The organism is Marinibaculum pumilum (assembly GCF_042646425.1).
GTDB classification, from domain to species: Bacteria; Pseudomonadota; Alphaproteobacteria; order Ferrovibrionales; family Ferrovibrionaceae; genus Marinibaculum; species Marinibaculum pumilum.
Window position 1 is genome coordinate 50,559 of sequence record NZ_JBHRTR010000009.1, and the last position, 82,213, is coordinate 132,771.

The following is an 82,213-nucleotide window of genomic DNA, read 5'->3' on the forward strand; positions in this document are numbered from 1 at the left end:
GGGGAGAACGTTGGAGCCGTTTCAGGTGCGCCGCTACACCGCTACGCCGTCTGCGCTTCCTTCAGCCCCAGTTCGCCGGTCATCTGTTCGCGCATGACGAACTTCTGTGCCTTGCCGGTGACGGTCATCGGGAAGGCCTCGACGAACTTCACGTAGCGCGGGATCTTGTAGTGGGCGATCTGGCCGCGGCAGAAGTCGCGGATCTCCTCCTGGTCCGCGGTCTCGCCCGGCTTCAGCACCACCCAGGCGCAGAGCTCCTCGCCGAACCGTTCGTCCGGCACGCCGAAGCATTGCACGTCCGCGATCTTCGGGTGGCGGTAGAGGAACTCCTCCACCTCGCGCGGATAGACGTTCTCGCCGCCGCGGATGATCATGTCCTTCACCCGGCCGACGATGTTGCAATAGCCCTCGGCGTCGATGGTGCCCAGGTCGCCGGTATGCATGAAGCCGTCCGCGTCGATCGACTCCGCGGTGCGCTCCTCGTCGTTCCAATAGCCCTTCATCACCGAATAGCCGCGGGTGCAGAGCTCGCCCGGCTGGCCGACCGGCACCACATTGCCGTCGCCGTCGACGGCCTTCACCTCCAGATGCGGGAAGATCCGGCCGACGGTGGAGACGCGGCGCTCCAGCGGGTCGGCGGTGGTCGACATGAAGGAGACGGGGCTGGTCTCGGTCATGCCGTAGGCGATGGTGACCTCCGACATGTGCATCTCGCTGACCACCCGCTTCATCACCTCCATCGGGCAGGGCGAGCCCGCCATGATGCCGGTGCGCAGGCTCGACAGGTCGAAGCTCTTGAAGTCGGGATGCGCCAGCTCGGCGATGAACATCGTCGGCACGCCGTGCAGGGCGGTGCACTTCTCCTCCTGCACCGTCTTCAGCACCGCGCCGGGCTCGAACGCCTCGTCGGGATAGATCATGGCGCTGCCATGGGTGGTGCAGGCCAGGTTGCCCAGCACCATGCCGAAGCAGTGGTACAGCGGCACCGGGATGCAGAGCCGGTCCTCCGGCCCCAGCTTCATGTATTCGCCGATGAAATAGCCGTTGTTCAGGATGTTGCGGTGGGTGAGGGTGGCGCCCTTCGGCGAACCCGTCGTGCCGGAGGTGAACTGGATGTTGATCGGATCGTCCGGGGTCAGGGTCTGCGCCAGCTTCTCCGCCTCGGCGCGGCCTTCGTCGGCGCGGGACATCACCTCGTCGAAGGACAGCATGCCCGGCGCCGGCTCCGGGCCCAGCTGGATCAGCATTTTCAGCGCGGGGAAGCGCGCGCTTTCCAATGCGCCGGGTGTCGCCTTGTCCAGCTCCGGGATCAGGCTCTGCACCATCTCCACATAGTTGGAGGTCTTGAACTGCGGCGAGAGGATCAGCGCCTTGCAGCCGACCTTGTTCAGCGCATAGTCCAGTTCCGACACCCGGTAGGCGGGGTTGATGTTGACCAGCACCAGGCCGACCTTCGCGGTCGCGTACTGGGTCAGCACCCATTCGTAGCGGTTGGGCGACCAGATGCCGATCCGGTCGCCCTTGGTCAGGCCCTGCGCCACCAGGGCGGCGGCCAGCTGGTCGGCCTTGGCGTTCATCTCCGCATAGGACCAGCGGATGTCCTGGTGGCGCACCACCAGCGCGTCGCGATTGCCGTGCCGCGCCGCCACTTCCTCGAAATTCTGGCCGATGGTCATGTCCAGAAGCGGCACGTCGGTGCGGCCGCGCACATGGGACTGGGTCAGTGCGGACATTGGTTCCTCCCGGGGATACGCAATCTTTGGGTACGCAAGGCTTTGAGGCGGATCTTATCGGGGCCGCCGGGCCGCGCCAATGCGCGAGGTGGGGACGGAGGTATGCATTCCCCCTTGCTGCGGCGCAGCAATGGTGGAACGATCCGGCTATGCTGCAGCTCACCAAGATCCTCGGCTATGCGGCCGAGCCGGACCTCGCCCACAGGCTCCACCATGTCGGCCATCACGGCGGCATCGAATACCTGCAGGTGCCGCCGCAGGATGTCGGGCGGCGGCGGCTGCGGATCACCGGCGACAAGGGCACCGACTGCGCCATCGCACTGGCCCGCGACGAACGGATGGGCGACGGCGCGGTGCTGCTGCTGGAACATGACCATGCCATCGTCGTGCGGCTGGGCGAGCAGGCCTGGCTGCGGCTGCGCCCAGCGGACGCCGCCGCGGCGGTGGAGCTGGGCTACAACGCCGGCAACCTGCACTGGAAGGTGCGCTTCGACGGCGCCGACCTGCTGGTCGCCCGCGACGGGCCCGTGGAACTCTACACCGCGCGGCTGCAGCCGCTGCTGGGCGGCGGCCGGGTCGCCGTGGTGGATGACTGACACCCCTGCCTCCTCCGCGACCGACCTGCAGCAGCTGCTTCTGCTGCTGCAGCACGGCGACGGCCAGTTCCCGTCCGGCGCCTTCGGCTTTTCCTGGGGGCTGGAGGGCATGCTGGCCGACGGCATGGTCCGCTCCGACGGGCTGCAGGCGGCGATCGGGTCGCTGCTGGCCGAGCGCTGGGCGCCGTTCGACCGGCTGGTCGTGCGCCGGGCCTGGCAGGCCGGTGGCGATGCGGATCGCCTCGCCGCACTGGACGCGGAGGTCGAGGCCTGCCTGCTGGTGCCGGCGGAACGCGCCGGCTCCGCACGCGCCGGCGCGGCCCTGCTGGCCAGTCACACGCGGCTGGGCACCGCCGGTGCATCAGCGCTGCAGGCGACAATCCGCGGCGGCGGCATGAAGGGTCACCGCCCGGTGGTCGAGGGCGCGCTGTGGCGCGGCCTGGGCCTGGCCGAACATGAGGCGCTGCTGCTCTCCGGCTACGGCTTCACCGCCGCGCTCTGCACCGCCGCCGTCCGGCTGGGCCGACTGGGCGCGCTGGGCCAGCAGGCGATCCTGACCGTGCTGCTGCCGCTTCTCGTAGACCTCGCGGCGGCGCCGGTCGAAGAGGATGCCGTCCTGGAAAGCTTCAACCCGCTGGCGGAAATCGCGATGCTGCGCCAGCCGGGCCGGTCCGCCAGCCTGTTCGCCACCTGACCGCCGCCTGACTTGCATCCCGATCCCCGCCGCGAAGGAGGAGTGCCGCCGATGATGAACCTCACCCCCACCGAGCTGGAGCGGCTGACGATCTTCACCGCCGCGGAGTTCGCCCGGCGCAACCGCCGCGACGGCGTGAAGCTGAGCCATCCGGAAGCGGTCGCCCTGATCACCGACGAGATGATGCATGCCGCCCGCCGCGGCATGCCCTACGAGGAGATCATCGACATGGCGGGCAAGACCCTGACCGCCGCCGACGTGATGCCCGGCGTGCCCGCGATGATCCCGGTGATCTGCGCCGAGGGCTGCTTCCCGGAGGGCACCAAGATGATGGTCGTGTTCTCCCCCATCGCGCCGGAGGCGGGCGCGGTGGTGCCGGGCGAGATCATCTGCGCCGACGACGAGCTGGAGCTGAATGCCGGCCGCGACGCGGTCGAGGTCGAGGTGGTGAACCGCGGCGACCGCGACATCCAGGTGCGCAGCCACGCCCATTTCTTCGAGGTCAACCGCGCCCTGGAGTTCGACCGGGAGAAGGCCTTCGGCATGCGGCTCGACAGCCCCTCCGGCGTCGGCCAGCGCTTCGAGCCCGGCATCCCGAAGACGGTGCGGCTGGTCGCCTTCGCCGGCAACCGCCGCGCGCTGGGCTTCGGCGGGCTGGTGCAGGGGCCGCTGGACGAGCCGAACGTGCGGGCGCGCGCGCTGGACGCCGCCCGCGCCCGCGGCTATCGCGGCGCCTGAGGGGGGACGGGGAAATGGTGAAACTGACCAGGCAGGATTATTCCGTCGTCTACGGACCGACCAGGGGCGACATGGTGCGGCTGGCCGATTCCGACCTGCTGGCGGAGATCGAGCATGACTACACCTCCTACGGCGACGAGCTGACCACCGGCGCGGGCAAGTCGATGCGCGACGGGGAGGGCTATAATCCCCGCGGCTCCTATGCCAGCGGCGCGCTCGACATGTGCGTGCAGAACTGCACCATCATCGACGCGGTGCAGGGTATCGTGAAGGCCGATATCGGCATCCGCGACGGCCGCATCGTCGGCATCGGCAAGGCCGGCAACCCCGACGTGATGGACGGCGTGACCCCGGGTATGGTCTGCGGCCCGAACACCACCATGGTGCATGGCGATCCCTATATCGCCACCGCCGGGGTGGTGGAGGGGCATGCCCATTTCCTGTCGCCGCAGCAGGCGGAACATGCCCTGGCCGGCGGCTGCACGACGATGATCGGCATGTCGCCGGGGCCGCATTTCGACACCTCCTGCTCCGGCCCCAACATCATGGGCCAGCTGATCCGTGGCGCGGATGAGTATTGCGTGAACTTCGGCTTCCTGGGGCGCGGCGCCTCCGACCCCGACGCGGTGGCGGAGACGGTGGCCGGCGGCGGCCTGGGGGTGAAGATCCACGAGGATCTGGGCGCGGCGCCGGCGGTGATCGACGGTTCGCTGATCGCGGCGGACCGGGCGGACTTCGCGGTGCACCTGCACACCGACACGATCAACGAGTTCGGCTATTGCGAAGACACCATGGCCGCCGTCGCCGGCCGGGTGATCCACATGTACCACGTGGAGGGGGCCGGCGGCGGCCATTCGCCGGACATCCTGAAGGTGAACTCCTACCCGAACGCGATCCCGTCCTCGACCAACCCGACCAACCCGTTCACGCCCCTGGCGCTGGACGAGGGCGTGCCGATGACGATGCTCGCCCATATCATGAACTACAACCTGCCGGAGGATATCGCCTTCGCCGAATGCCGGATCCGGCCGCAGAGCATGGCGGCGGAGGATTTCCTGCACGACATGGGCGCGATCTCCTGCTTCGCCACCGACACGCAAGGTATGGGCCGGCTGGCGGAGAACGCGGCGAAGTGCTGGCAGCTGGCCGCGGTGATGAAGGCGCGGATCGGTCGCTTGCCGGAGGAAAAGACGAAGCGCGCCGACAATGAGCGGATCAAGCGCTACATCGCCAAGCTGACGATCAACCCGGCCCGCGCCGTCGGCATCGACGACCATGTCGGCTCCCTGGAGCCGGGCAAGATGGCGGATGTCGTGCTCTGGCCGCGCGCGTCCTTCGGCATCAAGCCCTGGATGGTGATCAAGTCCGGCTTCGTCGCCTGGGCGGCGATGGGCGACGGCAACGGCTCCACCATCAATGCCGAGCCCATCGTCCAGCGGCCGATGTGGGGCGGCATCGGCACCGCCAAGCACCATCTGGGCGTGACCTTCGTGTCGAAGCTGGCGATCGAGGCGGATACCCGCCGCAAGCTCGGCGTGCAGAAGCGCTTCGTGCAGATCAAGTCGGTGCGCAACCTGTCGAAACGCGACATGCTGCACAACGACCTGATGCCTGCGATCGAGGTCGATCCGCAGAGCTTCGAGGTGCGGGCCGACGGCAAGCTGCTGATGTGCGAGCCGGCGACCGAGGTGCCCTTCTACCAGAAGTACATGCTGCGATGAGCCAGACAATTATTGACACAGAGGTCCCCTCGCCGGGGCAGGCGCCGGCCGCGGCGCGGGTGGGGATCGGCGGGCCGGTCGGCTCCGGCAAGACCGCCCTGGTGGAGCGGCTGATCCCCGCGCTGGGCGCGGAAGGGGTCGACCTGGCGGTGATCACCAACGACCTGGTGACCAAGGAGGATGCGGAGCGGGTGCGCCGGTCGGGCCTGATCGACCCGGAGCGGGTGCTGGCGGTGGAGGCGGGCGCCTGCCCGCATACCGTGATCCGCGAGGATCCGACCCTGAACATGACGGCAGCCGACCAGCTGGACCTGCGCTATGCGGGGCTGGACCTGATCCTGATCGAGAGCGGCGGCGACAACCTGGCCTCCACCTTCTCGCTGGACCTGGTCGACTACTGGATGTTCGTGATCGACGTCGCCGGCGGCGGCGACATCCCGCGCAAGCGCGGTCCCGGCGTCGTGCAGTCCGACCTGCTGATCATCAACAAGAGCGACCTGGCCCCCCATGTCGGGGTCGACCTGGCGCAGATGGAGGCGGAGGCCCGCGCGGTGCGGGACGGCCGGCCGGTGCTGCTGACCAACTGCCGCACGGGCGAGGGGATCGATGCCATCGTGGCGGCGCTGAAGCACGACGTCCTGTTCCGGTGAGCGAGGCCGCGTCGCCGGCCGCCCTGCTGTCGGAGGGAGGCACCGCACCGGCCTTCGCGGCCGGCAGCGGTGCCGGCATGCCGCAGCTTGACCTGACCTTCGCGCGCGATGCGGCCGGCACCAGCCGGGTGGTCCGGCGGCGGGTGCGCTATCCCTATGCCTTCCTGCGGCCGTTCTGGTTCGGCGACCGGCCCGAGGGTATCGCCACGGCGATCCTGCAGTCGGGGTCCGGCGGCCTGTTCGGCGGCGAGCGGCTGGGGCAGAGGGTGGCGGTGGAGCCCGGCGCGGCGCTGCACATCACCACCCAGGCCGCCGCCATCGTGCATGCGCGCCGCGGCCGGCCGGCGGCGGAGCAGCGCATCGCGCTGCACCTGGCCCCGGGCAGCCATCTGGAATACCTGCCGGAGCCGATGCTGGTCTTTCCCGACGGCGGGCTGGACCAGCGGATCGCGGTGGAGATGGCGCCGGATGCGGTCCTGCTGCTGGGCGACGGCATCGCCGCGCACGACCCGGATGCGGCCGAAAGCACCGTGCCGCAGCCGTTCGGCCTTTACCGCAACAGCCTTGAGGTGCGGCTGCCTGACGGCCGGCTGCTGTTCGCCGATCGCGGCACGGTGACGGGAGAGGGCTTCGCCGCCGCTTTGTCCGGGGGCGAACGGCCGCGTCGCGCCTGCGGCTGGTTCGCGGTGGTGGCCCCGGGCCTGCCGGACCGGCACGAACACCTGCAGGCGCAGCTGCAGACGGCGCTGGACGAACTGGCCGGTCCGGTCGAGGCGGCCGCCGGCATCCTGCCCGGCGGCGCCGGCGCCTGGTGCCGGATCGTGGCCACGGGCGGCGACGGCCTGAGGGCGGCCCAGCGCGCCTGCTGGTCGGCGGCGCGTCTGCTGCTGACCGGCGCGCCGCCGCCGCGCAACAGGAAGTAGCGCTGCCGGCATTGCCCAGCCTGCCCAAATTGCCACTTTTCAGTGCAGCATGCTGCCGTCTTTGCCTTTGTGATGAGCAAATGCTGCACACGTTTGCAGTTTGACGGGTGCGGGCGGCGCCCTCACGGCGTGAAGCCTGGGCATCTGCACAATGCTGCGCCGCAACAGAAGCCCCCTGCCTCCAGCTGTAGGCGTGGTGCAGACGACAGTTTTTCCGCGACGATGCGGCGAAGCCGCGGCGGCCTGCGGCCTGTGACCGTCGCACGGCGGCAGGACCGACGGCGCCGTGCGGCAACCGACGGTGTCCCGTGGCACATCCCTTGCGATGCCCTGCCTGTTGCATTCGGCGCCGCACAAGAGCGCCGCACGATAACAGGCAAGTCTAACAGGTGTGTCCGCACCCGGTCGGTGGTCTGCCGGCCGGGCGACGGGCACGGGGAACTCGGAGGCAATGATGGGGAATCGGATGAAGGTCGACCGGCGCACGTTCCTGGCGGGCACGGCAGCGGGTGCGTCGGCGGCGGCGATTGCCGGCATGTTCCCGGTGGTGGCGCAGGCCGCGGACGAGATCGTCGTGGGCGGCATCCATGACGAGAGCGGCTTCCTGGACATCGCCGGGCAGCCGATGTCGAAGGTGCTGCGCTTCGCGGTCGACGAACTGAACAAGAAGGGCGGCCTGCTGGGCAAGCAGATCAAGCTGAACGACTACGATTCCCAGTCGAACATGCAGCTCTATTCGCAATACGCCCAGCAGCTGGCGCTGAAGGACAAGGCGGCCGTCGTGCATGGCGGCATCACCTCCGCCAGCCGCGAGGTGATCCGGCCGGTGCTGCGCCGCTACAAGACCCTGTACTTCTACAACACCCTTTATGAAGGCGGCGTCTGCGACCGCAACCAGTTCGCCACCGGCACCACCCCGGCGCAGACGGTGGAAAAGCTGGTGCCCTATGTGATGAACCTGTGGGGCAAGAAGGTCTATACCCTGGCCGCGGACTACAATTACGGCCAGATCACCGCCGACTGGGTGAAGAAGTACGTGAAGGAAAATGGCGGCGAGGTGCTGTCCACTGACTTCTTCCCGTTGGACGTGACCAATTTCGGCCCGACGATCTCCAAGATCCAGGAAGCCAAGCCCGACATCCTGATGTCGGTGCTGGTCGGCTCCGCGCATCTCTCCTTCTACCGCCAGTGGGCGGCGGCGGGCATGACGAAGGAGATCCCGATGGCCTCCACCACCTTCGGTGCGGGCGGCAACGAGATCATCCTGATGGACCCGTCGGAGAGCGACGGCATCGTCAACGCGCTGGGCTATTTCCCGGAGATCCAGAACCCGGTCAACGACAAGTGGAAGGCCGACCTGAAGGCCTTCTACGGCGACGACATGCCGCTGCTGACCGAGCTCAGCTGCTGCACCTACGAGGGCTTCAACCTCTGGGCCCAGGCGGTGGAGAAGGCCGGCGACACCGACCGGATGAAGGTGATCGAGGCGCTGGAGAGCGGCCTGTCGATCGAGGGACCGTCCGGCAAGGTGACGATCGACCCGAAGACGCACCACACGATCCGCAACGTCTATGTCGCGCAGATCGAGAACCGCGCCTGGGGCATCAAGGAAGAGTACAAGCAGGTTCCTCCCGCCGACACCCAGGCGGTCTGCGACCTGCAGGCCAATCCGGACGACACCACGATGTACGTGATCAAGCTGGACGAATAGTCGCCAGCCCCGGCGGGGCGCCTTCGCGAAGGGCGCCCCGTCAGCGAACGACCGGCTTGACCGTACGGAAGGCTCCATGGACCTCGCGGCTATCGTCGTCATCGAGGTGCTGAACGCGATCGCCGGGCTGGTGCTGATCAGCATCGGCCTGGCGATCATCTTCGGCATGATGCGCGTCATCAACATCGCGCATGGCGAATTCCTGATGATGGGCGCCTATGCCGTCCTGATCAGCGTGAAGAACGGCATCAACATCTGGATCGCCATGCTGGTGATCGCGCCGATCGTTGTGGGGATCATCGGCGTGATCATCGAACGCTGCCTGATCCGCTTCCTCTACGGCCGGATGATCGACACCCTGCTGGCCACCTGGGGCCTGAGCCTGTTCCTGATCGGCGGCGTGACGATGATCTTCGGCAATACGGTCGAAGGTGTCTCCTCGCCGATGGGCAGCCTGCCGATCGGCACCTACACGGTCAGCTGGTACACCCTGTTCATGATCGTGCTGGCGGTGCTGCTGCTGATCGCCGTCTACCTGGTGATGAAGCGCACCCGGCTGGGCCTGATCGCCCGCGGCACGATGCAGAAGCCGGAGATGGCGGCCGCCCTGGGGATCGCGCCTTCCACCGTCTACATGGTCACCTTCGGCGTCGGCGCCGGCCTGGCCGGGCTAGCCGGCGGCGTCCTGGCGCCGGTCGCCGGCGTGGTGCCCAACATGGGCGCCGCCTATATCGCCAAGGCCTTCATCACCGTGGTGGTGGGCGGCGAGGCGATCGTCGTCGGCACCTCCGTGGCCTCCGGCCTGCTGGGCACCATCAGCCAGGTCATGACCTTCCTGACCACACCGGTCTGGGGCGATGCGGCGATGCTGTTCGTCGCGGTGATCCTGCTCAGGATCCTGCCCCAGGGCATCACCGGGCGGTTCTTCCGCCGGTCGATCTGAGCGGAGATGCGACGATGAGATTCTCCCTCGAAGATGCGGGCACCGTGGTGATCCTGGGCCTGGGGATCATCCTGCTGGTCCTCGGCCCGACGATGATCGACCTTTTCGAGTTGCTGACCCTGACGAAATACCTGATCCTGTCGCTGTTCGCGATGAGCCTCGCCTATATCTGGGGCTTCGGCGGCATCATCTCGTTCGGGCAGTCGGCCTTCTTCGGCCTGGGCGGCTATGCCTTCGGCGTTGCCGGGCTGAACATGATGGGCGACACCACCACGCCGCTGATCCTGTCGGTGCTGTTCGCCGGCGGCTTCGCCGCCGCGCTCGGCTACTTCATGTTCTACGGCCGCCTGACAGAGGTCTATATGGGCATCGTCACCCTGGTGGTGACCCTGATCCTGTACAAGCTGATCGGCCATACCGCGGGGTCGGAATATGCCATCGGCCAGGCCCGGCTGGGCGGCTTCAACGGCATGCCCAGCCTGCCGGTGATGGTGGACCCCTTCACCGGCGAGGAGATGTGGCCGGAGACCCTGTTCCAGGTCGTCCTGGGCCTGCTGCTGCTGGTCTATGTCATCCTGAAGCTGATCCAGAAGACCCGCTTCGGCCGGGTCTGCCTGGCGATCGCCAACAACGAGACCCGCGCCTCCCTGCTGGGCTACGACGTTCGCCTGCACAAGGTGGCGATGTTCGCCATCGGCGGCGGCATCGCCGGCCTTGCCGGCGGCCTCTATGCCAGCAACGAGGCGTTCATCGACCCCAATGCCCTGACCCTGATCATGTCGGCGCAGTGCCTGGTCTGGGTGATGGTCGGCGGGGTGGGCAGCTATATCGGCCCGATCCTGGCCTGCTGCGCGCTGAACTACCTGGCGGTCTGGCTGGGCGGCGTCGACTGGGGGATGAGCGGCTTCGAGCTGGAGAACCAGTTCATCGTCGGCACGATCCTGATCGTCATCGTGCTGGCCCTGCCGAAGGGCCTGGTGCCGACGATCCGCGACTGGATCTTCCCGCACTGGCCGCATCTCCGCGGACCGGAGGCGCGCGCCAGCGGCGGCGGCGGCGGCGCGACTGCAGCGCCGGCCGCCACGGCACCGCAGGCCGAGAGCGGGGAGCGGCCGGCATGAGCGAGCAGCTTCTGCTGGAGACCAGCGGCCTGACCATGCGCTTCGGCGGCGTGGTCGCGGTCAACGATGTCGACTTCAAGCTGCGCGAGGGCGAGCTGCGCTGCGTGATCGGCCCGAACGGCGCCGGCAAGAGCACCTTCTTCAAATGCATCACCGGCCAGCTGGAGCCGTCGGAGGGCAAGATCGCCTTCCTGGGCCGGTCGATCGCCGGCATGAACAGCCACGACATCGCCCGTCGCGGCATCGGCATCAAGACCCAGGTGCCGAACCTGTTCGACGGCCTGACGGTGGAGGAGAATATCTGGCTCTCGGCCCGCCGCCACCATATCGGCCGGGTCGCCACCCGCATCGCGCGCGAGGCGATGGAACGTGTGAAGATCGGCCATCTGGCGGGCTATGCCGCGGGCCAGCTGGCCCACGGCCAGCGCCAGCTTGTGGAACTGGCGGTGGTGCTGGCCGGCGAACCGCTGCTGGTGCTGCTGGACGAGCCGGCGGCCGGCATCACCGCGGAGGAGACCGTGCGCACGGCGGAGATCATCCGCGAGATCAACCGCGACACCACCCTGATCGTGGTGGAGCATGACATGCAGTTCATCCGCCAGATCGCCAAGACCGTGACGGTACTGCACCAGGGCGCAGTGCTGGTCGAGGACAGCATGGACAATATCCTGCGCAATCCGATGGTGCGCGACGTCTATCTGGGCAAGAAGGCCGCGCAATGAGCATGCTCTCGGTGAAGGACCTGACGGCCGGCTACGGCCAGGTGCGGGTGCTGAATGGCATCTCCTTCGAGGTGGCGCAGAACGAGTTCGTCGGCATCCTGGGCCATAACGGCATGGGCAAGACCACCCTGCTGCGCACCCTGATGGGCTATATCCGGGCGACCGGCGGCACGGTGGAGCTGGAGGGCCAGGCGATCACCCGGCTGTCCACCCATGCCCGCAGCCGCGCGGGGATGGGCATCGTGCCGCAGGGGCGGGAGATCTTTCCAGGACTCAGCGTGCGGGACAATCTGCGCATGGGCATGGCCGCCCGCAAGGTCGACGAGGCGGCGGAGATCGCGCAGATCCTGCAGGAATTCCCGCGGCTGGAGCGGCTGCTGGACCGCACCGGCGGCGCGCTGTCGGGCGGCGAGCAGCAGCTTCTGGCGCTGGCGCGCTGCCTCTGTGCCGCCCCCCGCTTGGTACTGCTGGACGAGCCGACCGAGGGCATCCAGCCGTCGATCATCGAAGAGATCGTCGAGACCCTGCATGCGCTGCGCAAGAAGCGCGACCTGACCGTGGTGCTGGTGGAGCAGAACCTGGACTTCATCGCCGAACTGGCCGACCGGGTGCTGATCATCCAGAAGGGCGAGTTTACCAACACCCTGGCGCCGTCGCAGCTGGCCGATGTGGAGATGGTCGGCGAGTTCGTGGGGTTCGGCGCCGGCTGAATACCGATATAGTCTGGCGCGGGCCCCGGGGGCGCCAGCGCCATCGCTGTGCCGGCGCGCCGGCCCGGACCGAACACCTCAACCGAAGGGGGGACATCATGGCAGTCCAGTTGCCGACCATGGAGCAGATGCGGGAGATCGCCGAGCAGTGCGGCATCACGCTCAGCGACGAGGAACTCGCCGAATATCGGGAGAACTTCAAGGGCAATATCGAGGCGTACAACATCGTCGACCGGATGCCCGACTACCTGCCGCAGGTGAAGTATCCGCGGACGCCGGGCTACCGCCCCGAGGGCGAGGAGAACAAGTACAACGCCTGGTACGTAAAATCCGTGATCAAGGGCGCCTCCGGCGGCAAGCTCGCCGGCAAGACGGTCGCGGTGAAGGACAATGTGATGGTCGCCGGCGTGCCGATGATGAACGGTTCGGCCACGATGGAAGGCTATGTCCCCGACGTCGATGCGACGATCATCACCCGGCTGCTGGATGCCGGCGCGGAGATCCGCGGCAAGGCGCATTGCGAGAGCTTCTGCCTGTCCGGCGGCAGCCATACCAACAGCACCGGCAATGTCCATAACCCGCGCAAGATGGGCTATTCGGCAGGCGGCTCTTCCTCCGGCTCCGCGGCCCTGGTTGCGGCCGGCGAAGTCGACCTGGCGGTCGGCGGCGACCAGGGCGGCTCGATCCGCATGCCGGCCGCCTATTGCGGCATCTACGGCATGAAGCCGACCCACGGGCTGGTGCCCTACACCGGCATCATGCCGATCGAGATCTACATCGACCATACCGGGCCGATGACCGCCAACGTCAAGGACAATGCCGCGATGCTGGAGGTGATGGCCGGCTCCGACGGCATGGATCCGCGCCAGTACGACGTGAAGACCCACCCCTATGCCGACATGCTGGACGGCGGCGTCTCCGGCATGAAGATCGCGGTGGTGAAGGAAGGCTTCGGCCACGCGAATTCCGAGAAGGACGTGGACGAGAAGGTCAGCACCGCGGCGGAGACCCTGCGGAAGATGGGCGCCCAGGTCGAGGAGGTCTCCATCCCCCTGCATGCCGAAGCCGGCGCGGTCTGGCTGCCGATCGGCGTCGAGGGCCTGACCCAGACCATGATGTGGGGCGATGGCTACGGCAACAGCCGGCAGGACATGTACGTCACCAGCCTGATGGACTTCCACCACCGCTGGCGGGACCGTGCCAACGAACTGGCGCCGACGGTGAAATACCTCACCATGCTGGGCACCTACATGCGGGAATATTACGGCCTGCGCTACTACGGCAAGGCGGTGAACATCTCGCGCAAGGTCCGCGCCGCCTATGACAAGGTGCTGGGGGAAGCCGATCTGCTGTTGATGCCGACGGTGCCGATGAAGGCGACGAAGCTGCCGGGGCCGGATGTCAGCCCGACGGAGTACTTCACCCGCGCCTACGAGATGCTGGCGAATACCTCGCCGTTCGACTACACGCACCATCCCGCGATGGCGATCCCCTGCGGCCTGGGCGACGGCCTGCCGATCAGCATGATGCTGGTGGGCAAGCATTACGACGAGCCCACGATCTATCGCGCGGCCTATGCCTTCGAGCAGGCCGGCGACTGGACCCGGATGTAGGACCCGCGGCGGGCGCCCGCTGTCAGGGCGCCCGCCATTTCCGCCCGCCACCTGCAGGGAGATGCCGCGATGCCCCGATCCTCCAGCTTCCCGATGCCGACCGTGTCCGATCTCCAGGATGCCGGGGCTCTCGGCGGCCTCGACATCTCCGAAGCCGACGCCGCCCGGTTCCGCGACAACCTGTTCCCGTTCTTCGACATGGCCGGGGAGATGCTGACGGTCCCCGACTATCTGCCGGAGGTGAGGTATCCGCGCACCCCGGGCTACCGGCCGGAAGGCGAGGAGAACCGCTATAACGCCTGGTACTACAAGACCTCGGTGAAGGGGACGCCGGGCGGCCGGCTGGCCGGCAAGACGGTGGCCCTGAAGGACAATGTGATGCTGGCCGGGGTGCCGATGATGAACGGCGCCTCGATGCTGGAGGGCTTCACGCCGGAGATCGACGCGACGATCGTCACCCGCATGCTGGACGAGGGCGCGGAGATCGCGGGCAAGGCGCATTGCGAATTCTTCTGCCTGTCGTCGGGCAGCCAGACCAACGCCACCGGGCCTTGCCATAACCCGCACAGGATCGGCCATACCGCGGGCGGCTCTTCTTCCGGCTCCGCGGCCCTGGTGGCGGCGGGCGAAGTCGACATGTCGATCGGCGGCGACCAGGCCGGCTCGATCCGCATGCCGGCGGCGTTCTGCGGCGTCTACGGCATGAAGCCGACCCATGGCCTGGTGCCCTATTCCGGCATCCTGGGCATGGAGGCGACGATCGACCATGCCGGGCCGATGACGAACTCGGTCGCCGACAATGCCCTGCTGCTGGAGGTGCTGGCCGGTCCCGACGGCATGGACGGCCGGCAGGTCGGCGTGCAGACCCACGCCTATAGCGAGGGGCTGGATGCCGGCATCAAGGGAATGAAGATCGGCGTCGTGAAGGAAGGCTTCGGCCTGCGGCAGTCGGAGGCGGCCGTCGATGCCAAGGTGAAGGCGGCGGCCGAGAAACTCGCCGCCCTGGGCGCGGAGGTGGAAGAGGTCTCCGTGCCGCTGCACGCCCAGATCGGCGTCTGGTACATGCCGATGCTGGCGGAGGGCATGGCCCGGCAGATGTTCTTTGGCGGCGGGGTTTCCTACGGCCTGAACCAGCTCTATCCGCCGGGCTATGTCACCCGGGCTGCATCCTGGAAGGACCGCGCCAACGAGTTCCCGGTCAACGTGACCGCGTTCCTGCTGTACGGCAGCTACCTGATGAAGGTCTCCAGGGGGCGGCTCTACGGCAAGGGCATCAACCTGCGGCGCAAGGCGCGGGCGATCTATGACGAGCTGTTCGGCCGCTACGACCTGCTGGCGATGCCGACGGTGCCGATGACCGCGCAGAAGCACGCCGAAGCCACCGGCAGCTGGGAGGACTGGCTGGCCCATTGCTGGGACCCGCTGCCCAACACCTCGCCCTACAACTATACCGGCCTGCCGTCGATGAACGTGCCCTGCGGCATGGTCGACGGCCTGCCGGTGGGCCTGATGCTGACCGGCAATGCCTGGCAGGAGCAGAAGATCTACCGCGCCGCCTATGCCTTCGAGCAGGCCGGCGACTGGAAGACGATGTAGGCGCCGGCGCGCGATACGGCAGTACGACAGGCAGGATCTGCTCCAGCTTCGTCACCGCCGCACTTGTTGCGGCGGTCCATGGTGCCGCCGGGCTCAATATTGGCAGGATGCTATTGAGGCGCGGCGCCATGGACACGCGGAACAAGTCCGCGAGTGACGCAGCAGGGGATGGCCATTGTCCCGTGATCCGTCAGCCGCGATGACAATGAGACTGCGGCGCCGCTATTTCGCCGTCTCCGCCGGGAAGGGCACCCCGCCGACCACGGTTCCGAGCACCTTGATCTCCTTCAGCTCTGCCGGGTCCGTCACCTCCAGCGGGTTGCGGTCCAGGACGGTGAAGTCGGCCAGCTTGCCGGTCTCGATCGAGCCTTTCTCACCGTCCTGTTTCATCAGTTCGGCCGCGCCCATGGTGACGGCGTAGAGCGCCTGCGGCACGGTCAGGCGTTCGCTGGCGCCCAGGACCCGGCCGGACATCGTTTCCCGGGTGGTCGCCACCCACATCGCATGCAGCGGATCGACCGGGGTCACAGAGGCATCGGAATGGATGCTGAACGGGATGCCGAGCCGGGCGGCGGAGCCGGCAGGATCCATTCGCTCGGCACGGTCCGGGCCGACCAGCTGGTCGTAGTGCAAATCGCCCCAATAGTAGATGTGGTTGGTGAACAGGTTGGTGCCGACCCCCAGTGCCTGCATCCGGCGCAGCTGCGCCTGCGAGGGGAACTGGTTGTGCTCCAGCCGGTGTCGCGGGTCCGGCATCGGATGCGCCTTCTGCGCCGCCTCGATGGCGTTCAGCGCCATCTCCGTCGCCTGGTCGGCATTGGTGTGGATCACCGCCTGCAGGCCGCGCCGGTTGACCTCGGTGACACCCTTGGTCAGCTCCGCCTGGGAGAGGTTCGCGACCCCGTTCTCGAAAGTGCGGTAGTAGTAGGGCCAGCGGAACAGGCCGGTGCCGCCCTGGATCGAGCCGTCTACGATGAACTTCACGCCCCCCAGGGCGAGGCGGTCATTGTCCTGTTCGTGCAGTTTGACCAGATAGTCGAGCCCGCCCTTTTCGGCGATCGGGCCGTCCTCGAAGATCTGGATCACCGGATGCAGGACCGTGCGCACCGGGAATGACGGGTCCTCGGCGGCCGCCCGGTAGGCCTTGTAGGCGCCGGGCACGGTGCCGAAGTTCATGTCGGTGAAGGTGGTGACGCCGACCCGGTGCGCCATGCGTCCGACATCGCGCACCGACTTCTCCATCACCTCTGCGCTGATCGGCGGCAGGCTCGGCAGGAAGGCGAGGACGGCCTTGATCTCCTCCAGCTCGCCGGTCGGCGCGCCGTCCTCCTTCACGATTCCCTCGATATCGGTATCGCCGGTGACACCGGCTGCCTTCAGGGCCGGCGAATTCACGTAGTAGATGTGCATCGACAGGTTCTCGATGAACATCGGATGGCCCTTGGAAATCGGGTCCAGGTCGGCCTTGGTCAGCGGCGCATTGCCGTAGAATTCCGGCTGGTAGCCCCAGGCGATCAGCCAGCTGTCGTCGTCGGGCATGGCGGCGGCGGCCTTGGCCAGCCGGTCCAGCACTGCCTGCTTGCTTTCCAGCCCCTTCACCAGGGTTCCGTCGGGCGCCACCCGGTCGAAGCGGCCGACATAGACGCCCTGCCAGAGGAGACCGGTGAAGAGGGCATGCATATGCGCCTCGATGAAGCCGGGAACGAGGACCGCATCGGCGAAGCTGTCGTCGATCGTGACCGGCACCGCTTCGCTGCCCCATTCCTCCAGCTGCTCGACCGTGCCGGTGCCCAGCACCCGGCCGTCCCTGACGGCGACGGCCCGGGCGGTCGGCATGACCGGATTCTGGGTTACCACGGTCCGGGCGGGAAAGATGGTGATGCCGGTCTCGGCGGCGGGTGCCGGCGGCGGACCTGGCGCGATCTCGTCCACGGCGGGCCTGGCGCGGGCGATCTCGCCCCCGGCAGTGCCGGACTGCGGGGCGAGCATGCCGGCCAACACCAGGATCAGGGCGGCGGCACAGGCGAGGCGGCGGATCGGCAACATGGTCTTCTCCGGGCAAAGGGTAGCCGGGGCGACCCTACCGCTTCGTTTTGCGGCCCCGCAACCGGGCGCCGTTTTCCATGGGCCGCACCCGTCAGGCCAGCTGGCGCGCGGGCCGTATCCGACCGGCGGCACGCACGCGCCGGCGTCGCAGACGCAGGGCCGTCCAAAGGCTCTGCCAGAGCTCCGCCGCCGCTTCCGCCCGCAGGCGGCGCGCCGCCAGCAGATAGTCTTCCTTGGTCAGGCGATCGCCTGTGCGGGCCTGTTCGGTCGCTGCATCGGCATTCAGGGATATCCGGGTCATGGTGTCCTCCATCGCTACGGGACGGAGATACGCCTCTTGCCACAGCTTGATAATTGGTGCTGTCTTGAAAGGATCTTTCGGAAATTCAAGAAGGTGAGGGATGCAGAGCCGCGATCTTGCCCTGTTCGTCCAGGCCGCCCGGTCCGGCAGCCTGTCCCAGGCGGGGCGCGACCTGGGCCTGTCGCCGGCGACGGCCAGCGCACGCCTCAGCGCCCTGGAACAGGATCTCGGCGTGCGCCTGATGCACCGGACCACGCGCAGCCTGACCCTGACGGCGGAGGGGCAGGCCTTCCTGGCCTATGCGACCCGCATCCTCGATGACCTGGAGGAGGCGCGGGCGGCCGTGTCGGGGACGGAGGCGCCGCGCGGCCGGCTGCGGGTCGCGGTGCCGGCCTTCTTCGGGCGCATCACCATCACCACGGCATTGCCGGAATTCCTGCGCCGCTATCCCGGACTGGTGCTGGACATGGACTATTCCGATGCCTTCGTGAACCTGGTGGAGCAGGGCTTCGACGTGGCGATCCGCATCGGCAACCTGCCGGACAGCGCCCTGATCGCGCGTCGGCTGGCGCCGAACGCCCGGGTGATCTGTGCCGCGCCGTCCTATCTGGCGACGCATGGCGCGCCGCAGCGGCCGGAGGACCTGGCCGACCATGACTGCGTCACGATGGCGAACATGCGGCGCTGGAGCTTCGCCCGGCCCGGCGGGCCCCTTACGGTGGAGGTTTCCGGCCGCCTGCTGGTCAACAGCGGCGACGCCCTGCGCGATGCCGGCCTGGCCGGCCTGGGCCTGGTGCTGAAATCGACCTGGGACGTGGGCGAGGACCTGCGCCGCGGCGACCTTGTGCCGGTCCTCGCCGATCATCCGCTGGTCGACCAGGGCGCGATCTGGGCGGTCTATCCCAGCGCCCGCCTGCTGGCGCCGAAGGTGCGCGCCTTCGTCGACTTCTTCGCCGACCATTTCGCGACAAAGGCCGCGGATCTGCCGCCCGCCTGACCGGCGAGGATGTCGAGTCCCGTGCACTCGCCCTTGAAAAATTCCAAGGAATGTAAATATATATTCCCAGGAATTGAAAGAGGAGGCGGCGATGCGACGGTCGCGACGGAACTTCATAAGGGTGGCGGGGGGCGGGGTCGTCCTGGGCGCTGGCGCGCTGGCGCTGGCACGCTGCGACGGCATGCCGGACAGCGCCGTGGCGGCCTGGTCGCCGGCGGCACCGGCCGCGGCGGGCGATGTGCGCCGGCAGGCCCTGGCCTACGCGATCCTGGCGCCCAACCCGCACAACATCCAGCCCTGGCTGGTCGACCTGTCGGAGCCGGACACCGTGGTCCTTCACGTCGACCGGACGCGGCTGCTGCCGATGACCGACCCGCCCAACCGGCAGATCGTCATCGGTCATGGCACCTTCCTGGAACTGCTCGACATCGCGGCGCGGGAGGAGGGCCATCGCCTGGAGATCACGCCGTTCCCGGACGGCCAGTTCGGCGCCGATTCCGTCGACGACCGGCCGGTCGCCCGGATCCGGTTCGTCCCGGACCCCTCAGTGGCCCGCGACCTGTTGTTCGCGCAGGCGCTGCGCCGGCGGTCCACCAAGACGCCGTACGACACCGACCGGCCGCTGTCGGCGGACCATCGGACCGCCCTGTCGGCGTTGCTGCGCATGCCGGAGGTTGCAGCGGCGGGATGCCGGCTGCACCTGGCGGACGATCCGGAAACGGCGGCGGACCTGAGGGAGATCACCGGTGCCGCGGTGGATATCGAGATGCAGACGCCGCGCACCCATCGCGAGAGCATCGACCTGCTGCGCATCGGCGCCGCGGAGATCGCCGCCCATCGGGACGGCATCGACCTGCACGGGCCGATGTTCTGGTGGATGAAGCGGCTCGGCCTGATGACCCGCGAGAAGGCGATGACCCCCGGCACCATGGCCTGGCAGGGCGGCGTCGACTATGCGCGCGGCTGGGTGGCGGGAACCGGCGCGTTCGGCTGGCTGACGACGGAGGCCAACGACCGGATGGCGCAGCTGGCGGCCGGGCGCCTGTACATGCGGCTGGACCTGACGGCCGCCGCCCTGGGGGTGGCGATCCACCCGGTCAGCCAGGTGCTGCAGGAATATCCCGAGATGGCGGCGCTGCAGGAGCATTTCCGCACGCGGCTGGACGTGGCGCCGGGACAGAGCGTCCAGATGCTGTATCGTCTGGGCTATGCCGCGGCGGCCGATCCCGCGCCGCGGCGCGGTGTGGAGGCGATCGTGAGGCAGGGGTGACCAGGCAGGGACGAGGCACGGGCGGCGGCGCCGCCGAAGCGCCGTCCGCCGGCGATGCGCCGCCGGCGCAGGACCTTCGCTTCCGGATCGTCAACTGGATCGGCATCATCGACCAGCTGGCGGGCGCGCGCGCCAATACCCTGCTGGCGCCGCTGGACCTGACCCTGCCGCAGTTCGCGCTGCTGAACCATTTCAGCTGGCGCGGCGAGGCGGGGCTGACCGTCGGCGCCGTCGCGCGGGCGATGCAGCAGCCGCAGCCGGGCATCACCAAGACCCTGCAGAAGCTGGAGGATCGCGGCTTCCTGTGGTCCGTGCCGAACCCCGTAGACGGCCGTTCGCGCCTGCTGCATATGAGCGAGGCGGGCCGCACGGCGCATCTTGCCGCCGTAGAGGTGCTGGGCCGGGCGCTGGCCGCACCCTTCGCCGACTGGACGCCGGAGGAACTGGACCTCTGTTTCCGCCTGCTCGACCGGCTGAAGGTCTGGTTCGACGCGAACCGCTGACCGCAGATCCGCATCCCGTCTTTCCTCGCGCCCGCCATGCTGCAACACTGCGGCCGATTCAGCACAGCCTCAGGGGAGCGAGATGGCGGCCATCGACGTGAAGACGGAAGTGACGGGCAAGGTGTGGAAGGTGGTTGCCAAGCCCGGCGACAAGCTGGCCGCCGATGACGAGATCATGATCCTGGAATCGATGAAGATGGAGATCCCGGTCGTGGCACCCGAGGCCGGCACGCTGAAGGAACTGAGCGTCGCCGAGGGCGATGCGGTCACCGAGGACCAGGTTGTCGCCGTCGTCGAGAGCTGAGCGACCGGGCCGGCCGGCAGGGAAGCGGGGCGACATCTCGGAAAGGCCCGTGACACCGCGATGATGGCCGAGACCTCTGCCGGTCCGGCGCAGGGCGGACCGGGAAATGCCTTCGACGATAGCCTGGAGGCCTCGGCCGGGGCCTTCGCCATGGTCGAGACCTCTCTCGACCGCTGCGGCTATGCAGTTCTTCGAGCCTTTCTCGATCCGGCACGGCTTTCGCACCTGGCCGGCCTGGCCAGCCTGGCCAGGGACGCGGCTGCGATGCCGGAAGAACGCCGCGGGCGCAGGGTCCCGCAAGCGGCGCTCGAGCAGGCGGCGCCAGGCCTATCGCTGCTTGCGCCCTGGCCGGTGCCGCACGGGTACAGGCTGCTTCAGCATCTTCTGGGCCGCAACTATGCCGTGGGCCGCGCATTCATTGTGGCAGCCGGAGAGCCTGCGTCCGACCTCCCGGCAGGCGCTGCGGAGACGGCCCCCCCTGCGGGCGCAGTGCTCGAGGCCTGGTTGCCGCTGCAGGCGCCTGTCGGCGCGCAGGCCGGTGTCATGCTGCCTGGCGACGTGCTGCTGCTGCGGGGTGCCGGAAGGCCGATCTCGGCAGCGGCCGCGGCGATGCGGGCGCCCGGTGCCAGTCTGGTCCTCGCTTTCGGCAACAGGCCGCCGCGAACGCCCTCGCGGGGCATCCCGAAATCGGTTCCGGCACCCTTTGCCGTCCACCTGACACAGTTGGACGAACTTGTTTCGCTGGCCTCCCGGCTCTCGGGAAGGGGCGCAGCGGCCGTGGCGCAAGGGCCGTCGAGAGAGGTCGACGACGACGCAGCGGCGGGGCGCCTGGTCTCCCTCGCGGGAACGATACTGCAGCACGTGGTGCCGCAGCAGGTGTTGCCGCCGTTGCGCGCGGCACTCGACGCAGCGGGATTGATCCCGGCCGACGAGCCGGCCTGGCCCCTGTGGCAGCAGGCGGTCCCGGGCGAGGCTGGGAGCGTGACGGCAGACAGTCTGCCGCCGCTGCGGCAGCCGACTTTCGGCCTTTGCATGGCCGTACGCAATCATGCGGCCGACCTGCGCCGTTCCCTGGCGGGCATCGCAGGCCAATGGCGCCCCTTCGATCGGGTGGTGCTGGTTGACGATGCATCCGACGATGAGACGGCCGGGGTGATGTCGGCCTTTGCGGCGGCGCGGCCTGGGGTCGAAGTTCGCCGCAACGCGGCGCAAATCGGACCCGTCGCCACGGTGTGCCATGCGCTGGAAGACCTGGGAACCGACTACATTGCCTGGGCCGCCGCCGACGACTGGCTGCTGCCTGCCATGCTGATGCGCCTGTCGGAGGCGGCTGCCCGGCAGCCGCAGGCCGGGCTCGTGCTGGGCGAGACAGGCGTGGTGCCCCGGCACCAGGGGCGCTTCGGAAGCGTGGCGCCGCTGATCCACGGCACCAACCGCCTTGCCAGTCTGCCGCCGGTTTTGCCGCCGGCCGAGCTGCCGCAGCTATTTGCCTGTCGCCGGTTGTGGTTCGGCACCGCCTGGCTGGTGCGTGCAGATGCCCTTGCCCGCGTCGGCGGCTTTCGTCCCGCGGAAGGCTCGCTGGCGGATTTCTCCGCCCTGCTTCACGTTCTGATGCGCTTCGGGGCCGTCCTGGCTCCGGAACGGCTCAGTGTCATGACATCGGAGCAGGCGACCTATTCCCAGGCGATCGGCCGGAGCACCGAACGTGCTGCGGCACAGCGCGACGCGGTCCTTGCCAGGTTGAAAGCCCCGGACGCCCGGCCCGTCTACGAGACGCTCGCCGCGACTCCCGCCTTCATCCATGACCTGCAGTCTGACGCCGAGCTGTTTTCCGGCTATCTCGCCCGGCGTCCGCAGCACTGGGACCTGCTGTTCAGTGGTATCTGGTGGGCGCTGCGTCACGGTCAGGCGAGGCGGCATTCCGGCAAACGGCAGGAACAGGATGCCTGAAGGCAAGCCACAGGCGCTTCCCGTCCTGCCGTTCGCTGACGCCCTGGCGACACCACTTGCGGAGATTGTCGACCTGCATGGCGGGGTGGTGCTGCGCGGCGCCGTATCCGCGGTGCAGCTTCAGGCCTTCACCGCGCGGCTGCCGGCGGGCGGCAGGCCGCTGGACGCCGACAGGCTTTCGCGTCGGAATCCGGGCCATGCGCTGACCGACATCCTGCCTGCGCCGCAGACCTACCAATTGCTGCAGAGCCTTCTGGGCGATGACTACGTCCTGGTGGATGCCTGTCTGGGTTCGGGTGCGCACGGTCCCATGCCGCCCGGCGCGGACGCCGTCGAACTGCGGCTGCCATTGCGTCCGGTCGCCAAAGGCCCCGCCGCCGACCTGATCCTGTTGCGAGGGCCGGCGGCGACAGCGATGCCGCCCGACGCACTGATGATATTCTACCGCTTTGCGCCTCGTCATCCGCCGTCGCCGCGCCTTTCGGCCGAACTCCTGCCGCGGCTTCGCGTCATCGCCGGCCTGATTGCCCCGCACGATGCCACCGGCCCGGACGATGCCGGCACCCCGGCCGGCAAGGGAGCGGAGATTGCCATTGCGCAGGCCAGGCTGATGCAGGACTTCCGGCCCGGCGAGGTCCTCCCCCTGCTGCGCGGCGTTCTGGAGGATGACGGCCTCCTGCCGGCCGGTACTGCGCGCTGGGCGATGCCGGAATACGATCCGCCGCCGGAATCGCCATCCCTGCCGGCGTCGGCGGGCCATGGCTTCGGCCTTGTCCTGGCCGTGAGAAACCAGGCGGAACTGCTGCAGCGTGCACTGGACGGGCTGGCCGCGCAGGAACGCCCATTCGATCAGATCGTCCTAGTTGACGATGCGTCGGAGGATGCCAGCCTGAACGTGCTGCAGCGCTTCGCGGCTGACGACGGCCGGGTTGAAGTGATGAGCAATCCCATCCGCCTTGGCGGCGTCGCCAGTGCGGCGCTGGCGCTCCGGCAGTTGCGGACCGGTTATGTCAGCTGGGCGTCGGCCGACGACCTCCTGCTTCCCCATGCGCTCGCCCGGCTTGCCGCCGCTGCCGAGGAATATCCCGCCGCCGCGCTGGCCCTGGGAGAGACCGGGGTCGCCGAACGCACCGGAGGGCGGATCGGCCCGGTCGGCCGCATGGCCAGTGGCGGCGCTGAGATGGGAAGCCTGGCGCCCTTCCTCGCGCCGCATGACCTGCCGCGCATGCTGTGCTGCCGCCCGCTGTCCTTCGGGACCGCCTGGGCAATGCGCAGGGATGCCCTTCTGGCAGCGGGCGGGTTCGAACCTGATCTGGGCCCGCTGGCAGATTTCTACGCGGCGCTGGCGCTGAGCTTCAGGCATGGCGTGGCCGTGGTGCCGGAGCGGCTCTCGTCGATGAGTGTCTCTGCGACAAGCTATTCTCGCAGGGCCGGCCGCGACGTGGCGGCGGCGACAGCGTCACGGGATGCCGTCATGGAGCGGCTGAAGGGACCAGGCGGCCGCGATGTCTATTGGTGGCTGTCGGCCACGCCCGCCCTTATCGGCGACATGCAGTCCGGCGCGGAGCTTTTCTCGACCTATTTTGCCTTGCGACCCTGTCACTGGGACCTGATGTTGCGCGCGCTGCACTGGGGCCTGCGACATGGCACCCTGTCCGTGGCAAAAGGGCCCTGAAATCCCGTGCACTGCCTCCCTGTTCCGGCATCCTGGCAGCGGGACAAAGCCGCGCCTGCGCTCCCCACTGGCGACTGCGGCGCTTCCGTCCTTCCCGCTGCGCTGCATGCCTTTCGAACAGCACGCGATACTGCAACGCTGCCGGCGCCTCGGTATGGTCTGCATGAAGTGACATGCCGGTCCGAGACGCAGACCCGGGAAGGCCGTGAGGCGCGGTGCTGGCGGCACGACTGGAAATTGGTCCGATGAGCCCAGCCGCTTCTTTCGACATGCGCTTCGGCGATTGCGCGGCGGACGGTCCTCCGCTGCGCCACGCCCTGCTGCAGCATGGTCATGCCGTGCTGCGTGGGTTTGTGACCCCGGCACAGCTTCAGTTCCTGTCCGAGGTCGCGAACGCCGCCGCACCACAGATGGCCGGCGACGGCAGCCGGATCGTACCGCAGGAGCTTTTCGACAGGCTTTCGCCCGACCGCTCGGTACTGGTCTCCTGGCCGGCGCCGATGGGCTATCGCCTGCTCGAGTTCTTGCTGGGCCCGGGATACCGGCTGAGCGATTCCGCATTGGTGATGGCCGGGCCCTCCGATTCGGCTGCCGGGAAATCATGGGCCGCCGCGGGACTTCAGGCCTGGCTTCCCCTGCAGGTACCCGAGGGAGGGGCGCCGGGCAGCATGCAGCCGGGCGATGTGTTGCTGCTGCAGGAACCGCGAATGCCGATGAGCGCCGTCGCCGCCGCGACGAGCGTGCCGGGCGCCAGCCTGGCGCTCACCTTCGCCGGTCGTCCCGCCGCCCTCGCCCCCGGCAGATCGCGCGACAGCGGCGGTGCCGCCGCCTTCCAGCTCCATCTGGCAAGGCTGCAGGAGCTTGTCGGCCTTGGTATCATGCTCGCACGGGTGCGGGGGATGGACGCCGCCGCGGCGACCGGACGGCTGCAGACGGTCCTGGGAGAGATCCTGCAGCAGGCCTTGCCGTCGCAGCTGCTGCCACAGTTGCGCGAGGCATTGGGAGCAGCCGGGCTTGTGCCTGACGGCAACCCACCCTGGCCGATGCCGGAGCGGGACGGGCCCATTGTTCCTGCGCCTGCGTTGTCGCCGGCGCATGGGGCCAGTTTCGGGCTGTGCATGGTGGCGCGCGACCAGGCCGGTGACCTGCCGCAGGCCCTCGCCGGCATTGCCGGGCAGTGGCGCGCTTTCGACCGGATCGTCCTGGTCGATGACGCATCACACGACGACACACACGACCTTCTGACCGCATTCGCGCGGGGGCGGCCGGGGGCGGAGGTGCTGCGAAACGCGACGCCCCTGGGGCCCTCCGCGAGCCTTCGCGAGGCACAGGAACGACTGGCCACGGACTATCTGGCCTGGGCTGCGGCCGACGGCTGGATGATGCCGGGCATGCTGCACGCCCTGGCGGCAGCCGCGGTGCGCTGTCCGCGGGCAGGGCTGCTGCTGGGAGAGACAGGCATCTTGTCCGGAGATGGAAGGCGGCCCGCAAGAGCAGCGTCCCTGGCCGGCGCTGCAAACCATCTGGCAGACCTGCCTGAACGGCTGAACCCGTGGGAGCTCCCCGTGCTGTTTGCCTGTCGCGGCCTGCGGTTCGGTGCCGCCTGGATCGTCCGCACCGAAGCCCTTGATCGTGTCGGCGGCTTTCAGGCGGAGGATGTGTCGCCGGCGGATCCTTCCGCTCTGCTGCACGTGCTGTTGCGCTTCGGTGCGGCACTGGTGCCGCAGCGCCTGGCGGTCATGCCCGCCGACCCGGAGGGTCGCCGGGGGCGAAGTTGCGGAGGCATTCAACGGAGTGCTGCGCAGACCGATGCCATGCTTGACAGGCTGTTGACGTCCGAGGCGATGGATATTCGCCAGCGGCTGGCCGCGACGCCGGGCCTGGTTCATGAGATCTGTTGCGATGCCGACCCGTTCGCCAGCCGTCTGGTTCACCGGCCGCACCATTGGGACCTGCTGGTCAGAAGCCTGTGGTGGGGGGAGCGGCACGGTGGAATGCGCGGCGGGTCGGTACCTGGCAGCGGAGCCGAGCCATGATGGCGGACGATGGCATGTCGCCTGACGCCCAGCGCGAGGCAGCCTCCGTCCCTTTGGCAGGCTCGGCTTCGGCAACGCCCCCGGTCGTGGCGGAACCTTTTCCGGCAATCGATGCGGCTGCGATTGCCACGTGCATCGACCGCGAAGGGCATGTGGTCGTACGCGGGGCCGTGCCACCTGCTGTCGTGGCGAGCTTTGCGGCGCGGCTGCCCGGAGAGCGTGCAAGGCTTTCCGCTTCGGATTTCGCACGCCTGTATCCCGGCCGGTCGCTGACCGACATTCTGCCTGCGCCTATCGCCTACCAGATGGTGCAGGCGATCCTGGGCGGCGCCTATATCCTGCAGGATGCATGGCTGGGCTGCGGTCCTCCGCCGCCAACGCCGCCTCATCGCGATGCCCTGGCTATCTGGCTGCCGCTCGACGATGCCGGATCAGGGACCGGGACCGGACATGCCTTGTCGCTGGCGCCCGGCGATATGGTCCTGGTCCGCGGTGCGCGGTCGGGCAAGCCGCCGGATGGGGCGGCGGCGGGCTTTCTGTTCGAACCTCGTGCCTGGCCGCTCACCGCGCTCCGCAGCGAGGTGCTTTCGGCTATCGAAACAGCCCTCCGCGGCCGGTCTCCCGAAGGCGTGGTGTTGCCGAGTGAGCGGTTGGCCGGCGGCGCAGAAATATCTATGGCACTGGCACGGCTGGTGCGGGACTTCCGGCCCGTCGACATCCTGCCCCTGCTGCGCGGCGCCCTGGAGGACCGCGGCGGGCTGCCGGCAGGAACGCCCCGCTGGGCGATGCCCGAATACGATCCGGCGCCGCCGGAACCTGCCGCCCTGCCGCCGCCCGGAACGGAATTCGGCCTGGTCCTGTCGGTTTGCAACCAGGCCGGATCTTTGCGACGGGCATTGGAAGGTCTGGCGAGTCAGGAACGTCCATTCGACCAGATCCTGCTTGTCGACGATGGGTCCAGAGACGACAGCCGGCAGATCCTGATGGATTTCGCAGCGGATCGCCCAGGGGTCGCAGTGCTGAGCAATGACGGCCGGCTTGGCGAAATTGCGAGTATTGCCAAGGCAGTGGAGCAGCTGCGGACAGGATATGTGACCTGGGCGGCGGCCGAGGATCTTCTGCTGCCGGAAGCCGCTGCCCGCCTTGCGGCCGCCTTTGCCGCACAGCCGGCTGCCGCCATGGCCATGGGCGAGACCGCGGTGGCCATGGTGGAGATCGAACGGCGGGGACCGGCGGAACGCATGGACCATGGCGGCAGCAATCTTGGCAACCTGCCGCCCTATCTTGCGCCGCGCGAGGTGCCGGAGCGGCTTTGCTGCCGTCGCCTGTCCTTCGGAACAGCCTGGGCCATGCGTCGCGATGCGGTGCTGGAAGCGGGTGGCTTCGATGCCCGTCTCGGACCGTTCGCGGATTTCTTTACCGGCCTCGTGCTTCTGTCCCGTCACGGCCTGGCGATGGTGCCGGCGCGGCTTTCCGTGATGAGCGTCTATGACGCCGACTATACGCGCACAGCCGGCACCGATCCGGAGGTCGTGAGCGCCTGCCGCGATCGCTTTCTGGCACGCCTGAAGCGGCCGGAATTCCGCGACGTCTATTGGACGTTCGCCGCGACGCCTGCGCTGGTGGCCGGCATGCCTGCGCAGTCCGAGGTCTACACGACATACTTCGCCTGGCGGCCGCAGCATTGGGATCTGATGCTGCGCGGCCTTGCCTGGAGCCTGCGTCATGGAGAACTCCCGCTGGCGAGGGACGGCTGAGGCCGGAGGCGCGGAATCCGGTCGGGGACATTGGCCCACAGGGACGCGGCGCGCTTGTCGCGCCCGGCCCCTGCGGGGGCAGCTGCCAGCCGGGGCAGCTGCCCGCCGGCGTTCCTACGCCTCGCCGGTGGTGCCGCCGCGGTTGCTCTTGCGGCCGGGCAGGGTGCCCATCAGCTTGCAGATGATGGTCAGCATAACCTCGTCGGCACCGCCGCCGATCGAGGTCAGGCGGCTGTCCCGCCAGAAGCGGGAGATCGGCGTCTCGTTCATGTAGCCCATGCCGCCGTAGTACTGCAGGCAGGCATCGGCGACCTCGCGGCCCAGCCGTCCGGCCTTCAGCTTCGCCATCGAGGCGAGCTCGGTGACGTCGGTCCCGGCCACATATTCCTCCACCGCGCGATAGATCAGCGAGCGCAGCAGTTCGACCTCGGTCTTCAGCTCCGCCAGGCGGAAATGGACCACCTGGTTGTGCAGGATGGGCTGGCCGAAGGCGATGCGGTCGCGGGTATAGTCGATGCACTGCTGGATCGCGCGCTCCATCGGCAGCAGCTTCGCCACCGCGCCCCAGAGCCGTTCCTCCTGGAACTGCAGCATCTGGTAGGTGAAGCCCATGCCCTCTTCGCCGATGCGGTTGCGCTGCGGCACGCGGACATCCTCGAAATGGATCTGTGCGGTGTCGGAGGAGCGCATGCCGACCTTGTCCAGCTTGCGCGCGACGGTCACGCCCGGTGTCTTCATCGGCACGCAGATCAGGCTCTTGTTGCGGTGGACATCGTCCCCGCCGGTCCCTGCCAGCAGGCAGATCCAGTCGGCCTGGGTGCCGTTGGTCGTCCACATCTTGCCGCCGTTGATGATGTAGTCGCCGCCATCCTTGCGGGCGGTGGTCTTCACCGAGGCGACGTCGGAACCCGCGCCGACCTCCGACACACCCAGGCAGGCGACATAGTCGCCGGAGATCGAGGGGGCGAGGAATTCCTTCCGCAGCTCGTCGGAGCCGAAGCGGGCGAGCGCCGGCGTCGCCATGTCGGTCTGTACGCCGATCGCCATCGGCACGCCGCCGCAGCGGATATGGCCCAGCGCCTCCGCCATCGCCAGGCCGTAGGAATAGTCGAGACCCTGGCCGCCATATTCGACCGGCTTGCAGACGCCGAGGAAGCCGAGCCTGCCGAGTTTCCCGAACAGCTCATGCCCGGGAAAGATCCCCGCCTCTTCCCAGTCGTCGACATGGGGATTGACCTCGGTGTCGATGAACCGGATCAGGGAGCGTTGCAGTTCCCGATGTTCCTCGCCGTACAGCATGGCGGCACTTCCTTCCTCGTTGAACGTCCGGCCGGGAAGGTCTGCAGACAGGCCGTCCGGGCGGATGCCATTCGTTATGCCCGGGCGGGCTCACCGGTCAAACGGTTCCGTCTTCCCAATCCCGGCAGATGCACTGCCGCCGTTTCCAGGCGTCGCCCCGCAATCGCAACGATCTCATCCACCGCCCGCGATCCCCGCTAGGCTTCCGGCCAGCCGAAGCGTGTTCGCAGCTGCGTCGGAAGCAGGTCGTTCATCCACGCCTGCACAGCCCCTGGAAAAAGCTGCCGCCACTCGTCGTTCGTGCCCTGGCGGAAATGATCGATACCTTCCCGCTGCGCCGGCCGCAGCGCCGTCTCGGTCACCGATGCGGGATCCGCGCCGAAATGTGCCAGCAGTTCCCGCAGGACCGTCAGCGGCGCCGACCGCAGCACCGCCTGGTCGGTGAAGCCGATGCTGAAGCGGCTGTCCTGCTCCGCCACCCGGACCCATTGCAGGATCCAGCGCAGGCAGGCCGGGTAGTGGTTCGCCGCATGCCATTCCAGGCGACGGTCGAGAGGCCATTGGTCGAAGCCGGCGGGCGGCAGTGGATCGGTCAGGTGCCGAAGGAAGGCACCCTCGCCGGTCAGTTCGCTGGCCATATGGGCGGTCCATGACGCTGTGGCTTGCCGGGGATCGCGTACATGGACATGGATCGCCCGGATGCCGGCCGCCGCCAGGGCGTCCAGGTTCTCGCGGCTGGCGTCGAGATGGCTTTGCGCGACTGCGCCACCGGCGGCGAACAGGCGGAGCGCTTCATCCAGGAGCATGTCGTTCGGAAAGCGCGACAGGCTGATCCGGATATGCGGGACCCGCAGCATGCCGATCAGGCTGTTCTGCAGATAAACGCTGCCGCTCTTCGGCAGGGAGACGAGCATCACCGGCGGGACACCGCGCGCGATCGCGGCGTCCCGCAGCCGGCCGATCGCTTCCGGCCAGAGGGGCCGGCCGCGACGGGTAAGTTCGTCATGCAGCGCGCGGGCACCCGCGAAGTCCCGCCTGGCCGAGAAGCGGACATAAAGGGGGGCCGTCGTGTCGCCATGGTCCCAGCCCTCCCAGCCCTCGAAGCCTGCCTGCTGGAGGCTGTCCAGCTGTTCGAAGACCGCCTGCTCGCCTTCGTTGCGGAGCCGGGCGGCGATCTCCTCCGCGCTCGGCAGGGTTGGCGGCGATGACGGTGCGGATTGCGAGGACGAGGGCGGCGCACCCACTGTTCCCGCAGGCTCCAGCATGGCCTGGCAGAGCGCGACAGCGGCACCGATATCGGCGATGCCGCAGCTTCCCGTGTCGATCACCAGGCGTGTGTCGTCCGGCGTCGGATGGTGCAGGCCCCGGTGCGGGCGCCGGATCGGGCGTCGTGCTGGCATGGGGATCGGTGGCGGGGTGATCCGCAGCCAGTTTGCCAGCTGCCTGAAGCCGGATTGCAGGTCGGGCTGCCCGACGGTCGTCGCGCTGGCCTGGTCGTCGACGCCGCCGTAGTTGGCGGAAGAGGCAATGATCCAGCGCAGCAGGCGCTCTGGGTCATAGCGGAAGCGTGCTTCGTCCGGGAAGTGGCGGGCCCGGACCCGCTCCTGGCAGCCGGCGACCACCGTGGCGTGGTAGAGGGGCAGGTCGACATTGCCGGGCGTGAGGTCGCGCGGTGTCAGCCCGGCTTCGGCCGCGAAACGGTCATAGGCTGCCGACAGGGTTTCCTGCCGGCCGTTGGCGCCGCCGTTGCTGGCGCCCGAATGGCCGTTCATCGAGACCGGGCGTTGGGTGACAATCGCGCTCCGGCCGTACCAGGCATTCAGCAGTTCGGACTCGATGTCGCAGACCGGATCCCGGAAATAGCTGCCGCCCTGGGCGTCGCGGACACGGTCGATGAGCCGCGCCGACACCGCCCCATGATAAATCGACGTCAAGTAGACTTCCGCCGCGTCCAGCGCGAAAGCCGCAGCCAGATGGGCCTTCAGGTCGAGGGGGCCGGCAAGCTCGCCGAAGCGGACGACCATCTGGCCCGCCAGGGCGGCGGCGTCCGGCCATTTGTAGTCGTGGGGATGCCAGCACAGGAGTTCGGCCTCGCCGTCGCGCAGCAGCGCTTCCGCCTGGCGCAGGCCGTCCCGCATCAGGGCATCGTCGTCGCCGATGAAGATCACGTAGCGCCCGCGGCAGGCGGAGAGCCCGAACTCCCAATTGCGGTGCATGGCCAGACGCTGCGGTGCCCGCAGGATCCGGAGCCGGTCGTCCTGTCGGTCGGCCAGGGCCTGGGTGGCGGCGATTGCGCTGGCATTGTCCACGACGATCAGCTCGAAGTCTTCGCAGTCCTGGCGCAGCACGGAATCGACCGCGGCAGGCAGTGTGCGGGTGCGGTCCCGCGTCGGGATGACGATGCTGAAGAACGGCTGTATCGGCGGGGTCATGGTCCGTGCGGCGTGGATCGGGATTGATCGGCAGAGCAGGAGACGGCAGTAAGGCGCGGTTGCACCGACCGGCCGGAACGCATGCGAAGGGGAGCCGCCCGAATGATCAAGCTATATCACTGCCAGCGCGCACGCTCCATGCGGCCGCTCTGGGCGCTGGAGGAGATGGGGCTGGACTACGAGCTGGTGACCCTGCAGTTCCCGCCGCGGGTGTTCCACAAGGAGTACAAGGAGGTCAATCCGCTGGGCACCGTGCCGGCGCTGATCGACGGCGAGGTCATGCTCACCGAATCCGCCGCCTGCTGCCAGTACCTGGCCGAGCGCTACGGGCCGACCGAGCTGGCGGTGCGCCCGGACGAGCCGGACTACGGGCTGTGGCTGAACTGGCTGCATCGCTCGGATGCGACCCTGACCTTTCCGCAGACCCTGGTGCTCCGCTACAGCCGGCTGGAGCCGGAGGAGCGCCGCAACCCGCAGGTCGTAGAGGATTACCGCCTCTGGTATCTCGGCCGCCTGCGGTCGGTGGAGGCGGCGCTGGCCGACCGCGACTGGCTCTGCGCCGGCCGATTCACCATGGCCGATATCTGCATAGGCTATTGCCTGGTCCTGTCGGCCGAGCTGGGCATCGAGGAAGCCTTCACCCCCGCGATCCGGCGCTGGTACGAGCGGCTGGCGGAGCGCCCGGCCTTCCAGCGGGCGCACACGCTGTAGCGGGCGCCCGCTCCGCAATTTACTTGCTGGTTGACCAGTAATTGCGATAGCCTCCGGCCAGAATGACAAAAGCGGAGGAAGCGCCATGAAGAACTGGCCCGGGAAGATGCTGCGTGGGACCATTGCGGCCGCCTGCATGGCGGCGATCGGCGGGGCGGCGGCGGCCGTGCCGGCGCAGGCCGAGGAACTGCGCATCGCGATCGGCCTGACCGGTGACAACGGCCTGGTGCGCGGCATGCAGAAGTTCGCCGACAATGTCGCGGCGAATACCGACGGCGCCTATACCGGCAAGGTGTTCCCGAACAGCCTGCTGAACTTCGCCGAGGCGATGACCGGGGTGCGCGACGGCATCGCCGACGTGGCCTTCGTGGTGCCCGCCTACAACCGGGCGGAGTTCCCGAACTCCAACCTTGTGGTCGACATGGCGACCGCCTCCACCGACCCGGTCGTGATGACCGGTGCGGCGAACGAGTTCATGTTCTCCTGTGCCGCCTGCCTGAAGGAATATGCCAACCAGAACCAGGTCTTCCTGGGGCTGTCCTCGATCGGGCCGTACTACCTGATGTCGAAGCCGAAGGTCGCCACCCTGGACGACTTCAAGGCGAAGAAGTTCCGCGGCTTCGGCCCGTTCGGCCGCTGGGTGGAGGCGATGGGCGCCACCCCGGTCGTGGTCTCCGCCAACGACGTCTACGAATCGATCAGCCAGGGCCAGCTGGACGGCAATACCCACACGATGGACGTGCTGAAGAGCCTGTCGATCGGCGAGGTGACGGACTATGTGCTGGACGCGCCGATCGGCCTCTATATCGGCAATTCCCTGTTCAACCTGAACCGCGACGTCTGGGACGAGCTGTCCCCGGAGCAGAAGAAGCAGTTCCTGCTGGCCGCCGGCGACGCGCACGGCTTCACCACGGTGGAGTACCTGGCCGAGAACCAGCGCTACCTTAAGGACCCGTCCCTGGTCGGCGTCGAACTGGTCGAGCCGTCGCCGGAAGTGGCAGAGGCCTCCGCCGCGTTCCGTAAGCAGGACCTGGAGACGGTGGCGGCGCTGAACCGCGACAAGTACCAGATCGCCGATGCGGAGGACCAGGTGCAGCGGATGCTGGGCCTGGTGGCGAAGTGGGAGAAGCTGGTCGCCGGCATCGACAAGAGCGACCCGAAGGCCGTCGGCGAACTGTACAACAGCGAGATCTTCAGCAAGGTCGACCCGGCGAGCCTGGACTGACCGGGTCCTGACCGGCAGCGGCCGTCGGCGGGGATCGCGCCATGACCCTCCTGGGGCGGATTCTGTCCTGGGCCGTGACCGCCTCCACGATGGTGGGGGCGGTCGCGGTGATCCTGATGATGCTGCAGATCGTCGCCGACGTTCTGCTGAAGAACATCCTGTCCTGGCCGCTGCCGCTGACCTCCATCTTCGTCGCCAACTACTACATGGTCATCGCGGCCTACCTGCCGCTGGCGCTGACCGAGAAGCTGGCCCGCCACATCTCGGTGGAGATCCTGTTCCGCTATCTCTCCGCCCGCTGGCAGCGCTGGGTCGGCGGCACGGTCTGCCTGTTCGCCGGCATCGTCGCCGCCGGCATCGCCTGGGAGCTGTGGTTCGAGGCGATGAAGCGCGCCCGCGCCGGCACCTTCATCGTCGAGCAGAGCATCGTCATGCCGATCTGGCCGACTTATTTCGTGCTGCCGGTCGGCTTCGGCCTGCTGGCGCTGGTGCTGTTCTACCGCTTCGCAGGCACGGTGACCGGCCTCGCCGGGGGGCTGGGCGAAGTGCCGCTGGACGACGACAGCATCCCCGGCGAGCAGGCCGGCGACAGCCACGCGGGACGCTGAGCGATGGACAGCGAGATCATCGGCCTGCTGGGCCTGGGCGTCCTGGTGCTGATGCTGCTGGCCCGGGTGCCGATCGGGATCACCCTGATCACCGTCTCCTTCGCTGGCATCTGGGTGCTGATCGGCCCGCGGCCGGCCTGGGGCATCCTGTCCGCGGTGCCCTACGAGTTCGCGGCGAAATGGACCCTGTCCTCGGTGCCCATGTTCCTGCTGATGGGCTATGTCTGCTACCACGCCGGCCTGACGCAAGGGCTGTTCGCGGCCTGCCGGTCCTGGCTGGCGCGGCTGCCCGGCGGGCTGGCCATCGCTTCCGTCCTGGGAAGCGCCGGCTTCGCCGCGGTCACCGGATCTTCCGTCGCCTGCGCCGCCGCCATGGGCCGGATCGCGGTGCCGGAGATGGTGCAGAAGCGCTACGACCCGGCGCTGGCCACCGGCACCATCGCCGCCGCCGGTACTCTGGGCGCGCTGATCCCGCCCAGCATTCTGCTGATCCTGTTCGGCGTCTTCGCCGAGGTGCCGATCAGCAAGCTGTTCATCGGCGGCATCGGCGCCGGTGCGCTGACGGCGCTTCTGTATATCGCGCTGATCTGGGTGCGGGCCTCATTGAACCCGGAGCTGGCGCCACGCGAACCGGTGACGCCGCCGCTGTCGGAGCGGTTGGACCATCTGCGCGAGACCTGGCCGATCCTGCTGCTGCTGGTGGTGGTGATCGGCGGCATGTTCATCGGCCTGTTCACCGCCACCGAAGCCGGCGCGGTGGGGGCCTTCGCCTCCATCGTGATCGCCCTGGCGAAGCGGGCGCTCACCCTGTCCGCCTTCTGGGAGGCGGTGGTAGAGACCCTGACCACCACCGGCGCGCTGTTCGTGATCGCGGTCGGCGCCAACATGCTGACCCGCTTCCTGGCGCTGTCGGGGTCGGGCGAGCTGATCGCCGACAGCGTGGTCAGCCTGCAGGCCGACCCGCTGCTGCTGCTGCTGGGCATTTCCGCCCTGTACCTGCTGCTGGGCATGTTCCTGGATCCGATCGGGGCGATGCTGCTGACCCTGCCGGTGCTGTTGCCCGTGCTGGACCAGAGCGGCATCGACCTGATCTGGTTCGGCGTCTTCCTGGTGAAGTTCCTGGAGATCGGCATGATCACCCCGCCGATCGGCCTCAATGTCTTCGTCATCAAGGGCGTGGTCGGCAACATGGCGAGCCTGACCACGATCTTCCGGGGCATTCTCTGGTTCCTGGCCGCGGACGCGGTGGTGGTCGCATTGCTGATCGCGGTGCCCGGGATCATTACCTGGCTGCCGGGCCTGATGGAATGACGAGACGACCGGAGGACGGAATGAGCGGGGTTGCCCCCAACCTGACGACGCACAGCGCAGGCGGCGGCCTGCCGCGGCGGCTGCTGATCGCCAATCGCGGCGAGATCGCGATCCGCATCGCCCATGCGGCGGCGGAGCTGGGGATCGAGACGGTCGCCGTCTTTGCCGAGGACGATGCCGGTGCCCTGCACCTGCGCAAGGCGGACCGGGCGGTGGCGATCGGCGCGGCCGGCGTGCGCGCCTATCTGGACGCCGCGCGGCTGGTCGCGCTGGCGGCGGAAGCCGGCTGCGACGCCGTGCATCCCGGCTATGGCTTCCTCAGCGAGAATGCCGGTTTTGCCCGCGCCTGCATCGATGCCGGCCTGACCTTCGTCGGCCCGGCGCCGGCAACCCTGGACCTGTTCGGCGACAAGGCGGCGGCGCGACGCCTCGCGGCGGAGGCCGGGGTGCCGCTGCTGCCCGGCACCGGCGGCGCTACCAGCCTGGACGAGGCGGCCGCGTTTCTGGAGAACCTGGGGCCGGGCGGGGCGGTGATGGTGAAGGCCCTGGCCGGCGGTGGCGGCCGCGGCATGCGGGCGGTCACCGACCCGGCGGCGCTGGCCGACGCCTTTGACCGCTGCCGGGCGGAGGCGGAAGGCGCCTTCGGCCGCGGCGACCTTTATGTTGAGCGGCTGATCCGCAGCGCTCGCCATATCGAAGTGCAGGTGGTCGGCGACGGCAGCGGCGCGGTGGCGCATCTGTGGGAGCGCGAATGCACCATCCAGCGCCGCAACCAGAAGGTGGTCGAGATCGCGCCGGCGCCGGGCCTGAATGCGGCGCTGCGGCAGCGCCTGATCGACGCCGCCTGCCGGCTGGCCGGGCATGCTTCCTATCGCAACCTGGGTACCTTCGAGTTCCTGGTCGACCGCGACGCCGTCGGGTGTGACGGGGCGGATGCCGATGGCGCCTTCGCCTTCATCGAGGCCAATCCCCGCCTGCAGGTGGAGCATACGGTGACCGAGCAGGTCACCGGCCATGACCTGGTGAAGCTGCAGCTGCGCATCGCCGGCGGCGCCTCCCTCGCCGAATTGGGCCTGGACCGCGACCCGGAACCGCCCCGCGGCCATGCCATCCAGCTGCGCATCAACGCGGAAAGCATGGATGCGCAGGGCGAGGTGAAGCCGGCCGGCGGCACCCTGTCCGCCTTCGAGATCCCCTTCGGCCCCGGCGTACGGGTCGATACCTGCGGCCATGCCGGCTTTCGCGCCAGCCCGAACTACGATTCGCTGCTGGCGAAGCTGATCGGCCATGCGCCCGGCGATTTTGCGGATGCGGTCGCGCGCACCTACCGCGCGCTCTGCGAGTTCCGCATCGAAGGGGTGGCGACCAACATCCCGGTGCTGCAGAACCTGCTGCGCCATCCGGCCTTTGTCGCCAATGACGTCGATACCGGCTTCCTGCAGGCCCATGCCGCGGGACTGGCGCAGGCCGGCGACAGCCATCCGGTGCGCTATGCCGCGGCCGCGGCGGGTGAGGCGGTGGCCGCCGGTGCGGTCGCCCGGGCTGCGCCGGAAGGCACAGTCGCGTTGGCCGCACCGCTGCTGGGTACGGTCTCCGGCCTGCTGGTCGCCGAAGGCGATGAGGTCCGCGCCGGGCAGCCGGTCGTCGTGCTGGAGGCGATGAAGATGGAGCATGTGGTCGCGGCGGAGACCGCGGGCCGCATCCATTCCCTGGCGGCGGCGATCGGCGACACGGTGGCGGAGGGCGGTGCGCTTGCCTTCGTCCTGCCCGGGGAGGTTGGCGATGGCGGCACCGCGGAGGATCGCCAGGTCGATCCCGATCACATCCGCCCCGACCTGGCGGAGACGCTGGCACGGATCGCGAAGACCCGGGACGAGGCGCGGCCGGCGGCGGTGGCGCGACGGCGCAAGACCGGCCAGCGCACCGCGCGGGAGAATATCGCCGACCTGGTCGATCCCGGCAGCTTCCTGGAATACGGCTCCCTGGTGCTGGCGGCCCGGCAGTCGCGCAACACGATCGAGGAACTGATCGACCGCACGCCGGCCGACGGCCTGGTGGCCGGCGTGGCGACGGTCAACGGCGAGCTGTTCCCCGGCGAGCGCGGCCGCGCCGCGGTGATGTCCTACGACTACACCGTCCTGGCCGGCACCCAGGGCATGAAGAACCACGAGAAGACCGACCGCCTGCTGGACGTGGTGCGCCGGCGGCGCCTGCCGTTGCTGTTCTTCACTGAGGGCGGTGGCGGCCGGCCCGGCGATACCGACGTGATCACCGCCGGCGGCCTGCACACGCCGACCTTCCACAACCTGGCGGGCCTGAGCGGCCTGGTGCCGCTGGTCGGCATCAATTCCGGCCGCTGCTTCGCCGGCAATGCCGCGATCCTGGGCTGCTGCGACGTCATCATCGCCACCGAGAATTCGAACATCGGCATGGGCGGCCCGGCCATGATCGAGGGCGGCGGGCTCGGCGTCTTCAAGCCGGAGGAGGTCGGGCCGATGTCGGTGCAGGTGCCGAACGGCGTGGTCGACATCGCCGTCGCGGACGAGGCGGAGGCGGTCGCCGTGGCGAAGCAGTACCTGTCCTATTTCCAGGGGCCGGTGGCGGACTGGGACTGCGCCGACCAGCGGCTGCTGCGCCATGTGGTGCCGGAGAACCGGCGCCGCACCTACGAGGTGCGCGACGCGATCGACCTGATGGCGGATACCGGCTCGGTGCTGGAACTGCGCCGCGCCTACGGCATCGGCATGATCACCTGCCTGATCCGGGTGGAAGGCCGGCCGTTGGGGGTGATCGCCAACAATCCGCAGCATCTGGGCGGCGCCATCGACACGCCGGCGGCGGACAAGGCGGCGCGCTTCATGCAGCTCTGCGACGCCCACGACATACCGGTCATGTTCCTCTGCGACACGCCGGGCAACATGGTCGGGCCGGAGGCGGAGAAGACCGGCCTGGTGCGCCATTGCTGCCGCCTGTTCCTGGTCGGCGCCAACATGACCGTGCCGTTCTTCACCGTCGTGCTGCGCAAGGGCTATGGCCTGGGCGCACAGGGGATGGCGGGCGGCGGCTTCCACAAGCCCTTGTTCCTGGTTTCCTGGCCCACCGGCGAGTTCGGCGGCATGGGGCTGGAGGGCGCCGTGCGGCTGGGCTTCCGCGACCGGCTGGCGGCGATCGCCGACCCCGAAGAACGGGAGGCGGAATACCAGCGCCTGGTCGACGAGATGTATGGCAAGGGCAAGGCGCTGAGCGCGGCCTCCCTGTTCGAGATCGACGAAGTGATCGACCCCGCCGATACCCGCGCCTGGATCATGGGCTCCATCGACCAGGCGCCGGAGGGGCCGCCGCGGGACGGCAAGAAGCACGCCTGGATCGACGCCTGGTAGGCCCAGGCCGCCTGCGTGACAACGGGAGGGAGCACCACGATGACCGAGCCGCATATCGACCCGCGCATCGCAACGCCCGAGGACTGCGTGACCGGCGTCCTGATCGACCGCTGGGCGGCATCGCAGCCGGACAAGGTCTATGCCGTCTTTCCCGACGGCTCGGAATGGACCTATGGCGAGCTGCGTGACCGGGTGCGCCGCACGGCGCTGGGCCTGCAGCGGCTGGGGGTGCGGCAGGGCGACCATGTGGTGAGCTGGCTGCCGAACGGCCCCGACGCGCTGCGGGTCTGGTACGCGCTGAACTATCTGGGCGCGGTCTATGTCCCGATCAACATCGCCTATCGCGGCGGCCTGCTGGCCCATGTCATCGAGAATTCGGACGCCAGCCTGATCGTCGCCCATGCCGACCTGGCACCGCGCCTGGCGGAGGTCGACCGCGCGCAGCTGCGCACCCTGGTCTGCCTGTCGGGGAAACTGGAGGCCTGCGGCGACCTGGAGGTTCTGGGCGCCGATGTGCTCGATCCTGAGGAGGGGGAACTGGCGCCGCTGGAGCGGCCGGTGATGCCCTGGGACACCCAGTCGATCATCTACACCTCGGGCACCACGGGGCCGTCGAAGGGGGTGATGTCGTCCTACCTGCACCTCTACACCACCGGCGCGGTGCTGCCGAACCTGACCGGCGACGACCGCTACATGGTGAACCTGCCGCTGTTCCATGTCGGCGGCACCCTGCCGGCGCATATCATGCTGGCCAAGGGCGGCTCGATCAGCATCGTCGAGAGCTTCAATACCGAGAGCTTCTGGCCGACGGTGCGCCGCACCGGCACCACTTTCGTCGTGCTGCTGGGGGTGATGGCGCAGTTCCTGGCGAAGCAGCCGCCGAAGCCGGACGACGGCGACAACCCGCTGCGCACTGTGATGCTGGTGCCGTTCGACTTCGACCAGCGCGAATTCTCGAAGCGGTTCGGGCTGCACTCCTTCACCGTCTTCAACATGAGCGAGATCTCCTGCCCGATCATCTCGGAGCTCGATCCGACCCAGATCCATTCCGCCGGCCGGCCGCGGGCCGGCGTGGAATGCCGGGTGGTGGACGAGAATGACTGCGAGCTGCCGGCGGGCGAAATCGGCGAGCTGGTGATCCGCGCCGACTGTCCCTGGACGATGAACCACGGCTACTACAAGAACTCGGAGGCGACGGCGCGCGCCTGGCGCAACGGCTGGTTCCATACCGGCGACGGTTTCCGCCGCGACGAGGCGGGCAACTTCTACTTCGTCGACCGGATGAAGGATGCGATCCGTCGACGCGGCGAGAACATCTCCTCCTACGAGGTGGAGGCGGAGGTGCTGGCCCATCCTGCGGTCAACGAATGCGCCGCCATCGCGGTGCGCAGCGATGTCAGCGAGGACGAGGTGATGGTGGTGGTTGCCCCGGTACCCGGCCAGGAGGTCGACCCGGCGGCGCTGCTGGAGTTCCTGATCCCCCGGATGGCGCATTTCATGGTGCCCCGCTTCGTGCGTATCGTCGACGAACTGCCGAAGACCCCGACACAGAAGGTGCGCAAGACCGTGCTGCGCGACGACGGCATCACATCCGACACCTGGGACCGCGAGGCGGCCGGCATCCGCATCCGGCGCGAGAAGCTGGGTGCCTGACCGCGCCGCCACCGCCGGCAGTGCAGGCGCCGGCGGCGCGACTCCGATCCGGCGCCGCCAGGCCGACCGCCGGGCGGAGAGCGACCGCCGGATGATGCGGGCGGCGATCTCCCTGATCGCCGCCAACGGCTCCAAGGGAGTCAGCATGGCGCAGATCGGCATGGCGGCGGGCTTCAGCCGCGGCCTGCCGGCGGAGCGCTTCGGCACCAAGCTGGCACTGCTGGAGGCGGTGGTCGATGTCATCGAGGCCTGGTTCACCCGCCGGGTGCCCGGCATCCTGGCCGGCCGGACCGGGCTCGCCGCGCTGGAGGCGCGGATCCTGGGCCATATGGAATCGGTCCGCGATTCCTCGGAAGCGGCGATCGCGCTCTACCACCTGATGGTGGAGGCGATGGCGACGGAGCCGGAGTTGCAGGCGCGCATCACCCGGCTCAACGCCGGCTATCGCGCCGGCATGCTGCTGCACCTGCAGGAGGCCCGGGCGGCGGGCGAGCTGCGGCCCGGGGTCGATATGGAGGCGCATGCGATGGCGATCGTCAGCGGCATGCACGGCACGGCGATCCAGGCGGTGATCGACGGCGAGACCGCCGCCCTGGGCCCGCGCGCCAGATACCTGGCGGAGGTGCTGATCACGGCGATACGGGCGGAGGACGGGACGCGATGAGTGCGGCGACGACGGCGCAGGCGGAGATGCGCGACCTGCTGGACCTCCTGGAGGCGGAGCAGGCGCAGCTGGCCGATGCCGCGCGCCCCGACGCGGTGGCACGCCAGCACCGCCGCGCGGCGATGACCGCGCGGGAGCGGATCGCCGCGCTCTGCGACCCCGGCAGCTTCGAGGAGCTGGGCGGCCTGGTGCGCGAAGCCGCGGATGCCCGGCTCGACAAGCCGGCGGACGGCCTGGTCGCCGGCATGGCCCGCATCGACGGCCGCTGGGTGACGGTGATTGCGCAGGACTTCACCGTGCAGGGCGGTTCCTCCGGCGTGCTGGGCAGCGAGAAGATCGAGCGCGCGGCGAAGGGCGCGATGCGCCAGGGCACGCCGCTGGTGATGCTGCTGGACGGCGGCGGCCACCGCATCCAGACCGGCCAGGATTCACGGCATTTCGCGCTGGCCAACCCGCTGTTCCACGACCTGGCCCGGATGTCCGGCTGGGTGCCGATGGTGGCCGCGATGCTGGGCGCCGGCTTCGCCGGGCCGACCAACTATGCCGGCCTGGCCGATTTCGTGGTGATGGTGCGCGGCCAGTCCTGCATGGGCCTGGCGGGCCCGGCCCTGGTGAAGGCCGGCACCGGCGAGGAGATCGACATCGAGGCCCTGGGCGGCGCCGCGGCCCAGGTCGACCGCAACGGCCTGGCCGATCTCGGCGTTGCGGACGAGGGCGAAGCGCTGGATGCGGTGCGGCGCTTCCTGTCCTACCTGCCGTCGAACGCGCAAGAGCCGCTGCCGATGACCCCGGCACCGGCGGAGGATGCGGCGCGTGACGCAGGGCTGCTGGACCTGGTGCCGGCAAATACCCGCAAGGCCTATGACGTGCGCAAGGTGGCGGCGCTGATCGCCGACCCGGACAGCCTGTTCGAGATCAAGCCGACCTATGCCCGCAACGCGGTGACGGCCTTCGCCCGGCTGGGCGGCCGCCCCGTTGGCATCATCGCCAACCAGCCGATGCAGATGGGCGGCATGCTGACCTCCCCCGCCTGCGAGAAGATCGCCCATTTCGTGGCAATCTGCGACGCCTATGGCCTGCCGCTGGTCTACCTGATCGACGTGCCCGGCTTCTCCATCGGCTCCGCGGCGGAGAAGAGCCAGCTGGGCCGCCGCAGCGCGAAGCTGATCTACGAGCTGGGCCATGCGACCGTGCCGCGGATCTCCCTGGTGCTGCGCAAGGGCTATGGCCTGGGCTATTTCGCGATGTGCGGCGGCCGCAGCTTCGACGCCGATGCAGCCCTCGCCTGGCCGACGGCGGAGATCTGCGCGATGTCGATCGAGGGCGCGGTGAACGTCGCCTACCGCAAGGAGATCGAGCGCAGCCCCGACCCGGAGGCCCGCCGCGCCGAGCTGGTGGCGGAGATGCGCGCCCGCATCACCCCGCTGGGCGGCGCGGAGGGCTTCGGCCTGGACGACGTGATCGACCCCCGCACCACCCGCGCCCGCCTGATCGCGGTGCTGGAGCGCAGCCCCGCCCGCCGCCAGAACCCGATGCCGCCGAAGTTTCGGTCGATCGTGCCGATCTAAGGGGGCAGCGGCAGGGCCGCATGAGCCGAACCCACGCCGTCGTCCTCGGGCCAAGCCCGAGGAGGACGGAACCGGTGATGGTGTGGCGGGGAACCAACGGCCGCGACGCGGCCCTACGCCAGCCGCCGCGCCGTCGCACTCCCCGCCTTCGACAGATCATCCTCACCGCAATCGCCGGCCATGGTGCCTGCACAGGGCGTGGAACTCCCGCTCCAGGCCGGCGGCAGGGCCTTTCGTACGCATATATGCAGGCAAATACCTGCATGTATTGACATGCAGGTATTGGCCTGCATATATGAATCTCGTCGCGGATGGAGACAGCGATGGATGACGACAAGGTGTTCAAGGCCCTGGCCGATCCCGGCCGCAGGACCCTGCTCGATCGTCTTTGCGAAGCGAACGGTCAGACGCTCGGGCAGCTCTGCGAGGCCATGGACATGAAGCGCCAGTCCGTGAGCCAGCATCTCGACATTCTGGAACAGGCCAATCTCATCAGCACGGTGCGACGCGGGCGGGAGAAGCGGCACTTCATCAATCCGGTCCCGCTCTACGAGGTCTACGAGCGCTGGATACGGAAGTTCGAGGAAGGACGGCTGAGCCTGCTCCACGACCTGAAGCAGGAACTTGAAGGGAAGAACCGATGACGGACAGATCAGCCAGTTTCGTCTATGTCACCTTTATCCGAACAACGCCCGATAAGGTCTTCGAGGCGATCACCCGGCCGGAAATCGCCCGCCGCTACTGGGGGCACGAGAACGTCTCGAAGGACTGGCAGCCGGGCTCCGGCTGGCAGCATGTCCGCACCGACGATGCGCGGACCGTCGATCTGGTCGGGAAGGTCCTGGAAAGCGACCCGCCGAAGCGGCTCGTCATCAGCTGGGCGAACGAGAGCCAGCAGGACGATCCCGACCAGTACAGCCGGGTCGCCTTCGACATCGAAGCTCAGGGCGAGTTGGTCAAGCTGACCGTCACGCATGACGAGCTGCAGCCGGGCAGCGGCATGCTGAAGGGCATCAGCAGGGGCTGGCCGCAGGTGCTCTCGAGCATGAAGTCCTACCTCGAAACCGGGCAGGGGTTCGACCTGTGACGGCGCAACGGCATCTTCCGACATGCGGAGCAATGCGATGAGCGGCAATATCTACAAGGGCGGCTGCGCCTGCGGTGCCATTCGCTATGAGACGACGAGCGATCCCGTCTTCGAGAACCACTGCCAGTGCAGGGATTGCCAGAGGCGAAGCGGTACCGGGCACGGATCCTATCTGACCTTTCCGCAGCGCGCGGAGGTGCGGATCACCGGCGAAGCGTCAGAATGGCGTGTCGCCGCCGATAGCGGCAACGACAAGGTCCATGCCTTCTGTCCGACATGCGGCACCCCGGTCTATCTGACATTCACGGCGATGCCGGAGCTGATCGCGGTCCATGCGACCAGCCTGGACGACCCGAGCCTTTTCGCGCCGCAGGCGCTCACCTACAGCATCCGCGGCCATGCATGGGATGCGATCGACGCCGGGTTGCAGACATTCGAACGGATGGTGCCGGCCTGAGTCTGGCGTGGCGATCTGAGAGCAGCGCCGTGGCGGCGCCCCTGCGTCATCCTCGGGCTCGACCCGAGGATCCATTCCGCATGCGCCGACGTGCTGCACCGCTGGCGGAATGGGCTCTCGGGTCGAGCCCGAGAGCAACGGTCCGAGAGGGCTGGTCGGCTGCCGCCAGCCGATCTGCCGTCGCCTCGCCAACCTTCGCCAGATAGTCTTCCGTCGCCGCCATCGCCGCTGCCGGGTCGCCGGCGATGACCGCGCGGCAGATCGCCTGGTTGGCGCGGTGCACGGCGGCCGCCTGCACGAAGGCGCCATAGGCGATGCGGATGTAGAAGTCGCTGCGGTCCCACATGTTGGCGACCAGGTCGCCGGCGATGGGGGAGCCGGCGATCGCGTGCAGCGCCTCGTAGCGGCGGCGGTTCAGGGCGCGCAGCGCCGGGCCGCCGGAATCGGCTTTTCGCAGCGCGCGGAAGTCCCGTTCCAGATCCGCGGCCAGCCGGTCCAGCGCTTCTGCCTCTGCGTCACTGCGCCGTTCGGCGGCGAGGCCCAGGATCACCGCCTCGGCACGGGCGAACAGCCGGAAGAAGTCGGCCACGTCGCGCGGCCCGGGCGCATTCACCCGGCAGCCGACCTGCGGGATCACTGTCAGGAAGCCGTCGCCCACCAGGCGCTTGATCGCGTCGGTGACCGGCGCGCGGCTGATGTCCAGTGCCGCCGCGACACCTTCGCTGGAAATCGCCTGGCCCGGCTCCAGCCCGCCATCCAGCAGCAGGTGCCGCATATAGGCAAAGGCCCGGTCGTGGCGGTGGGGATGGCGGGCCTCCAGGTCGGCGGGCGGCGCCGGTAAGGACATCGGGGGCAGGGGCATGTCCAGGCTTTCGCTTTTGACTCGTTTCAGTGGACTAGTATACTAGTCTACAAGAGCAAGATGCGGAAGTGGGAGAAACGCCATGCCAGCCGCGACGACGTCCGTTCACGACAATGCCAGGGCGGGCAGTTTCGACCTGGAAGCCGCCGTGGCGCCGGTCCTGCCGGTGCTGCGCGAAACCAGCACGAATTCCGAGATGCTGCGCCATGTCGACTCGCGGGCGATCGCGGCGATGCGGCAGGCGGGACTGGCCCGCCTGCTGTCGCCGCGCGCCTATGGCGGGCTGGAACTGCCGCCCAGCGCGCAGTTCCGCGCCGGCATGATGCTGGGCGGGGCCTGCTCCGCGGCGGCCTGGGTGAACATGGTCTGCGCCGCCCACACCTATGTCGTCGCCCGCTATCCGCAGGCCTGCCTGGAGGAGGTGTTCGGCGACGATCCCGATGTCCTGATCCCCGGCACCCTGGCGCCGCAGGGTGTCGCCGCCCCGGTGGAAGGCGGCTGGCGGTTGAACGGCCGCTGGCAGTTCGGCAGCGGCATCGACCACGGGCCCTGGGTGCTGCTGGGCGCCCTGGGCGAGAAGCGGGACGATGGCAGCCGCACCCCGCCGGTCCATGTCGTGCTGCCGGCATCCGGCATCCGCGCCGACGACACCTGGTACACCCTGGGCATGCGCGGCTCCGGATCGAAGGACCTGGTGGCGGAGGATGTCTTCGTGCCCGCGCATCGCGGCATGGAAACGGTGCCGCTGTTCACCGGCACCTTTGAAGGCGATGTCGGCCCGCTCTACCGCCTGCCGGTGATGAGCGGCCTGGCCACCATGCTGGCCGGCACCGTCGTCGGCTTCGCCGAAGCCGGCCTCGCCACCTTCGTCGACGCGACCCGGGTGCGGCGTGACGTCTATGCCGGCAGCGCCAAGGCGGCGAAGGTCGGCATCCAGATGCGGGTGGCGGAAGCCCGGGCGGAGCTGGCCACGGCGCGCCGGCTGATCGAGGAGAACGGCGTGCTGATGGACGCGGCGCTCGCCCGCAACGACCCGCCCCTGCCTTTGGCGGAGCGGGTGCAGCTGCGCTGGAACGCCGCCTATGCGGTGGAACTCTGCCGGCGCGCGCTGGAGCGGGTCTTCGCCGCCTCGGGCGCGCATGCGATCTATGACGGCCATCCGCTGCAGCGGGTGCATCGCGACATAAACACCGCCAGCCATCACGCCATCGTCGATTTCGACGGGGTGGCGGAGGTGATGGGCCGGCTGCAGCTGGGCCTGGAGGACGGGATCGGGCTGGTCTGAACCGGCCTCAGCCGGCGCTGTCGGCGGCCCCGCCATGGCTGCAGGCGCTGTGGTCGCTCAGCGCCTCGATCACCCGGCAGTCGGAGATCCGGCCGCCTTCGCACTGCCGCACCATGCGCTGCAGTTCGGTTTCCAGCGCCTGCAGGCTGCGGATCCGCCGGCGCACCTCCGCCAGCTGGGCGCCGGCGATGGCATCGGCGGCATCGCAGGGCCGGTCGGGCTCGTCGGCGAGCGACAGCAGGTCGCGGATCGCCTCCAGTGGAAAGCCCAGTTCGCGGGCATGGCGGATGAACCGCAGCCGCTCCACGTCGGCGGTGCCGTAGCGGCGCTGGTTGCCGTCCGTGCGGTCGGGATGCCGCAGCAGGCCGATCTGCTCGTAGTAGCGGATCGTCTGCACCTTGGCCTCCGCGGCCGCCGCCAGGCGGCCGATGCCGAAGCTGTCCTGCATTTTCCGAACGAACCCTCTTGAACCTACAGCTACTGTAGACTGTAGATATAGGGGCAGCCGGCCGGAAGGCCAGGAATGCAGGAGGGATGCATGTCCGCCGGATGCTGCAGCACCGAAGCGAAGTTCGAGGGCGCCTCGCGCGGGTTCCGCCGCGCGCTCTGGATCGTCATCGCCATCAATGCCGCCATGTTCGCCGTGGAGATGGCGGCCGGCGCCCTGTCGGGATCGCAGGCGCTGCAGGCGGACGCGCTGGATTTCCTGGGCGATACCCTGACCTACGGCATCAGCCTGTTCGTGCTGGGCATGTCGCTGCGGGTGCGGGCGACGGCCGCGCTCGCCAAGGGGGTCAGCCTGGCGGCGATGGGGCTGTGGGTGCTGGGGTCCACCGCATACCAGGTGCTGATCCTGGGCCTGCCGAATGCCGGCGTGATGGGCGGCATCGGGCTGCTGGCGCTGGCTGCCAACCTGGCCAGCGTGGCGGTGCTTATGCGCTATCGCGACGGCGATTCCAACGTGCGCTCGGTCTGGCTGTGCAGCCGCAACGACGCGATCGGCAATGTCGCGGTGATGGCGGCGGCGGGCGGCGTCTGGCTGACCGGCACCGCCTGGCCGGACCTGGCCGTGGCGGCGCTGATGGCCGGCCTGTTCCTGACCTCGGCGGTGCAGATCCTGCGGCAGGCGCTGGCGGAATGGCGGTCGGTGCCGGCCGCTGGCGAGGAGCGGCTCAGCGCCCCGCATGCGCCATGAAATGGGCGAGCGCCTCCAGGTCGGCTTCGTCCATGTCCGACAGGACCTCCGCCATCGCGGCCTGGATGCCGACCCGGCGGCCGGCCTTGTAGTCCTGCAGGGTCTTCAGGAGATAGGCCTCCTGCTGGCCGGCCAGCCGCGGCATATGCTCCCGTCCGGTCAGGTCCGGCTCATGGCAGTTGCCGCAGCGATGGCTGCGGGCCAGCTCGGCACCGCGGTCGAACCGCTCCTGGGAAAGCGCAGTCCGCTCGACCTCCGCCTCGATCGCCGCAGGCGGCGGCAGGGTCCCGACCCAGGCGGCGAGGGCCCGCAGCTCGTCGTCGGACATCTCTGCCACCAGTTCGGTCATCACGTCGTGCTTGCGCTGCCCCTGCCGGAAGAAGACCAGCTGATACAGCGCGTAGAGCTCCGGTTGGCCGCCGAGCAGGGGCGTGTCCGCGGTGGCGGGCGCCTGGCCGGGACCGCCGTGGCAGGACAGGCAGAGCCCGGTATCGGGCGCTTCGGCATGGGCCGGTGCTGCCGCCAGCAGCAATGCCAGGAAGGCGGCACGAAACGGGGCCGGAACGGCGAAGGGGCGGGCGGCGTGCCGCCCGCCCCCCAGGCAGTGTCCGCTAGCCTTCATAGGTGATGCGGTAGATCGCGCCGTTGAAGTCGTCGGAGACCAGCAGCGAGCCATCCTTCATCACCATCACGTCGGCCGGCCGGCCGACATAGGTGTTGTCCACCACGAAGCCGGTCATGAACGGCTCCACGGCCCGCACCGAGCCGTTCCTGTCCAGGAACGCCACCGCCACGTCGGCATATTTGGCATGGCGGTTCCAGGGCCCGTGACGGGCGATGAAGATCGCGCCCTGATAGGCCTCGGGAAAGGCGGTGCCGCTGTAGAACCGCATGCCCAGCGGTGCCGAATGCGCGCCCAGCAGGGCGGCGGGCGAGGAATAGTCGTCGCAGGACTTGCCCCAGCCGTACTGCGGATCGGTCATCAGCCCGGAATGGCAGAACGGATAGCCGAAATGCTGTTCGCCGGGCCGGGTGACATGGTTCAGCTCGTCGATCGGCATGTCCTCCGACAGCCAGTCGCGCTGGTTGTCGGTGAACCACAGGTCGCCGGTCTGCGGGTCGAAGTCGAAGCCGACCGTGTTGCGCACGCCGCGGGCCACCGTCTCGCGGCCGGTGCCGTCTGCATTGATGCGGAAGATCTCGGCAAAGCCCTCCTGCTCCTCGCAGATGTTGCAGGGCGTGCCGACCGGCACGTAGAGCTTGCCGTCGGGGCCGAACTTGATGAACTTCCAGCCATGCGGCACCAGGCCGGGCAGGTCGCTGTAGACCGTCACCGGCGCCGGCGGATTGTCGAGGCTGTCTTCGATCCCGTCATAGCGGATGATCTCCTTCGGGGTCGCGACATAGAGGGCGCCGTCCCTGAACTCCACCCCGTTGGGCAGGAACAGGTCCTTGGCGATCTCCATCGTCTTGCCGTCCTTCAGGGCATAGATCCGGCCGCCGCCGCCGAACAGGGTGGAGACGAACAGGGTGCCCTTGTCGCCCTCCCGCAGGCCGCGGGCATCGGCGACCCCGCTGGCGAAGACCTCCACCTTGAAGCCGGCCGGCACGTTCAGCTTCGGCAGCTGGGCTTCCGGGGTCGGCAGGGGCGGTGCCGGGACCGGGGCCAGCTGCGCGCCCGGGCCGCTGTCGGGGCGGCCCACCGCCCAGAACGGCACCTCTTCCTTTTTCTCGTCCTGGGCCGCAGCCGGGGTCGCGGCCGCGACCGACAGCAATGCGCATGCCGCCAGGGCCGCAAGCCCGGCAGCACAGATGATCGTCTTCATCGCTTTCCCTCCCTGGGTCGCCCGCGCATGCGTTGCACCGCATATCTGTGGCGGGTGGTCTTGTTCTCGCATCGCTCAGGGTGCGGTGGAATTGCACAATCATCAAGCGACACTGCCCGTCCCATTGCTCGCATGACCTCTCTGCACTGCGCCGCCATCTCACGCGATTGCGACCTTCGGCCGCCGGCCGGCCGCCTTGAAGGCGGCGGTGACGATGCCATCTCTACTGCGAGAAGGCCTTCGGGCCTGTGGATTTATTGTACGGTGTCGTGATGGAGAATGAGCAGAAGAAGCCGAGCCGGCGCGAGGCGTTGGCCGCACTGGGCATAGGCGCAGCCATGGCCTATGCCGCGCCCACCATCACCAGGATCGACCAGGCGCATGCCGCAGCACCCAGCCACAGCTGTCCGCCGGGTGCCCCCGGTTGCGGCGGCGGCCCGCCGGGCCGTGGTCCTGGCGGAGGCGGGCCTCCCGGCCTGAATCGCTGACATAGAGGCGGCAGACCCGGCGCGTCGCCGGGTTGTCGCTGGCCGCGCAGCTGACGCGGCTACCGCCAGTCAGGCGACCACCGCCAGCACGAAGCCGTCCCAGCCCTTTGCGCCAACGGTCTGTATGGCCGTGGCCGTCAGTCGCGGCTCGGCGGCCACCATTTCGGCGAAGCGGCGCACCCCCTGTACCCGGTCATCCGCGCTGGCGGCATCCAGGACGGCGCCGTCGCGCACCACATTGTCGGCGAGGATGACGGTGCCCGGGCGCGCGAGGCGGAGCGCCCAGTCCAGGTAGTGCGGGTTGTTCGGCTTGTCGGCGTCGATGAAGACCAGGTCGAACGGTCCCAGCCGGTCCGCCTCGACCTGCGGGAGAAGCATCAGCGCCGCGCCCTGCCGCAGGACGACCCTGCCGGCGACGCCCGCCGCCGCGATGTTGGCGCGGGCGATGGCGGCATGGGCCGGGTCCGCCTCCAGGGTGACGAGGCAGCCGTCCGCCGGCAGGGCGCGGGCCAGCCAGATCGTCGAAGTGCCGCCCAGGGTGCCGATCTCCAGGATCCGCCGGGCACCGGCGATACGCGCCAGCAGCTGCAGGAACGCTCCCTGCAGCGGCGAGATGTCGTGCGGCGGCAGGCCTGCGGCCGCATTGGCTTCCAGCGCCGCATCGAGCGCGGGATTGGGGGGCAGGAACAGACCCGCGAACCAGTCGTCGACCGCCGTGCAGGCGGGTGGCTGGCCGGGAGCGTTGCTCACGGTCGCAGGATCGACGACAGGGCGGTCGGATCATCGACCACCTCGAACAGGTCGGCCGGCGGCGCCGGCGGCGCCTTCGCGGCTACCCGTCCCGGCCGGCCGATGGTGAGGAAGCCGGCGAGCTGCACATGGTCGGGCAGGCCCAGCGCGGCGCGCAGGCCCGGCCGGCGCACCCGTTCGCCCGACAGCATGATGCCGGCATAGCCCATCGCCTCCGCCGCCAGCAGGAAGCCCAGGATCGCGGCGCCGGTACTGGCATGCTGTTCCGGCAGGGGCACATCCGGGCGCCGCGGGTCCAGCGGTACCAGCACAGCCACCAGGCAGGGACCGGCGGCGATCTTCTCGCGCTCGCGCTGCAGCCTTTCCGGCCCGGCAGCAGGGTCATCCGCGGCCAGGGCGTCGGCGCAGGCCGCGCCCAGCGCGGCCCGTGCGGCGCCCTCCACCAGGCGGAAGCGCCAGGGGCGCAGGCCGCCATGGTCCGGCGCCCGTGCCGCCGCCTGTGCCATCAGGCGCAGTTCATCGGGCCCGGGGCCGGGCGGCAGCAGCCGCCGCGGCGACACGGAGCGCCGTCCCAGCAGGGCGCGCAGCACCGCCGCACCCTTGGGCTGCGGCGGGACGGGCAGGGCGGCCAGGGGGTCGGTCTCGTCCATGGCGGGTCGTTCCGGAGGCAATTGGTTCCGGGCCGCCGCCGTCAGATATCGGCCAGGCTGCGCCCGTTCTCGCTGTCGAACAGGTGCAGCATGCCGGCCTCGGCGCGCAAGGGCAGGCGGTCACCTTCCGCCACCCGGGCCTGGCCGGGCAGGCGGACGGTGACGATCCCGGCACCGCCCTCGCCCTGCGGCGGCACCTCCGTGGCGCCCGCTTCCGCGATCCGGCCATGCGCCAGGGTGTCGGCGCCCAGGGTCTCGACGACCTGGACGGCGAGATGGAAGTCCTGCGCGCCTTCCGCCACCGGCGCCAGATGCTCCGGCCGGATGCCCAGGGTCAGCGGCCGCCCGGCATGAGGGGAGAGCTGGCCATTTCCGCCGCGCAGCCGCGGCCCCTGGTCCAGCGCCACCCCGCTGCCGTCGCCATCGACCCGGCCGGGCAGGAAGTTCATCGAAGGCGAGCCGATGAAGCCGGCGACGAACATCGTCGCCGGATGCTCGTACAGGGTCAGCGGCGTGTCGATCTGTTCCGCCACCCCCTGGTTCATCACCACCAGCCGGTCCGCCAGGGTCATCGCCTCCACCTGGTCGTGGGTGACGTAGAGGGAGGTGATGCCGAGCGAGCGCTGCAGCCGCTTGATCTCCAGCCGCATCTGCACCCGCAGCTTGGCGTCCAGGTTCGACAGCGGTTCGTCGAACAGGAAGGCCGACGGGTTGCGCACGATGGCGCGGCCCATCGCCACCCGCTGGCGCTGCCCGCCGGAGAGCTGCCGGGGTTTCCGCTCCAGCAGCCCGCCCAGTTCCAGCAGCCGGGCGGCATTCTCCACCCGCTCGCGGATCTCCGCCTTCGGCCGGCCGGCGATCTTCAGGCCATAGGCCATGTTGTCGAAGACGCTCATATGCGGATAGAGGGCGTAGTTCTGGAACACCATCGCGATGTCCCGGTCCTTCGGCTCCAGCCGGTTGACGACCCGGCCGCCGATCGCGATCTCGCCTTCGGTGATCGCCTCCAGCCCGGCGACCATGCGCAGCAGGGTCGACTTGCCGCAGCCCGACGGGCCGACGATCACGATCAACTCGCCATCGGCGATGTCGATGGACACGCCGTGGATCACGGCGACCTCGCCGTAGCTCTTGTGCACGTCCCTGATGGCGATCTCGGCCATGCGCCTATCCCGTCACTGTGGTTGGGGCCTGTCGACTCTGGTTTGGCCGGCGATTGCCGGCTACTTCTCGGTCTCCACCAGGCCCTTCACGAACAGCCGCTGCATCACCAGGACCACCACCACCGGCGGCAGCAGGGCCAGGGTCGCGGTGGCCATCACCAGCTGCCAGTAGGGCTGCGTGTCGGCGACGTTCACCATGCGCTGGATGCCCATGACGATGGTGCTGTAGTCCGGGTCGGTGGTGATCAGCAGCGGCCAGAGGTACTGGTTCCAGCCGTAGATGAACATGATCACGAAGATCGCGGCGATGTTCGTGCGCGACAGCGGGATCAGGATGTCGAGGAAGAAGCGGAACGGGCTGGCGCCGTCGATCCGTGCCGCCTCGGTCAGCTCGTCCGGCACGGTCAGGAAGAACTGCCGGAACAGGAAGGTGGCGGTGGCAGATGCGATCAGCGGGATCGACAGGCCGCCATAGCTGTTCAGCATGTCGAGGTTGGCCACCACTTCGAAGGTGGGGAGGATCCGCACCTCCACCGGCAGCATCAGGGTCATGAAGATGATCCAGAAGCAGAGCATCCGGAACGGGAAGCGGAAATAGACCACCGCGAAGGCCGACAGCAGCGAGATCGCGATCTTGCCGATGGCGATTGCCAGCGCCATCACCAGGGAGTTCGCCATCATCAGGCTGACCGGCACGGCGCCAGCCTGTTCCACTCCGCTGCCCAGGATCTGGGAATAGTTCGCAACGAACTGGTCGCCTGGCAGCAGCGGCAGCACCCCGGCGATCAGGGCGCGCCCCTCATGGGTTGAGGCGACGAAGGCGATCCAGATCGGGAAGGCCACCAGCGCCACGCCCGAGAGCAGCAGCGCATGCCGCAGGATCGTCAGCCAGGGCCTGTTCTCTACCATCGCCGGACCCTCCCTAGTACTGCACGCGGCGTTCGATGAAGCGGAACTGCACGGCGGTCAGCAGCGCCACGATCAGCATCAGGATCACCGACTGCGCCGCCGAAGAGCCCAGGTTGAGGCCGACGAATCCGTCGGAATAGACCTTGTAGACGAGGATCGTGGTCGCCTGGCCGGGGCCGCCCACGGTGGTGGCGTGGATGACGCCGAAGGTGTCGAAGAAGGCGTAGGCGATGTTCACCACGAACAGGAAGAAGGTGGTGGGCGAGAGCAGCGGGAAGACGATGCTCCAGAAGCGCTTCCAGGGACCGGCGCCGTCGATCGCTGCCGCCTCGATCAGGGAGCGCGGGATCGCCTGCAGCCCGGCCAGGAAGAACAGGAAATTGTAGCTGATCTGCTTCCAGGTGGCGGCGATGATCACCAGGATCATTGCGTCGGTGCCATCCAGCTGGTGGTTCCACTCATAGCCCAGGCCGCGCAGGACATAGGTGAGAATGCCGACCGAGGGGTTGAACATGAACCACCACAACACGCCGGCGATCGCCGGTGCCACGGCGTAGGGCAGGATCAGGAAGGTCTTGTAGCCGGAAGACCCCTTGATCACCCGGTCCGCCATCACTGCCAGCAGCAGCGCAATGGCCAGGCCGAAGAAGGTCACCGCGGCGCTGAAGACGATCGTGACATGGAAGGAATTCAGGTAGCTGGGGTCGGAGAACAGCCGCTCGAAGTTCTGCAGGCCGACGAACGAGGTGCGCAGCCCGAACGGGTCCTGACGCAGCACCGACTGGTAGAGCGCCTGTGCCGCCGGCCAGATAAAGAACACCAGGGTGATCGCCAGCTGCGGCAGCAGCAGCGCCAGCGGGAAGGCGAAGCCCTTGAAGGTGACCTTTTTATGCATCTGCGGATGACGTGTGGCGAGAGAGGCAGAGAGGGGGGCCGCCCGGCGGGCGGTCCCCCTCCTGCCCTACTTGCCTGCCGCCTGCGCGGTCAGGAATTGTCGGACTGGAACTGGCGCAGCAGCTCGTTGCCGCGCTTCGCAGCATCGTCGAGCGCCGCGTCGGCCGGCTTGTTGCCGGTCCAGACCTGCTCAAGCTCCTCGTTGATGATGTCGCGGATCTGCACGAAGTTGCCGAGCCGCAGCCCGCGGGAATTCTCCGTCGGGTTGTTCAGGGTCATCTGCTTGATCGATACGTCGGTGCCAGGATTCTTGGTGTAGAAGCCCTGCGTCTGCGACAGCTCGTAGGCCGGCATCGTGATCGGCAGATAGCCGGTGTCCTGATGCCACTTCGCCTGCACTTCCGGCCGGGACAGGTACTTGAAGAAGGCGGCGACCCCCCTGTAGTCCTCGTCCTCCTGGCCCTGCAGCACCCAAAGGGTGGCGCCGCCGATGATCGAGTTCTGCGGCGCACCCTGTACGTCGTCATAGTAGGGCAGCATCGCCACGCCGTAGGGGAACTCCACATTGGCGCCGACGCCGGCCTGGGCGGCGGAGGAGTTCATGTACATGGCGCATTCGCCCGTATAGAACAGCGGCGCCGAATCCGACCGGCGGCCGCCATACTTGAAGACGCCTTCGTCCTGCCACTTCTTCATGTTGCCGATATGGCGCTTGTGCAGGTCGCTGTTGAAGCGGAACTCGGTGTCGATGCCCTCGAAGCCGTTCGCCTTGGTCGCGAAGGGCGTGTTGTGCAGGGCGGAGAAGTTCTCCAGCTGCACCCAGGACTGCCAGCCGGTGGTGAAGCCGCAGGGCGCGGCGCCGGAGGAGATGATCTTGCGCGACGCCTCGGCCAGCTCGTTCCAGGTCTTCGGCGGCATCTCCGGGTCCAGGCCGGCCTTCTTGAAGATGTCCTTGTTGTAGTACATCACCGGCGTGGAGCTGTTGAACGGCATCGACAGCATGTTGCCGTCCGGATCGGCGTAGTAGCCGACCACCGCCGGCAGGTAGATCGACGGATCCCAGTCCACGCCGTGCTCCTGCATCAGCTGGTAGACCGGAAAGATGGCGCCCTCGGCGGCCATCATCGAGGCGGTGCCGACCTCGAACACCTGCACGATGTGCGGCTGCTCGCCGGCACGGAAGGCGGCGATCGCGCCCGTCATCGTCTCGGTGTAGTTGCCCTTGTAGACCGGGTTCACCTTGTAGTCGGACTGGCTGGCGTTGAAGCCCTCGGCGATCTCGTTGACCCGCTCGCCGAGCTTGCCGCCCATCGCGTGCCACCAGTTCACCTCGACCTGCGCCGACGCGGCCCCGGAAAGGCCGGCCAGCGCGACAGCCGTGGCGGCGGCCAGGCTGATGCTCCTGAACGACATGGTTCCATTCCCCTTGTAAACGTTTCACTTCCCCGGCGCACGTCGCTCCTGGTTCCGGCAGCCGGGACGGAGCGCGCACATTAGCGACGGGCTGTGACTCTTCTGTTACGGCCGCCATGCCCGCCGCAAACCGTGCCTGGGAGTATGTGGCCGGAGGCCGGATCGGGCAAACCGGCAGCTTCCGCGGCGCGGCATGAGCAATATCCGACCCGTCGGTCACTTTTGTCCTGTCGCACCTGCCCCGGCTTCCGCTAGGCTGGCCTCAGACAGATACCGGCCGCGAATGGCCGGCCCGGCAGATCAGGGAGGATCGGGCAAATGCGGATGAGCGAGACCATCAGCCGCGCCGTGCAGGTCAATGGGCGGGGCATTGCCACCGCCTTCAAGGGACGCAGGCGCAGCTGGGCGGAGGTGGCCGAACGGATCGCGCGTCTTGCGGCGGGGCTGCAGGCCGAGGGGCTGAAGAAGGGCGACCGGGTGGCGATGTATGCGGTCAATTCCGACCGCTATTTCGAATATTTCTTCGCCGTGGCCTGGGCGGGCGGCGTGTTCGTGCCGATCAACATCCGGCTGGCGCCGCCGGAGGTGCAGTACTGGCTCGACGATTCCGGTTCCCGTTTCCTGTTCGTCGACGATGCCTTCCTGAAGGTGGTGCAGGGCCTGGCCGGCAAGCTCGCCAGCGTGGAGAAGGTGTTCTACGCAGGCGAGGCCGAGGTGCCAACCGGCATGGGCAGCTACGAGGGGCTGATCGAGGGCGCCTCACCCGCCGCGGCGGTGGAGACGGCGCCCGACGAGATGACGGCGATCTATTACACCGGCGGCACTACGGGCCGGTCGAAGGGCGTGATGCTGAGCCAGCGCAACCTGCTGCTGAATGCCCTGCAGACCATGGCCTGCATCGGCATGACGCCGGAGGACAATTACCTGCATGCCGCGCCGATGTTCCACATGGCCGACGGGGTGGGCAGCTTCTCCTGCGCATTGTTCGCGGCGCGCAATACCATCATCCCGCTGTTCGACCCGAAGCTGTTCATCGAGACGATGCAGGCGGAGAAGGTCAGCCATGCCCTGATCGTGCCGACCATGGTCAACATGGTGCTGAACCATCCGGACCTGGAAGGCGCGGACCTGAGCAGCTGGCGGATCCTGATGTACGGTGCCTCGCCGATGCCGGAGGCGCTGATCGCGATGGCCCTGAAGAAGCTGCCGCATGTGCGGATGTGGCAGGCCTACGGCCAGACGGAGGCCGCGCCGGTGCTGACCCTGATGCCGCCGGACTACCACACCATGGAGGGGCCGCTGTCCGGCAAGCTGCGTGCGGCCGGCCGGGCGGTGCCGGGGCTGCAGGTGGCGATCCTGGATCCGGAGGACCGGGAGCTGCCGCGCGGCGAGGTCGGCCAGATCTGCGGCCGCGGCGACAATGTCATGATGGGCTACTGGAAGATGCCGGAGCAGACGGCGGAGACCCTGTCCAGCGGCTGGCTGCACACCGGCGATGGCGGCTATATGGACGAGGACGGCTTCGTCTTCGTCGTCGACCGGGTGAAGGACATGATCGTGTCCGGCGGCGAGAACGTCTATTCTGCCGAGGTGGAGAACGCCGTGTACCAGCACCAGGCGGTGGCTGAATGCGCGGTGATCGGCATCCCCAGCGACCAGTGGGGCGAGCAGGTCCACGCCGTGGTCCGCTGCAAGGAGGGGCAGACGGTCGACGAGGCCGGCCTGATCGCCCATTGCAAGACCCTGATCGCCGGCTACAAGTGCCCGCGCAGCGTCAGCTTCGTGACCGAGCCGCTGCCGCTGTCGGGCGCCGGCAAGATCCTGAAGCGGGAACTGCGCGCCAGCTACTGGGAGGGGCAGGGGCGCCAGGTCAACTGAAAGGCCGGGCGGAAAAAAGGGCGGGCGACCGGAGCCGGCACAGGTCCGAAGTCAGCTCCGGCCGCCCGAGTGCCGCATAGCCCGCGGGGCTGGGCTTTTGCGGCGTACCGACCGGACGGTGGGGGTTGCGGGGGGGCACCGGCCCGGTCGATGGCAGAGGCGTCGGCGGCGGTCAGGCCATTCCCAGAACGCTGAGGACGGCCAGAACGACCACCACCACGCCGATAATGTAGAAAATGCTGTACATGGCGGGTCGGTTCCCGACGAAGTTCACCGGGCCGGCCGATTTCTTGGCCGGCCCGGCTTTTCTGCGATCAGCTTGCGCTCGACCCGGCCGACTTGCCGTTGCCGGCGGCCTTGGCACCCGCCTTGGCGGAGCTGCCGCCCGACGCCTTGGCCGGGGCGGCCGAGCCGGCCTTCCCGCTCTCATCGCCGACCTGCGCATGCAGCCGATCGGTCAGGGCATGGCTGGCATCCGTCACCCGCTCGGTGCCCTGGCGGACGGCCGTGGCGGCGGTCTCGTCGGCATAATGCTCCGCCGCCTCGCGGTACGGACCGACATACTGCCGCTCCTTCCGGGTCGCGGGCAGCATCGCCCCGATCACCGCGCCGGCCACCAGGCCGAGCGCGCCGACCGCGAGCGGGTTGCGGTCGACGAACTCGCCGGTCGCATCCTTCGCGCGGATGCCGCGCACCTTCGCCTCATGCGCCAGGTGACCGGCCTTGTCACGGGCCTGACGATAGCCGGCCTCGACCTCGCCGCGGGCAACCGCTGCGCGGTGACGGGCCTCATGGCCGGCCTCGGAGACGCCATGGCGGACGCGCTCCGCGACGGCGCCGACCTTGCCAGATGCGCTTCCGCTGCCGGCCTCGCCCGGCGCGGGCGGCAGGTCCGGATAGGTCATGCCGCCATAGTTCGGGCGCTCCCGATCATGGCCGTAGGCGCTCTCGGAGCGGCGCGAACCGCGGCTGGAGAACAACAGCCAGCCGACGCCGAGGCCGATCAGCGCCACCGGCACCGGGTTCTCGCGTACGGTGCGGGCGACGCCGCTGCCCAGCTGCGCGCCGGTCGTCTTCACATAGTCGATGGCCTCACCGGCCATTTCGCCGGGGCCCAGCCGTTCCTGCAGCGTGTCCAGCTTCCGGCCCAGGCCTTCGCGGGTGCGCTGGATGTCGCGCTGGATCGCATCGGGGGTGTCGTACTTGTCGCTCATTGCATCTTCCTCATCAGCATCTCGGTGTCCTCGCGCACTTCGTTCACGGTGCGCCGGGGATAGGCGGCTTTGAGCCTGAGCTTGCGCTGCGCCAGCCAGACCAGCGCCAGCGCGGTGGCGGCCGTGGCCAGGGCCACGATGGTCGTCGCGAGCCAGGGCTCCCAAACCCGCGACAGCCCTGCGACCAGCGCCTGCAAAAGCAGCAGCAGGGAGCAGAAGCCGAGCAGCAGGCCGGTCGCCAGGATCACCAGCCCGGCCTGTATCCGCGCGAGTGCCTCCGCGGCCTCGGCGCGAGCCAGGCGCAGTTCCTGGCGCAGCAGGTCGCTGACATCGCCCAGCAGGTCGCCGAGCAGGCGGCTCAGGGAAAAGACCTCCGCCCCCAGGTCGCGCTGCGGCGGTGCCTCGGTGCCGGGGCCTTCCTCGTGCGGCATGCGGTTATCCGCCTGCGCCATGGTCAGCCGCCGCCTATTCCGCCGCCGCCGGCACTGCAGGCGCCGCCTCGGGCTCCTGCTCCGGGTTGCTGCGGATGAACCGCGCCGCGGCGAAGCCGATCGCGAACGCCGCGCCGAAGAACAGAAGCGGCCGGTCGCGGGCGAAATCCTCCACCTCGCGGAACAGATCGCCGGTGCCGCGGCCACGCACGTCCTGCGCCCAGCCGCCGACCTGCTCGGCCGTGCCGTGGACAAATCGGGCGCTGGTGTCGCGCCCGCTCTTGCGCAGATGGTCCGCGCCGGATTCGGCGGCGGCGACCAGGTCGTCCACATATCGGACGGCCTCGTCCTTCTGCTGGTCCGCGAAGCTCTGGCCGATGGAGCGGATCTCGTCGGCGAGACGGCTGCCTTCGCTCTTCAGCTTGCGGCCGCTGTCGCGGACCGCATCCTTGGTTTCCGGCGCGTGTCCGGCCGGATGCGTCGTCATGGGTGCCATGCTCGATCCCCTTCGTCCCGGGGGCGGCGCCGCGCGTCATCGGCGGTGCGGCTCCCCTTGCATTCTGGCCCCATAACGCGGCAGACCGCCGCCGGGTTCCGCGCTATCGTCGCCGCTGCCGGCCTTGCCGCGCCGGGATCCTGGGGGAGGCCATGCAGCGGGATTTCATCACCCTGGACGTGTTCACGGATCGCCCTTTCGGCGGCAATCCGCTGGCCGTCGTGCTGGACGGGCGCGGGTTGGACGGCGCGGCGATGCAGCGCATCGCCGCGGAGTTCAACCTGTCGGAAACGGTGTTCCTGTTGCCGCCGGTGGATCCGGCCAACGACGCCACCCTGCGCATCTTCACGCCACAGCTGGAACTGCCGTTCGCGGGGCATCCCAATGTCGGCGCGGCGGTCGCCTGCGCCATGGGGGGCGGGCCGTTCGGCAAGGCCGGCACCCGGCAGGTCCTGTTCGAGGAGCGCATCGGCCTGGTCAGGCTCGACCTGGACTATGACGGCGCGCTTCCCCGCGGCGCCTGGCTTGCGGCGCCGGCGGCGCCGGTCGTCGGTAAGGTGGTGGATGCCGCGCTGGCGGCCCGTGCGGCCGGCCTGCCGGAAGCGGCGATCCGCTGCACGGGCCATCCGCCGCAACGGGTCGCGCTGGGGCCGGAGTTCGTGATCGCGGAGGTTGCCGACGGCGAATCCTTCGCTGCCGCCGGGCCGCAGGCCGGCGCATTCGGGACGGCCGCGACGGGCCGGCTGGACGCGATCCTGGTGCTCTACCGCCGCGACGGGGCGGGCCTGCAGGTGCGGGTCTTCGCACCCCTGGCCGGGGTGGCGGAGGATCCGGCCACCGGCTCCGCCAATCTCGCGCTGGGCGGCTTCCTTGCCCATCTGGCGCCGGGTGCAGATGCCTCGCTCGACCTTTCGGTGCGGCAGGGGGCGGAGATGGGGCGCCCGTCGCAGCTGCGGGTCCAGGCGACGAAGCGCTGCGGCACGGTAGAGCCGCCCCGGATCCATGGCCATGCGGTGCCGGTCATGGAAGGCCGGCTGCGAGACCCGGACTGACAGGCCGGCCCCGGCTGCGGCGGATTCAGCTGCCCACGGCCTCCCGCAATGCCGGCGCGAAGCGGTCCAGGAAGGCGCGGGTCGCCGCGGTGAGCGCGGCGCAGTCCTCGTCCGTCAGCTCGATGTTCAGTGCCATATAGCCGCGGCGGGCGAGATAGTGCCCGGCCTCCAGCATCGCCAGATGATAGAGCGCCAGGGCCTGGTCGCTGCGGCCGTAGGTGTCGCGGGGGCTGCGGACCTCGCCGGCGACCGGGTGGATGCCGATCAGCGACCCTGCGCCGGTGAAGCGGAACGGCACCTCTGCCGCCGCCGCTTCGGCGTTCAGGGCGTCGCGCAGCCGGTCGCCGCGCGCATTCACCTCGATCGCGCGGTCCGGCGTATAGACCCGGGTCAACCCAGCAAGCCCCGCAGCCATGGTCATGACATTGTTGTTGAAGGTGCCGCTGGCGGAGAGCGCGTCGGGTCGCCGCGGGTCGAAGCGCGCCATGATATCGGCGCGGCCGCCGAAGCCGCCGAAGCTGAAGCCGCCGCCGATCCACTTGCCCAGGACCGTCAGGTCGGGATGGATCCCCAGCTTGCCCTGCATGCCGCCGGGCGCCAGGCGCGAGGTCATCACCTCGTCGAACACCAGCAGGCTGCCATGCGCGGTCGTCCAGTCCCGCAGCGCCTGCAGGAAGTCCGGGTCGGCCGGGAGGCAGCCGCCGGCGCCCATCACCGGCTCGACCACCACCGCGGCGAGGCTGTCGCCATGCGCCGCCAGCACCGCCTCCGTCGCCGGCCAGTCGTTGAGCTGGCCGAGGACGAACTCGAACGGCACGTTGAGGGGGCTGCCGCCGTCCCCGCCCGGGGCGGCGGGCCGGCCGAAGGTGAAATGGCCGCCATGATAGGCGCTTTCCATCACCATCACTTTCGGCCGCCCGGTCACGGCGCGGGCGGTGGCGATCGCCATGTAGGACCCTTCGGAGCCGGAATTGGTGAAGCGCACCAGCTCGATCGCCGGGAAGCGGCTGCAGACGGCCTCCGCAAGGGCCGCCTCGTAGCGGTTGGGGCCGCCGAGGGTCAGGCCGGCGGCCAGCGCCTCCTCCGCGGCAGCGCGGATCTCCGGGTTGGAATGGCCGAACAGGCCGGCGGACATGTCGCCCAGCCAGTCGGTATAGGCATGGCCGTCGGCGTCCCAGACCCGGGCGCCCTCGCCGCGGACGATGTTGAGCGGGAAGGGCGGATAATAGAGCACGTTGCGCGTGGTGCCGCCGGGCATGCCCTCGCAGGCATGGGTGAAGGCGGCGAGGCTGGCGGCATTGCCGTCGATGAAGCGGCTCTCCGCCTCGGCCAGGGCATGGTCGAGGTTCAGATTGCTGTGTTGCGCCCGCGCCTCCGCCATGGCGGTCGTCCTCCCGAATCTCATTGATGCCTGCGCCGCCCCCTGACCGGGGCCGCCGCACACGGAAGTATGTCACGGCGGCGGAGCCGATATCCATCCTGCCGGCGGCGGTCGTCGTCGGGCTCAGCCGGACGGCGGGACGTTGCTGCAAGGCAGGCGTACCGTCACCGCCGTGCCGGTGGCGGAGGAGCGGATCTGCAGCATGCCGCTATGGGCCTCTGCCAGTCCCTTGACGATGGCCAGGCCAAGGCCGGTGCCTGTGTTCGTATCGGCATAGATACTGCCGGCGGCGATAAAGGGCTGGCCCAGATTGTCCAGCACCGCGCCGGGCAGGCCGGGGCCGTTATCGGCGACGGTGAGGGTCAGCTGCGGTGCCGGACCTTCCGGCGGATCGAGCCGGGCGACGATCTGCGCTTCGCCGCCCGGCTGCACGTAGCGGACAACATTGGCCAGGAGGTTCAGGAGGATCTGGCGCACCACCCGCCGGTCGGCGGTGACATGGCGGGCCTCCGGCGCCAGATCGACCGCGATCCGCTGGCCCCGGCGCTCGCGCTCCATCTCGACCATGCGCAGCGAGTCGGCGATCTCCGCCGCCATGTCGAGGGCTTCGAAATGCAGCACCACCTTCTCGCTCTCGATCCGGGAGAGGTCGAGGATGTCGTCGATCACCGACAACAGGTGCTGCCCGCCGGCGTGGATATCGTCGATATAGTCGCGGTAGGCAGGCGGCTGGATCTCGCCCAGCAGCCCGTCCCGGATCATTTCAGAAAAGCCCAGGATCGCATTCAGCGGCGTGCGCAGCTCATGGCTCATCTTCGCCAGGAACTCCGACTTCGCGAAGCTGGATTGCTCCGCCCTGCGGCGCTGGTCCTGCAGTTCCCCGATGGTCGCCCGCAATTCGTCCTCGTGGCGCAGGGTGGAGGACATGTCGCGCATGAAGACGGTGAGGGTGGGGACCCCGTCCACGCTGATCTTGGAGATCGATGCCAGCAGGGGGATCAGGTGCCCGTCGCGGTGAAGGCCGCGGACCAGGCGCCACTCCGACATCCGCAGCGACCGGTCGGGCCCTTCGGCGAACGCGTTCACCAGGGCCGTGTGCCGCGCCCGCAATGCCTGCGGCAGCAGGTCGTCCAGGGACTGGCCGATCATCTCTGCCGCGCGATAGCCGAACAGCTGCTCCGCCGATGCGTTGAAACTGGAGATGCGTTTCCGGCTGTCCAGGGTGATGATGCCGTCGAGAGCAGAGTTCAGGATCCGGTGCAGCCGGCGTTCCGCGAAGCGGACCTTCTCCTCCGCCACCTTCTGGCCGGTGATGTCGGTCATGTTGACCAGCACACCGTCGTCCAGGCGGGCGGCCGAGACCTCGAACCAGCGTTCCTTCTGGTTCAGGTAGAGCATCTGCTCCGAATGCGCCGGCCGGCCGGTCAGGACGACCCGGGCCCAGCTGTCCAGCAGCCCGCCGGTGACCGCGACTGTCAGTTCCTCGGAAAGCCGGGTGCCCAGCGGGGTCCCGCCGCTCCACTGACGCAGGCGCCGTGCCGCCGGATTGGCGAGGGTGCACCGGAAATCGACGATCCGCCCGTCCCTGTCGCGGTCGGCGGCAAAGCCCAGTACAGGCGCCGGCGACAGGTTGAAAATCTTTCGCAACTGGGTGCTGCTGGCGGTGTCGCCACCGGTCCCGTCGGGCGGGTCCGCATCGATTTCATTCGGAGATGGCCGGCGGTTTTCCGCCGCAGGGTCGCACATTCGCCGCTCTCCGGGAATAAGTTCCGGGCGCCGAATCCACAATAGTATTCGGACGCACTACCAAGTCTGAATGCACGTTAAGATTTAGCCGATTTCGGCGTCAAGCTGTGCGCATCGTTAACCAAGACGAAAGACCTGGGGACTTAGACCTGGGATGGCTCGGCGTCGCGTGTGCGGCGCCCTGCGGACTTGTGCCGATTGGGACAGGCAGGAACGGGACTACGACGGTGGCAGGTGCCGCCGGCGCCGGCCGGACTGCCCGCCGGATTGCCAGTCCTGCGGGCATCTGGACGCCGCATGCGTCGTCGATATTATGCGGGGTTCCGCGGCCGGGTGGATGCCGGGTCGGCCGGCAGGCACGCCAAGACCGCTGTCGAGGCAGGTGCGCACAGATGGTGCGCGCCGCGATCGGCAGGGGATCGATAGAGGAAACGAAGCGGAGCGTCGATGCCGTCGCGCAGCGTCTACGAGGTGGTGGTCAACCACGGAGGGCAGTGGGTCGTCCAGACGACGACGGAGACCCAGGGCGATGCCATTCGTCTGGCTGAGCGGCTCGTTTCCTCCGGGCGCGAGGAGGATGTCCGCGTCCTGCAGAGCTTCTTCGACGACAAGAAGCGTACCCTGGTCGAGAACGAGCTGAAGCGCTTTCGCCGCAAGGCCGCCTCCAAGTCCGATAGCGCCCCGGTGCGGCCGCCGACCCCGCTGTCGGCTCGGCCATGCAACAGCCATACCGAGTTCTACAGGTTCGAGACCCGCCGGGTGATCCGCGCGGCCATCATGGACGACCTGGAGCGCTGGGTGATCACGCCTCTGGAGCTGCTTCACAACCTTTCCCACGCGCAGCGTCTGAACGCCGCCGGCACCGTCCTGCAGGGCGGCGTGCAGCGGGTCGCCATGGTGCAGTCGCGCGAATACGGCCTGTCGATCCACCAGCGGATGAAGGCGCTGTTCGACTTCTGCACCGAGATCGAGCGCGAGATGCGGCTGATCTGGCGCAATCACGAGATCAAGGCCGTCCCGCCGGGCGGGCTGCGGGCGCGCATGGCCGCGCTGAAGGACGAGAAGAACGGCGAATTCCTGCTGCATGCGGAGATCAGCGAAAGCCTGTCGGAGGCCAAGGACTGGCCGGCCAAGCTGACCGTGATGTTCGGCCTCCTGGCGGAGGAGGCGGACGAGGAGGAGATGGCGGTCTTCGACTCCTACGCCGCCGAGATCATCGAGAGCGGACCGGCGATCAAGGCGCTGCTGGGCGATATCGGCGACCGCGCCGACGCGATCATGGCGCTGCTGGACATCCAGGCGGGTTTTCCGCCCGCGGACGTGACCCTGACCCCGGTGGTCGAACGGCTGATCCGCCTGTTCCGCGAGGGCCGGCTGAAGGATTGCCGCGGCGTGCTGTATCGGCGGATCCGGCAGGAACTGGAATCCCTGCGTTCGGTGAGCGGCAATGCGACCGACCTGATCCGCGAGACCCAGGTCCTCAAGGCCCTGTACGTCAAGCTGCAGCGCGACGCCGACGAGCGTTCCGACGCCCGCCTCCTGCTGGGCACCCTGGAGAACCGCGCCGGTGCCATCCTGCGGTCGGAGACCCTGGGCACCAAGCTGCAGTCCCAGAAGACGCCGATCGGACAGATCGACCTGCTGCTGCGGCTGGCGCCGGGCATCCTGGGCGCGGCCAACAAGCGCAAGATCTCCGCCTTCATCGTCGGGCTGATCGATTCCGAGGAGAACAAGGGGATCGTGATCGGCGGCGAGAATGTCGCCGAGGCCCGGATGCGGCAGTTCCGCAAATGGGAGGAGAGCGCTCGTGGTGCGGAGTTCGACCAGCGGTCGGAGCAGGAGCTGTGCGGTCTGTTCGACCGGCTCTGCGTGGAGGCGATGCGCAAGGCGCAGTACTTCGCACGCCTGCAGCGCGAAGAGCCGGTGCCGGCGGTACGCGCGCTGAAGCTGATGGAACTGGCGGCCGAGAACGGCGTCACGACGGGCACCGCGATGCGGGCGGTGCAGGCGGAACTGATCAAGCTCCTGAAGGATCCCGGCACCCTGACGGCGCTGGCGGAGTCGGTACAGAACGACCCGGAGAAGACCGCGCGCCTGCGCGAACTCTACACCCTGCTGTCGCAGCAGACGGCGGCCTCGGCCTGACAGGCGCTACTATGCAAGAACAGCAGTCAGCCGCCTGCAAGCTTCCAGAGCATCGTCGAAGCTGACTATATCGTCCGGGTCGCCGAACGACACCTGATGCACGAGGCTCCTGTAGTTCACGCTCCACTGCTTGTAGTTTGAAAGGCAGTCCAGCATCAACGCGACGCGCGCGGCAGGATTGGCAGGAACCCCTTCGCCGCCGCGGTGGGCATCGGCAAGCATTGACTGTTGCAGCAATCGGATAAATTCCGGCTGCTCGGCGACCAGTGACTCAAGTGCCGCAAGGTCGTGCAAATGCCGGATGACGCTGGGATCTTCCCTATCCTCACCGTGCTGATCGGCGCAGACCCGCCAGGCGAGAGCACTCAGCTTGTCCGCCGCGGTCTCGATCGGATCGACACAGGGGAAGCCAGCTATTTCAGGCCCTTCGCCGCCCACCAATGCGACCAGCGAACTGACCGGTCGTACGATCGGGGGGAGTGCAGGCGGAGCGAACGTCATCTCTATCTTGATATGCGGTCGAAGCCCGGGACCCGCCCCGAACTCCATTGGGTAGGCAAGATCGGCTGAAAAGAAGCGACTTGCATTGCCGCGCAACGGTTCACCGAGGAGAGTGAATTGAGCGTCGGCGAGTGCGGCGAGGATCCGATTGCGATAGGTGCGGCGCGACACTCGGGTTGCGTCGGACGGCATCGACACCTTGAAGTCGACATCCTCAGAAAATCGTTTGATCAGGCCCCAACCTTTGAAGAGCGACGTACCGCCGGCAAACACTGGAGACGTGCTGTCGTGATCCATTCCTGCGATCACGCCGATCGCGCGGACGACGTGCCAGTCTTTTTCGATCAAACCGGGATTGGTGCCGAGTTCATCGGCTACGCTCTCAACGCGGCGCCTGTTCAGCACGTTCGAAGCCAAGTTGCACGCTGCCGTAGCCGATTTTTCGTCTAACGCGTGTCCGAACGCCAACCACACGGCCAGTTGGTACTTGCGTGGTTCGCCCGGCCTCATAGTCTCGCTCGAGTTGCGTCGGGACCGGCTCGATCCCAACGCGCTCCAGAGCCTCGCGGAGCGTCCCGAGGCCCTCCACCGGTACGAGCTTGCCGCTCAGCTTCGAGGTTTTGGCGCGCGCGTAGATCCCTTGCCCAACCCGCAGCAACTTCCCTTTGCGCACAAGTCCGTTCAGGGCGCGACCGACCTGGTCATAGCCCCCGAGGTCTGTGAAATCCGCACGCAGAAAGACGTTGCGGCGCATCCGCCGGATACGTCCCCATAGCCGTGCTTCGAGATTGTCTCGTTTCATCACTCAACCATGCCTTTTGTGTCAAGATACGACATCAGAGAGGGAAAATCACTATATTAAACAATAAATTATGTGGCGTCGTGTTGCAGGGCTTCAAGGGCGCCGTCTCCGCCCAGACCGGCGATCTTCCGTCTGCGCCCCGTGGGCATGCGACGCGGAATCCGTTAGAACCCTCCGCAACCGGTCCGTCGGGCGATCCCGGCGGGCCGCCGCTGCCGCCCGCCCGCAGGGGCCGGGGCGGCCACCTCAACGAGACATTCCGGATCAGGGCAATCCCGACATGGCGAGCTATCAGTACATCTATGTGATGAAGGGTCTGGGAAAGACCTATCCCGGCGGCCGGCAGGTGCTGCGCGACATCTACCTGAGCTTTCTGCCCGGCGCGAAGATCGGCGTGCTGGGCCTCAACGGCGCCGGCAAGTCGACCCTGCTGAAAATCATGGCCGGCATCGAGAAGGACTTCCAGGGCGAGGCCTGGGCCGCCGACGGGGTCAAGGTCGGCTACCTGCCGCAGGAGCCGGAGCTGGATCCCGCCAAGACCGTGCTTGAGAACGTCATGGAGGGGGTGGCGGAGACCAAGGCGCTGCTGGACCGCTTCGAGGAAGTCTCGATGAAGTTCGGCGAGGTCACCGACGACGACGAGATGAACGCCCTGATCGAGGAGCAGGGCCGCCTGCAGGAGGAGATCGACGCGAAGAATGCCTGGGACCTGAACCGCCAGGTGGAAATCGCGATGGATGCCCTGCGCTGCCCCGACGGCGAGGCGTCGGTGGAGAAGCTCTCGGGCGGCGAACGGCGGCGCATCGCGCTCTGCCGGCTGCTGCTGTCGCAGCCGGACATGCTGCTGCTGGACGAACCGACCAACCATCTGGACGCGGAATCGGTCGCCTGGCTGGAGCGTTTCCTGGCGGACTATCCCTCCACCGTGGTGGCGGTGACCCACGACCGCTACTTCCTGGACAATGTCGCCGGCTGGATCCTGGAGCTGGACCGCGGCCATGGCATCCCCTGGGAGGGCAACTACACCAGCTGGCTGGAGCAGAAGGAGAAGCGGCTGGAGCAGGAGGGCAAGGCCGAGGATGCCCGCCGCCGCACCCTGAAGCACGAGCTGGAATGGGTGCAGGCCAGCCCGCGCGCCCGCCAGGCGAAGTCGAAGGCCCGCATCAAGGCCTATGAGGACCTGCTGTCGCAGGAGGCGGAAAAGCGCACCGAGCAGGCACAGATCGTGATTCCTGCGGGACCCCGCCTGGGCGACCTGGTGGTGGAGGCGGAGAACCTGCGCAAGGGTTTCGGCAACCACCTGCTGATCGACGACCTGTCGTTCCGCCTGCCGCGCGGCGGCCTGGTCGGCGTGATCGGCCCGAACGGCGCCGGCAAGACCACCCTGTTCCGCATGCTGACCGGTCAGGAGCAGCCCGATGGCGGCGCCCTGCGGGTCGGCGACACCGTGAAGATGGGCTATGTCGACCAGTCGCGCGATGCGCTGGACGGCAACCGCACCGTCTGGGAGGAGATCTCCGACAAGCAGGATGTCATCCAGCTGGGCAAGCGCGAGGTGCAGAGCCGGGCCTATTGCGCGGCCTTCAACTTCAAGGGGGCCGACCAGCAGAAGAAGGTCGGCCAGCTGTCCGGCGGCGAGCGCAACCGGGTCCACCTGGCGAAGATGCTGAAGTCCGGCGCCAACCTGCTGCTGCTCGACGAACCGACCAACGACCTGGACGTCGACACCCTGCGGGCGCTGGAGGAGGCGCTGCTGGACTTCGCCGGCTGCGCCATCGTGATCAGCCATGACCGCTGGTTCCTGGACCGCATCGCCACCCACATGCTGGCCTTCGAGGGCGACAGCCATGTGGAATGGTTCGAGGGCAATTTCGCGGACTACGAAGAGGACAAGAAGCGCCGCCTCGGCGCCGATGCCACGGAGCCGCACCGGATCAAGTACAAGCCGCTCAGCCGCTAGGCGCCGCGGGCCGCAGGGCAGGGGGAGGGCACAGCCATGAACGATGCCGCGGGGCTGGATACCCGGACCTGGATCGACCATTGGGACCGGCTGGGCCCCGGCTGGGAGAAATGGGCCGACCGGATGGCGCAGCAGGCCGAGGGGCTCAACCGGCCGCTGATCGAGGCGGCGGGGGTGCAGCCGGGCGAGCATGTGCTGGACCTGGCCTCGGGCACCGGCGAGCCGGCGTTGAGCCTGGCCGCGGCGGTGGGTCCGTCGGGCCGGGTGGTGGCGACCGATCCGGCGCCCAACATGCTGGCGGGCCTGCGCCGGCGCGCCGACGCTGCGGGGCATGGCCATGTGGAGGCCCACCTGGCCGACATGCAGGCGCTGCCGTTCGAGAATGACAGCTTCGACCGGGTGACCTGCCGCTTCGGCATCATGTTCGTGCCCGACGCCGCGCGCGCCTTCGCGGAGGTGCGGCGGGTCCTGCGGCCGGGCGGCCAGGCCGCCTTCCTGGTCTGGGGGCCGCAGGCCGACAACGCGGTTCTGGGCACCGTGGTGGACTGGGGCATGAGGCATTTCGGCATCGCCGAGGCGGCGCGCTACCGGGCGCCGTTCGGCTATGGCACGCCCGGGCGGCTGGCCGCGGCGATGACGCAGGGCGGCCTGCTCGCCGCCGAGGAACGCGAGCTGCGCTTCACACCGGAAGTCGATGCCGGGCTGCCCTTCTGGCGCCCGCCGATGGGCATCACCTTCGGGCCGGAGGTCGAGGCCCTGGATGAAGCCGGTGCGGCGGCCGCCGACGCGGCGCTGAAGGCCGCGTTCGAGCCGTTCCGGGACGGTGCGGCCTATCGCCTGCCGATGCATGTCCGGATCGGCGTGGCACGGGCCTGAGCGGCGGCGTTCTATCAGATCGAAACGGCGCCAGTCCCCGCCGCGCGGTGGGGGTGTCTTGACGCGTTCTGTAGTTGCAAATCATTCGCATAAGCATTATCAAGAATGCCTCTCTCATCGGCCCTGCTCATCGGCGCGGGGCAGCAGGCACGGAGCGGCAGGATGGACAAGATCTCGATCAGCTATGCGGAACTCGACACCTTTCCCGAACTCGCCTTCCCGGAGGCGCTGCTGGTCTGGGCGCTGCGGGTCTGGGTCGACATCGCCAACCCGCATGAAGGGCCCGGCGGCCGCCTGGCCATGGAGCGCCTGCGGACGGCCTTCGCCCATGCCCGTGCGCCGTCGGTGGCGATGCAGCTGGACAGCTTCTGGACGATCATCGGCAGTTCGGCGAAGCGGCAGATCGACGTGCGCTGCCCGGGCTGCGTGACCCTCAGCCCCGACGAGATCCTGTTCGTGCGCGAGATCGCCTGCCGGCAGCGGCGGGTGACCCCGGGCCCGTCGGGCCTGCTGGCGGCCCTCTGCCCGGCCGCGGCACGACGCCATGCGGCACCCTTCGCGGATGCGATCGCAGGCGACCTGCAGGACGGCCGCCTTGTCCTGCCGTCGCGGAACGATGGCGATCTGTGGCGCTGGTCCGCCCGCCGGGCGGAGCCTGCGGGCGCCAACGACCGTATCGGCGGCGGCATGGACGATGACGGGCCGCGGGGCAGCGTGGTGACCCTGCACTGACAGCGGGGCACTGACAAAGGGCCGGCGCCGTGGTGACGAAGGCGGCACCTGCCTCAGCCCGCCGCCGCCTCCTGCGCTGCTGCCGGGTCGGCGACCCGGCTGCCTTCCGCACCATCCGTGGCAAGGGCTTCCACCTGGACCCGGCGGATTTCCGTCGGTTCCGGAATGCCGCGCAGCTGCACGACCTCGTCCCGTGCCGGCATGCCGGCGATCAGCGCCGCGACGGCCGGGTCTTCCGCCATCGCGCGGGTCAGCACGATGTCGCTGCCGTCGCTCTGCGCCTGCAGCCGCGCCGCCAGGTTCACCGTCCGGCCGAAATAGTCCATCAGGCCGGAGGTGTTGACCGCGACGCAGGGGCCGGCATGCAGGCCGATCTTGGAGACCAGGGCATCGCCGCCGTGCTGCCGGCTGAATGCGGCGGCGTCGCGATGGATCGCCAGGGCCGTGGCCACCGCCGCCTCGGGCTCGGCGAAGGCGGCCATCACCGCATCCCCCATGGTCTTTACCAGCACGCCGCCGGCCTCAGTCAGGCGCTCCGCGAAGAAGGCGAAATAGTCGCGCACCAGGCCATAGGCCGCGGCATCGCCCAGCCGGGCATAGAGCGCGGTGGACCCCTTCAGGTCGGCGAACAGCACGCAGGCGCGGGAGATCGCCACCTCGTCGCCCGGCCGGATCACCTGTTCCGGGCAGAGTTCGCGGAAGGCCGGCAGGGCCAGGACCCTGTCGCCGGTCAGCACCTCCGCCAGCCACTGGCGGTCCTCGATCACCGCGAACCGCGGCACCGGGCCGTCGTTGCGCAGCCGCACGCGGCCCGGCGGTGCCGGCGGGCCCTGGGTCACCGCCTCCGGGGTCAGGACGACCTCCGGAAAGCCCGCTTCGCCGGACCAGTCGATATCGCGCTCCGGCCCCTCCTCCACGCTGCGCAGACGGTAGGCGCCGGGTGCGAGTTCGGCTTCCAGTTCGACGCTTTCCCCGGGGGAGAGCCGGTGCTGCACCCGGACATGGGGGGTGGTGGCCGGGCCGAGCAGGCAGTACTCGCCGTCGGCCAGCGGCCGAAGCCAGGGTTCCGGCCGGAACACCAGCTCGACATTGCGGGTGAAATCCCGCTCGTAGTCGATGTTGCAGGACGGGCAGTGGGTGCCGCGGGGCAGTTCGTACAGATTGCCGACGGCAGCCTTGCCACCGCGGCAGCGCGGACAGAGCAGTTCCCAACGCATGCCCAGCAGGCCTTCGCGATGGGCGTCCAGGACCAGCGCGATGACCGCAGCAGCCGGTGCCTGCCAGGCGGCGGCGAGCGCGAGCGGCCGGATCCGGGCAAGGTCGGTCTCTACGGCACCCCGCAACAGGGATTCCAGAGCCGCGACGAGCTTCGGGTCCCGACGGCCGCGCAGGGCCGCAAGGGCCGTCTGCAGCCGGCGCTCGGCTTCCGCGCCAAGCCTTGGCGGGGCCAGAGCCGGGGGGCTGCCGCCGGCCGCGGCGCGCGCCTCGCCCAGGCGCTGCACCAGGTCGACCCGCTGGTCGACGAACTTCCGCATGAAGCCGGCCCAGTGCAGGAGGGTGCCGACAAGGCCGTGCCAGGTGATGGCGCCCTCAATCTCGACCCGGGTTCGGCCGGGTGAAACCGGAACCAGCCTGGAACCGAAACGCGCGCTCGAAAGCGGGCCCGTCCGGAACGACCGTTCCTGCAGCGCCCATCGGCCATGGACCCACTGGCCGAAGCTTTCCTCCCATTCCAGCTTCAGGGCGCCTGCGGCACCCTTGGACCGGCGCAGGGCGCTGCCGTCGGGCTGCACCTCCTCGACGCTCCGATAGCTGGGATTGCCGGCTTCCAGGTTCACCCGCGCCGTGTCGGACATGGCCAGCCAGGCGCCGTCCAGCGGCAAGGGAAGTTCGAAGGATCTGGTGATCGCGTATTCCGGCATGGCCCCACCCCGCAGCCGCCGCCGCCCGCTTTCAGGCGCGGCTTTCGGCATTCCGCAAGAGATGGCGTTCGATCAGCCGCAGGACCAGGGCTGCGCAGACGCCGAAGGCACCGGAGAGGGTCAGCACCCAGCTGGCTTCTCCCCAATTGCCGCCGCTGCTGACCGCCAGCGCGATGACCGGCGGCCCGATCACGGCGCCGGTGGTCGAGCCCTGGACGATCAGCCCGTTGACCGCGCCGATGGCGCGCGGATGCGGCGCATGCATCGGCGCGGCGGCGAGCACTGCGGCCGGCAGCATCCCGCCGAAGGCCGAGAAGACGACTGCCATGCCGACGCGCAGCGGCCCCGGCAGCCCCGGGTCGAAGATCCCCAGCGACAGGAGTCCGAGCATCCCGTTCACTGCGGCCAGGATCATCCAGCGCGGCACTCCCCGGTGCAGCACGAAACTGCCGCCGACGCAGCCGACGATATTGGCGGCCACCACCAGCGCGGCGAGCAGGCCGGCTTCGGTGACGGTGACGCCCATATCCGCCTGCGCGAAGGTCGGCAACCAGGTCGCCACTGCGAACCATTGGAAGGTGTAGAAGCCGAAGCTCAGGCCCAGCAGCCAGCAGCCCGGCCGCCGCAGCACGGCCAGGAAGTCGGCGATGCCCGCGCGCTGGTTCTCCGGCGAGGCCGGCGGCGGCGGCCGGGAACGGAAGGCGAGGGCGAGGGCGATGCCGTAGACCGCCATCACCAGTCCGGCCCCCCACCACAGCGGCCGCCAGCCGATCAGGGGGGCGAGCAGCGGCACCGCGATCATGGCGATGGTGACGCCGGTCGGCATGTAGATCGACCACAGGCCGACGGAGAGGCGCAGGTCGGGCAGGGCGCTGGCGGCGACGATCAGGCCCGGCAGCGCGACGACCAGGAAGACGAAGCTGACGCTTTCCGCCACGCGGAAGGCCAGCAACAGGGTGCCGTCGGGCGACAGGGCGCCGCCGGAACTGGCCAGCAGGCCGATCGCGCAGGCGATCAGCACCGCCCTGCGGCGGCCCATCCGGTCGGCCAGGCTGCCGCAGACCAGCCCGGCACAGGCGCCCATCACCTGGATCGAGGAGGCCAGCCAGCCGCTTGCCACCAGGCTCATTGTCAGTTCCTGCCGCAGGATCGGGATCAACGGCGGCACCTTGCCCACCTGGATGGCGGCGACGATGCCGCCTGCGATCAGGAGGGCCACCATCGGCCAGTCGGTACGCTGTTCGCTCATGTCTGCCGGAAAGGAATGGAAGGAAGGTCCGGCCGCTGTTCAGGCCGCGGGCGCGCATTCTGCCGTGGCGGCACCGTCGGCGCCACGGGCGGCCGGTGCAACCCGGGCCTGCGGGGCAGGCCGGGCTCCCCGGCGGGTCCCGGTGGCATGACCGGCATGCGGCCATCGCCAAAGGCGGGATGTTGGGATAGCATTCCCCCGACGGTTGCAACGACGACCGCATCCTCAAGGCCGCGCCACGATGGCCGCACGAGGAACAGGGAGGAAAGAGATGCTGATCCGCAAGCTGGCAGGGCTCGCCTGCGTCGTTCTATTTCTGTTCGCTTCTGTCGGAGGGGTGAGGGCTGAGACCTGGCGCCTCGGCACCGCGGCGCAGCCGGGCTCCGTGCTGTACGACGTGATCCAGGACTTCATCGCCGATTTCAACGCCGCCTTCGCCGACGACGACATCGCCGTCGAGTTCCAGTTCATCGGCAACGAGCAGGAGATGATGCAGCAGCTGATCCGCGGACGCGTGCAGATCGGCGCCACCTCGTTCGCCGGCTCCGCAGTGGCGATCCCGGAGAACATCGTCACCACCGTCCCCTATCTGTGGGACAGCGATGCCGAGCGGATCAAGGTGATGGACGAGTATGTCATCCCCGTCCTGAAGGACATCGCGCTGGCCAAGGGGGTGGTGCTGATTGACTGGGGCGATGTCGGCTGGAACGACGTGATCTGCAACTTCGAATGCCTGACCCCCGCCGACCTTGAGGGCAAGGCGGCGCGGATGTCGCCGGTGTCGCGGCATTTCTGGCAGGCGTTGGGCGCCAACGGCGTACAGATGCCGCTCAGCGAGTTCTTCCCCGGGCTGCAGCAGGGCCTGGTGGTCGCCGGGGACCTGCCGTTCCTCTACTACATCACCACGCCGGCGGCGCAGAGCGCCCCCCACTACGTCACCACCCGCCACCTGCACCACGGTGCGGCCTGGTACATGAACAAGAAGCTGTTCGACGGCCTGACCGACGCGCAACGGGCGAAGCTCGCGGAGGTGCTGCCGCCGGTGGCGGAGACCCGCGCCCTGGTGATGGCGGACGAGCAGCTGCCCGACAGCCCGAAAGCGAAGGAGTTCGCCGCCAAGGGCGGCACGATCCACATCCTCACCGACGCGCAGCGCGAGGCCTTTGCCGAGCGGGTGCGGCCGGTGCGGCAGGTGATGGTCGACGAACTGGCCGCCGGGCCGGCGCCGCGCGCGCAGGAGGTCTGGCAGGCGATCCAGAAGGGCAAGGCCGACTTCGCCGCAGGCAAGTAGCGAGGCGGGCCAGGGCATCGGGGCGCAGTGCCGCGCGATGCGGCCCCGCCCCGCATGCCGCTTCCCCCGGATGGGACGATGCCGGATGGGAAGATGCCGGACGGCGAGATCCCCGGGATGAGCCGGCTACTTCGGACCTGGCGATGGGCGGAGGCGGCAATTGCCGTGATCGCCTTCACCCTGGTCGCGCTGGCGCTGATCGTCGATGTGGGCGGGCGCGAGCTCTATGCCCTGGCCGCCGGGCTGGGCATGAAGGAATTCGCCCGCGACTGGCTGGGCGGCACGTTCGGCGCCCAGCGCTTCGCCGTGCATGCCACGCAGATCGCCGGCATGCTGGGCTTCTGCATCGTCGTCGCGGTGGGCGGCCATCTGCGGCCAACCGTGGTCGACCGACTGTTCCCGGAGCGCCATGACCGGCTGGTGAACCGGATCTCCGACCTGCTGTCCGCCGCGATCTGTTTCGGCCTGGCCTGGATCTGCTGGGAGTTCGTGGAATCGACCCGGCGCAATGCCGAGATCTCCATGGTGTTCCAGGTGCAGATCTGGCCATTCCAGCTGATCCTGCCCTACGTCTTCCTGTCCGGCGGGCTGCGCTACCTGGTCTTCGCCCTCTGGCCCGCGCACCGGCCCGAGAGTACGGGCATCGCCGCATGAGCGTCGTCATCTTCGTGGCGATGGTCGCTGCGCTGCTGCTGCTGCGGGTGAACGTCGTCCTCGTGCTGGCGGCGGCCACCGCCTATATCCACCTCTATTTCGCCAGCGGCAGCGCGCTGGAATTCCTGGCGCAGGACATCTGGTTCGCGATCGACCGGGAGGTGCTGCTGTCGATCCCGATGTTCATCATCGCCGGCGCGGTGATGACCCGCGGCACCATCGCGGCCCGCCTGATCCGCGTGATGTCGGCGCTGACCGCGCCGGTTCCCGGCGGGCTGGCGATCGCCGCGGTGCTGTCCTGCGCGGTCTTCGCCGCGATCTCCGGCTCGTCGATCGTGACCATGCTGGCGGTCGGCTCGATCATGTATCCGGCGCTGATCCAGGAAGGCTACGACCGCAACTTCTCCCTCGGCCTGATGTGCTCCGCCGGGACGCTGGGCATCATCATCCCGCCGTCGATCCCGATGATCCTGTATGGGATCATGACGGAGACATCGATCACCGACCTGTTCGTCGCCGGCATCCTGCCCGGCCTGCTGCTCGCCGCCCTGTTCTGCGCCTATGGGCTGTGGGTGAACCGGGGCCGGGCGGTGCGGCCCTGGGACCTGCGGGAGATCGCGACCGCGATCCGAGACGGGGTCTGGGCGCTGCTGATGCCCGTGATCCTGCTCGGCGGCATCTACAGCGGCTACTACACGCCGACCGAGGCGGCGGCCGTGTCGCTGGTCTATGCACTTGTGATCGAACTCCTGGTGCACCGCGAGATGCGGCCCCGCGACTATGTGGTGGTGGTCTACGACACCACCAGGCTGCTGGGCACCCTGCTGCCGCTGCTGGCGATCGCCGGCAGCCTGAACACCGTGCTGGACTATGAAGGCGTGCCGCGGGAGGCGGCCCGTTTCCTGGCCGCCACCCTGCACGATCCCTGGCTGCAGGTGGTGGGCATCAACCTGCTGCTGCTGGCGATCGGCTGCTTCATGGACATCGGCTCCGCGATCCTGATCCTGGCGCCGCTGCTGCTGCCGACCGTGCAGCAGATCGGCCTGGACCCGGTGCATTTCGGCGTCGTCATGATCATGAACCTGGAGATCGGCTATCTGACCCCGCCGGTCGGCATCAACCTGTTCATCGCCATGGTGGCGTTCAAGGAGAGCTTCGGCCGGATCGTCGTCTCGGTGCTGCCCTTCATCGCCCTGATGCTGGTGGCGCTGGTCCTGGTGATCCTGATCCCCGATCTCGCCCTGTTCCTGGTCCAGGCCGGCCGCTAGGCGGCAGCAAGATGTGGCCCGGCGGCCGGACGTGATAGGAGAAGGCAGCATCCACTGCCCAGCATCCCCTGCCGAGGACGCCGATGTTCGCCGTCACCCCGCTTGCCATTCCCGACCTTCTGGAGGTGATTCCGCAGCGCCACGGCGACGATCGCGGCTGGCTGTCGGAGACCTGGAACCGCGCCCGCTTCTCCGGCCACGGCATCGACGCCGATTTCGTGCAGGACAACCTGGTGCGCACTGGCGCATGCCACACCTTCCGCGGCCTGCATTTCCAGGCGCCGCCGCGCAGCCAGGGCAAGCTGGTCAGCGTGCTCGCCGGTGCGATTCTCGATGTTGCCGTCGACCTGCGCCGCGGCTCGCCGCACTACGGCCGGCATGTCGCGCTGCGCCTGTCGGCGGAGGCGGGCAATGCCCTCTGGGTGCCGGCGGGATTCGCGCATGGCTATTGTTCCCTGCAGGCCGACTGCCTGGTGGCCTACAAGGTGACCGACTACTGGTCGCCGGAGCATGAGCGCGGCCTGGCCTTCGACGATCCGGCTCTGGGCATCGACTGGCCGGCCGCACCGGCGGACCTGGCGGTCAACGACCGCGACCGCACCTGGCCGGTCCTGGCCGACCTGGACAGCCCCTTCGTGATGCTGCCGGGCGCGCCGCCCTCGGGGGCCGGTGCATGACGGTCCTGGTGACCGGTGGGGCGGGCTTCATCGGCTCCGCCCTGGTACGTGCGCTGCTGGCCGATGGCGAGCGGGTGGTGAACCTGGACCGGCTGACCTATGCCGGCAGCCGGCTGAACCTGGGGGATGCGGACGCCGCGCCGGGCCATGTCTTCGTGGAGGGCGATGTGGCGGATGCGACCCTGCTGCGCCGGTTGTTCGCTGAGTACCGGCCGCGAACGGTCTACCACCTGGCGGCCGAGACCCATGTCGACCGGTCGATCGACGGGCCGCTGGCCTTCATCCGCACCAATGTCGACGGCACGGCGGTCCTGCTGGCGGAGGCCCTGCACCACTGGCGCGCCCTACCGGAGGCGGAGGCCGGAGCCTTCCGCCTGGTCGCCGTATCCACGGACGAGGTGTTCGGTTCCCTGCAACCGGGCGGCTTTTTCCGGCCCGACAGCCCCTACCGGCCGAATTCCCCCTATGCCGCCAGCAAGGCCGCCGCCGACCATCTGGCGCGGGCCTGGCATGTCACCTACGGCCTGCCGGTGATCGTGACGAACTGCGGCAACAATTACGGCCCCTGCCAGTTTCCCGAGAAGCTGATCCCGCTGACCGTGCTGAACGCGCTGGAGGGGCGGGACCTGCCGGTCTATGGCGACGGCCGGCAGGAGCGCGACTGGATCCATGTCGACGATCATGTCGCGGGCCTGCGGCGGGCCGCGGCGGCCGGGCAGCCCGGCGCGGTCTATCTGCTGGGCGCGGCCAATGTGCGCAGCAACCTGGAGATCGTGCACGGCATCTGCGCGGCGCTGGACCGGCTGCGCCCCGATGCGGCCCATGCACCGCATGCCGGGCTGATCCGTCATGTCGCCGACCGACCCGGCCATGACCGGCGCTATGCCCTGGACGTGACAGCGACCGCGGCGGCACTCGACTGGCGGGCGGAGATCGCGTTCGAGGACGGCCTGGCGGCGACGGTCGCCTGGTACCTGGAGAACCCGGACTGGGTGGCGGCGATGTCGGCACGCTATGACCGCGGCCGGCTGGGCCGGAAGGCCTGAGGGGCCCGGGTGAGGATCGGGAGCCGATGACCGTTCTGGTCACCGGGGCGGCGGGCCAGGTCGGCCAGTCGCTGTGCCGCGCGCTGGCGGCGGCCGGGCTGGCGCATCGCGCGGCGCCGCGGGCGGTGCTGGACATCGCCGACCGCGATGCGGTGGCTGCTGCGATGCAAGGCGCCTCCGCGGTGGTGAACCTGGCCGCCTATACCGCCGTCGACCGGGCGGAGGCGGAGCCGGACGCGGCCGACCGGGTCAACAATCTGGGCGCCGGCATTGTGGCGCAGGAAGCCGCCGGGGCGGGCATTCCGGTGGTCCACCTGTCCACCGACTTTGTGTTCGACGGCAGCGGGCCGGCGGCAGCGGCGCGCCGCGGCTATCGCGAGGACGATCCGGTCGCCCCGGCCAACGCCTATGGGAGGAGCAAGCTGGCCGGCGAGCAGGCCGTGCTGGCCGCCTGCCCGCAGGCGATCGTCCTGCGCACCGCCTGGGTTTTCTCCGCCCAGGGGGCGAATTTCGTAAAGACCATGCTGCGGCTGGCGGCCGAGCGGGACGAACTGCGGGTGGTCGCCGACCAGTATGGCTCGCCCACCGCTGCCGGCGACATCGCCACCGCCATCTGTGCGGTCCTGGGCCGGTTGCGGTCCGGCGCGGCCATCGGCTATGGCATCTATCACTTTGCCGGGGCACCGGCGGCGTCCTGGCACGATCTGGCCGTGGCCACCCTGGACGCGGCCGGCGCGCGGATCCCGGTGCATCCCATTGCGACGGCCGACTGGCCGACGGCGGCCCGTCGGCCGGCATGGTCGGTGCTGGACAGCGGGCGGTTCGCGGCGGTGTTCGGCCTGGCCGCGCCGGACTGGCGGGCGGCGCTGCCGCAGGTCGTCGCGACCCTGACCCGAGCCGGGAGTGAGGCATGAACCGCGAGGATTACGACCGGTTCTGGACCGTCGTGATGGAGGTCTGGAACGAGGGCATCTTCGGCGCCAGCGTCGGCAACCTGGTCACCGCGCTGCTGATCTTCCTGCTGTTCCTGGTGCTGCGGGGCCTGTTCGCGCGCTGGGTGATCGGCCTGGTGCAGCGCTACCTGGCGCGCCGCGGCATGGACCTGGCCGGCCGCGTCGTCGATGCGATGGCGGAGCCGCTGAAGCTGATCCCGGTGATCGCCGGCCTGTTCTTCGCCATCGAGCATCTGCGCTTCTCCACCGACGCGACGATCGTGGCGGACCGGCTGATCCGCTCGATGATCGTCTTCGCCGTGTTCTGGGCGCTGTTCCGGATGGTCGACCCGGCGCGCTACCTGTTCCGCCGGCTGGAGGAGCTGCTGACCGCGGAACTGGTCGACTGGATGATGAAGGCGCTGAAGGTCGTGATCGCGATCCTCGGCGGCGCCACCATCCTGGAGACCTGGGGCGTCGACGTGATGGCGGTCCTGGCGGGCTTCGGCCTGGTCGGCGCTGCGGTGGCCCTGGGTGCGCAGGACCTGTTCAAGAACCTGATCGGCGGCCTGCTGATCATGGCGGAGAAGCGCTTCGCGCGCGGCGACTGGATCTCCGTCGACGGGGTGGTCGAGGGCACGGTGGAGAAGATCGGCTTCCGCTCCACCCTGGTGCGGCGCTTCGACAAGGCGCCGGTCTTCGTGCCCAACAACTCGCTGTCGGACCAGCCGGTGGTCAATTTCTCGAAGATGACCTTCCGCCGCATCTACTGGACGATCGGCGTCACCTATTCCACCACCGTGCCGCAGCTGCGCGCGATCCGCGACGAGATCGAGGCCTATATCCTGGAGAATCCGGCCTATGTGCGGCCGGAGGAGGCATCGACCTTCGTGCGGATCGACAAGTTCAACGATTCCTCAATCGACATCATGCTCTACTGCTTCACCGTGACCACCAACTGGGGCCGCTGGCTGGAGCTGAAGGAGGAGCTTGCCTACACGATCATGGATATCGTGCTGCGCAACGGCTCGTCCTTCGCCTTCCCGTCGCAGTCGGTCTATCTGGAGCAATGGCCGCATGGCGACCGCCCGGAGCTGTTCGTGCCGCCCAGCGCGGACGGGCGCGCGGCGCTGCCGGCACCGTCGGGCGGACAGGAAGGCGGCGAAGGCCGTTGAGCGGCGGAAACGAAGGGCAAGCGGATTTGACAGCCAGCAGGGACAGGGACATGAGCGAGAAGATCGCGCACCAGGATGCCTACCGGGCCATCGCGACGGCGCTGGAGGACTATTTCGACGGCCTCTATCACGGCGACACGGTGAAGATGCGGCAGGTGTTCATGCCGCAGGCGCACCTGTTCTCCGCCGTCGACAGCCCGATGCTGGACTGGTCCCTGGACCAGTACATGGAGGTGATGGCCAACCGCGAGAGCCCGGCCGACCAGGGCAAGACGCGCCACGACCGGATCCTGTCGATCGACGTGGTCGGGCCGCAGACCGCCGTCGCCAAGGTCGAATGCGCGATCCCGCCGCGCTACTTCACCGACCTGCTGACCTTCGTCCTGCACGAGGGCCGCTGGCGGATCGTCAACAAGACCTTCCACTACGTGGTGCACGAATAGGGGCGGCGGTCCGCAGCCTCCCACGGTCATCCAACTGCGTCGCTCCGGGGGGCGATTCTCCCGGTACTCGTCTATGCCACCGGCAGACTTGGTACGGCTTGGCCATCCAGTTCCTGTGCCGTCGTTCTCGGGCTTATATGAGGCGGCTTGTGTCAAGGCGTTGCCGGTAGATTTGCAGCAGCTTTTTCTGTCGGGCGGGACG

72 protein-coding genes are annotated in these 82,213 nt (G+C 68.8%); 48 read left to right on the plus strand and 24 right to left on the minus strand.

The window, feature by feature from the left end:
• Positions 1 to 41: 41 nt before the first annotated feature.
• Positions 42 to 1,733 carry an AMP-binding protein gene (locus tag ACFOGJ_RS03240; protein WP_379898097.1) on the minus strand — a complete coding sequence of 564 codons (1,692 nt, stop codon included), beginning with the start codon at positions 1,731 to 1,733 and terminating at the stop codon, positions 42 to 44.
• Between the two features lie 149 nt (positions 1,734 to 1,882).
• Between ACFOGJ_RS03240 and ureE the strand changes: the two genes are divergently transcribed.
• The 13 genes from ureE (at position 1,883) to ACFOGJ_RS03305 (ending at position 15,471) form a co-directional block, all read left to right on the plus strand.
• Positions 1,883 to 2,329, plus strand: a complete 447-nt coding sequence (ureE, locus tag ACFOGJ_RS03245; RefSeq protein WP_379898099.1) for an urease accessory protein UreE — start codon at positions 1,883 to 1,885, stop codon at positions 2,327 to 2,329.
• Positions 2,322 to 3,023, plus strand: coding sequence for an urease accessory protein UreF (locus tag ACFOGJ_RS03250; RefSeq protein ID WP_379898101.1), 702 nt, complete (start codon positions 2,322 to 2,324; stop codon positions 3,021 to 3,023). Before ureE ends, ACFOGJ_RS03250 begins: the two co-directional genes overlap by 8 nt.
• Before the next feature lie 51 nt (positions 3,024 to 3,074).
• Positions 3,075 to 3,761, plus strand: coding sequence for an urease subunit beta (gene ureB, locus ACFOGJ_RS03255; protein ID WP_379898102.1), 687 nt, complete (start codon positions 3,075 to 3,077; stop codon positions 3,759 to 3,761).
• 14 nt (positions 3,762 to 3,775) lie between these two features.
• Complete coding sequence (gene ureC, locus ACFOGJ_RS03260) at positions 3,776 to 5,482, plus strand: urease subunit alpha (RefSeq protein ID WP_379898104.1); 1,707 nt, start codon at positions 3,776 to 3,778, stop codon at positions 5,480 to 5,482.
• Positions 5,479 to 6,132 (plus strand): urease accessory protein UreG, encoded by a 654-nt coding sequence (ureG, locus tag ACFOGJ_RS03265; protein ID WP_379898105.1) that lies wholly within the window; start codon positions 5,479 to 5,481, stop codon positions 6,130 to 6,132. Before ureC ends, ureG begins: the two co-directional genes overlap by 4 nt.
• The gene (locus ACFOGJ_RS03270) at positions 6,129 to 7,055 is read left to right on the plus strand and encodes an urease accessory protein UreD (RefSeq protein ID WP_379898106.1); all 927 of its coding nucleotides are present in this window, start codon (positions 6,129 to 6,131) and stop codon (positions 7,053 to 7,055) included. Before ureG ends, ACFOGJ_RS03270 begins: the two co-directional genes overlap by 4 nt.
• Before the next feature lie 451 nt (positions 7,056 to 7,506).
• Positions 7,507 to 8,766 (plus strand): urea ABC transporter substrate-binding protein, encoded by a 1,260-nt coding sequence (locus ACFOGJ_RS03275; protein ID WP_379898107.1) that lies wholly within the window; start codon positions 7,507 to 7,509, stop codon positions 8,764 to 8,766.
• A gap of 76 nt (positions 8,767 to 8,842) precedes the next feature.
• Positions 8,843 to 9,709, plus strand: coding sequence for an ABC transporter permease subunit (locus ACFOGJ_RS03280; protein ID WP_379898109.1), 867 nt, complete (start codon positions 8,843 to 8,845; stop codon positions 9,707 to 9,709).
• Positions 9,710 to 9,723: 14 nt separating this feature from the next.
• Positions 9,724 to 10,830 (plus strand): ABC transporter permease subunit, encoded by a 1,107-nt coding sequence (locus ACFOGJ_RS03285; protein WP_379898111.1) that lies wholly within the window; start codon positions 9,724 to 9,726, stop codon positions 10,828 to 10,830.
• Positions 10,827 to 11,552, plus strand: coding sequence for an ATP-binding cassette domain-containing protein (locus ACFOGJ_RS03290; protein ID WP_379898112.1), 726 nt, complete (start codon positions 10,827 to 10,829; stop codon positions 11,550 to 11,552). The genes ACFOGJ_RS03285 and ACFOGJ_RS03290 overlap by 4 nt, the downstream gene beginning before the upstream one ends.
• Positions 11,549 to 12,262: an ABC transporter ATP-binding protein gene (locus ACFOGJ_RS03295; RefSeq protein WP_379898113.1), complete on the plus strand. Its 714-nt coding sequence runs from the start codon at positions 11,549 to 11,551 to the stop codon at positions 12,260 to 12,262. The genes ACFOGJ_RS03290 and ACFOGJ_RS03295 overlap by 4 nt, the downstream gene beginning before the upstream one ends.
• A 98-nt stretch (positions 12,263 to 12,360) precedes the next feature.
• Positions 12,361 to 13,875 carry an amidase gene (locus ACFOGJ_RS03300; protein ID WP_379898114.1) on the plus strand — a complete coding sequence of 505 codons (1,515 nt, stop codon included), beginning with the start codon at positions 12,361 to 12,363 and terminating at the stop codon, positions 13,873 to 13,875.
• Between the two features lie 69 nt (positions 13,876 to 13,944).
• On the plus strand, positions 13,945 to 15,471 hold the full coding sequence (locus ACFOGJ_RS03305; protein ID WP_379898116.1) for an amidase: 1,527 nt from the start codon (positions 13,945 to 13,947) through the stop codon (positions 15,469 to 15,471).
• Positions 15,472 to 15,693: 222 nt separating this feature from the next.
• On the opposite strand, the gene ACFOGJ_RS03310 is transcribed toward ACFOGJ_RS03305, so the two are convergent.
• Both ACFOGJ_RS03310 and ACFOGJ_RS03315 read right to left on the minus strand, forming a co-directional pair.
• Positions 15,694 to 17,517, minus strand: a complete 1,824-nt coding sequence (locus ACFOGJ_RS03310; RefSeq protein ID WP_379898118.1) for an amidohydrolase — start codon at positions 17,515 to 17,517, stop codon at positions 15,694 to 15,696.
• A 91-nt stretch (positions 17,518 to 17,608) separates the two neighbouring features.
• Complete coding sequence (locus tag ACFOGJ_RS03315) at positions 17,609 to 17,818, minus strand: hypothetical protein (protein ID WP_379898119.1); 210 nt, start codon at positions 17,816 to 17,818, stop codon at positions 17,609 to 17,611.
• Positions 17,819 to 17,918: 100 nt separating this feature from the next.
• On the opposite strand from ACFOGJ_RS03315, the gene ACFOGJ_RS03320 reads away from it, so the two are divergent.
• The 8 genes from ACFOGJ_RS03320 to ACFOGJ_RS03355 all read left to right on the plus strand — a co-directional run bounded on the left by ACFOGJ_RS03320 (position 17,919) and on the right by ACFOGJ_RS03355 (position 28,310).
• A complete protein-coding gene (locus ACFOGJ_RS03320; RefSeq protein WP_379898120.1) occupies positions 17,919 to 18,815 on the plus strand; it encodes a LysR family transcriptional regulator in 897 nt (298 codons plus the stop codon).
• 91 nt (positions 18,816 to 18,906) lie between these two features.
• Positions 18,907 to 20,085, plus strand: coding sequence for an Acg family FMN-binding oxidoreductase (locus ACFOGJ_RS03325; RefSeq protein ID WP_379898121.1), 1,179 nt, complete (start codon positions 18,907 to 18,909; stop codon positions 20,083 to 20,085).
• Complete coding sequence (locus ACFOGJ_RS03330) at positions 20,082 to 20,588, plus strand: MarR family winged helix-turn-helix transcriptional regulator (RefSeq protein ID WP_379898123.1); 507 nt, start codon at positions 20,082 to 20,084, stop codon at positions 20,586 to 20,588. The genes ACFOGJ_RS03325 and ACFOGJ_RS03330 overlap by 4 nt, the downstream gene beginning before the upstream one ends.
• Before the next feature lie 82 nt (positions 20,589 to 20,670).
• Positions 20,671 to 20,892 (plus strand): biotin/lipoyl-binding carrier protein, encoded by a 222-nt coding sequence (locus ACFOGJ_RS03335; protein ID WP_379898124.1) that lies wholly within the window; start codon positions 20,671 to 20,673, stop codon positions 20,890 to 20,892.
• Between the two features lie 60 nt (positions 20,893 to 20,952).
• A complete protein-coding gene (locus tag ACFOGJ_RS03340) occupies positions 20,953 to 22,842 on the plus strand; it encodes a glycosyltransferase family 2 protein (protein WP_379898125.1) in 1,890 nt (629 codons plus the stop codon).
• On the plus strand, positions 22,835 to 24,517 hold the full coding sequence (locus ACFOGJ_RS03345; protein WP_379898127.1) for a glycosyltransferase family 2 protein: 1,683 nt from the start codon (positions 22,835 to 22,837) through the stop codon (positions 24,515 to 24,517). Before ACFOGJ_RS03340 ends, ACFOGJ_RS03345 begins: the two co-directional genes overlap by 8 nt.
• A 245-nt stretch (positions 24,518 to 24,762) precedes the next feature.
• Positions 24,763 to 26,553: a glycosyltransferase family 2 protein gene (locus ACFOGJ_RS03350; RefSeq protein ID WP_379898129.1), complete on the plus strand. Its 1,791-nt coding sequence runs from the start codon at positions 24,763 to 24,765 to the stop codon at positions 26,551 to 26,553.
• The gene (locus ACFOGJ_RS03355; protein WP_379898131.1) at positions 26,550 to 28,310 is read left to right on the plus strand and encodes a glycosyltransferase family 2 protein; all 1,761 of its coding nucleotides are present in this window, start codon (positions 26,550 to 26,552) and stop codon (positions 28,308 to 28,310) included. Before ACFOGJ_RS03350 ends, ACFOGJ_RS03355 begins: the two co-directional genes overlap by 4 nt.
• 114 nt (positions 28,311 to 28,424) lie before the next feature.
• Here ACFOGJ_RS03355 and ACFOGJ_RS03360 read toward each other — a convergent pair whose 3' ends face one another.
• Positions 28,425 to 29,609, minus strand: coding sequence for an acyl-CoA dehydrogenase family protein (locus ACFOGJ_RS03360; RefSeq protein WP_379898132.1), 1,185 nt, complete (start codon positions 29,607 to 29,609; stop codon positions 28,425 to 28,427).
• A 197-nt stretch (positions 29,610 to 29,806) separates the two neighbouring features.
• Complete coding sequence (locus ACFOGJ_RS03365) at positions 29,807 to 32,041, minus strand: glycosyltransferase family 2 protein (protein ID WP_379898133.1); 2,235 nt, start codon at positions 32,039 to 32,041, stop codon at positions 29,807 to 29,809.
• A 102-nt stretch (positions 32,042 to 32,143) separates the two neighbouring features.
• Between ACFOGJ_RS03365 and ACFOGJ_RS03370 the strand changes: the two genes are divergently transcribed.
• The 11 genes from ACFOGJ_RS03370 to ACFOGJ_RS03420 all read left to right on the plus strand — a co-directional run bounded on the left by ACFOGJ_RS03370 (position 32,144) and on the right by ACFOGJ_RS03420 (position 44,705).
• Positions 32,144 to 32,752, plus strand: coding sequence for a glutathione S-transferase family protein (locus ACFOGJ_RS03370; protein WP_379898134.1), 609 nt, complete (start codon positions 32,144 to 32,146; stop codon positions 32,750 to 32,752).
• 85 nt (positions 32,753 to 32,837) lie between these two features.
• Entirely contained in the window at positions 32,838 to 33,977 is a 1,140-nt protein-coding gene (locus tag ACFOGJ_RS03375; protein WP_379898135.1) for a C4-dicarboxylate TRAP transporter substrate-binding protein, read from the plus strand.
• Between the two features lie 41 nt (positions 33,978 to 34,018).
• Positions 34,019 to 34,585, plus strand: a complete 567-nt coding sequence (locus tag ACFOGJ_RS03380) for a TRAP transporter small permease (protein ID WP_379898136.1) — start codon at positions 34,019 to 34,021, stop codon at positions 34,583 to 34,585.
• A 3-nt stretch (positions 34,586 to 34,588) separates the two neighbouring features.
• Complete coding sequence (locus ACFOGJ_RS03385) at positions 34,589 to 35,896, plus strand: TRAP transporter large permease (RefSeq protein ID WP_379898138.1); 1,308 nt, start codon at positions 34,589 to 34,591, stop codon at positions 35,894 to 35,896.
• A gap of 20 nt (positions 35,897 to 35,916) precedes the next feature.
• Positions 35,917 to 39,276, plus strand: a complete 3,360-nt coding sequence (locus tag ACFOGJ_RS03390; protein ID WP_379898139.1) for a carboxyl transferase domain-containing protein — start codon at positions 35,917 to 35,919, stop codon at positions 39,274 to 39,276.
• Between the two features lie 39 nt (positions 39,277 to 39,315).
• Positions 39,316 to 40,929, plus strand: coding sequence for an AMP-binding protein (locus ACFOGJ_RS03395; protein ID WP_379898140.1), 1,614 nt, complete (start codon positions 39,316 to 39,318; stop codon positions 40,927 to 40,929).
• Complete coding sequence (locus tag ACFOGJ_RS03400; protein ID WP_379898141.1) at positions 40,922 to 41,593, plus strand: TetR/AcrR family transcriptional regulator; 672 nt, start codon at positions 40,922 to 40,924, stop codon at positions 41,591 to 41,593. Before ACFOGJ_RS03395 ends, ACFOGJ_RS03400 begins: the two co-directional genes overlap by 8 nt.
• Entirely contained in the window at positions 41,590 to 43,161 is a 1,572-nt protein-coding gene (locus tag ACFOGJ_RS03405) for an acyl-CoA carboxylase subunit beta (RefSeq protein WP_379898142.1), read from the plus strand. The genes ACFOGJ_RS03400 and ACFOGJ_RS03405 overlap by 4 nt, the downstream gene beginning before the upstream one ends.
• Before the next feature lie 323 nt (positions 43,162 to 43,484).
• Positions 43,485 to 43,805 carry an ArsR/SmtB family transcription factor gene (locus tag ACFOGJ_RS03410; protein ID WP_379898143.1) on the plus strand — a complete coding sequence of 107 codons (321 nt, stop codon included), beginning with the start codon at positions 43,485 to 43,487 and terminating at the stop codon, positions 43,803 to 43,805.
• On the plus strand, positions 43,802 to 44,248 hold the full coding sequence (locus ACFOGJ_RS03415; RefSeq protein WP_379898144.1) for an SRPBCC family protein: 447 nt from the start codon (positions 43,802 to 43,804) through the stop codon (positions 44,246 to 44,248). Before ACFOGJ_RS03410 ends, ACFOGJ_RS03415 begins: the two co-directional genes overlap by 4 nt.
• A gap of 37 nt (positions 44,249 to 44,285) precedes the next feature.
• Complete coding sequence (locus ACFOGJ_RS03420) at positions 44,286 to 44,705, plus strand: GFA family protein (protein WP_379898146.1); 420 nt, start codon at positions 44,286 to 44,288, stop codon at positions 44,703 to 44,705.
• Positions 44,706 to 44,751: 46 nt separating this feature from the next.
• On the opposite strand, the gene ACFOGJ_RS03425 is transcribed toward ACFOGJ_RS03420, so the two are convergent.
• Positions 44,752 to 45,567: a GntR family transcriptional regulator gene (locus tag ACFOGJ_RS03425; RefSeq protein WP_379898147.1), complete on the minus strand. Its 816-nt coding sequence runs from the start codon at positions 45,565 to 45,567 to the stop codon at positions 44,752 to 44,754.
• 82 nt (positions 45,568 to 45,649) lie between these two features.
• Here ACFOGJ_RS03425 and ACFOGJ_RS03430 point away from each other — a divergent pair, with 82 nt between their 5' ends.
• Positions 45,650 to 46,852: a hypothetical protein gene (locus ACFOGJ_RS03430; RefSeq protein WP_379898149.1), complete on the plus strand. Its 1,203-nt coding sequence runs from the start codon at positions 45,650 to 45,652 to the stop codon at positions 46,850 to 46,852.
• Positions 46,853 to 46,859: 7 nt separating this feature from the next.
• Here the strand turns inward: ACFOGJ_RS03430 and ACFOGJ_RS03435 are convergent, their stop codons facing one another.
• On the minus strand, positions 46,860 to 47,300 hold the full coding sequence (locus ACFOGJ_RS03435; protein ID WP_379898151.1) for a MerR family transcriptional regulator: 441 nt from the start codon (positions 47,298 to 47,300) through the stop codon (positions 46,860 to 46,862).
• Between the two features lie 90 nt (positions 47,301 to 47,390).
• On the opposite strand from ACFOGJ_RS03435, the gene ACFOGJ_RS03440 reads away from it, so the two are divergent.
• On the plus strand, positions 47,391 to 48,047 hold the full coding sequence (locus ACFOGJ_RS03440) for a cation transporter (RefSeq protein ID WP_379898153.1): 657 nt from the start codon (positions 47,391 to 47,393) through the stop codon (positions 48,045 to 48,047).
• Here the strand turns inward: ACFOGJ_RS03440 and ACFOGJ_RS03445 are convergent.
• From ACFOGJ_RS03445 to ugpB, 8 genes are all read right to left on the minus strand, one after another.
• Complete coding sequence (locus ACFOGJ_RS03445) at positions 48,025 to 48,669, minus strand: c-type cytochrome (RefSeq protein WP_379898154.1); 645 nt, start codon at positions 48,667 to 48,669, stop codon at positions 48,025 to 48,027. The two genes, ACFOGJ_RS03440 and ACFOGJ_RS03445, sit on opposite strands and share 23 nt — an antisense overlap.
• Positions 48,659 to 49,873, minus strand: coding sequence for a PQQ-dependent sugar dehydrogenase (locus ACFOGJ_RS03450; RefSeq protein ID WP_379898156.1), 1,215 nt, complete (start codon positions 49,871 to 49,873; stop codon positions 48,659 to 48,661). Before ACFOGJ_RS03450 ends, ACFOGJ_RS03445 begins: the two co-directional genes overlap by 11 nt.
• 557 nt (positions 49,874 to 50,430) lie before the next feature.
• On the minus strand, positions 50,431 to 51,111 hold the full coding sequence (locus ACFOGJ_RS03455) for an O-methyltransferase (protein WP_379898157.1): 681 nt from the start codon (positions 51,109 to 51,111) through the stop codon (positions 50,431 to 50,433).
• The gene (locus tag ACFOGJ_RS03460; protein WP_379898158.1) at positions 51,108 to 51,761 is read right to left on the minus strand and encodes a nitroreductase family protein; all 654 of its coding nucleotides are present in this window, start codon (positions 51,759 to 51,761) and stop codon (positions 51,108 to 51,110) included. Before ACFOGJ_RS03460 ends, ACFOGJ_RS03455 begins: the two co-directional genes overlap by 4 nt.
• 41 nt (positions 51,762 to 51,802) lie before the next feature.
• Positions 51,803 to 52,924, minus strand: coding sequence for a sn-glycerol-3-phosphate import ATP-binding protein UgpC (locus tag ACFOGJ_RS03465; RefSeq protein ID WP_379898160.1), 1,122 nt, complete (start codon positions 52,922 to 52,924; stop codon positions 51,803 to 51,805).
• Positions 52,925 to 52,984: 60 nt separating this feature from the next.
• Positions 52,985 to 53,833 (minus strand): sn-glycerol-3-phosphate ABC transporter permease UgpE, encoded by an 849-nt coding sequence (gene ugpE, locus ACFOGJ_RS03470; protein ID WP_379898162.1) that lies wholly within the window; start codon positions 53,831 to 53,833, stop codon positions 52,985 to 52,987.
• Between the two features lie 13 nt (positions 53,834 to 53,846).
• Complete coding sequence (gene ugpA, locus ACFOGJ_RS03475) at positions 53,847 to 54,728, minus strand: sn-glycerol-3-phosphate ABC transporter permease UgpA (protein WP_379898164.1); 882 nt, start codon at positions 54,726 to 54,728, stop codon at positions 53,847 to 53,849.
• Positions 54,729 to 54,817: 89 nt separating this feature from the next.
• Positions 54,818 to 56,140 carry a sn-glycerol-3-phosphate ABC transporter substrate-binding protein UgpB gene (ugpB, locus tag ACFOGJ_RS03480; RefSeq protein WP_379898165.1) on the minus strand — a complete coding sequence of 441 codons (1,323 nt, stop codon included), beginning with the start codon at positions 56,138 to 56,140 and terminating at the stop codon, positions 54,818 to 54,820.
• A gap of 324 nt (positions 56,141 to 56,464) precedes the next feature.
• Here ugpB and ACFOGJ_RS03485 point away from each other — a divergent pair, with 324 nt between their 5' ends.
• Positions 56,465 to 58,018 carry a long-chain-fatty-acid--CoA ligase gene (locus ACFOGJ_RS03485; RefSeq protein ID WP_379898167.1) on the plus strand — a complete coding sequence of 518 codons (1,554 nt, stop codon included), beginning with the start codon at positions 56,465 to 56,467 and terminating at the stop codon, positions 58,016 to 58,018.
• A gap of 314 nt (positions 58,019 to 58,332) precedes the next feature.
• Here ACFOGJ_RS03485 and ACFOGJ_RS03490 read toward each other — a convergent pair whose 3' ends face one another.
• The 3 genes from ACFOGJ_RS03490 to ACFOGJ_RS03500 are packed head-to-tail and all read right to left on the minus strand — an operon-like array spanning position 58,333 to position 60,150.
• Entirely contained in the window at positions 58,333 to 59,232 is a 900-nt protein-coding gene (locus tag ACFOGJ_RS03490; protein ID WP_379898170.1) for a DUF3618 domain-containing protein, read from the minus strand.
• Positions 59,229 to 59,684 carry a phage holin family protein gene (locus tag ACFOGJ_RS03495; RefSeq protein ID WP_379898172.1) on the minus strand — a complete coding sequence of 152 codons (456 nt, stop codon included), beginning with the start codon at positions 59,682 to 59,684 and terminating at the stop codon, positions 59,229 to 59,231. Before ACFOGJ_RS03495 ends, ACFOGJ_RS03490 begins: the two co-directional genes overlap by 4 nt.
• Positions 59,685 to 59,697: 13 nt before the next feature.
• Positions 59,698 to 60,150 (minus strand): hypothetical protein, encoded by a 453-nt coding sequence (locus ACFOGJ_RS03500; RefSeq protein WP_379898174.1) that lies wholly within the window; start codon positions 60,148 to 60,150, stop codon positions 59,698 to 59,700.
• Between the two features lie 161 nt (positions 60,151 to 60,311).
• Between ACFOGJ_RS03500 and ACFOGJ_RS03505 the strand changes: the two genes are divergently transcribed.
• Positions 60,312 to 61,211 carry a PhzF family phenazine biosynthesis protein gene (locus ACFOGJ_RS03505; RefSeq protein WP_379898176.1) on the plus strand — a complete coding sequence of 300 codons (900 nt, stop codon included), beginning with the start codon at positions 60,312 to 60,314 and terminating at the stop codon, positions 61,209 to 61,211.
• A 25-nt stretch (positions 61,212 to 61,236) separates the two neighbouring features.
• Here ACFOGJ_RS03505 and ACFOGJ_RS03510 read toward each other — a convergent pair whose 3' ends face one another.
• Together ACFOGJ_RS03510 and ACFOGJ_RS03515 are read right to left on the minus strand one after the other, a co-directional pair.
• The gene (locus ACFOGJ_RS03510) at positions 61,237 to 62,592 is read right to left on the minus strand and encodes an aspartate aminotransferase family protein (protein ID WP_379898177.1); all 1,356 of its coding nucleotides are present in this window, start codon (positions 62,590 to 62,592) and stop codon (positions 61,237 to 61,239) included.
• Between the two features lie 123 nt (positions 62,593 to 62,715).
• Positions 62,716 to 64,239, minus strand: coding sequence for a sensor histidine kinase (locus ACFOGJ_RS03515; protein WP_379898178.1), 1,524 nt, complete (start codon positions 64,237 to 64,239; stop codon positions 62,716 to 62,718).
• A 546-nt stretch (positions 64,240 to 64,785) separates the two neighbouring features.
• Here ACFOGJ_RS03515 and ACFOGJ_RS03520 point away from each other — a divergent pair.
• Complete coding sequence (locus ACFOGJ_RS03520) at positions 64,786 to 66,483, plus strand: hypothetical protein (protein ID WP_379898180.1); 1,698 nt, start codon at positions 64,786 to 64,788, stop codon at positions 66,481 to 66,483.
• 9 nt (positions 66,484 to 66,492) lie between these two features.
• Here the strand turns inward: ACFOGJ_RS03520 and ACFOGJ_RS03525 are convergent, their stop codons facing one another.
• Positions 66,493 to 67,401: a nucleotidyl transferase AbiEii/AbiGii toxin family protein gene (locus ACFOGJ_RS03525; RefSeq protein WP_379898181.1), complete on the minus strand. Its 909-nt coding sequence runs from the start codon at positions 67,399 to 67,401 to the stop codon at positions 66,493 to 66,495.
• Positions 67,367 to 67,786: a DUF6088 family protein gene (locus tag ACFOGJ_RS03530; protein ID WP_379898183.1), complete on the minus strand. Its 420-nt coding sequence runs from the start codon at positions 67,784 to 67,786 to the stop codon at positions 67,367 to 67,369. Before ACFOGJ_RS03530 ends, ACFOGJ_RS03525 begins: the two co-directional genes overlap by 35 nt.
• Before the next feature lie 280 nt (positions 67,787 to 68,066).
• On the opposite strand from ACFOGJ_RS03530, the gene ettA reads away from it, so the two are divergent.
• From ettA to ACFOGJ_RS03545, 3 genes are all read left to right on the plus strand, one after another.
• On the plus strand, positions 68,067 to 69,746 hold the full coding sequence (gene ettA, locus ACFOGJ_RS03535) for an energy-dependent translational throttle protein EttA (protein WP_379898185.1): 1,680 nt from the start codon (positions 68,067 to 68,069) through the stop codon (positions 69,744 to 69,746).
• Between the two features lie 36 nt (positions 69,747 to 69,782).
• Positions 69,783 to 70,622: a methyltransferase domain-containing protein gene (locus tag ACFOGJ_RS03540; RefSeq protein ID WP_379898187.1), complete on the plus strand. Its 840-nt coding sequence runs from the start codon at positions 69,783 to 69,785 to the stop codon at positions 70,620 to 70,622.
• Positions 70,623 to 70,784: 162 nt separating this feature from the next.
• Positions 70,785 to 71,354: a hypothetical protein gene (locus tag ACFOGJ_RS03545; protein ID WP_379898188.1), complete on the plus strand. Its 570-nt coding sequence runs from the start codon at positions 70,785 to 70,787 to the stop codon at positions 71,352 to 71,354.
• 53 nt (positions 71,355 to 71,407) lie between these two features.
• Here the strand turns inward: ACFOGJ_RS03545 and ACFOGJ_RS03550 are convergent, their stop codons facing one another.
• Together ACFOGJ_RS03550 and ACFOGJ_RS03555 are read right to left on the minus strand one after the other, a co-directional pair.
• The gene (locus ACFOGJ_RS03550; protein WP_379898190.1) at positions 71,408 to 73,276 is read right to left on the minus strand and encodes an adenylate/guanylate cyclase domain-containing protein; all 1,869 of its coding nucleotides are present in this window, start codon (positions 73,274 to 73,276) and stop codon (positions 71,408 to 71,410) included.
• Between the two features lie 31 nt (positions 73,277 to 73,307).
• A complete protein-coding gene (locus ACFOGJ_RS03555) occupies positions 73,308 to 74,525 on the minus strand; it encodes an MFS transporter (RefSeq protein ID WP_379898191.1) in 1,218 nt (405 codons plus the stop codon).
• A gap of 271 nt (positions 74,526 to 74,796) precedes the next feature.
• Here ACFOGJ_RS03555 and ACFOGJ_RS03560 point away from each other — a divergent pair, with 271 nt between their 5' ends.
• The 8 genes from ACFOGJ_RS03560 to ACFOGJ_RS03595 all read left to right on the plus strand — a co-directional run bounded on the left by ACFOGJ_RS03560 (position 74,797) and on the right by ACFOGJ_RS03595 (position 82,011).
• Positions 74,797 to 75,816, plus strand: a complete 1,020-nt coding sequence (locus ACFOGJ_RS03560) for a TRAP transporter substrate-binding protein (protein ID WP_379898192.1) — start codon at positions 74,797 to 74,799, stop codon at positions 75,814 to 75,816.
• Between the two features lie 78 nt (positions 75,817 to 75,894).
• A complete protein-coding gene (locus tag ACFOGJ_RS03565) occupies positions 75,895 to 76,470 on the plus strand; it encodes a TRAP transporter small permease (protein WP_379898193.1) in 576 nt (191 codons plus the stop codon).
• Positions 76,467 to 77,738 (plus strand): TRAP transporter large permease, encoded by a 1,272-nt coding sequence (locus tag ACFOGJ_RS03570; RefSeq protein WP_379898194.1) that lies wholly within the window; start codon positions 76,467 to 76,469, stop codon positions 77,736 to 77,738. Before ACFOGJ_RS03565 ends, ACFOGJ_RS03570 begins: the two co-directional genes overlap by 4 nt.
• A gap of 83 nt (positions 77,739 to 77,821) precedes the next feature.
• Positions 77,822 to 78,415, plus strand: a complete 594-nt coding sequence (gene rfbC, locus ACFOGJ_RS03575; protein ID WP_379898195.1) for a dTDP-4-dehydrorhamnose 3,5-epimerase — start codon at positions 77,822 to 77,824, stop codon at positions 78,413 to 78,415.
• On the plus strand, positions 78,412 to 79,461 hold the full coding sequence (rfbB, locus tag ACFOGJ_RS03580) for a dTDP-glucose 4,6-dehydratase (RefSeq protein ID WP_379898196.1): 1,050 nt from the start codon (positions 78,412 to 78,414) through the stop codon (positions 79,459 to 79,461). Before rfbC ends, rfbB begins: the two co-directional genes overlap by 4 nt.
• A 26-nt stretch (positions 79,462 to 79,487) precedes the next feature.
• On the plus strand, positions 79,488 to 80,375 hold the full coding sequence (gene rfbD / locus ACFOGJ_RS03585; RefSeq protein WP_379898198.1) for a dTDP-4-dehydrorhamnose reductase: 888 nt from the start codon (positions 79,488 to 79,490) through the stop codon (positions 80,373 to 80,375).
• The gene (locus ACFOGJ_RS03590; protein WP_379898199.1) at positions 80,372 to 81,568 is read left to right on the plus strand and encodes a mechanosensitive ion channel family protein; all 1,197 of its coding nucleotides are present in this window, start codon (positions 80,372 to 80,374) and stop codon (positions 81,566 to 81,568) included. The genes rfbD and ACFOGJ_RS03590 overlap by 4 nt, the downstream gene beginning before the upstream one ends.
• 50 nt (positions 81,569 to 81,618) lie before the next feature.
• The gene (locus tag ACFOGJ_RS03595; protein WP_379898200.1) at positions 81,619 to 82,011 is read left to right on the plus strand and encodes a nuclear transport factor 2 family protein; all 393 of its coding nucleotides are present in this window, start codon (positions 81,619 to 81,621) and stop codon (positions 82,009 to 82,011) included.
• Positions 82,012 to 82,213 lie beyond the last annotated feature (202 nt).

Excerpts from the sequence above, each read along its gene's own strand:
- ACFOGJ_RS03240 (WP_379898097.1), bottom strand. The coding sequence starts at position 1,733 with ATGTCCGCACTGACCCAGTCCCATGTGCGCGGCCGCACCGACGTGCCG.
- ureE (WP_379898099.1), top strand. The coding sequence starts at position 1,883 with ATGCTGCAGCTCACCAAGATCCTCGGCTATGCGGCCGAGCCGGACCTC.
- ACFOGJ_RS03250 (WP_379898101.1), top strand. The coding sequence starts at position 2,322 with ATGACTGACACCCCTGCCTCCTCCGCGACCGACCTGCAGCAGCTGCTT.
- ureB (WP_379898102.1), top strand. The coding sequence starts at position 3,075 with ATGATGAACCTCACCCCCACCGAGCTGGAGCGGCTGACGATCTTCACC.
- ureC (WP_379898104.1), top strand. The coding sequence starts at position 3,776 with ATGGTGAAACTGACCAGGCAGGATTATTCCGTCGTCTACGGACCGACC.
- ureG (WP_379898105.1), top strand. The coding sequence starts at position 5,479 with ATGAGCCAGACAATTATTGACACAGAGGTCCCCTCGCCGGGGCAGGCG.
- ACFOGJ_RS03275 (WP_379898107.1), top strand. The coding sequence starts at position 7,507 with ATGATGGGGAATCGGATGAAGGTCGACCGGCGCACGTTCCTGGCGGGC.
- ACFOGJ_RS03280 (WP_379898109.1), top strand. The coding sequence starts at position 8,843 with ATGGACCTCGCGGCTATCGTCGTCATCGAGGTGCTGAACGCGATCGCC.
- ACFOGJ_RS03285 (WP_379898111.1), top strand. The coding sequence starts at position 9,724 with ATGAGATTCTCCCTCGAAGATGCGGGCACCGTGGTGATCCTGGGCCTG.
- ACFOGJ_RS03290 (WP_379898112.1), top strand. The coding sequence starts at position 10,827 with ATGAGCGAGCAGCTTCTGCTGGAGACCAGCGGCCTGACCATGCGCTTC.
- ACFOGJ_RS03295 (WP_379898113.1), top strand. The coding sequence starts at position 11,549 with ATGAGCATGCTCTCGGTGAAGGACCTGACGGCCGGCTACGGCCAGGTG.
- ACFOGJ_RS03300 (WP_379898114.1), top strand. The coding sequence starts at position 12,361 with ATGGCAGTCCAGTTGCCGACCATGGAGCAGATGCGGGAGATCGCCGAG.
- ACFOGJ_RS03305 (WP_379898116.1), top strand. The coding sequence starts at position 13,945 with ATGCCCCGATCCTCCAGCTTCCCGATGCCGACCGTGTCCGATCTCCAG.
- ACFOGJ_RS03310 (WP_379898118.1), bottom strand. The coding sequence starts at position 17,517 with ATGTTGCCGATCCGCCGCCTCGCCTGTGCCGCCGCCCTGATCCTGGTG.
- ACFOGJ_RS03315 (WP_379898119.1), bottom strand. The coding sequence starts at position 17,818 with ATGACCCGGATATCCCTGAATGCCGATGCAGCGACCGAACAGGCCCGC.
- ACFOGJ_RS03320 (WP_379898120.1), top strand. The coding sequence starts at position 17,919 with ATGCAGAGCCGCGATCTTGCCCTGTTCGTCCAGGCCGCCCGGTCCGGC.
- ACFOGJ_RS03325 (WP_379898121.1), top strand. The coding sequence starts at position 18,907 with ATGCGACGGTCGCGACGGAACTTCATAAGGGTGGCGGGGGGCGGGGTC.
- ACFOGJ_RS03335 (WP_379898124.1), top strand. The coding sequence starts at position 20,671 with ATGGCGGCCATCGACGTGAAGACGGAAGTGACGGGCAAGGTGTGGAAG.
- ACFOGJ_RS03340 (WP_379898125.1), top strand. The coding sequence starts at position 20,953 with ATGATGGCCGAGACCTCTGCCGGTCCGGCGCAGGGCGGACCGGGAAAT.
- ACFOGJ_RS03345 (WP_379898127.1), top strand. The coding sequence starts at position 22,835 with ATGCCTGAAGGCAAGCCACAGGCGCTTCCCGTCCTGCCGTTCGCTGAC.
- ACFOGJ_RS03350 (WP_379898129.1), top strand. The coding sequence starts at position 24,763 with ATGAGCCCAGCCGCTTCTTTCGACATGCGCTTCGGCGATTGCGCGGCG.
- ACFOGJ_RS03355 (WP_379898131.1), top strand. The coding sequence starts at position 26,550 with ATGATGGCGGACGATGGCATGTCGCCTGACGCCCAGCGCGAGGCAGCC.
- ACFOGJ_RS03360 (WP_379898132.1), bottom strand. The coding sequence starts at position 29,609 with ATGCTGTACGGCGAGGAACATCGGGAACTGCAACGCTCCCTGATCCGG.
- ACFOGJ_RS03365 (WP_379898133.1), bottom strand. The coding sequence starts at position 32,041 with ATGACCCCGCCGATACAGCCGTTCTTCAGCATCGTCATCCCGACGCGG.
- ACFOGJ_RS03370 (WP_379898134.1), top strand. The coding sequence starts at position 32,144 with ATGATCAAGCTATATCACTGCCAGCGCGCACGCTCCATGCGGCCGCTC.
- ACFOGJ_RS03375 (WP_379898135.1), top strand. The coding sequence starts at position 32,838 with ATGAAGAACTGGCCCGGGAAGATGCTGCGTGGGACCATTGCGGCCGCC.
- ACFOGJ_RS03380 (WP_379898136.1), top strand. The coding sequence starts at position 34,019 with ATGACCCTCCTGGGGCGGATTCTGTCCTGGGCCGTGACCGCCTCCACG.
- ACFOGJ_RS03385 (WP_379898138.1), top strand. The coding sequence starts at position 34,589 with ATGGACAGCGAGATCATCGGCCTGCTGGGCCTGGGCGTCCTGGTGCTG.
- ACFOGJ_RS03390 (WP_379898139.1), top strand. The coding sequence starts at position 35,917 with ATGAGCGGGGTTGCCCCCAACCTGACGACGCACAGCGCAGGCGGCGGC.
- ACFOGJ_RS03395 (WP_379898140.1), top strand. The coding sequence starts at position 39,316 with ATGACCGAGCCGCATATCGACCCGCGCATCGCAACGCCCGAGGACTGC.
- ACFOGJ_RS03405 (WP_379898142.1), top strand. The coding sequence starts at position 41,590 with ATGAGTGCGGCGACGACGGCGCAGGCGGAGATGCGCGACCTGCTGGAC.
- ACFOGJ_RS03410 (WP_379898143.1), top strand. The coding sequence starts at position 43,485 with ATGGATGACGACAAGGTGTTCAAGGCCCTGGCCGATCCCGGCCGCAGG.
- ACFOGJ_RS03415 (WP_379898144.1), top strand. The coding sequence starts at position 43,802 with ATGACGGACAGATCAGCCAGTTTCGTCTATGTCACCTTTATCCGAACA.
- ACFOGJ_RS03420 (WP_379898146.1), top strand. The coding sequence starts at position 44,286 with ATGAGCGGCAATATCTACAAGGGCGGCTGCGCCTGCGGTGCCATTCGC.
- ACFOGJ_RS03425 (WP_379898147.1), bottom strand. The coding sequence starts at position 45,567 with ATGCCCCTGCCCCCGATGTCCTTACCGGCGCCGCCCGCCGACCTGGAG.
- ACFOGJ_RS03430 (WP_379898149.1), top strand. The coding sequence starts at position 45,650 with ATGCCAGCCGCGACGACGTCCGTTCACGACAATGCCAGGGCGGGCAGT.
- ACFOGJ_RS03435 (WP_379898151.1), bottom strand. The coding sequence starts at position 47,300 with ATGCAGGACAGCTTCGGCATCGGCCGCCTGGCGGCGGCCGCGGAGGCC.
- ACFOGJ_RS03440 (WP_379898153.1), top strand. The coding sequence starts at position 47,391 with ATGTCCGCCGGATGCTGCAGCACCGAAGCGAAGTTCGAGGGCGCCTCG.
- ACFOGJ_RS03445 (WP_379898154.1), bottom strand. The coding sequence starts at position 48,669 with ATGAAGGCTAGCGGACACTGCCTGGGGGGCGGGCGGCACGCCGCCCGC.
- ACFOGJ_RS03450 (WP_379898156.1), bottom strand. The coding sequence starts at position 49,873 with ATGAAGACGATCATCTGTGCTGCCGGGCTTGCGGCCCTGGCGGCATGC.
- ACFOGJ_RS03460 (WP_379898158.1), bottom strand. The coding sequence starts at position 51,761 with ATGGACGAGACCGACCCCCTGGCCGCCCTGCCCGTCCCGCCGCAGCCC.
- ACFOGJ_RS03465 (WP_379898160.1), bottom strand. The coding sequence starts at position 52,924 with ATGGCCGAGATCGCCATCAGGGACGTGCACAAGAGCTACGGCGAGGTC.
- ugpE (WP_379898162.1), bottom strand. The coding sequence starts at position 53,833 with ATGGTAGAGAACAGGCCCTGGCTGACGATCCTGCGGCATGCGCTGCTG.
- ugpA (WP_379898164.1), bottom strand. The coding sequence starts at position 54,728 with ATGCATAAAAAGGTCACCTTCAAGGGCTTCGCCTTCCCGCTGGCGCTG.
- ugpB (WP_379898165.1), bottom strand. The coding sequence starts at position 56,140 with ATGTCGTTCAGGAGCATCAGCCTGGCCGCCGCCACGGCTGTCGCGCTG.
- ACFOGJ_RS03485 (WP_379898167.1), top strand. The coding sequence starts at position 56,465 with ATGAGCGAGACCATCAGCCGCGCCGTGCAGGTCAATGGGCGGGGCATT.
- ACFOGJ_RS03490 (WP_379898170.1), bottom strand. The coding sequence starts at position 59,232 with ATGAGCGACAAGTACGACACCCCCGATGCGATCCAGCGCGACATCCAG.
- ACFOGJ_RS03495 (WP_379898172.1), bottom strand. The coding sequence starts at position 59,684 with ATGGCGCAGGCGGATAACCGCATGCCGCACGAGGAAGGCCCCGGCACC.
- ACFOGJ_RS03500 (WP_379898174.1), bottom strand. The coding sequence starts at position 60,150 with ATGACGACGCATCCGGCCGGACACGCGCCGGAAACCAAGGATGCGGTC.
- ACFOGJ_RS03505 (WP_379898176.1), top strand. The coding sequence starts at position 60,312 with ATGCAGCGGGATTTCATCACCCTGGACGTGTTCACGGATCGCCCTTTC.
- ACFOGJ_RS03510 (WP_379898177.1), bottom strand. The coding sequence starts at position 62,592 with ATGGCGGAGGCGCGGGCGCAACACAGCAATCTGAACCTCGACCATGCC.
- ACFOGJ_RS03520 (WP_379898180.1), top strand. The coding sequence starts at position 64,786 with ATGCCGTCGCGCAGCGTCTACGAGGTGGTGGTCAACCACGGAGGGCAG.
- ACFOGJ_RS03530 (WP_379898183.1), bottom strand. The coding sequence starts at position 67,786 with ATGAAACGAGACAATCTCGAAGCACGGCTATGGGGACGTATCCGGCGG.
- ettA (WP_379898185.1), top strand. The coding sequence starts at position 68,067 with ATGGCGAGCTATCAGTACATCTATGTGATGAAGGGTCTGGGAAAGACC.
- ACFOGJ_RS03540 (WP_379898187.1), top strand. The coding sequence starts at position 69,783 with ATGAACGATGCCGCGGGGCTGGATACCCGGACCTGGATCGACCATTGG.
- ACFOGJ_RS03545 (WP_379898188.1), top strand. The coding sequence starts at position 70,785 with ATGGACAAGATCTCGATCAGCTATGCGGAACTCGACACCTTTCCCGAA.
- ACFOGJ_RS03550 (WP_379898190.1), bottom strand. The coding sequence starts at position 73,276 with ATGCCGGAATACGCGATCACCAGATCCTTCGAACTTCCCTTGCCGCTG.
- ACFOGJ_RS03555 (WP_379898191.1), bottom strand. The coding sequence starts at position 74,525 with ATGAGCGAACAGCGTACCGACTGGCCGATGGTGGCCCTCCTGATCGCA.
- ACFOGJ_RS03560 (WP_379898192.1), top strand. The coding sequence starts at position 74,797 with ATGCTGATCCGCAAGCTGGCAGGGCTCGCCTGCGTCGTTCTATTTCTG.
- ACFOGJ_RS03565 (WP_379898193.1), top strand. The coding sequence starts at position 75,895 with ATGCCGGATGGGAAGATGCCGGACGGCGAGATCCCCGGGATGAGCCGG.
- ACFOGJ_RS03570 (WP_379898194.1), top strand. The coding sequence starts at position 76,467 with ATGAGCGTCGTCATCTTCGTGGCGATGGTCGCTGCGCTGCTGCTGCTG.
- rfbC (WP_379898195.1), top strand. The coding sequence starts at position 77,822 with ATGTTCGCCGTCACCCCGCTTGCCATTCCCGACCTTCTGGAGGTGATT.
- rfbB (WP_379898196.1), top strand. The coding sequence starts at position 78,412 with ATGACGGTCCTGGTGACCGGTGGGGCGGGCTTCATCGGCTCCGCCCTG.
- rfbD (WP_379898198.1), top strand. The coding sequence starts at position 79,488 with ATGACCGTTCTGGTCACCGGGGCGGCGGGCCAGGTCGGCCAGTCGCTG.
- ACFOGJ_RS03590 (WP_379898199.1), top strand. The coding sequence starts at position 80,372 with ATGAACCGCGAGGATTACGACCGGTTCTGGACCGTCGTGATGGAGGTC.
- ACFOGJ_RS03595 (WP_379898200.1), top strand. The coding sequence starts at position 81,619 with ATGAGCGAGAAGATCGCGCACCAGGATGCCTACCGGGCCATCGCGACG.